This window comes from Bradyrhizobium sp. BR2003, assembly GCF_009720285.1.
Classification (GTDB): Bacteria; Pseudomonadota; Alphaproteobacteria; order Rhizobiales; family Xanthobacteraceae; genus Bradyrhizobium; species Bradyrhizobium elkanii.
The window spans coordinates 1-81255 of record NZ_SMYJ01000046.1; the positions used below are offsets into that span (position 1 = coordinate 1).

The following is an 81255-nucleotide window of genomic DNA, read 5'->3' on the forward strand; positions in this document are numbered from 1 at the left end:
AAAACGACACCCGCCCTGCTCAAGGCGCTCCGGCCCTGTCCAGCTTGAGGCCACCCCCTCGTCTTCAACTCAAGCCGCCCCTTTTTGCACGGCCTGTTTCGCAGGGACGACGGGTTGGAGGAGCCGCAGACTCACATCACGATTTCGGAATAGTGGAATTTTGCCGGTGAGTTGCCCGACGTGTCAAGTCCCCCTGTCGAGTGCCGGCCGCAGCCGGCTCCTTTGCATGGGGTTGTTTTCGATATTTTGGTAGTGCGCCCGCGACGGCAGGTTATCGCATCCGATCCGCTGCCCTTCGTTGCAGTGCAAAAGCCGGTCTCGTTTCGATTTGACTGGCAACCGCACCCGCCCAATCGGGCGGTTGTCACATCTGTGACTGCTCGGCCGTATAACCGTAGTGCACTTGTTCCGCGAGTTGGATTAGGCTCGCGGCCCACAGGGTATTTGGCCAGACCGGAGGAATTTCATGGATACGATGCTGCTTCCGTTCTCGCCACGCTTCATCGTGCTGACGATCTGCGCCGTCGTGACCGCACTGCTGCTGCTGGTTGGAATTTTTGATCACAAGGTCTTCAAGATCGTCCTGATCCCGCTGATCATCTTCGGCGCGCTGACATTGCTCGGCATCCGCGACCTCACCCAGAAAAACCACGCGGTGCTGCGCAACTACCCGATCTCGGCGCATGTCCGCTTCCTGCTCGAGGAGATCCGCCCCGAGATGCGGCAGTATTTCTTCGAGAGCGAGAAGGACGGCATGCCGTTCTCCCGCGACACCCGCGCGGTGGTCTACCAGCGCGCCAAGATGGTGCTCGACAAGCGGCCATTCGGCACCCAGGAGGACGTCTATCGCGAGGGCTATGAGTGGATGCACCACTCGGTGGCGCCGAAGCCGCGTGCCGACCAGAAATTCCGCATCACCATCGGCGGCCCCGACTGCACCAGGCCGTATTCGGCATCGGTCTTCAACATATCCGCCATGAGCTTTGGCGCGCTGAGCCCTAATGCGGTGCGGGCGCTCAATGCCGGCGCCAAGAAGGGCGGCTTCGCCCACGACACCGGCGAGGGCGGCGTCAGCCCGTATCATCGTGAGATGGGCGGCGACATCATCTGGGAGATCGGCTCCGGCTATTTCGGCTGCCGCAACCGTGACGGCACCTTCAATCCGGATCTCTTCGCGAGCGTCGCGGGCGAAGACCAGATCAAGATGGTCGAGCTCAAGATCAGCCAGGGTGCCAAGCCCGGGCATGGCGGCGTGCTGCCGGCGGCGAAGGTTTCCGAGGAGATCTCCAAGATCCGGGGCGTGCCGATGGGCGAGGACTGCATCTCGCCGGCCTACCACAAGGCGTTCTCGACGCCGCTGCAGATGATGGAATTCGTCGCGCAGATGCGCAAACTGTCCGGCGGCAAGCCGGCCGGCTTCAAGATGTGCATCGGCCATCCCTGGGAATTCCTGGCGATCTGCAAGGCGATGCACGAGAGCGGGCTCTATCCCGACTTCATCGTGGTCGACGGCAATGAGGGCGGCACCGGCGCCGCGCCGCTCGAGTTCATGGACCATCTCGGCATGCCGATGCGCGAGGGCGTCAATTTCGTCCACAATGCGCTGATCGGCATCGGTGCGCGCGATCGCATCAAGATCGGCGCCTCCGGCAAGGTCGCGACCGCCTTCGATATGGCGCGCGCGATGGCAATCGGAGCCGACTGGTGCAATTCGGCCCGCGGCTTCATGTTCGCGCTCGGCTGCATCCAGTCCCTGAGCTGCCACACCGATCGCTGCCCGACCGGCGTGACCTCGCAGGACCCGATCCGCAACCGCGCGCTCTATGTGCCGGACAAGATCGAGCGCGTGTACAACTACCACCACTCGACCCTGCACGCGCTGACCGAGCTGCTCGCCGCCGCCGGCCTCGAGCACACCAAGGAGCTGCGCCCCATCCACTTCTCGCAGCGAAGGTCGACCACCGAGGTCGCTTCCTTCGCCGAGCTCTATCCGACGCTGCGCACCGGCGAGCTGCTCGAAGGCACCCAGGACCGCCGCTTCCGCGACGCCTGGGCGATGGCGCGCGCGGATTCGTTCCAGCCGGCGGGGTAGGGGCTACGCTCGCTACGTACCAGCGGACGCGCCGAACCATTTGGTCAGCGCCTCGGTCAGTCCCGCGTGCGTTCCCTCGCCGACCCACGCCACATAGCCGTCGGGCCGCACCAGCACCACGGTCGGCGCCGGAACGGCTCCGAGCGCAGGAAGCTCCCATGCGCCGCGATACGCGGCATCGACCAGCTGAACCCGGTCGGTCCACCCCGCGATGGCGATGCTGCCGGGCGCGCCGAAATTCAGCAGCACCGGCCGCGCGCGGTGCAGCAGCGCGAAGACTGGCATCGGGCCGTCGGCGGTGACCAGATCAAGATCGGGCATGCCGCGTCCGAGCAGCGGGTGGCCCTTGCCAAGATCGTAGTGAAGGTCGAGGCCCGATATCATCGCGGCGAAGCATCTGCGCGGCTCGTCCATGCGCAGCAGGTCGGAGACGATCTCGTTCAGCGCCTGGGTGCGTGGATCGGTGCGGTTGAGCGCGACATGCGCCATGGTGTTGCGCAGCACGCGGGCCGCCACCGGATGCCGTTCGGCCTCGTAAGTGTCGAGCAGGTCGTCGGGCGCGATCCGCTTGATTACCTGGGCAAGCTTCCAGCCCAGATTCACCGCGTCCTGCACGCCGATATTGAGACCTTGGCCGCCCATCGGCGGATGCACATGGGCGGCGTCGCCGGCCAGCAGCACGCGCCCTTTGCGGTAGGTCACGGCCTGCCGGGTCATGTCGGTGAAGCGCGAGATCCAGACCGGACTGTGGATACCGAAATCGCTGCCGTACGCGGCGACCAGCGCCTCGCCGACGTCGCGCAAGGTCGGCTCCCGGTCGGTGCCGAGTTGCCGCTCGGTCAGTACCAGCCGCACCCGCCCGCCATCTTCCGCCTTGCCGATCGCCGAGGTGCCGGTGTCGTGCTGGCGAAAGCCCCATTCCGGCTCGCCGGCCATCTCGGCCTCGGCGATCAGCCAGCTCGTGGTCGGATCCCACCCGGCGAATTCGATGCCGGCCGCTTTGCGGACGAGACTGCGGCCGCCGTCGCAGCCGACGAGATATTGCGCCCGGAGCAATTGGCCATCCGACAGTTCGACGTCGACGCCGGCCTCGTCCTGCGCGAAGCCGGTCACCTCGCGCGCGCGATAGGACTGCACCGCCAGTTCGCCGACCCATTCGCCGAGCAGGCGCTCGATATGGTTCTGCCGGAGCCCCAGCGTGAAATTGCGCCGAGTCGGAAAATCGGTGATATCCAGTGGCATCAGATGCGAATGGAACAGCACCGCCGGATGGCGCGTTCCCAGCGCGACGAAGCGGTCGCCGATGCCGCGCTGATCGAGCACCTCGATGGTGCGCGCGTGCAGGCCGCCGGCCCGCGCGCCGATCAGGTCCTCCCTCGCGCGCCGCTCGACAATCGCAACATCTATTCCCGCCAGCGCCAACTCGCCCGCCAGCATCAGCCCGGTCGGACCTCCGCCGGCAATCACCACAGCATGTTCCCGCATCCCGCACTCCTCCGTTCGATTGGGGCGCGCGTTGTACGGGATGATCCCGGGCTTGCCGCAAGCCCGGGGGGTCTACATATATTTGAGTGGGGAGAGGGCGCGCCTCAGAACTCGCCGTGGACGCGGCCGGTGAAGATGTGCACCGGGCCGCGGTCGGCGTTGTAGGCGGGGTTGGTGATGAACTGATAGTCCGCGGTCAGCGTCAGGTTCTTGTTCACCTGATAGGCGTAGTAGGTCTCGAAGATCCGCTCCGGGCTGTAGTTCAGCGCGCCGTCGCCGATCAGCAGACCGAGGCCGCCGGCGGCTAGGTAGTCGCGATGCGCTGATGACAGCCCGTTGATCGCGCCGCCGATGCCGATCGTGTCGTTCGCCCGTCCCCACCTGCTGCCCTTGATCGACAGGCCGCCCGAGACGCTGCGGTCGACATCGGTGAACGACAGGATCTCGGTCCGGCCATCGTTCCAGCTGAGGCGGCCGAACAGACCGACATCGGTTGCGATCTGCTGCTCGCCGTTCAGATAGAAGCCGTATTTCAGATTGTCCTTGCGGATGCCGGCCATCACGTCGTTGATGTCGAGCGCCGGATTGGCGTCCTCGATCGCGAGCGCCTGGGCGTATTTGCCGGTGTTGCCGCGGTTGCCGAACACGCCGACGCGGAGCTTGCCGGGCTGGTCGAAGATCGAATAGCGGCCCTCGAACTCGACCACCGCGCCGCCGGTGTTGAACACCAATACGTCGCTGTTCGGTGCGTTCGGCACCTGGAACACGCCGGCGCGCACCGCCCAATCCTTGCGGTTGAGTTCGACCACCGCGCCGCGGGTGTAACCGGGGAGGTCGGCCGGGAAGTCGTAGGCCGCGGACGCCCACATCGCCCAATTCATGAAATCGGCGCGCGGGTCCTTGGCGTAGGAATTGCCGTCGAAGAAATCGCCGACCGCAAAGCGCCCGACCACGAGCGTGAGGCGGTCGATGTCGCGCTTGCCCGCGATCTGGTTCGGGCCGTCGGCGACGTCTTCCTGCTCGCCGCCAAAGCCGAAGGTCTGCTTGAAGTAGTAGCGCTGCGGCCGGATTTTCGGGAACGGCGCGCCGGCCTTCTGGGCTTCGCCGTTCGAGAAGCCGGCGAGGCCGAGCGTGCCGTTGAGGCCAAAGCCCTGCGCGGTTTCCGGGTTGAAGTAGAACTCGCCGCCTTCCCAGAGCCGCACGCCGAGAAACGCCGTCGTGGTCCAGGTCTGCTGCAACTGCCCGGCGCCGGGAAGGCTGTTGGTGCCGGCATAGGGCGAACGGAACGACGCATAGGTCTGCGGCAGCAGCGTCGTCTGGCCGTGCACGCTCCAGTCGCTCGATTCAGGCAGCGCGGTGGGCGTCGGCGTCGCCGACCATGGCGAGTCGCCGAGCTGATAGTTGAGGCCGAATTTCAGCAAATGAATGCGCGGGTCGATGCTGACGCCGGGCATGCCGAAGTCATTGAGGCCGAGCGTGCGGCGCGACAGGTCGACATAGTCGTATTCGACCTTGGCGGTCCAATTGCCGCTCACCGCGAATTCGGCGCCGGCGCCGACGGTCCAGCCGGTGTGGTACTGGCCGGGTTCCGAGATCACCTCGCCCGCGGCGTCGTTGACCCGAACCTGGCTGTGGCCCCAGGCGAAACCGCCGGTCACGTAAGGCATCCAGGTGCCGAAAGAGTAGCCGGCGCGGCCGCGTAACGTGCCGACATAATCGATCGACGAATTGAAGGGGCCGAGCACCCGCCGCGGCAGGTCGGTCGGACCGGTGAAGGTCGCGTCCGCCTCGACGCCGAGCACGAAGCGGTTGGCGAATTCCTTGTTGTATCCGACCTGGAAGCCGCCGATCCCGCCGGTGATGGTGGGCGGAAAGAACACGCCCTGTTCCAGGATCGGGTTGGTGCCGGGACCCAGCGTGCCGTCGCCATAGCCGACATGGGCCCCGACATAGAACCCGGTCCAGCTGTAGACCGCCCTGGCGGCGGGGGATTTGAGGGCCAGATCGGCCGCGGTCGCCGGCGCGCCGAAGGTTGCCGCACCGAGCGCTGCGCCGGCGGCGATCTGGACCCGGAAGAGGCGGACGCAGGTCATGACGCGGCTTTCCGCGAGCAAGTGGCGGTTTCGCCCGGCATCACTGCAGATTTGGCGGCCGCTTGCCACCCGAGATTTGAAATCATCGCCCGCCGTCCCCGGTCCGATCTGTGTCGTCCCATCCAAAGCCAAATCAGCACCTAGCATCCCCCGCTGCTTATTGCAAATAACTCGCAATAGCAACTGAGGCGTACCCAATACCGCTCCGATTTGCACGCCACCGTGACAGTCACGTAACAGCGCGAGGCCGCAGACCGCATCGGCTGCGATCGACCACGCGTCTACGGCAAATCGGTCGAGACCCGACCGTTCAATCGACGCCGCCATTGTCCTCGTCCTTTGTGTTGATGAATGCTGGCTGCGATGCCCTGCCGAGCACGACTCGCGCGCCGGCCCGTTCAACGCATCGCGCCATCGACAGCGCCGTCCGCAGTCCGGCACCCGAGATCACACGACTCTGATGGAGCGCGGCCGCGCCGCGCAGGATGGCGCTCGCCAACCTGAACAGCATGACCGCGCTCCTTCGCTGGCCGCGACTGAGCGCAGTCACGCCCCCACCGTGGCGAGCTGGACGATCCGCAGCAGCACGAGGCCGGCGGCGACGACGAGATAGCCGCGCAGCACGATCATCCAGATCCGGCTCAGCGGGCTGAGCCGCGCCGGCGGCAGCCGGTCGAGCGGCGGCATCCGCCAGCTGTCGCGGTCGATCAAACAAGGCTCTCGCGGGGGCTTGCGCTTGAAGCGGAAGGACGCGTTTCCGCGCGACGACATCTCGTACAACTTGACGGCTGCGGTGACCGCCAGTGCCAGCAGGCTGCCGCCGACGAGGATGCCGATGATCCAAGCCTCGCCGAGATCGGGGAACAGCACCGCGGCGGTCAGGATCACCGACAGCATCACCAGTCCCGCGACCACCGCGCCGGTGAACAGGTTGAGTTTGGTCGAATTGACCCAGGGTCCGAGGATGTGGCGGTCGTTGCACAGCAGCAGCAGGAACACGGTCGCGCTCGGCAGCAGCACGCCGGCCAGCGTCTGCACCGCATTGGTGAGCAGCCCGAGCGGCGTGCCCGGCGTCAGCACCAGCACTGCCGCGAGTACGATCAGGCCGCAATAGACGCTGTAGAAGCCTTTCGCATCCCACGGCTTGCGGTGCAGCGAATGCTTGACCGCGAACACGTCGCCGAGCGCATACGCCGTTGCCAGCGAAACCGCTGCCGCGCCAATGATGCAGGCATCGAGCAACGCGAGGGCGAACAGGGTGGCCGGCAGCCGTCCGGCATATGCCTCGAGCCCGACCGCGGTCCCCAGTGCGTCGGTGTAATTGCCGAATTCGGGCTTTCCTGCGAACACTGCCGCACAGAACGAGATCATCGCCACGGCGCCGACCACGACCAGCATGATGCCGATGCACAGGTCCATCCGCTCATAACGGATGAAGCGCGGCGTGATCCGCTTGTCGACGATGTAGCTCTGCTGGAAGAACAATTGCCACGGCGCCACCGTGGTGCCGACGATGGCGACGATCAGCAGCATCACCTCGCTGAGCTTGGCGTCTTGCGGCATCTTCGGCACGAAGAAGTCGGCTGCGATCTGCCCGACCGGCGGATGCACCATCAGGATCACGGGCACCAGCAGCAGGCTGCCGGCCACCAGCACGATGCCGAAGCGTTCGAAGCGGCGGAAGTCGCCGGTCGAGACCGCCAGCATCACGATTGCAGCCGAGGCCAATACGCCCCAGAACTGCGAGACGCCGAGGAAATGAAGCGCAAACGTGATGCCGATGAACTCGGTGACGATGGTCAGCGCGTTCAATACCAGGAGGTCGATGACGCTGAAGGCACCCCAGAACTTGCCGAAGCGCTCGAAGATCAGCCGCGCATGGCCGACCCCGGCGACCGCGCCGAGCCGCACCACCATCTCCTGGTTGACGTAGAGCACCGGGATCAGCAGCAGCAGCGTCCACAGCAGCGTGGTGCCGTAGTTCTGTCCGGCCTGAGTATAGGTGCCGAACGCGCCGGCGTCGTTGTCGCCGATCATCACGATCAGGCCGGGGCCGACGATCGCCAGCAGCGTCTTCAGCCGGGCCGCCAAGGTCGCGCGCGGCGCGGCGTCGTCGCGCGCGATACTGCCGAGCGCGCCGTGGATGTCGCCGGCATGCGCGCTATCGAGAATGGCGGTTTGTGTAGTCTTGCTTTCGGTCATTTCGCGTCTCCTCGCCGCCCTCAGGCACGGCGGGAGGGACGCAGGCGTCGTCAGACGCGCACGTCTCCGCTGCCGTGAGCAGCGGCATTTCCAGATGTCATGCGGTTCAATGGTCCCGCTGCTGCGCCGCGATGGCGCGCAACGGGGCAACTAGGTCCTTCGTCCATGTCGGCCTCCTAAACCAAGACGACTACTTCTGACCGAGCAGCGGGCGCCGCTTCACCTCGCCCCGCGTGCGGGGAGAGGTCGGATCGCATCGTCCGATGCGATCCGGGTGAGGGGGGCCTCCGCGATCACGGCTATCACCGTGTATGCGGAGACGGCCCCTCACTCCAACCTTCTCCCCGTAAGAACGGGGAGAGGGAGCGGCAGCACCGTCGTTATCAAGCCCACCCTCATCGTCGGCCTAGGCGCACAGCGGCGGCTTTGCCGCGGCGTGGCGCGTGGCTGTTGCGCGCGGGCCGAAACGCCGGCCCCCGCGTCGCTGCTGATCGAGATCACCGCTGGTGTCTTCCGCAATCCAACGGCATTCCAGCCGGCCGTCGATCAGGATCCAATGACAGGCCGGGGTTGGACGGCGGCGGCGGCCCGCCAGGCGGCGAAAGCCCGGCAGGTTGTCATTGCAATGAATGACGGCCGGCGGCGGCATGCGCCGCGGCTCGCCAACGCGCCGCGGGCCTGCTTGCCGGAATTTTGCGAGCTTTTCGAACATCGCTCACCTCCACTTCCGCTGGTCGCGGCAGGCCGGTGAGGAGCAGTGGTCAGCTTGGGCGCGACCACCCGTCCACGCAGGCGAGATCTGCGCGATCAGTCTTGCTGTGTTGCGGCGTCACCAGTCCCGGCATCGCCGGTCTACTGTCGCCTGAGTTGCTACTGCCCATGTGCCTTCTGTGCTGGCTCGTGGATCGACTTGTCTCCGGAGATAGAACCCCCGGGGCGGAACGAACGTTCCGATCATCGGGCACTACGCCCGCGACAATGGCCTGTCAAGCCGATTCCGCTATCCTCCGGGGAGGATCATGATTATCCTCCCGGGAGGATAGGAGAGCCAGATGTCCGACGACCATCCGCACGCTGCGATCGCCCGGCGCCTGAAGCGCGCCAATGGCCATCTCGACACCATCGTCGAGATGATCGAGCAGGGCCGGCCCTGTGCGCAGATCGCGCAGCAATTGCAGGCGGTGGAGAGCGCGATCGAGAGCGCCAAGAAGGCGCTGATCCACGATCACATCGGCCACAGCCTGGAGGAGACGCTGAAGGCAGCGGGGCCGAAAGGGCGAGCCGTGCTGCGCGATTTCAGGCTGGTCGCGAAGTATCTGTGATTGCCGCGTTCAAGAATTGACCCGCCCGGGGGGATTCACCGGACGGGTCGGTTGCGACACGGGGTGGATGAGGACCCATGCCGAACACAGGATCCGCAACCTTAGGAATTGTGTCGATCAGTAGTAGCAGCTGCGCACGCGGCCGATGTAATTGCCATAGGCGTCGAACTGGCGCACCCAGCCGCAGCGCCGATAGCCGCCGCCGTAGTAATAGCCGTCGCTGGCCGCGATCGCGCTGCCGACAACGGCGGCGCCGACAAGGCCTGCGCCAACGCCCCAGCCCCAGCCATAGGGCTTCGCTTCAGCCTGCGACGTCGTGGACGCGATGGTGCCGGTCACGGCGAGCGCGGTGAGGGCGAGAGCGGCGAACTTGGTCTTGATCGACATGGAATACTCCATCCTGTGTGGGGCGGCGCCGGTGCGGTCCGCATGCCCGTTGGACGGAGGCTGTGCGGTTCCGGTTCGAAGATCGGGGCGGAAATATGGTTTCGCGAATTGTTTCGTCGCGTCTGCCCGGACGAAGCCATTCTAGTCCTGACGCGTTTTCTTCACGCCAACCGGTACCCGCTTTGCTCGAAAATGCTGTCGGTCAGTGGCCGCGAAACACGCTGGGATCGAACCGGTCGACGTCGGCAAGCAGCTCGCAGAACGCGCGCGCGCCGTGCTCGATCAGCTTCTCGCCCTTCTCGGCCGAGGCCTTGGTCGCATCGCCGATCGCGCCGCTCGGATTGAGGTCCTGCGCCTGCCAGGCGAACGGCGCCGGCCGCTGCGTCGACAGAAAGCGATGATCCTTCTCGATCTGCACGCTCGCCGGCTTGAAGTCCGCGACCGCTTCCTTGCGCACGGCTTGCGGATATTTCGCCAGCATGATCGACGTCTCGACCGCGCCGCCATGGATGCCGTGGCGCAATTCGCCGGCGTCGAACAGCCCGTCCGGCGCGCCGAAGCGCGACCAGCTCGTGGTCACCACCAGCATCTGATGGCGCGCGCGCAGATCCTGCGCCACCAGCTGCATCGCGGCGGAATTGCCGCCATGGCTGGTCACGATCACGAGCTTCCTGACGCCCGCGCGCACCACGCTCTCGCCGAGCGCCATCCAGCTCTTCAGCGCCACGTTGGTCGGCAAGGTCAAGGTACCCGGAAAATCGATGTGCTCGGTTGAGACGCCGACCGGCTGCAACGGCAGGAACGTGACGGGAGTGGCCGCCGGCAGCAACTCTCGCACCCGCGAAAGATAGGCCTCGCCGATCATGACGTCGGTTCCGAGCGGCAGATGCGGCCCGTGCTGCTCGGTCGCGGCCAGCGGCAGCACCGCGATCCAGCGCGCGGCCGCATCCCTGGCGATATCGGGCCAGTGGATGGCGGTCCAGTCGCGGGGCGGAAGCTGAGAAGTCATCAAGCCGGTCGTTTCAATACAAGCGTTTCACGGGATGGATTTGCAGGCTAGTTTGTTTAACATCATAACGGGTTCGCGTCTCCGGGCGCGGTCCGCGTCTTCCCGCCTTCCATCATGGGCCATAATGATCGACGGAGTCCAACCATGATCCCGGCCTTTTTGCTGCGAGCGTTAACCACAAGCCTTTTGACCGCCGCGCTTTGCGTCGCCGCGGCGCTTGCCCCGGCGCGGGCGCAGACCTCCGACAAGACCTTGGACAAGGTCTCGTTCGGCACCAATTGGGTCGCCGAGGGCGAGCATGGCGGCTTCTTCCAGGCGCTCGCCGACGGCACCTACAAGAAATACGGCCTCGACGTCACCATCGTGCCCGGCGGTCCCAACGAGAACAACCGCATGCTGCTGATCGCGGGCAAGCTCGACTTCTTCATGAGCGCGAACTCGCTGCAGACCTTCGACGCCGTCACCAACAACGTGCCGCTGGTCGCCGTCGCCGCCATGTTCCAGAAGGATCCGCAGGTCTTCCTGACCCATCCCGAAGTCAAGGCCACAAAGATCGAGGACCTGAAGCCGCTCACGCTTTTGATCTCGAAGGAGGGCATTACCAGCTACTTCCAGTGGCTGAAGTCCGAATACGGTTTCGACGAGAACAAGGTGAAGCCCTACACCTTCAACCCGCAGCCCTTCATCGTGAACAAGCAGACCGCGATGCAGGGCTACGTCACCTCGGAGCCCTTCGCGGTCGAGAAGGCCGCCGGCTTCAAGCCGAACGTGCTGCTGCTCGCCGATTACGGCTTCAACTCCTACTCGACACTGATCGAGACCCGCCGCGACCTGGTCGACAAGAAGCCTGACCTGGTGCAGCGCTTCGTCGATGCCTCGATCGTCGGCTGGTACCACTATGTCTACGGCGACAACTCGGCCGGCAATGCGATGATCAAGAAGCTCAATCCCGATATGAACGACGAGTTGCTCGCCTATTGCGTCGCCAAGATGCGCGAGCACGGCATCGTCGATTCCGGCGATTCCATCAAGAACGGGATCGGCGCCATGACCGATGAGCGGATGGCGAGCTTCTTCGACAAGATGGTGCGGGCCGGCGTGGTCAAGAGCGCCATCGACTATCGCCAGGGCTACACGCTGCGCTTCGTCAACAAGGCGGTCGGCGCCGAGCTCAGGCCGAAGAACTGACCATGATCCGATCTGTTGCAGCATCGGCAGTCGACCTCTCCGCTCGAAGGAGAGAGCAATCGCGCATGGTGTCCGCGGAGTTTGTCCACCGGCTTCCTTCGCCTATCCCGCTTGCGGGGGAGGCCGGCGCGCGCCGACCGCCGCTGCCTCTCGAATCTCTGATGCGCTCGTCACATTGTTCGCCGCGTGGAGAGATGTCTTTCGCGGCTCGGCTGCGCTCACCATTCTCCCGCCACCGATGGTAGAGAGCGTCGTGCTGGAAACCGACGCCGTCGACCTCGCCGTGCGTCTGCGCGGCGTCAGCAAGACCTATGACAGCGGCGTGAGGGCGCTCGGGCCGCTCGACCTCGATGTGAGGCGCGGCGAGTTCGTCTCGCTGCTCGGGCCCTCAGGTTGCGGCAAGTCCACCGCGCTGCGGCTCATTGCAGGTCTCGCCGCGCCAAGCGCCGGCACTGTCGAGATCTCGCATCATGGCGCGGAGCAGCGCGGTAGCCACCGCATCGGCTTCGTATTCCAGGAGCCGACCCTGATGCCGTGGGCCACGGTGCGCGACAATGTCCGCCTGCCGCTGAAGCTTGCGCGGCTACCTGCGACCAGCGCCGATGCGCGCATCGATGCGGCGCTGGATCAGGTCGGGCTAGCGGAGTTCGCGAGGGCCTATCCGCGCGAATTGTCCGGCGGCATGAAGATGCGGGTGTCGCTGGCGCGCGCGCTGGTGACCGATCCGGATGTCCTTCTGATGGACGAGCCGTTTGCGGCGCTCGACGAGATCACGCGCTTTCGCCTCAACAACGACCTGCTGTCGCTCTGGCGCGGCCTGCACAAGACTGTCATCTTCGTGACGCACTCGGTGTTCGAGTCGGTCTATCTGTCGCAGCGCGTGATCGTGATGACGGCCCGCCCGGGCCGGATCGGCGCCGAGTTTCGCATCACCTCGCCGGAACCGCGCGGCGAGGAGTTCCGCACCTCGGCCGAATATGCCGCGTTCTGCCGCGAGGTCTCCAGCGCGCTGGCGCCATCCTATGCAGGGCAGGCGGGCGCATGAAATCTCCGCAGGACCTCGTCCGTTTTCTGCTGCCGCTTGCGGTGTTCGCCGCTGGCCTCGTGCTCTGGGAAGCCATCGTCCGCGGCTATGGCATCCAACCTTACGTGCTGCCGAGCCCGCTGTTGGTGCTGAAGACACTGGTTGCGGACTGGCCGGTGCTGTCGCAATCGCTCGGCGTCACGCTCCTGACCACGCTCGAAGGCTTCGTTGCGGCCGCAATCGGCGGCATCGTGCTGGCGCTGTTGTTCAACCAGTCGAAATGGCTGGAATATTCGCTGTTCCCCTATGCTGTGGTGCTGCAGGTCACGCCCGTCATCGCGATCGCGCCGCTGCTCCTGATCTATCTGCAGCAGCAGACCGCGGTGATCGTCTGCGCCTGGATCGTGGCGTTCTTTCCGGTGCTGTCGAACACGACGCTCGGCCTCAACTCGGTCGATCGCAACCTCGCCGGATTGTTTCAACTTTATGGCGCCTCACAGCTGCAGACGCTGCTGTTCCTGAAGCTGCCCGCGGCGCTGCCCTATATCCTCGGCGGCCTGCGCATCGCCGGCGGGCTGTCGCTAATCGGCGCCGTGGTCGCGGAGATCGCGGCGGGCAGCGCCGGTGCCGGTTCGGGCCTCGCCTTCCGGATCGCTGAATCAGGCTACCGGCTGAATATTCCCCGCATGTTCGCAGCACTTCTGCTGCTATCGCTGGCCGGGATTGTCATCTATGGGTTGCTGGCGCTAGTTTCGCACCTGTTATTGCGGCGTTGGCATGAAAGCGCGTTAGGAAAGGACAGTTGATGGCCCCGATTTCTTCCGAAAAGATCGATCTGTTGATCTATGGACCGATCCGGCCAATCCTCGAAAACGGCTTTCCCGATCAATACGTGCTGCACCGCGCCGAGAGCCGCGGCGACCTCGAGCGGCTGACGCCCGATACGATGGCCAAGATCCGCGGTATCGCCGTCACCTATCACACGATGGCGACCGACAAGACCGCGCTGGCGATGTTTCCCAAGCTGGAAATCGTCGGCAGCTTCGGCGTCGGCTACGACCACGTCGATTCCGCCTATGCGCGCGATCACAATATCGTGGTCACCAACACGCCCGACGTGCTGACCGAGGAGGTCGCCGACGTCGCGATGGGCTTGTTGATCGCGACGTTGCGCGAATTCGTCAAGGCCGACCGCTATGTGCGCTCCGGGCTGTGGCAGACCCAGAATTATCCGCTCAGCGTCGGCTCGCTGCGCGACCGCAAGATCGGCATCGTCGGCATGGGCCGGATCGGCCAGGCGATCGGACGCCGGCTCGACGCCTCGCGGGTCCCGGTGTCCTATCACTCGCGCAATCCGTCGAAGGACGTCTCCTACAAGCACTATCCCGATCTGATCGAGATGGCGAAGGCGGTCGACACCTTGATCGTCATCGTGCCGGGCGGCGCCTCGACGGCGAAGATGATCAATGCCGACGTGCTGAAGGCGCTCGGTCCGCGCGGCGTGCTGATCAATGTCGCGCGCGGCTCGGTGGTCGACGAGCCGGCGCTGGTCGCGGCACTGAAGTCCGGCACCATCCTGGCCGCCGGTCTCGACGTGTTCGCGGCCGAGCCGAACGTGCCGGACGAATTGAAGGCGATGCAGAACGTCGTGCTGCTGCCGCATATCGGCTCGGCCTCGGTGGTCACGCGCAACGCGATGGACCAGCTCGTGGTCGACAACATCAAGAACTGGTTCGCCGGCAAGCCGCCGCTGACGCCGGTTGCCGAAACGCCCGTCAAGGATCGCTGATGTCGTTGTCCCGCTTCGATGCCGTGCTGTGTCTGCTGCTGGCCGCGTGCGGTCCGGCGGCGGCGCAGGACGTCACGACGTTGAAGAGGGACATGATCGGGCAGTGGGAGCTCGCCACCACCGAGCGCAGCAAGACCTGCGTCGTGACGCTGAAGGGCGATACGGCGCCGCAAGGCTTCAAGCTCGAGCTCGAGCCCGCTTGCGCCGCCGCGCTGCCCTTCACCAAGGACATCACCGGCTGGAGCATCAAGGGCCTCGGCGACATCGTGCGGCTGCAGAACGCGGCCGGCGAGGCGGTGATCGATTTCACCGAGGTCGAGACCGGCATCTTCGAAGGCATGCGCACCAACGAGGGTGTCTATATCCTGCAAAACCTTGCCGCGGCGCGCTCGCTCGCCAAGTCCATGGACCAGATGATCGGCGACTGGTCGTTGGTGCGCGGCAACGGCCAGGCGATCTGCACGCTGGTGCTGACCAACACCGACGCCGGCAACGACAATTTCCAGGTGTTCCTGAAAGGCAAATGCGATCCGGCAGTCGCTTCCTTCAACCCGACCATGTGGCGGCTCGATCACGGCCAGATGATCCTGATGTCGGCCAAGGGCGAGACCTGGCAGTTCGAGGCCGACGACAACGCCCAGTGGCGCCGCGTCCCCGACAGCGCCGACCCGCTGATCATGCTGCGGGAGCAGTAGGCGGCGGCGTTTGCTGCAAACACCGGGCCGTCCCTGCTTTCGCAGGGTCGACGATGGGCCGGTACGATCTGCTTTTGCCCGAAAAATAATTCCCGCCCCCCTGTCGATTCACCCCCTCCCGGATCGTCGTTCCCCATAGCGAGCCGGTCTTGCGGCGATCATCGCCGCGTCTCGCCCAACAGGAGTTTTCCGATGCGCTTCATGTATATCGTCACCTCCCCCCAGCCCCCGGGCCCGCCGACGCCCGCTCTGATGGAGGCGATGGGCAGGCTTGCCGAGCGGGAAATCAAGGCGGGCCGCATGATCGACACCGGCGGGCTGCTGCCGGTCGCGATGGGCGCCCAGGTCCGCATCACCGACGGCAAGCTCAACGTCGTCGACGGGCCCTTCGTCGAGACCAAGGAGATGATCGGCGGTTACGCGATCTTCGAGCTCCGCAACAAGGAGGAGGCGGTCGCCGCCGCGGTGGAGTTCATGCAGCTGCACAAGGAGCATATGCCGGGCTGGGAGGGGACCTGCGAGGTCCGCCCCTTCGCCACCCCGGGCGCCGACGGCGGCTGTCAGGTCGATGTGTCCGCCTGCGCCTGATGCACCGCGCGAACCGGGCGTTCTCAAGCGAAGTGGACGCCGGTTCGCGTGAAGAAAGCGCGTCAAGGCAATAATCCAGGTCGGCGGCGATGACGGCCGCCGACATCCAGGCCACGATCCTTGCGGTGTGGCGCATCGAGCAGCCGCGGCTGATCACCAGCCTGTCGCGGATGCTGCGCGACGTGCCGCTCGCCGAGGACCTGACCCAGGAGGCGCTGGTCGCCGCGCTCGAGCATTGGCCGGCGGATGGCGTGCCGGAGAAACCGGGCGCCTGGCTGATGGCGACCGCCAAGCGCCGCGCGCTCGACCATCTGCGCCGCAATCGAATGCTGGCCGAGAAGCACGGCGTGATCGCGCACGACCTGGCGCGGGAGCAGGAGACCATGCCCGACTTCGATGCCGCGCTCGACGACGATATCGGCGACGAATTGCTGCGGCTGATCTTCACCGCGTGCCATCCGCGCCTGTCGCGGGAGGCGCGCGCCGCGCTGGCGCTTCGGATGATCTGCGGCCTCACCACCGAGGAGATCGCACGCGCCTTCCTGCAGGCGGAGGCGACCATCGCCCAGCGCATCGTGCGCGCCAAGCGCACATTGTCGGAGTCGGGCCTTGCCTACGAGACGCCGCGCGGCGAGGAGCTGTCGGAGCGGCTCGCCTCCGTGCTCGAGGTCGTCTATCTCATCTTCAACGAGGGCTATACCGCGGCAAGCGGCGACGAATGGCTGCGGCCGCAGCTCTGCAACGAGGCGCTGCGCATGGGCCGCGTGTTGACCTCGATCGCACCATCGGAGCCGGAGGCGCACGGGCTGCTGGCGCTGATGGAGTTCAACGCCTCGCGGATGGCGGCGCGCACCGATGCGTCCGGCGAACCGATTCTGCTGATGGACCAGAACCGCGCGCGGTGGGATCGCCTGCAGATCCGCCGCGGGCAGCTCGCTTTGGCGCGCGCCCGCGAGCTCGGCGGCGCCGGCGGCTTCTATGCGCTGCAAGCCGCGATCGCCGCCTGCCACGCCGCGGCCGGCACGCCTGATGCGACCGACTGGAACCGCATCGCCGCGCTGTATGGCGATCTCGCCGCGCTGCTGGATTCACCCGTGATCGAGCTCAACCGCGCGGTTGCGATCGGTATGGCCGAGGGGCCGCTTGCCGCGCTCGCGATCGTCGACGGCCTCGCGGATGAGCCGGCGCTGAAATCCTATCATCTGCTGCCGAGCGTGCGCGGCGATCTCCTGCACAGGCTGAGCCGTTTCGCGGAGGCGCATGCCGCGTTCGAGGCCGCCGCCGCGCTGGCCGGCAATTCGCGCGAGCGTGAGTTCCTCAAGCGGCGCGCCGCGATCGCCGCGCGTGCCGCGCTGGATCATGGCTGCCGCTGACGGCTCCGCGATTTCGACTCAAACCTCCGGCATGGTCGGGCCACGATGGAGCGCAATGGGAACTGCCGCCATGACGAAGCAATCCGTGCTGGCGATCGGCCTCGACCCGACCTTCGTCGATCTGTCCGTCGTGCCGCAGTTCACGCCCGAACTGGTGCGCAGCTATCTCGACGCACAGATCGAGGGCCTGCGGACGCTCGGCTACGACGTCGAGAGCTGCCTGATCGACCTCGGCGATACGGCGGAAGCCGTAACGGCGGCGGCCCTCAACGCGCGCCGCTACGACTGCGTCGTGATCGGTGCCGGGCTGCGCGAGCCGCCGGAGCGGCTCTTGCTGTTCGAGACGATCCTCAATCTGGTGCACCGGCTCGCCCCCGATGCCGCCATCTGCTTCAACACCAGGCCGGCCGACACCGCCGCGGCCGTGCAACGCTGGGTCAAGCCCTAGGACGCAAGATGAGCGTCGCCTCGAGCCGGCGAATCGGGCTCGGCGCGCTGCCCGCCGCCCAAGGCGGACGCTCGGGCCGGGTCCGGCCCGCTGCCGGCATTGGCCGGGGGCGCGGCGCGAAGGCCCGGCGGTTGTTGCCGGCGGCAACCTATGACACCATTCAGAGTCCGATTTGTTTTAAGCTTTGGAAGCCCATGCCGCGCCGCAAATTTGCCTGGGAGAAGCTGACGGACGAGCAGTTGCTCGCGCAACCGCTCAGCCGTCTGAGGGTTGCCGTCGAGGGCACCTGGCTCGCCGATTGTGTGAATACGCTATACGAAGAGCTCGAGGAGCGCGGCGTCCGGTTGCGGCCGCACACATGGATCTCGAGCGAATGGTTCAGCCCGGCCGATGTGCCCGGCATCGCGATCCCGTTCTACCTCGCCCATCCTCGCCTGATGAAGCTCGAGAAGAAGATGATGCTCGACGTCGAGGGCGCCTCGTGGTCCGAGTGCATGGCCATTCTCCGCCACGAGGCGGGGCACGCGGTGCAGCACGGCTACCAGCTGCAGCGCCGCCGGCGCTGGCAGCAGCTGTTCGGCCCGTCGTCGCAGCACTACCCGCGCTACTACCGGCCCAATCCGGCCAGCCGCAATTACGTCCAGCATCTTCGGCTCTGGTACGCGCAGAGCCATCCGGACGAGGACTTCGCCGAGACCTTCGCGGTGTGGCTGCGGCCGCGCTCGAACTGGCGGACGCGCTATGCCGGCTGGCCCGCGCTGAAGAAGCTCGAATATGTCGACGAGCTGATGGGCGAGATCGCCGGCAAGCGGCCGCTGCTCGCGACGCGCGAACGGGTCGATCCGCTGCATACGCTCAAGCAAACGCTCGCCGAGCACTACAGGAAGAAGCAGGCGTTCTACGCCTTCACGCCGCCGAAGACCTACGACCGCGATCTCTCCAAGCTGTTCTCCGCCGATCCGCGGCATTATCGGCGTCCGCCGGCCGCGGCCTTCATCAGGCGGCACCGCGCCCAGATCAGGCAGCTGGTGGCGCGGTGGACGGGCGAGAACCAGTTGACGCTCGATGCCGTGCTTGACGACATGATCTCGCGCTGCCGCGAGCTCAATCTGCGTGCCGTCGGCCCCGAGCAGAAGCTCGTGACAAACTTCACCATTCTGCTGACCGCCAAGACCATGCACGCGCTGTTCGGCCCGTCGCGCCGGAAATGGATCGCGCTATGAAACAGCTTCGCATTCTGGTGCTGATGCACCCGGACTGTGTGCCGCCCGACTCCAGCGATGGATACAGCGCGCGGGAGATCAACGAGTGGAAGACGGAATACGACGTCGTCAGCACCCTGCGCGCGGCCGGCCATGAGGTTCGTCCGCTCGGCGTGCAGGAGGAAATCAAGCCGGTGCGCGACGAGATCGAGGGCTTCAAGCCGCACGTCGTGTTCACGCTGCTGGAGGAGTTTCACTACGACGTCGTGTACGACCAGCACATCGCGAGCTATCTCGAGCTGATGAAGATCGCCTATACCGGATGCAACCCGCGCGGCCTGATCCTGGCGCGCGGCAAGGATCTGTCCAAGACGCTGGTGCACCATCGCCGGATCCCGGTGCCGGCCTTCGCGGTGTTTCCGATGCGCCGCAAGGTCAAGCGGCCGCCGCGTCTCGAGCTGCCGCTGATCGTCAAGAGCCTGAGCAGCGATGGATCGCTGGGTATCTCGCAGGCGTCGATCGTCGATACCGACGAGAAGCTCGCCGAGCGCGTCGCCTTCATCCACGAGCGGATCGGAACGGCCGCGATCGCCGAGCAGTTCATCGAGGGACGCGAGCTCTATGTCGGCGTGCTCGGCAACAACCGGCTGCGGGTGCTGCCGGTGTGGGAATTGAAGTTCGGCAGCATGGGCGGCCCTGCCGCGCGCCAGATCGCCACCGAAAAGGTCAAGCACGATACCAGCTATCAGGAGCGGGTCGGGATTGTCGACGGCCCGGCCGAGGACCTCACGCCGGAACTATCCGCCCATATTCAACGGCTGGCGAAGCGCATCTACCGGACCCTGGGGCTCGACGGCTATGCGCGCATCGACTTCCGCCTGTCCACCAATGGCGTTCCGTATTTCATCGAAGCCAATCCCAACCCCGAAATCGCCAAGAGCCAGGAGTTCGCGACGGCCGCCGGGCATGACGGGCTCAACTATCCGGATCTCCTGCAGCGCATTGTGACGCTCGGAATAAGCCGCGCCAAGGCCGGCGCATCGCTGGGCTGACTCCAGGCCGTCAAAGGCTGCGCTGCATCGGATGGCGTCGCGCATCTTTGGGGATGAACATCGCAAACGTTTCCCTAACGCGCGCGGCCGGCGTCACGTTGCCGGCGGCTGCGGACACAGGGGCCGCCGTCGGATGAAACGCGTCCGGTTCCGGCCAGCGCCGTGCAAGGACTTCGTTTACCGAAACCGGCATGGCGAGCCCATCACTGCGGCAGCTGTCGTAGACGTACAAACCGGCAAGAAAAATCGATACGACAACAAGGATCGTCCTGAAAATCGGCATTGTGTTTGCGCCTTCTTGATTGAGGCGGACAATGCCCGGTGACGGTGAACCGCGCGTTTAGCGCTCCGGTCGATCGGCCGATACGGTTCCCAACTCATGAACGTCGGAGCGTAAACGACCCGCTTACCAATGCCTTCAAGGTTGCGGCAACCAGCTTTCCTCACCGGCGGGAAAGAAGTCTCTGGCATTGAGAGACCAACAACAAGACTGAGGAGGCACCATGTTCGTCGCCATTCGAGTCATGATCCTGATCGCCAGTGCATATGCCGGCTCGGCCGTTGCAGAGATGCAGTTTGCGCCGCTGCCGAGCCTTGCGGCTTCGTCCGCGCCGTAGCGCCGGCAGGCGAGGCGGCGCACGTTACGCCGGATTGGGCGCCACCGCGCCGACCCGGATTGCGCGGGCTGCGTTTTCCGTCATCCTCGTCGCGGTCAAGCGCAGGAAATACAGCGACAGTCCCGGGTTGCGCTCGCACAGCTTCCTCAGCGCGCCGTCGCTGATCCAGAGCAGATCCACATCGGTCGCAGCTTGAGCCGTTTGCGTGCGGCGGCGCTCGAGCGAAAACAGCCCGATTTCGCCGAACAGTTCGCCCGCCGATACTGCGCGATCGATCTCGGGAAACCTGACCTCGCCCGATACGACCATGTACAGCAGGTCGGCGTCGTCGCCCTTCCGGAAGATCGTTTCTCCCGCCTTGACGTGCTTCGGCTGCATGAACGGCTGCAGCCAGTTCGGGGAAAGGTCCGTCGCTGCAGCCCGCTTCGCTTTCCGAAGCAGCCGAACCATCTGGAACAGCAACACCACGTTCAGCGGCAGCAGAATGATATGCAGGATGAGCACCGGGTAGATCCGGTCGCCCAATCCATAGCAGATGAACGCGAGATTGCTGAATATCGCGACAGCGCGCAGGCTCAGCATCGTGCTCATGCAGAACGTCAGCAACACGATAGCCGACGCCAGATAACCCAAACCATCGATCAACGTCATGACAACGCCCACTGGAAAATAAATTGCAAGCAAACCGATCTGAAACGACCGGCAACATACACCAGGGCATTCATTTTCCTGAGCGGAAATATCGCCGGCCCACGCTTGCGGCGGCGCACGCGTCGTGACGCGGCCTCAGCTCGACGAACGTCCGCGCGAGGTGACGTGAACGGCCCGGCCCTTCGCCGGCTTTGTCCTGCCGGCAACGACGGCCGGGCGCGCCTTGCCGAGCGCGAGCCGCCTGCGCGCGCGGCCGGCGACCGACCTTGCCGCCTCTCGCGCGGCCTCGGTCTTGCGGATGATCGTCGTCACCGCGGACGCCGGCGACGCCGCGACGAAGGCGACATCCTTCGCCTTCGAGAGGCCGCCGATGCCTTCGCACGGCGTTCGCTCCGCAAATCGATACGAATGGCGAGCGTGTCAGCATGCTCGATCCAGTCCTCCGCCTTGGTGCCGGTGATGATCCGGACATGGTCGCGGGTGAGCTGTTCCGTGGCGGAACTTCGCCGCTATTCGCATTGGAACTTCGAGGCTTTCCGTAGCTTTATGGAAGGTAGCCACGTTGGGATGCACGATGTTCCGACCGTTTTCCGCTGCGCGTTTTGCTGTTGTCCTTTTGCTTGTGTCGGCCGCGCCGGCGTTGGCCGCGGCTCTCGATGCCGCCGCGATCAATGACGAGGCGGCGCCGCCGGCAAAATTGCCGGACCGCCGTCAGCTCAGCGCCTTCATTGCCAGGCTCGAGATCCTGCTCGACCGCGCGCATTTTTCTCCCGGCGAGATCGACGGCAAGCTGGGTGACAACGCGCAGAAGGCGCTCAGGGCGTTTGCCGAGGCGAGTGGATTGCCCTTCGACAACGCAATAACGCCGGAGCTCTGGAGCAGGCTCACCGCCGCCAGCGACGGGCCTGCGATCGTCAGCTACACGATCGTCGATGCCGACGTGAAGGGACCGTTCGTGAAGAGGATCCCGGCGAAGATGGAGAGCATGAAGAGCCTGCCGACGCTGGGCTACACCAGTCCGCGCGAAGCGCTCGCGGAAAAATTCCACATGAGCGAGGCGCTGCTTCAGGCGCTCAATCCGGGACGGAAGTTCGACAAGGCCGGCGAGACCATTGCGGTTGCGAACGTCGTCGATGCCGGAAGCGCAACGCCGATCGCGCGCGTCGAGGTCGACAAGACGCGGCAGACGCTCGGCACGTTCGATGCGGCAGGCAAGCTGCTCGGCTTCTATCCTGCGACGGTCGGCAGCGCGGATAAGCCGACGCCGAGCGGAACGCTGAAGGTGACGGCGATCAACAAGAACCCGACCTACCGCTACAATCCAAAATACGCGTTCAAGGGCGTCAGATCGAAGACGCCCTTCACGATCAGGCCCGGTCCGAACAACCCGGTCGGTGCGATCTGGATCAACCTCTCGGGAGAAGGCTATGGCATTCACGGCACCCCCGATCCCGGCAAGATCTCCAAGGCGGAGTCCCACGGCTGCGTCCGGCTCACCAACTGGGACGCGCAGCGCGTCGCTGCCGGTGTCGCGAAGGGCACGCCGGTTGCGTTCGTCGATAACGCGACGAGCACAGCAACGACGGCTGAGAAGCGCTGACCGTGACGCAACATCGTTCACGCATCAGCAACCGACAGAAATGTCGGCGGCGCTCGAGAGATGATGCGCAGCTTGCGGAGCAAAGCCGCTCCGCTTTCCAAGCCTAGCGCGGGATTCGCTGGTATGCCAATGTCGCGTCGTGCCAAACCCGCAGGAGGTCAGCATGCGAACGATCATAACGAACATAGTGGGAGCACTCAGCGCCATCGCGATGGTCGCGAGCGCGCACGCAGCGGTCAAGGAGGAGCCGGTCACCTACAGCGATGGCGAGACCACGATGAAGGGCTTCGTCGTCTATGACGACGCGACCCAGGCCAAGCGGCCCGGCATCGTCATGGTGCATGAATGGTGGGGCATCACCCCGCATATCCATAACGAGGCGCGGAAGTTCGCGGAGCAGGGTTACGTGGCCTTCATCGCGGACATGTATGGCGATGCCAAGACCGCCGACAACCCGAAGGATGCCGGTGCGCTCTCCGGGGCGGTAATGAAGAACCCGAAGGTGATGGAGCAGCGCTTCAACGCCGCGCGCGAGCAACTCGCCAAGCAGGCCTCGGTCAATCCGCAGCGGATCGGTGCCGTCGGTTACTGCTTCGGCGGAGCGGTGGTGCTGAACATGGCGCGCACCGGCGCCGATCTCGCCGCCGTCGCAGGCTTCCACGCCTCGCTCGGTCTCAACACCCCCGCACCGGCGCCGGGCACCGTCAAGGCGAAAATCCTGATCCTGAACGGCGCTGACGACCCGTTCGTGAAGCGCGAGCAGTACGATGCGCTGAAGAAGGATTTCGACGCGGCGAAGGCCGATTACCGGATCGTCGAGTATCCCGGCGCGGTGCACGCGTTCACCAACCCCGAAGCCACCGAGCTCGGCAAGAAGTTCAATTTGCCGCTCAGATACGACGCCAAGGCCGATCAGGAATCCAAGGCCGAAGCCGCCAAGCTGTTTGCCGCCAACCTCAAGAAATAAGCAACAAGGGCCACCCGAACGGTGGCCCTTTCCATTCATGGCGGCTTTGGCCGCGGAAGTGGCAGGGCCGCGGCCTCGCTGGCGCGTTCGCGCCTCGAAGCCATGCGGAAGACGCAGCCGGCCGCGCGGATGCCAGCCGACTCGCACGGTTGCCACGGGGCGCTCCCCGGCCGATGATGCGCAGAACGGATCAGAACAATCGAGAGGGAGCGAATGCGCGGGCGTCGTGTGCTGATGGAATCGTTCGTGTCGCACGGCGTGCGTCATATCTTCGGCAATCCCGGCACGACCGAAACGCCGCTGCTCGACAGCCTGGCGGCATTTCCGCAACTCGAATACATCATGGCGCTGCATGAAGGTGTCGCGGTCAGCGCCGCCAGCTTCTACGCGCAGGCGTCGGGACGCGTCACCGTCGCCAACCTGCACGTCGCTCCCGGCCTCGGCAACGGCATCGGCTCGCTGTACGGCGCGCTGAAGGCGGGTTCGCCCGTGGTCGTGACGGCCGGCCAGCAGGATACCCGAATGCGGCTCAACAACCCGCTGCTCGGCCACGACCTCGTTGCGATGGCAGCGCCGGTGACCAAGTGGAGCGTGCAGATCGAGCGCGCCGACGAGATCGCGCCGATCATGCGACGCGCGTTCAAGGTGGCGACCGACGCGCCGCAGGGGCCGGTGTTCGTGTCGCTGCCGATCGACGTCATGGAACAGGAGACCGCGGTGGAGGCGTCGACGCCGGATCGTTTGTGGCGATCGACGCGCCCCGATCCGGAAGGCATCGAAGCGCTCGTCGCCCTGCTTCTGAAGGTGAAAAAGCCGGCCATCATCGCCGGTGACGACGTGGCGCGATCGGGCGGCGAGCAGGCGCTGGTGGCGCTCACGGAGGCGATCGGCGCCACCGTGTGGTTCGAGGGGCTCCGCCATCACGCGCCGTTCCCGACCAGCCATCCGAGCTATCGTCAGTCGCTTCCCGGCGACGCCCGGCAAGTGCGCAAGGCGCTCGGCGATGCCGATCTCGTGCTGCTGATCGGCGGTCCGTTCTTTGAGGACATCTGGTTTGCGCCTGGTGGCCACATCCCTGACGGCGCGTCAGTGCTGCAGATCGAGGCCTCGGCCGAACGCCTCGCGCTCAACAACCGGCTCGATGCCGGTATCGTCGGCGACATCGCCGTCAGCGTCAGTGCCTTGACGGAGGGGGTGCGTGCACAGGCGAGCGCGGACTTCAGGCAGGCCGCGCAGAACCGCAATGCCGCGCTGGCCGAATTGCAGGCGAAGGAGAAGGAGGCCTATCGCGCGCGCGTCGAGAAAAGCTGGGACCGCCAGCCGACCGCGATGCCGCGCGTTACCGCAGAGCTGCGTCGCGGGCTGCCCGACGATGTCGTCATCGTCGATGAAAGCATCACGGCAAGCCTCGATCTCGCGCGCGCCTTCGATTATCGCGGCTTCGGCGACTATTTCGGCGGCCGTGGCGGCGGCATCGGCCAGGGCCTCGCCGGCGCGATCGGCGTCAAGGTCGCAATGCCGGACCGTCCGGTTGTCGCCATCTCCGGCGACGGCTCGGCGATGTACGCGATCCAGGCGTTGTGGACCGCCGCGCACCACAAGCTGGCGATCGTGTTCGTGGTGCTGGCCAACCGCGAGTACCGCATCCTCAAGCACAATGTGGACGTGTGGCGGCAGAATTTCGAAGCCGGCACCCAGCATCCCTATCAGAACATGGATATCACCGGCCCCGCACTCGACTTCGTGCATCTCGCGGCCGGCATGGGCGTCGAGGCGGTCAGGGTCGAGAAGGCCGACGACATTGCCGGTGCAATCGCAAAGGCTGTCGCGGCCCGGCGGCCGTACCTCGTCGAGATCGCAATCGAAGGCAAGCGCTGATCCGAAGGAGTTTCTCATGGCAGGCATTCTGGACGGCAAGGCTGCATTGGTGACGGGCGGCGGCTCCGGCATCGGCCGGGCGACGGCGATCGCCATGGCGCGCGAGGGTCCGCGCGTGGCGGTGTCCGACCTCTCGAAGGAGGGCATCGATGAGACGGTCGCCTTGATCAATGCCGCCGGCGGCCAGTCGATCGCGATCCAGGGCGACGTCACCGACGAGGCCGATGTCGCGAACATGGTGGCCCGCACGGTGTCGGCGTTCGGGCGCATCGATTGTGCGTTCAACAATGCCGGCGTTGCCGGGCGCTCCGTCGGCCCGCCCGGCCAGCGCATTCATGAACTCACGCAAGCCTCGGTGGCCAGGATGTTTTCGGTGAATCTGATGGGCGTGTTCCTGTGCCTGAAATACGAGATCGCGCAAATGCTCAAACAGGGCGGTGGCGGCGCCATCGTCAACACGGCCTCGATCGCAGGCCTGGTCGGTCTTGCCACGTCGGGCCATTATGTTGCGACCAAGCACGGTGTCGTCGGGCTGACCAAGTCCGCTGCGATCGAATATGCCCAGGACGGCATCCGCGTGAATTGCGTCAATCCCGGATACATCAAGACGCCGATGACCAGGGAGACGATGGACGAACGTTACGACGAGATCATCGCCAAGGTGCCTGTCCGTCGCCTCGGCGTACCCGAGGAGATCGCGGAAGCCGTGGTCTGGATGTGCTCGGACAAGGCGTCGTTCATGACAGGCGCATCGCACGTGGTCGACGGCGGCTACAGCGCCGCCTGATCTTCCGAAGGGCCTTTGTTTACGTTAGTGGACCAGTCGCACAAGCATTTGATCATCGCGGCATGTATGGCCGTGTTGATCTTCGCGGCCTCAGTGCTCTTGCTGTGAGTGATGCATCTCAGGCAATATGGCGTTGGGCAACGAAGAGCTTCGAGATTCGGTGTTCAAACTCAATCGCATCGTCGGTTTCATCATTCTAGCAGCGCTCGTCTACGGCGTGCTCCAGGCTTGCGGGCTACTTCCTGACGGCGCACCTCGGCTGCTTCCTCAACGCAGCGGCTCGCCTGCGGCTTGAGATTGATGCTCCAAATCCGAGCGTCCGCTGCTGGCCCAAAACGGACACTGCGGCGGCGCGGAATGATGATGCCGTCTGACCCAGGCAGACTCCGGCAAGCTTGCGCCGACCAGCCGTGCATACCAGTGGGTTGATCCGTCTCGGCAGCTCACGTAGTCGTTCGCGATGAACGAACGTCCGGCCAACGCCAAGGCTGCAGCCCTTCCGGATACGAAAGCCATCCTGCTCGGGGTCGCCTGCGGCCTCGGCGCGGCGCTGTGCTGGGCGCTCGGCTTCGTGGCGACCCGGCACGGCCTCAAGGTCGGCTTCACGCCCGTCGACCTGCTGATGCATCGCTTCCTGTGGTCGGGCATCGCCTTCCTGCCGCTCGTTGTGCGCGCCGGCCTCCGCGATCTCTGCGGCATCGGCTGGGGGCGCGGCATGGCGCTGATGCTGCTGGGCGGGCCGGTGATGTCGCTGATCAGCTATGCCGGCTTCATGTTCGTGCCGCTGGGGCATGGCAGCGTGATCCAGCCGTCCTGCGCGACGCTGGGCGGATTGTTTCTCGCGGTCGTCCTGCTGAAGGAATCGGTCTCGCTCTCGCGGGCAGCCGGCGCTGTCGTCATTGTCGTCGGCCTTGCCGTGATCGGCAGCGAGTCGATCGGCCATATGGGGCCGAGCGCCGTGATGGGCGATCTGATCTTCGTTGCGACCGGATTGATGTTCGCTGGCTTCGCCACGCTGGTGCGCTATTGGCGTGTCTCGGCGTTCTCCGTGGCCAGCGTCATCAGCGTGTTGTCGCTCTCGCTGTTTCCACTGTATGCCGTCTCGGGTGGGCTCGCTCGCGATGCGGCCATCGGCCTGCATGAAAACGCGCTGCAGGCCATCGCCCAGGGCATCCTGGCCGGGCCCGCGGCAATGTATTTGTTCGCGGTGTCGATCCAGCGCCTCGGCGTTGCCCGCGCAGCCGTATTTCCTGCGACCGTGCCGGTGTTGACGCTGCTGTTGGGATGGCTCCTGATCGGCGAGCCACCGACCACGCTGCAGGCGGCCGGGTTGGCCGCCGTGTTGGCGGGATTCTATCTCGCGCAGCGGCAGCGCTAGACGGCTTGCCGCCGTCCCGATTGGCGCGGTCGCGGCGACGATAGACAAGCATGTGAGGGATCGCGAATGGTGCGGCTCCCCGCCGTGTCGCAATGAGACGCCGATGCAAGTTCAACGTTTGGCGCTGCCGATGCTTGCAGGGCTCGTGCTTGCAGCCGAGAATGCGGATATGTGACTCACAGCGGCGTCAAAAACTCAGTGTCGTCTGGGCGAAATCCAGGACCCATTACCCCAAATGAGAGTTGTTGCGCGATGCTGGAGCCATGATCCCGTTCATGATCAAGCGCAGTGGATATGAGTCCTGGCTTTTCGCCAGGACGACGATCGTGTATGTAGCATCCGCACGGTCATCGCCCGGCTTGCCGCCTCCGCTAAAGCTTCGGCGCGCCAAAGGAAACTGTGCGCCCGAGCCGCTCAGCGCGGCGGCGACCTTACTGGTCCACCTTCGGCGTCTTGCCGGCAATGTCGAGGCCGAACCGGAGCGCGCGCTCCTGGCGCTCTTCCGTCAGCAGCTTCAATTCCCGTTCCAGCGACCGCGCGACCTCGTCCTGGGTTTCCTTGGAGCGGCGACGGGAGTCGCCTTGCGGTTTGGCCGGTTCGGCAGTCACGAGAGAAACCCTTGTCATCACAGTGTCACAGGCCCTGATGGCACGGCGGGAGTCGGGGCGACAATCAAAAAGAATTCAGTGGGCGTATCTTTGGAAGGTTTGTTGTGCGTCTGACTCAAATTTGGGCAGAAAATTCTCTTAAGTGTTGTCTCGAATGGAGCCGAACCGCTTCGGCCCACGGTCTCATCAATTCGGATGAGAGAGCCTGGTTCCGACGAAATCATTTCCGGATTCGCACGAAGGCGTCCTGAAACCGACAAGGTCTAACCTTAGTAGCGTTGTGAAGGACGGCTGCATGGTGAGACGCTGAGGACTGCGGTGGTGAGATTCACGACCTGGGTCGAGAGATCAGTCGGTCCTGTAGAGACGTTGGGGATGATCCCGGAAATGAAGAAGTTGAATGCCGTGCCTTATGTCTGGGCGGCCGCGCTGATCGCGGTCGCGATCTGGGGCGTGAGCGGCACCCCGCAGACGGCACATACCTCTGCCAGCACGCATCTGGCCCGGGTGCGCTAGAGCTTCGGCCGCAGCGAGCGCTGCATATCCATCGTGTAGGTGTAGCGCCCCTCGGGGTGCGTGGTGATGGTGACCTCGAACAGTTCCTCGCGCTGGCCGTAGTAGCGGCGTACCACGGTGAGCGCCGGCGAGCCGGTCTTGACGCCGAGCGCCCTGGCGATCGGCGCCGGCATGCCCCGCACGAAGATTTCCATCTGCGCGCGCTCGGTGACCTGGCCGTACATCCTGGCGATCTGCTCATGCACCGGGGTGCGGCCATGGTCGGGCCGGACCACGACATCGGCGAACCGGCGCAGCACATAGATCTCGGCCCAGCCGAGCGGTGCGGCGAACTGGTCCGAGCGGCGCACCGCCTCGATCAGGAACCAGCTCTTGCCCGGCTCGCATTTCAAAAGCCCGGCCAGCTTGCGGTCGGCCACGATGTCGCTGCTGGCCACGACCTCGCGGTAGGTCTCGTTGGAATAGCGCAGCCACTCGCCGAGCGACTTGACGCTGTGGGTGAACAGCACCGGCGGCTCGGATGCGATCACCACCGAGCCGAGGCCGGCGCGGCGCACGATCAGGCCCTGGTCGATCAGGATGCGCAGCGCCTCGCGCACGGTCTGCCGGCTGGCCTGGTAGCTCGCCATCAGTTCGGTCTCGGTCGGCAGCAGATTGCCGACCGCGTAGGTGCCGAGCCGGATGTCCTTCTGCAGCCCGGTGGCGATGTCGCGATAGCGGGACGATCTCGCCCTGTCCGGTTGTTCAGACATGGCAGATCACTGGCATGCCATATGGCAGGCAACGGGATGTCCAGACTGCATCGACTGCAGCGCGGCCTCGAACGCAGCGAGCGTCGCCAGCACGTCCGCTTCAGGCACCGGGAACGGCTGCTTGCCTTCGACCGCGTCTGCAAAGGCCGCAAGTTCCGCGGTCAGGGTGTCGATCGCCGGATAGCGCGTCGTCGCAGGCGCCTCGCCGGATCTCCGCAGCACCATCGTCTGTTCGTCGAGCACCTCGGCGGATCCCTTCGTTCCGAACACATGCACGCGCCAATAGAACGGTGTTGCGCGAATTGTCGCAAGGGTTGCGCTCACGCCATTCACAAATTCAATCGCCAAGGTTGCAGTGTCGAGCGGCGGCGGTCCGGCCTCGCGCGCACTCAACCGGGCATAAACCTGTCGGGCAGGACCAAGGAGGCTGACGAAGCCGTCGAGCACATGCAGCCCCGCGCCGGTCAGGCCGCCGCCCGGCGATTCCTCGGGCGACAGCCGCCAGCCCTGGGCGATGCTCTGCGAGTTCTCGTTGCTGTTGTGGCCCTCGACATGCAGGATGGTGCCGAGCTCGCCGCCGGCTGTGATCGTGCGCAGCGCCTGCATCGACGGCCAGAACCGGCGGTTATGCCCGACCGCGAGCACCACGCCGGCACTGCGGCACGCCGCGAACATCTCTGCGGCATCGGCGCGCCGAAGCGCCAGCGGCTTCTCGCAAAACACCTGCTTGCCGGCGCCGGCTGCCGCGATCACCTGGCCCTTGTGCAGCGAATGCGGCGTCGCCAGCAGCACGGCATCGATGCGAAAGTCGGCGAGGACATCGTCCAGGCTCGCCGTGACGGAGAGGCCGTGCGTCTCGCAAAAGCTGGCGGCGCCGTTGGCGTCGGGTTCCACCGCGCGGACGATCCTGAGCCGCGGCTCGCTCTGCGCAGCCTCGACCAGTGCGCGGCCCCACCGGCCGAGGCCCGCGATCGCACAGTTGATCATGACTGTCCCTCACCATGGCCGCGGCCGGCCCGGATCGCTTCGATGACCGCGGCGCTGTCGTTGTCCGGCCCTTGCAGCGCGATCGCCGCGCGCAGCAACCCGGCCTGCACCGAGGTCAGCGGCAAGGGCAGGCCGTGCCGGCCGGCCTCCTGCAGGATCAGTTCGGCATCCTTCAGGGTCTGCGCGATATGCGATTGCGGCGTGAAATCCCGCGCCAGCATCTTCGGCCCCTTGCTGTCCATCACCTTGGAATATGCCGCCGATCGCCGCGCGGTCGCAAGGAACGCCGCGCCCTCGAGGCCGAGGCTTTCGGCAAAGGCGATGCCCTCGGCCAGCGCGGCACGGTTGTTCTGCAGGATCAGGTTGATGGCGAGCTTGGTGCGGCTGGCATTGCCGATCGCGCCGACATTGATCCGCTGCGGGCAGAGAATGTCGAGGGTAGCCGTGGCGGCGTCGATGACGTCGGCATCGCCGGCGACCAGCGCAGTGGCCGTGCCCGCACGGACCTCGGCGCTGGTCCCCGAGATCGGCGCTTCGATGAAGGCGAGGCGCGAGCGGGAGGCGAATTCGGCGATTGCCATGATCTCGCCCGGCGCGCAGGTGGTGGTGCAGATGACGCGCGGCGGCGGCGTCGCGTTGGCAAGGTCCGGCAGCAACGTCCCGACCTGAGCCGCGTCATACACCGCGATGACGATGGTCCGGCAGCGCGCCGCGACGTCGGCGGCAAACGCCGCGAACTCGGCACCGCTCGCTCTCAAGCCATCCGTCTTCGCAGCGTCGACGTCGAAGCCGATCACCCCGATGCCGGCGTCGATCATCCGCGCGGAGAGCGCCGAACCCATCAGCCCCAGGCCGATCATGCCAACAGGTGTCTCGCGAGCCATGATGCGACGCCGCCTCGCTTTATTGCGGCTGGATGCCGGCCGCCTTAACCTCCGCCGACCAACGCACAACCTCGCTCCTGACGAAGGCGCCGAACTCGGCCGGCGCCAGCGGCGCCACCATCACGCCGACATCGGCGAGCTTCTTCCTCGTCTCCGACATCGCGAGGTATTTCGCACACTCGGCGTAGAGCTTGCTGACCACCGGTTCCGGTGTGCCGGCGGGCGCGAACAGGCCGTACCAGATCGTGGCCTCGAAGCCCGGCATCGCTTCGGCGAGTGCGGGCAGGCCGGGCGTCAGCTCGTTGCGGGTCGCCGACGTCACGGCGATGCCGCGCAAGGTGCCGCCCTGCATCTGCGGGATCGCGACCGAGAAATCGCCGAAGGTGAGATCGATCACCCCCGCCATCACGTCGGTCATCGCCTGCGGCACGCCGCGATAGGACGCCGCGATCAGCGACAGGCCGCCGCGCGAATGCAGCTGGGCGATCGAGATCTGCGAGGCGCCGGAGCCGTAGCCCGCGGTCAGATTGGGGTTGGCCTTGGCGTAGGCGAGGAACTGCGGCAGGTCCCTGGCCGCGAGCTTTGGATTGACCAGCAGCACCATCGCCGTGGTGGTGGTGCGGATCACCGGCGCGAAATCCTTCACCGGGTCGTAGGGCAGGCTCTTCAGCGTCGCGACGTTGCTGGCATGGGTGGTGTTGGTGCCCATCAACAACGTGTAGCCATCGGGCGCGCTGCGGGCGACCTCCTGGGCGCCGATGCTGCCGAGCGCGCCGGCGCGGTTCTCGATCAGCACGGTCTGGCCGAAGGCGTCCTGCAGATGCTGGCCGACCAGCCGCGCGACATTGTCGGGACCGGCGCCGGCCGGGAACGGCACGATGATCTTGAGCGGCCGTTGCGGGAAATCGTCGGCCGCGAAAGCCGGCAGGACCGGAAGCGTCGCAAGCAGGACGACGAGCAGCCCCAGCCGTAGCTTCATCCCGGTCCCCTCCCGTATCTGCTTTTGCAAATTTATACGGACAAATCAGTCAGAAAGGCAAGCGTCAGGCTTGCCGGAATGTTGAGGTGCGTCATATTTATCCGTATAAATAGCCCATTCAGGGAGCCCGACGACGATGGTGGACATCAGCGATCTCCATGCGCGCGGACTGCGCCGGCGGCAGAAGATGTTCGGCGAGGACGATGTCGCCAAGCGGATGGCCGCTGCCGGCGATTTCGGCACGCCGCTGCAAGACATCATCAACGCCTATGTCTATGGCGACGTCTGGGAGCGCAGCGGGCTGTCCGACCAGATCCGCAGCCTCGTGATGCTCGGCATCACCGCGGCGAGCAGCAAGCCCGCCGAGTTCCGCGTCCATGCCAAGGGCGCGCTGGCCAATGGCTGCACCGCCGCGCAGGTGCAGGACGTGCTGCTGCTGGTCGCGATGTATTGCGGCATTCCGGCCGCGATCGAGACCAGCAAGATCGCAGCCGAGGTGTTCGGCGAGGCGCCGCCGGAGGGGTAGGGCACAAGCCTCTGCCGTGATAGGGACGTTGCCGACCGCGACCGGCAACAGGATCTGCCCATGTCCGCCTTCCCGACCTCGACCACCGTGCTCGATTCCGTGTTGTTTCGCGATGCCTTCGGCACGCGCGAGATGCGCGAGGTGTTTTCCGACCTGCGGTTGATCGAGCGCTACGCCGAGGTCGAGGTCGCGCTGGCAAGGGCCGAGGCGCGCTGCGGTGTGATCCCGGCGGAAGCGGCCGCGGAGATCGCAAAACGGACCGATGTTGCCGCGCTCGATTTCGATCTGCTGCGGCAGGAGACCGACGTGGTCGGCTACCCGATCCTGCCGCTGGTGCATCAGATGGCGAAGCAGTGCGGCGAGGCCGGCCGCTATGTGCATTGGGGCGCGACCACGCAGGACATCATGGACACCGCCGTGGTGCTGCAGCTGCGCGATGGTCTCAAGATCATCGAGGACGACATCGCCGCGCTGCGCGGCATCCTCGCCGATCTCTCGAAAACATACCGCGACACGCCGATGGCCGGGCGTACCCATCTGCAGCAGGCGCTGCCGGTGACGTTCGGCTACAAGACCGCGATCTGGCTCGCCGCCTTCGATCGCCACGCCGTGCGGCTGGTGGAGCTGAAGCCGCGCGTGCTGGTCGGCCAGTTCGCCGGTGCCGCCGGCACGCTGGCTTCGCTCGGCGACAAGGGTTTCGAGGTCCAGCAGGCGCTATGCGAGGAGCTCGGGCTCGGCGTGCCCGTCTCCACCTGGCATGTCGCGCGCGACGGTCTGGCTGAAGCGGTGAATTTCCTTGCGCTGGTCACGGGCACGCTCGGCAAGATCGCGCTCGACATCATGATCATGGCGTCGACCGAGTTCGCGGAAGTCTACGAGCCGTTCGTGAAGGGGCGCGGCGCGTCCTCGACCATGCCGCAGAAGCGCAACCCGATCTCGTCGGAGCTGATGCTCGCCGCCGCCAAGGCGGTGCGCCAGCATGCCGGCCTGATGCTGGACGCGATGGTGCAGGATTTCGAGCGCGCCACCGGTCCGTGGCACGCCGAATGGATGGCGATCCCGGAAAGCTTCGTGCTGACCGCGGGCGCGCTGCACCAGGCGAGGTTCGCGCTTGGCGGCCTGATCGTCGACGAGCAGCGGATGGCCGACAATCTCGACATCAGCCGCGGGCTGATCGTGGCCGAAGCCGTGATGATGGGCCTCGCGCCTTCGATCGGCCGGCAGGAGGCGCATGACGTGGTCTATGACGCCTGCCGCGTCGCCAACGACAAGGGCCTGACGCTGGCCGAGGCGCTGGCCGCGGATGATCGCGTCGCCAGCCGGATCGATCGCGCGACGATCGACCGCCTCACCGCGCCGAAAAACTATCTCGGCCTCGCGCCCGAGATGGTCGACCGGGTGCTGGGCTCGGTGAAGCGGTAAAATTCGAGGCAATTGCTCGCCGTCGCGTGATCGGGCGCAGCGGGCAGGAACCTTGCGGATGCGGATCGAATTGGACTACGAATCCCGAGAGTTCCTCAAACGACACGGCGCTTCATGACCGCACATCAACGCAACCTTTCCGCCTCGATCGATCCCGTCAAGCTCGATCGGCTCGCCGAAGTCGCGATCAAGGTCGGCCTGCAGCTGCAGCCGGGGCAGGATCTCTTGCTGACCGCGCCTGCCGCGGCGATGCCGCTGGTGCGGCGGGTGGTGGAGCATGCCTACAAGGCCGGTGCCGGTCTCGTGACCCCGTTCTTCTCGGACGAGGAGCTCACGCTGGCGCGCTACCGTTACGGCAACGATGCGAGTTTTGATCGCGCCGCAAGCTGGCTCTATGAGGGCATGGCGAAGGCGTTCGGCGCCAACACCGCGCGGCTTGCGATCGTCGGCGACAATCCGATGCTGCTGTCGGGCGAAGACCCGGTCAAGGTGGCGCGCGCCAGCAAGGCCAATTCGATTGCCTACCAGCCGGCGCTGGAGAAGATCGTCAATTTCGACACCAACTGGAACATCATCGCCTATCCGAGCACGTCCTGGGCCAAGCAGGTGTTCCCCGACGATGCCGAGGACGTCGCGGTGGCCAAGCTTGCGGACGCAATCTTTGCCGCCTCCCGGGTCGATCAGGACGGCGCCGTCGCGGCCTGGGCACAGCACAATGCGAAGCTCCGCGAGCGCACCGAATGGCTGAACGGCCAGCGCTTCCACGCGCTGAAATATTCCGGACCCGGCATGGACCTCATGATCGGCCTTGCCGACGGTCATGAATGGGAAGGCGGAGCGTCGACCGCCAAGAACGGTATCGTCTGCAATGCCAACATCCCGACCGAGGAAGTCTTCACCACGCCGCACTGCCGCCGCGTCTCAGGCCACGTCGTCAGTTCCAAGCCGCTGTCCTATCAGGGCACGCTGATCGACAATATTTCGGTCAAGTTCGAGGAAGGCCGCATCGTCGAGGCCAAGGCCTCGCGCGGCGAGGAAGTGCTGAAGAAGGTGCTAGACACCGACGAGGGCGCGCGCCGCCTCGGCGAGGTCGCGCTGGTGCCGCATTCCTCGCCGATTTCGAAGAGCGGGCTATTGTTCTTCAATACGCTGTTCGACGAGAACGCCGCCTCCCACATCGCGCTCGGCCAGTGCTACTCGAAATGCTTCGTTAATGGCGACAAGCTGACGCCGCAGCAGATCGCCGAGCAGGGCGGCAACAAGAGCCTGATCCATATCGACTGGATGATCGGCTCCGCCCACACCGACATCGACGGCATCCACGCCGACGGCCGCAGTGTGCCGGTGTTCCGCAAGGGTGAGTGGGCGTAACGGGCGACTGCCCACTCAGTCCCGTCATCCCCGCGCAAAGGCTTCGCCTTTGTCGCCGGAGGTGCGAGCGGAGCGAGCCTCAAGAGATGCACGGCCCCGCCGGTGGCCGTCGACCCTTCGAGACGCGCTACGCGCTCCTCAGGGTGACGGGCCTAAATTTGCTGTTGTCGGACTTGTGCTGCAGGGCTCTACTGAAACCGCCGCTCGCGCGCGGCGATCAGCTCGCGTCGCGGCGCGCTGAAGCGGCAGGTCTCGTGCTGGGGCCGGAAGCCGAGCCGGCGATAGATCTTCAGCGCGGGCGCGTTGCGGCTCGAGACGTTGAGCCAGCAGGGGTGCTCGATCGAGACGTCGTGCGCAGCCAGCACACGATAGACCAATAGCTGGCCGAGCCCGCGTCCCTGCCGCACCGGATCGACGGCGACCGACTCGATCCACATCGAGTTCCGCTCGGACTCGGTCAGGCAGAAGCCCGACATCTGGCCATCCTCCGACGCAATCCAGACTTCGCTCTCGGTCAGGACCTGCGCCATCTCCTCCGGCGAATACAGGCGGAAGGCGGCGTCCGAGGCATAGGCGGCATTGTGGATGCGCGCGACCTCGCCCGCGCAGGCGGTGACGTCGCTGACCTGCTCGATGGTGGCGCGCGCAGCCGCGAGCGTGCGCGCCGGCTGCAACGGCTCGACGCACTTCATCCCGATCTCGGACTCGACATGAACAAAGCCGAAGGTAGCGACGAAGGCCATACCCGCAGGCCAGTCGCTGCTCACCAGCGTCTGCACGGTGAGACCGGGATCGGCGTCGATCGCAAGCACCTCGTCGAACAGCGCGAGGCCAATCCGGTGGCGCCGCATCTCGGGCGCCACGACGATCTTGAGGAATCGGGAATGGTGCGCGCCCTGGTCGCGCAACGACGACTCGGCTAGGCCGCAGAGCGCGCCATCGCGCTCGGCGACACGGAAGTCCCGCCCGCCGCGGTTCTGCGGCAGCTTCAGGAACTGGTCCCATTGCGGCAGCGTGACAGGGCCTAGCCGCGGTTCCACCGCGGCTGCCTTTGCGTAAAGTTCGACCACCGCTTCCGCATCAGCCTCTCGAAGCGGCCGGATGGTGATGCCGTCATCCATGAGTCGGAAGCTTACCCGATATCGAGCCGATAGACATCCTTTGCCGTCTTCAAGAACAACGCCGTCTTTTCGGCTTCGCTATATTGTGATGCAAGCCGTTTAAAGGTGTTGAAGATGACCTGGTAACTGCATTGCCCCTTATCAGGTGGGAAGTTGCTCTCGAACATGCAACGGTCCGGACCGAACGCCTCGATGCAGGTCTCGACATAAGGCCGCCAGGCAGCGGCGAGTTCCTCCGACGAGGGCGGCCTGGGGCGGAGGTGGAAGTCGTAGCCGAGCAGGCACATCGCCAGCCCGCCGAGCTTGACCACCACATTCGGGCATTTGGCGATCTCCAGGATCGACGCCTTCCAGACCGGAAAGGTTTCCGCGCGCTTGCCGGCGAAGCGGCCGGTGCCGACCGGGCCGCCGCAATGGTCGAGAACGATCCTGGTATCGGGAAAGGCGCGAGCGAGGTCGGTCAGCTCGCCGATTTGCGGGTGGAACAACCAGGCATCGAAGCTGAGGCCGAGTGGCGCCAGGCAGGCGAACCCCCTACGAAAGGTGGAGTCCAGCAGAATGCCCTTCGGCCGGTTCGCGTACATGTGGGCGACGTCGGGGTCCTCGTCCCAGGCCGAGGAGTGGCGGATGCCGCGGAACCGGCCGTTGCCGGCGGCAATCTCCGCCTCCAGCACCGCCTTGGCCTGATCGCCGATCAGAAGGTTAACGTGGCTGACGATGCCGGCGCAGATCGCCGCCTTGCCGTAGCCGCCACTCGCCGCCATCGCGGCGACGCCGTTGGCGAACTCGACCTCGCCAACCGGACGGAACGCCTCCGGGCCGTCGGCGCGATACATCGATCGGCAATCGACATAGACGGTCGCCACGATGTTGTGGCCGGACGCGATGTCGTCGGACATCTCCTCGATCAGATAGCGCAAGCCCCCGCGATCCCAGAGATGGTGATGCGGATCGACGATCGGCCGGGCCGGATCGATGATCTCCTCGGTGTATTGGGCGAGCCAGTCTTCGCGCGGATTGGCATAAAGCCCGCTGGCGGAGGCGGGCAGAGTGCTGGCAACCATCGATTTTCACTCCCGTTTGGTTTTGCTTCTTCTTGAAGAGACGTCACACCCCGTCGAGGATGATCACCGTCGGCGTCGCCGGCAGGGTGTCGCGCGAGATCCGCAGGGTGCGCTCGCCGCCGCGGCGATCGATCTCGAACTGCTGGCCGATCAGGCGCATGAACTCGTCGAGCGGGGTGGCGAAGCGGTGCATCGGCAGCACGACGGCGGCGCGCAATCGCCTGGTGATCTCGGAGATGCCGTCGAGCGACATCGTATAGGTGCCGTCGATCGGCACCATCACGATGTCGAGCCGGCCGATCGCGGCGAAATGGCTGTCGTCGAGCTTGACGTGGAGGTGGCCGAGATGACCGATGCAGAGGCCGGCGACCTCGAAGATGAAGATCGAATTGCCGTCCTTGATCATCTCGCCGCCGGAGTCTTCGCCCCAGTAGCGGCGGATGTCGGTGGTGACATTGCGGATATAGACGTCGCCAATCCGCTCAGCGTAATGCGCGGCCTGGCCGTTCTCGCCCCAGCCATGCAGCACGTGGGGAATCTTGGGGTCGGGAAACAGCGTGTAGTGGGTCGCGTGGGCCCGGTTCATGGTCGCGACGTCGGGCAGCCGCCCGGTCCGATAGACGCCGTTATAGTCGGTCGCGATCCGGATGCCGCCGGGCGTGTCGATATAGTAGGTCGAATGGCCGGCATAGGTGATCGCGACCTCGTCGGCTTTGGCTGCGACGCGCCGGTAGTTCACCGGGAGGGCGCGCGGCGGCGCATTGGCCATCGCCAGGCATTCGCTGCGCTGGGCATCCTGCGCGAAGGCGTGGCTGGTGAACGTTCCCAGCAAGACGAGCGCGGCGAGCAATCTCAGCATGATGTGTTCCGCCTTCTTCCGCCTTCGGCGATATCCGCCGAGGTGAGATTATCGCGCAATCGGCGCGCCGTCATGATGAGGTCGGCGCATCGCTCCATGGCGCTGATTGCAACGCGATCCAGCGGATTGTTGCGTCGAGACGCGCTAGGATGCCGCGCAGACAACCAGGATCAGGGAGTTATGCGTGACTGACACTGCCTCCGCGCCGCGCGCGCCTTCGACCAGGCGGCTCGAACCATTGCGCCATGTCGACGCAGGCGTGCTCAACATCGCGTATTACGAGGCTGGTCCGGCCGAGGGGCCGGCCGTGATGCTGATGCATGGCTTCCCCTACGACATCCACTCCTATGTGGACGTTGCGCCTGCGCTGGCGGCGCAGGGTTGTCGGGTCATCGTGCCCTATCTGCGCGGCTACGGACCGACGGCCTTCCGCGACAAGGCAACGCCGCGGTCGGGCGAGCAGGCGGCGGTCGGCGCCGACATGATGGCGCTGATGGACGCGCTCGGCATCGAGCGCGCGGTGTTCGCCGGTTATGACTGGGGCGGCCGCGCCGCATCGATCGGTGCGGCGCTGTGGCCGGAAAGGTGCATCGGCCTCGTCTGCACCAACGGCTACATGATCCAGGACATCGCGCATGCGATGGTGCCGGCGCCGCCGGATCGCGAGGTGGCGCTGTGGTACCAGTACTATTTCCAGCTTGAGCGAGGGCGGGCGGGGCTCGCCGCCCACCGGCGCGGCATCGCCAAAATCCTGTGGTCGCAATGGTCGCCGAGCTGGGCGTTCGACGACGCCTGCTTCGAGCGGACTGCGGTCGCGTTCGACAATCCTGACTATGTCGACGTCGTGATCCACAGTTATCGGCACCGTTACGGCGTTGTCGATGGGGATCCCCAATATGCGGATTTGCAGCGGCGGCTGGACGCGTTGCCTGTCATCAGGGTTCCCGCCATCACGCTCGACGGCGCCGACGACGGTGTGACGTTCGCGACCGACGGCAGTCGCACCGCGGCAAAGTACACTGGCCGCCTGGCCCATCGCCTGATTCCGCATGCCGGCCACAATCTGCCGCAGGAAGCGCCGGAGGTGTTTGCCGCCGCGGTGCTGGAGGTGATGAAGGCTAAAGCATGATCCGGAAAAGTGCGAAGCGGTTTTCCGAAAAGATCATGCTCAAACAAGGAACCAAAGCGCGGTGATGATTCAACCTAATCTCATCGCGCTTTAGCGCCGCGGGCTGATCTTCCAGGCGATCGCAAGCGTCAGCAGCGTCAGAATGCTGCTGACCAGCGCGGCCGTCGGGATTGTCAGGGCCAGCGCCGCGGTTGCGGCCCAGCCGATCGAGGAGAAGGCTTCCGCGAAAGTGGCGATGCGCGAGGAGGTCTGACGCCGGCGGAATTGGCTGCGCTTGGCCTGCGCGCGGAACCAGAGCTGGACGGCGGCGGCGGATGTGGTCGCAATGATGATTGCGATCGCCGTGACCGCGGCCTGCCCTGGCGAGGCAAACGCCAGCGCGGTCACCAGCGGGGCGAAGACCACGGCGATTGCGATCAGGACCACCTCGACCTTGGCACGGGTCACGCGTGACGGCGGCAGCGGCGCGGTCGCCACCAGATCGGGCGCGTCCTCGCCGGAGATGGTCAGCCAGGCGAGGCCGCCCGCGAGCTGGCCTGCGGCCATGACGATGACGGGCGTAATCAGCACGATCGCGGTCGACGTACCGGAGAAGCTGCGCCACAGCATCAGCGCCGGCGGCAGCAGATAGAGCATCTGCATCAGGCTCTGCGACAGCAGCCACGGATCGCGGCGCAGCAGCAAAAATTCCTTGCGCCGCAGCGCCTGCTGCCGCGAGCCCGCCCGGAACGCGCGGGCGCGTCCCCGCGTCACCGCAGCCGGATTGGCGGCGACGCTGGCGACCGTATCGGCAAACCGCGGTGCGAATATCGCCATCACGCCGCCGAGCATCACCAACGCCGCAGCGAGCAACAGCATCATGATTTCGAGGTCGCCGAGCGATGCCCGCGCCGGCCACCACAGCAGGCTGTCGGGGGCGGGGGCAATTCGCGCCGCGGTTTCCGAGGTCAGAAAGGCAAAGCGCGACAGCGTGCCGTAGGACAGCACGGCCACGACCTGCAGCGCGATGACGAAGCCCGCACCGATCACGGCGGAGACGACCTGCGCCACCAGCCGTGTTCGGCTCGGCCCGATCAGGCGGAACAGGAACGCGGTGACGGCGATCGCGGTGGCGGCCGCCGACAGCCCGATCGCAAGGACGACGCCGAAGCCGGCGAGCCAGCGCGGGCCGCCGAGATAGACCAGCACGTCGATGAACGGCGTCGACAGCAACAGCGCCATGCTGCTCACCGTCAGCGCGATCGCGGCGATCCGGATCGAGAAGATGTTGGTGAGCTTTGCCGGTGACGACATGATCAAATCGAGATCGGCGCGGGCGTAGAATACGCGCGTCACCGACTCGATCGCCTGCGAGAGCATCAGCGCCCAGGCCAGGAAGATCGTCGCGGTCAGCACGATCAGGGACGACGGGTCGAGCGGAAACCGCAGGTCGGCATAGCGGCTGACCACGGCATAAGCCGGCAGATGCAGGATCGCCGCGAAGCTCAAGAGGCCGATCACGGCGCGATTGCGCCGGCGCCGGCCGCCGGTCATCATCGCCAGCCATTCGCGCCACGCCAGGCGGAATTCGTGGCGCGCGAACCAGGTGAGATGGGCGACCGAGCTCACGCGGCCGCCGCTTCGGTATCGACCAGCGCGATGAACATATCCTCGAGGGTGGTGTCGTTGCGGCCGTTCTGCTCGCGCAGCTCGGCCAGCGTGCCCTCGGCGATCAGCCTGCCGGCCGCGATCACGCCGATCCGGTCGGCCATCCGCTCGGCGACTTCGAGAATGTGGGTCGTCATGATCACGGTGCAGCCGGCGCGGACGCGCTCCTGCAGCAGCCCCTTGACGTGACGCGCCGACAGCGCGTCGAGGCCAGTCAGCGGTTCGTCGAGAATGATCAGGCGGGGATCGTGCACCAGCGCGCCGGCGAGCGCGACCTTCTGGCGCATGCCCTTGGAGAAGCCTTCGCAGCGCTCGTTGAGATGCGGCTCGAGCCCGAGGGACATCAGGAGATCTCGCGCCGAGCTCTCCGAGGTGCGCGGATCGATGCCCCAGAGGCCGGCGACGAATTCGAGATACTCCAGCGGAGTCAGCTTGTCGTAGATCATCGGCTCGTCGGACACCCAGGCCATGATCTGCTTGGCGGCGACCGGATCGGCGAGCGCGTCGATGCCGAGGATCGCCACCGAGCCGGCATCGGGCCGCAACAGCCCCGCCACCATGCGCAGCGTCGTGGTCTTGCCGGCGCCGTTCGGCCCGAGCAGCGCATAGAATTCGCCGACACGGATCGTGAGATCGAGCGCGTCGACCGCCGGGCGGTCAAAACGCTTGGTTAACCCTCGCACGGCGAGTGCGGACAGTTCAGGTGTCATGGCGTGGTGGCGATCCGGAAATTCGCTCGTCGGTTGCGCAAGCTTTGGACAAAAACCGTTTCGGTGCAGTGAATCGCACGGGGCAAATCAAAGGTGATATCCGTATTAGTCCGTGCTGCGGCAAATCTCCGCAAATGTGATGATACAGCGACAACAGCGGTTTGTTGACAGGGATCGGGCGTTTTGGCTCAATCGGGGCGGACATAGGCGGCTTTCAGCGCTCCAGACACAAGGGCGTGAAGGCGGGATGCAACGAGCGATCGGATAAGAATCGCCGGGCATCGGGGAGGGAAACGATGCTGGACTTTGTTCAGCAGCTCGTCAGCGGCATCGCGCTCGGCTGCGTTTACGGCCTGATCGCGCTCGGCTTCGTGCTGGTCTACAAGGCAACCGAGGTCGTCAATTTCGCGCAAGGCGATTTGATGATGCTGGGAGGCTTTTTCGCCTTCACCTTCATCGGCATGCTCGGGTTGAATTACTGGGTCGGGTTCGCCGGCGCGGTAATCTGCATGGCGCTGTTCGGCATGCTGGCCGAGCGGCTCGTGGTGCGGCCGATCCTCGGTTATCCGCAGTTCTCCATCATCATGGCGACGATCGGGCTCGGCTATTTCCTGCGCTCAATCTCCGGCATGATCTGGGGCACCGACGACTTCAAGATCGAGACGCCGTTCAGCCAGGGCGTGCTTCGGATCGGCAGCCTGGTGCTCGCCTACGACAAGCTGTCGGTGATCGCGGCGACCATCATCCTATGCGCGCTGCTCTATCTGTTCTTCAACCGCACCACGCTCGGCACCGCGATGCGCGCCAGCTCCGAGAACATGCTGGCTGCCTATTACATGGGCATTCCGGTCAAGCGGGTGGTCTCGATCGTCTGGGCGATCTCGGCCGCGGTCGCGACCTGCGCCGGCGTGCTGCTGGCGCCGATCACCTTCATTCATTCCAATGTCGGCCTGGTGCTGGGGTTGAAGGCGTTTCCGGCCGCGGTGCTCGGCGGCTTCGGCTCGATCCCGGGTGCTGTGGTCGGCGGCGTCCTGATCGGCGTGATCGAGAGCATGGCCGGCTTCTATTTGCCGCAGGGATGGAAGGACGTCGCGCCATACATCGTGCTGCTGGCGGTGCTGCTGCTCAAGCCCGAGGGCCTGTTTGGCCTTCATGTCCGGAAGAAAGTCTGAGGAGCGACACATGCGGTTTCTCTTCAAGACCGACTATGAAGACGACATCAAGCTGTTCCCACATTCGGGCTACATCTACTCCTACGGCCTGTTGCTGGCGGTGCTGCTGATCGCGCCCTACGTGCTCTCAAGCTATCTGATGAGCCAGCTGGTCTTCGTCTGCATCTACGCGACGGTCGGCGTCGGGCTCCTGATCCTGACCGGCTTCACCGGACAGGCCTCGCTCGGCCATGCCGCGTTTCTTGCGATCGGCGCCTACACCGCGGCCTATCTGCAGCAGTTCAATGTGCCGTTCCCGGTCTACTTCCTCGCCGCGGGGCTGTTGACCGGCGTGGTCGGCGCGCTGGTCGGATTTCCGGCGTTGCGGCTGCAGGGCATCTATCTGGTGATCGCGACGATCTCCTTTGCCTTCATCGTCGAGGAGATCCTGGCGCGCTGGGAAAGCGTCACCAACGGCAACGAGGGCATGCGGGTCAAGACCATGCAGCTGCTCGGCACGACCGTGTCGCGCGACGGCCCGACCTTCTATTACCTCTGTCTTGCGGTGCTGGTGCTGACCATCGTCGGCACGCTCAATCTGCTGCGCTCGCCGACCGGGCGCGCCTTCGTCGCGATCCGCGACAGCGAGACCGCGGCGCGCAGCATGGGCATCAATGTCGCGCTCTACAAGGTGAAGTCGTTCGCGATCTCGGCGGCGATCACCGGCTTTGCCGGCGTGCTGTTCGCGCACAAGCTCTCCTTCATCTCGCCCGAGATGTTCACGCTGCAGCTTTCGATCGAGTTCATCATCGTGACCCTGATCGGCGGCACGTTCAGCCTGCACGGCGCGGTGCTGGGCGCGATCTTCCTGGTCATGATCGATCCGTTCCTGACCTATCTGAAGGACGATATGCCCGGCGTGATCGGCGGCATTGCTGCGACCCTCGGCGCCGGCACCGAGCGCGCGGGCCACATCCAGGACGCCGTCGCAGCCTTCGCCTCCGCCAACGGACTGAAAGGCGCGATCTACGGCATCATCATCGTGCTGTTCGTGCTGTTTGAGCCGCTCGGACTCTACGGCCGCTGGCTCAAGATCAAGCTGTTCTTCCAGCTGTTCCCGCTCTACAAGCGCGCGACCTTCAAGCGGCAGAAGATCTATGTGAAATCGGAGCGGAACAGATGAGCTATTTCCGCGCCGAGAACCTGTCGCTGCATTTCGGGGGCCTCAAGGCGGTCGATGCGGTCAGCTTCGCGGTCGAGAAGGGCGAGATCCTGTCGATCATCGGGCCCAACGGTGCCGGCAAGAGTTCGATCTTCAACCTGATCTCGCGGATCTATCCGCCGACCTCCGGCAAGATCTTCTTCGAGGATCAGGACATCACCCAGGAGCCGGCCTACGATATCGCGAAACTCGGCATCGCCCGCACCTTCCAGAACATCGAGCTGTTCGAGAACGCGACCGTGCTGAGCAATCTCCTGGTCGGTCGCCATCGCCATTCCACCACCCGGCTGTGGCAGGAGCTGTTGTTCCTGCCGAGCGTCCGCGCCGGCGAGAAGGCGCATCGCCGCCGCGTCGAGCAGGTGATCGAGTTCCTTGATCTCGAGCCCTACCGCGACAAGCTGATCTCGGGACTGCCTTACGGCGTGCGCAAGGTGATCGAGCTGGCGCGGGCGCTGTGCTCGGAGCCGAAGCTGATCCTGCTCGACGAGCCGTCGTCAGGCCTCAATGTCGAGGAGACCGACGACATGTCGTTCTGGATCCGCGACATGAAGAGCGAGCTCGGCATCACGGTGCTGATGGTCGAGCACGACATGACGCTGGTCAACCGGGTCTCCGACCGCGTCATCGCGTTGAACTACGGCCGCGTGCTGGCGATGGGCTCGCCGTCCGAGGTGCAGCACCATCCCGACGTCGTCGCAGCGTATCTCGGCGCATGAGGATGATGCCATGAGCACAGCGGACATCATCCTGAAGCTCTCCAACATCGAGAGCTATTATGGGCCGATCATGGCGATCCGCGGCGTCAGCCTCGAGGTGCCGCGCGGCCGGATCGTGACGCTGCTCGGCGCCAACGGCGCCGGCAAGACCACGGTTCTGAAGACGATCTCCGGCATCCTCGACCCGCAGAAGGGCTCGATCGAATTCCTCGGCAAACCGATCCAGCGCATGGAGGCCGACCGGATCGTGCGGCTCGGTCTCAGCCACGTGCCGGAGGGGCGCGAGGTGTTTCCGTTCCTGTCGGTGCGCGAAAACCTGATGATGGGCGCCTATCTGCGCAAGGACCGCGACGGTGTGGCGCAGGACCTCGAGCGCGTCTACGGCTATTTTCCACGATTGAGGGAGCGGCTCGGCCAGCCCGCCGGGCAGCTTTCGGGCGGCGAGCAGCAAATGCTGGCGATCGGGCGGGCGCTGATGAACCGGCCGACCCTGCTGCTGCTCGATGAGCCGTCGCTCGGGCTGTCGCCGATCCTGGTGAAGGAGATCTTCACCATCATCCGCCGCGTCAATGAGGAGCAGGGCATGTCGATCCTGCTGGTCGAGCAGAATGCCAAGCTCGCGCTGGAGACGGCGCATTACGGCTATGTGCTGGAGATCGGCCGCGTCGTCATGAACGATACCTGCGAGCGGCTGATGAATTCGCCCGATATCCAGGAGTTCTATCTCGGCGCCAAGGAAGCCGGCGCGCGGGGCGAGCGGCGCTGGAAAAAGAAGAAGACGTGGCGTTGAGAAGGACTTGGTGCTGAAAATTGGCGCCGAGGAAGGTTTGGCACTGAAAGAGAGTTGGAGCTAGATTTAAGGCCTGTTTCGCCAACAAGACCGGCACGAGGGGCCGGCGGGCGAGACGGGCGGCAGAGGAGGGAGCGCGCATGGCAGGACCAGCGGTGCTGACGGTTGCCGACACGATCGCGAGGAGCTTTCTGCTCGCGGTTCAAACGCGTGGCGACAGGCCCGCGATCCGCGAGAAGAAGTTCGGCATCTGGCAACCGACCAGCTGGCGCGAATGGCTGCAGATTTCCAAGGACATCGCCTTCGGCCTGCATGCGACCGGCTTTCGCCCGGGCGACGTCGCCTCGATCATCGCCAACGCGGTGCCGGAATGGGTCTATGCCGACATGGGCATCCTGTGCGCCGGCGGCGTCTCGTCCGGGATCTATCCGACCGATTCGGCGGCGCAGGTCGAATACCTCATCAATGATTCCCGCACGCGGGTGATCTTCGTCGAGGACGAGGAGCAGCTCGACAAGGTGCTGACCTGCCGCTCGCGGTGTCCGACGCTGGAGAAGATCGTCGTGTTCGATATGGAGGGCCTCTCCGGCTTCTCCGATCCGATGGTGCTGTCGCTTGCCGAATTCACCGCGCTCGGCCGCAACCATGCCCAGGGCAGCGATGCCTTGTGGGACGAAATGACCGGCAGCCGCACCGCCTCCGATCTTGCGATCCTGGTCTACACCTCCGGCACCACGGGCCCGCCCAAGGGCGCGATGCACTCCAACCGCAGCGTGACGCACCAGATGCGCCACGCCAACGACCTCTACCCCTCGACCGACAGCGAGGAGCGGCTGGTGTTCCTGCCGCTCTGCCATGTCGCCGAGCGAGTCGGCGGCTATTACATTTCGCTCGCACTCGGCTCGGTGATGAATTTCGCCGAGAGCCCGGAGACGGTGCCGGACAATCTGCGCGAGGTGCAGCCGACCGCGTTCCTCGCGGTGCCCCGGATCTGGGAGAAGTTCTATTCCGGCATCACCATCGCGCTGAAGGATGCGACCCCGTTCCAGAACTGGATGTATGCCCGCGCGCTCGCGATCGGCAACCGGATGACCGAGTGCCGGCTGCAGGGCGAGGCGCCGCCCTTGTCGCTGCGGATCGCCAACCGCGCGGCCTATTGGCTGGTGTTCCGCAACATCCGCCGCATGCTCGGGCTCGACCGCTGCCGGATCGCATTGACCGGCGCCGCGCCGATCTCGCCGGATCTGATCCGCTGGTATCTCGCGCTCGGCATCGACATGCGTGAGGTCTACGGCCAGACCGAGAATTGCGGAGTCGCGACCATGATGCCGGCGGACCGCATCAAGCTCGGCTCGGTCGGCAAGGCCGCGCCTTGGGGCGAGGTGATGATCTGCCCGAAGGGCGAGATCCTGATCAAGGGCGACTTCCTGTTCATGGGTTATCTCAACCAGCCGGAGAAGACCGCCGAGACGATCGACGCGAAGGGCTGGCTGCACACCGGCGACGTCGGCACGATCGACAATGAAGGCTATGTCAAGATCACCGACCGGATGAAGGACATCATCATCACCTCCGGCGGCAAGAACATCACGCCGTCCGAGATCGAGAACCAGCTCAAATTCTCGCCCTATGTATCGGATGCGGTCGTGATCGGCGACAAGCGGCCGTATCTCACCTGCCTGATCATGATCGACCAGGAGAATGTCGAGAAATACGCCCAGGATCATGACATTCCCTTCACCAATTACGCGAGCCTGTGCCGCGCCCGCGAAATCCAGGATCTGATCCAGCGCGAGGTCGAGGCGGTCAATGTGAAGTTCGCGCGCGTCGAGACGGTCAAGAAATTCTATCTGATCGAGCGCCAGCTCACGCCCGAGGACGAGGAGCTGACGCCGACCATGAAGCTGAAGCGCAGTTTCGTGAACAAGCGCTACGCCGCCGAGATCGACGCCATGTATGGCGAACGCGCGGTGGCATAGGGCATGATCCGGAAAAGTGTGAAGCGGTTTTCCCTCGCGACAATCGCGCAGCGCTTGTGCGGAGATCATGCTCAAAGAAGGATTCGACGACGCCGAATTAGCGAAGGAGCGAGCCGGCCCGACCCTTCGCTCAACATGGGCCATGTAAGGAGGAGACTGCAATGTCGAAATCGCTGAAGGCGCTAGGCCTTGCGGTGAGCGCGTTGGCGCTGACCTGTCTGCCGGCCGCAGCCCAGACCAAGGTCACCAATGAAGGCATATCGCCGACCGAGATCGTGATCGGAACGCACCAGGACTTGTCCGGACCGATCAAGGTCTGGGGCGTTCCGGTGTCCAACGGCATGAAGATGGCGGTCGAGGAGATCAACGCCGGCGGCGGCATCAACGGCCGCAAGATCAAGATGATCCTGGAGGATAACGGCTACGATCCGAAGAAGGCGGTGCTGGCCTCGCAGAAGATGGTCGAGCGCGACAAGGTGTTCGCGATGATCGGACCGATGGGCTCGCCGACCGTGCTCGCCGCGCAGGACGTCCTGTTCGATGCGGGTGTGCTGCAGCTGTTCCCGCTGACGGCCGCCGAATTCACCTTCAAGTTCGATCCCGCCAAGCCGCAGGAGCGGTTGAAGTTCAACAACCTCCTGCCCTATGTCGAAAGCACGCGCGCCGCGCTCAAATACATGATGGAGTGGAAGAACTTCAAGAAGCCCTGCATCATGCATCAGGATGACGAGTACGGCAAAAACGTGCTCGACGGCTTCACCCAGCAGCTCGGCGCGATGAAGGTGCAGCCGGCCTCGGTCACGAGCTACAAGCGCGGCGCCTCCGATTTCTCGGCGCAGGTCGCCAAGATGAAGGCCGACGGCTGCGACCTCGTCGTGCTAGGCACCGTGATCCGCGAGACCATCGGCGCGATGAACGAGGCCAAGAAGCTCGGCTGGGACGTAACCTTCCTCGGCGCCACCCCGACCAACGTGCTCGAAGTGCCGGCGCTCGGCAAGGAAGCCGTCGAAGGGCTCTATGCGGCGTCGGGCTTCGAGATTCCCTACGAGGACACGGCCAAGGGCAAAGTGAAGGACTGGCTGGTGAACTACAAGAAGATGTTCAACACCGACGCCAACACCCAGGCGATCATCGGCTACAACGCGGTGATGACCTTCGCCTTCTACGCGCAGAAGGCGGGCAAGGATCTCACCGGCCAGAAGATGCTGGACTCGCTGGAGTCAGGCGACAAATTCCTCGACATCTTCAGCTCGCCGCCGACCAAGTTCTCCAAGACGGATCATCTCGCCAACACCATCACCCAGGTGCAGGAGGTCAAAGGCGGCCGCTGGGTTCTGGTGAAGGACAATTTGATGTTCTGAGCGGCATTCCTCGGGATCGTCGTTCCGGGATGGTGCGTCAGCACCAGACCGCAGGTGGGCAGTTGCGCACGGGGGAACCTCGAGAATCCCCAATTCGCAATTGCGAATTGGGGTTCGATGCTTCGCATCGCCCGGAATGACGCAGTCAGTTACCTCGCCGCCGGCCGCCACGCGGCCTCGGCGACGAGCGGGGCATCGACATAGCGGCTGACGCCATGCTGGTCGATCACGAAGGTCGGCCGAAAACTCCTGATGTCGGCGTCCTCGATCATCGCCATGCGGCGGTTGTCGAGCGTCAGCCAGCGGCCGTCGAGCCGCGCCGCGACCACCGCATGGTCCTCGCCGCCGACGAGGTCATGCAGGACGACGATCCGCAAATCTTCCGGCGCCACGCCGGCCTTGCGCAGCGCCACCAATTTCGCGATCGCATAGTCCTCGCAATCGCCGCTGCCGCGGGCGAGCGTGGCGAGCGGCGTCGCCCAGACGTCGGGCTCGCCATAAGCCACAAGATCGCTGCCCGGGCGGATCGCAAGGTTGATCGCGCGGTTGATTTCGCCGAGCCGGGCGCGACCCTGACGCGCCCGTCCGGCATCGACGATCGCCAGGAATCGCAGCGCCGCCGGCGACGCGCAACCCGCGCGGTCGCTCTCGCAGGCTGCCAGTTGCTCCAATTCGTCGGCGAGCTTGTGCTGCACGCCGAGCCATTTGTCGTACAGGCCGCCGTCGGCAAGCAGGCTGGTCGTCAGGCCGAACGGCTCGGTCGACTTTCTGATCAGCGTCGCCGGACCGGGCGAGAGCAGCGAAGCCGCATTGAGCTCGGCAACTGGCGCGGCCAGGGCCAGGCCGAAACCCAGCATGACGGCGCGCAGCGCAAGCGAGCGAAGCGAGAATCTCATCCGACACCCCCTGTCCGCTCATCGGCGGGTGGATATTGCACCGCGCACGCGACCGGATCGTTTCATGCCGGCCAGCATGACGAACGATCCCTTCGAATCGACTTAAGATGTGGGGAATCAGGGGAAGAGGCTAAAGGGCGCCTGCGTGGGGTCCCGAAAACTTTACCGGTTTGTGAAAGGAAGCGGCGAACCTTTTTCCACTGCTTTGCAACTCATCCTTGCCTCCTGGTTAACCCGGCCGGTCGCGCACGGGACTCGTGTGATTTGTAAGCTAAGTCACAGCTTTGGCCGGGAAATTGGGGTCAAATGCCCGCTCTGGGGTATGGGGGAATAGAGGCAAGTACAGAAATGCCAATCAATACCACGAATACGTGGCTCAGTACGTATCTTGGCTTAAATCCCACCTTATGGTACCGTCAAACGAATGCGAACTACACGGCTCTTCACAGGGTGAGCCAAGTCACATCCACTCAAACCGCACTACAGGACCACCTTGCGCAAGCACAGAGTGGTTTCGCCAAGCTTTATCCGATGATATGCAGACTTAATCATTCGGATATTTTAACAATATTAACTCTCGTGCGGTGATCCGCAGTGAACTTTGTCGAGAAATTCGACGGCCTGTCGCCGAACACGGACGCTTATGCCCGTGGATACGTGCACGTCGACAGCGTTTCCACGCATGCTCCGGCCGGCGCGATCATCGTCGACGACGGGCAATTGCTGTTCACCGGCGACTTCAAGCGGACCGGGCTCGATCTCGTCATCGCGAGGGACGATCGGGAACTCGTCCTGCACGACTATTTCAAGGGCGAGAAGCGCGCGCCGCTGGCGTCGCCTGACGGCGCGCATCTCACCGGCGATCTCGTCAGCGCACTCACCGGCTACACACAATATGCCCAGGCCGGCGGCGCGGCGGAGCCGGCCAAGGTCATCGGCCATGTCACCAAGCTGACCGGGAACGCCACGGCCATCCGCAATGGCGTCGCCATCGTCCTGAACCAGGGCGACAACGTCAACAAGGGTGACGTTGTGCAATCCGGCGGCGACTCGACGCTCGGCATCACCTTCATCGACGGCACCGTGTTCGGTCTCGGGCCGAACGCCAAGATGGTGCTGAACGAAATGATCTACGACCCGAACGGGTCGAGCAATTCGTCGCTGATGAGTCTGGTCTCGGGCACGATCTCCTTCGTGGCCGGCGCGACCGCCAAGCACGGCGACATGAAGGTCGATACTCCGGTTGCGACCATGGGCATCCGCGGCACCGCGGTGCTGGTCGAGATCGATTTCGACGTGCAGGGCACCGGCGGCGTGCCGCCGGCCAAATTCCAGGTGCTGGTCGAGCCCGATGGCAGCACCGGCTCCTACATCCTGTTCGACAAGACGACGCTCAATCCGATCGCGACCGTCGATCAGGCCGGCACCCAGACCATCGTCAACGGCCAGGGCAGCGTCAGCTTCGTCTCGTCGGCGCAACTGTCGACCGATGCGCAGAAGCTCATCTCCGACGTCTTCGCGCTGAAGTTCACCGACAACAACAATCCCAACACCAAGCTCACGACGAACTTCACGGACAGCGTCGTGCCGGTGTCGACCAGCTTCAAGCTCACCAGCAGCGACAGTGGCGCGCCGATCGTCATTCTGCTGACCTTCGTCAACACGACCGGACCTCAGGCCGGCGGCGCTCCCAACAGCAGGCTCGATCACATCCCGGGGCCGCCGCAAGTCGTGACCCAGGACGCGGTGTTTACCGAGCGGCCGGGGCTGACCCAAAGCGGGCTGTTCGACACAGCGACGGGCCAGATCAAATGGCTGGACCTCAATGTCGGTGACATACCGAGTGCGAAGGTCGACTATTCCGCGTTCAGCTACCGGGACGCCAACGGCAGCGACGTCACCTCATCGCTGACGGCTGCGCAGCTCGCGGCCATCAAGACGGTCGAGATCCCGTTGCTGCTCGAGCCCAATCCGAACAACAAGAATGCCGGTTCGGCGACCTGGACCTACAACCTTGCCGACAGCGCGTTCGACTTCCTGGCCGCCGGGGAAACGCTGACGCTGACCTATGTCGCGCGCGTCGACAATAATTTCGCGCCGAACAACGAGACCACATTCAAGACCTTCACGATCACGATCACCGGCACCAACGACACGCCGGCGGTGACGTCCTCGGCGCAGGCCGGTTCGATCACCGAACTCGCAGCAACGACGAATTCCGCCCAACCCGATACGGCGCACGGCACGCTGACGTTTACCGATGCGGATCTGACCGACACGCATACGGTCACCATCACCGGCGTCAGCGAGGCCGGCGTCACCACCGGACTTGCCAGCCATGCCACCGTGCTGAGCTGGCTGTCGCTGGGCGCGCTGACTGATTCGACCGATGGCGTGACGGGATCGCGCTCCTGGACGTTCTCGGCTGCCGACAGGAGCTTCGACTATCTCGCCACCGGCGAGACGCTGACGCTGACCTACACGGTCGAGATCGGCGACCATCAGGGTGGCGTCGTCACGCTGCCGGTCACCATCACGATCGTCGGCACCGACGACAGGCCGGTGATCACCTCACCGACCCAGGCGGCCGCCATCACTGAAGCCGAGGAGACGACCGGTTCGGTCGTGCCGGAGACCGCATCCGGTACCGTGACCTTCGTCGATGTCGACCTCAGCGACACCCACAGCGTCACCGTGGCCGGCGTCACCGAAACGGGCGTTACCACAGGGCTTCCCGATCAGGCGACGATACTGGGCTGGATGTCGCTCGGTACGCTGACGGATTCGACCGGCGGTGTAACCGGATCGCGCGCCTGGACCTTCTCGGCCGCCGACAGGAATTTCGACTATCTCGCCGTCGGCGAGACGTTGACGCTGACTTACCTGATCCAGGTCGACGACCACCACGGCGGTGTCGTGACCCAGCCCGTCACCATCACCATCACGGGCACCAACGACGCGCCGACGTTCACGTCGGAGCCGCCGACCGCCACGGTCCCCGAGATGATCGGCGAGACCGGATCGATCAAGCTCGACGTGGCCCAGGCCGCGGTGACATTTGCCGACGTCGATCTCAGCGACACCCACATCGTGTCGATCACCGCCGTCGCGGAATCCGGAACGACCACAGGCCTGCCCGAGGACGAGTCCACCATCCTGAACTGGCTCTCGCTGGGGACGCTGACCGATTCGACCGGCGGGGGCGCCGGATCCCGGGCCTGGACTTTCTCGGCCGCCGACCGCAATTTCGATTATCTTGCCGACGGTGAGACGCTGACGCTGACCTATACGGTCGAGGTCAATGACCATCATGGCGGCGTGATCAGCCAACCGGTGACGATCACGATTACCGGCAGCAATGACGCACCGATCGTCACGTCGGCGCCTCAGGCTGCCATCATCCCCGAACAACCCGATACGACCGGTTCATCGACGCTAGACAGCGCATCGGGCACCGTGACGTTCACCGATGTGGATCTTAGCGACACCCACACCATGACCATCACCGGCGTCGCCGAATCCGGGACGACCACGGGCCTGCCCGACGAGCCCGCGATCCTGAACTGGCTGTCGCTGGGGACGTTGACGGACGCGACCGGCGGTTCAACCGGATCGTCGATCTGGACCTTCTCGGCTGCGGACCAGAATTTCGACTATCTCGCCCTCGGCGAGACGCTGACGCTGACCTACACGATTCAGATCGACGACCACCATGGCGGCGTCGTCAACGAGCCCGTGACGATCACGATCGACGGCGCCAACGACGCGCCGACACTTGCCGACGTCAATGCCGGCACGCTCACCGATACCGCTGATAACGACACGTTCGGCACGCTGACCGGCACGCTGCATGGCAACGACGTCGACCATGGCGAAACCGCGACGCTGACTTATGCCGCGCTCAATTCGGACCACGCCGCGGTCACGCAGATCGCAGGCCTCTACGGCTCGCTGACCGTCAACCCGGACGGCACCTACAGCTATGTTCCCGATCCCGCCGCGATCAACGCCTTGGGCAAGGGTACCTATGCCGACACGTTCGATGTGGAGACGATCGACGCGCATGGCGCCGTCGGGACTGCGAAGCTGACGATCGACGTGATCGGCGCCAACGACACCCCCGTGATCCATACCGACAACGTCAGTATCACCGAACATCCCAACGGGACCGAGACGATCTCCGGACTGACCGTGACGGACGCCGATGCGACAGCCGACGAGACCTTCACCATGGCCGCGACGACGACGCCCGCTGCGGGCAGCAGCGTTGCGCCTTCGTCGCAGGAGGGGCTTCTCTCCAGCATCAACACAGCGCTTGGATCGTCGGGCCTCGTTTACAACCCCGGCCAGACACCGCCAGCGACCGACAAGATCGCGCTCTCCGTGACCGATGGCCATGGCGCAACCGATACGGTCAACCTGATCTTCAACGTCCAGCAGGATCCGCCGCAGCCGGTGACACTGACGGGGACCAGCGACAAGGACGTGTTCTTCGGGTCGGGGTACCAGGACAAGTTCGTGTTTGCGCCGAGCTTCAACCACGACACGATCCTGAACTTCACGCCAGGCGAGGACCAGATCGACCTGTCCACGGTCGTCTCGGCAAGCACCTTCAGTACCTGGTTCGATCAGCATGTTGCGACATCGCCGACGAACTCGGCGGATACGCTGATCACGGTCGACGGCGCAGACACGATCACATTGCACAATGTCGCGAAGGCGAGCCTGTCTCAGAACGACTTCATTATTCATTTTACGTGACGGACGCGCGGCGGTGTCGCCGCGGGTCTGGTCCGGCCGATTGTGCACTGCGCATGCTTGTTCGATTGGAACAATTCTGCGCGCGTGATATCCAGATGGCATGAAACGGCTGAAGGCGATACGCAGGTGGTTCGCACGGCGCTTCGGCTACGCGCGGCTGGTCTGCGTGGCGCTGTTGATCGGCATTGCCGCGCTGCGGATCGTGGATCCGGCTCCGGTCCAGGAGCTTCGCGTCAGGACGTTTGACACATTCCAGGCGCTGCAGCCGCGCCAGAAGACCGCGCGGCCCGTCACCATCGTCGACATCGACGAGAAGAGCCTCGCCGATCCCCGGCTCGGACAGTGGCCGTGGCCACGGACGCGGCTCGCCGACATCGTCACCAACCTCACCCGGCTCGGCGCCGTGGTGATCGCGTTCGACGCGGTGTTCTCCGAGCCGGACCGTCTCAACCCCGATATCGCCGCCGATACCTTCAGCAGCCTCGATGAGGAGATGCGCGCCAGGCTGCGGCAGCTGCCGAGCAACGACAGCATCATGGCCGAAGCCATCAAGAACTCGCGCGTGGTGCTCGGCGAATCCGGCGGGCCCAACGTGCGCGCCGACCTCAACGAAAAGCTTCCGGTCACCGGACTTGCGATGCTCGGCGAGGAGCCGCAGCCTTTCATGTTCATGTTCCCGGGGTTGCTGCGCAACGTGCCGGTGCTTGAGGAGGCGGCTGCCGGGCGTGGCCTGTTCACGATCAGGCCGGAGCGCGACGGTATCGTCAGGCGCGTGCCGATGATCATGGTGGCGCAGGGCATCACCATGCCGTCGCTGAGCTTCGAGATGCTGCGGGTGGCGAGCGGCTCGGGTACGATCCTGATCAAGGCCGACAAGGCCGGGATCAAGAGCCTGGGTCTCAAGGGCTTTGCGATCCCGACCGATCTCCACGGCCAGCTCTGGATCCACTACGCCCGCCGCGATCCCTCGATCTATGTCTCGGCCGTCGATGTGCTGGACGGGCGCGTCCCACCGGACCGAATTGCCGGCAAGCTGATCGTGATCGGCACCTCGGCGATCGGGCTGAACGACATCAAGACGACGCCGGTGACGCCGGCGATGCCTGGTGTCGAGGTTCATGCCCAGGTGCTGGAGAGCGCGCTGACCGGCGACGTCGTTTCGCAGCCGAATTACGGCATCGGCATCGAGTTCTTCGCCGCGTTGATCATGGGGCTCCTTGTCATCGCCTTCGCGCCGAAGTTCGGTCCGATCACGCTGGTCGCCGTCGGCGGAATGTTCGCCTCCGTGCTGATCGGCACGTCCTGGTATTTCTATTCCCAGCACCGGCTGCTGATCGACTTCACCTATCCGCTGATGTCGACCACGGCGATCTATCTCACGCTGATCTTCTCCGCCTTCGTGCGCGAGCAGCAGCAGCGCCGACAGATCAGGTCGCAATTCGTGCAGTACATGTCGCCCGCGCTGGTCGAGCAGCTGGCGCAGTCGCCGGAGCGGCTGGTGCTCGGCGGCGAGGAACGCGAGATGACCATTATGTTCTCGGACATGCGCGGTTTCACCTCGATCTCGGAAACCTACAAGAGCAATCCGCAGGGCCTCACGGCGCTGATGAACCGCTTCCTTACTCCGCTTTCCAACGCGATCCTCGCCCGCAAGGGCACCATCGACAAATATATGGGCGACGCCATCATGGCGTTCTGGAACGCGCCGCTCGACGACAAGCAGCACCAGCTCAACGCATGCGATGCGGCGCTCGACATGCTGGAGCGCGTCGACGACCTCAACCGTGAGCGGGAGCAGGAGGCGAAGGACGGTGGCCACGTCTATGTGCCGCTCAACATCGGAGTCGGTCTCAACACCGGCTTCTGCGTAGTCGGCAATATGGGCTCCGATGTGCGCTTCGACTATTCGGTGTTCGGCGACAGCGTCAATCTGGCCTCGCGGCTCGAGGGGCAGTCAAAGGAGTACGGCTTCCCGATCATCGTGGGATCGAAGACTGCGCTCGCGGTGAAGGAAAAGTTCGCGATCCTCGAGCTCGACTTCATCATGGTCAAGGGCAAGAAGGAGCCCGAGGTGATCTACGCGATTGCCGGCCGCGAGGATGTCGCGAACTCCGGCCGCTTCCAGCGGCTGCGCAACCTGACCATCGAGATGCTCGCCTGCTACCGCGGCCGCGATTGGGACGGCGCGCTCGCCGCGATCGAACGCGGCCGCAAGACCGACGAGGCGCAGACGCTGCAATATCTCTACCGCCTCTACGAGGCGCGCATCCACGCCTTCAAGAAGGAGCCGCCGCCCGACGACTGGAACGGCGCATTCGCGTTGACGACGAAATAGACGCCCCACTTTCGTCGGGACGACGGCGGAGGGGTTTACGCGGCGACGACCAGCAACTACTCCAGCCCGATCTGGGTCAGGTCCTGGAACCAGTGCTGCGCCTGCACGAAGGTTTTCACCTTCGGCGACAACGCGTGCGGATTGGTGTCGTGCACCACCCACACCAGCGCGGCATCGTCGACGATCAGCGCGTGCGCCTGCGCCAGCAGCGCATCCTGCTTCGCGGTATCGAAGGTCTGCTTGGCCTCGTCGATCAGCGCATCGACCTTCGGGTTCTTGTAGCCGCCCCAGTTGACGCCGACCGGTGCGATTTGGCCGGAATGGAAGAACCGCACGATGGCGTAGAGCGGATCCGACGTGACATAGGCGATGTTGTTGGCGGTGATGCCGGCGTTCATCTCGTCCGCCGCGCCCTTGCGCCAGTGCGTATATAATGTCTCGAGCTCGACCACCTTGAAGTCGATGTCGATGCCGATCTCCCTGAAGCTCTGCTGCAGGAACTCGTTCATCGGCAGCGACAGCATCTGCCCGGTACCGCCCTGGGCGATGATGAAGGTCGCCTTCAGCGGCTTGTCCTTCGAATAGCCGGCTTCCTCCACCAGCTTCCTGGCGGCTGCGAGGTCGTATTTCAGTTCAAAGGTCGGCTTGCCGAACCATGGGCTCGACGGATCGACCTGGCCCTTGGCGGGCTTGGCGAGGCCGTTCATCAGGCCAACCACCGCCTCGCGGTCGATCGCGAGGTTGAGCGCCTTGCGCAGGCGGATATCGGTCCATGGCGAGCCCGGCAGCACGCTCAAGTGATAGTTCCAGACATGCGGTGTCACGTTGTCGACGATCCTCATGCCGGCGGCCTTGAGCTGCGGCACGGCGTCGGGCGCCGGAGTTTCGATCAGGTCGACCTGGCCGGCCAGCAGCGCGTTGGTGCGGGTCAGCGCTTCCGGCATCGGAATCAGGATCATCTTGTCGACCTTCGCAAGCCGCTTCTTGTCCCAATAGTCCGGGTTTTTCGTCAGCTCGGCGAGCTCGCGTGGCACCAGCTTGGTCAGCTTGAACGGACCGGTACCGGAGGGCTGACTGGCGAATTTGTCCCAGTCCTTGCCGAGCTTTTCGTATTGTGCGGGGCTCGAGACCAGGAACCAGAGCATCTGGTAGGGGAAGAAGGAGTCGACGGTCTTGGTGGTGATCTCGATGGTGAAATCGTCGATCTTGGCGTAGCTCGCGACCGAGGGCAGGCGGGTCTTCTTCGCTCCGTTCGGGCGCGAGGTGGGAAGAAATGACGCGCCCGGCGGTTATTTGCTGATGAACTATTCCCCTTGGCACAGGCATTGCATACGCTTGCCCAAGAAATAATCACCAAAACGTCACCAGACTCGAAGGGGCTGCTCAGATGCGTAACAGGAAAACCAATGCGACGGCGATCATGCTGGCGCTGGCGATAGCCACTGGCGTGCCGGCGATCGCCAGCGCCGAGACCGTGCTGCGCATTGGCATGACCGCTGCCGATATTCCGCGCACGCTCGGTCAGCCCGACCAGGGTTTTGAAGGCAATCGCTTCACCGGGCTGACGATGTATGACGCGCTGACGATGTGGGACCTGTCCTCGTCGGACAAGGCGAGCGCGATGATTCCGGGTCTAGCCACCGAGTGGAAGGTCGACGATGTCGACAAGACCAAGTGGATTTTCAAGCTGCGCCCCGGCGTCACCTTTCATGACGGCTCGCCGTTCAATGCCGACGCCGTGGTCTGGAATGTGGACAAGGTGCTGAAGCAGGACGCGCCGCAATACGATGCGAGCCAGGTCGGCGTCACCGCCTCACGCATGCCGACGCTGGTCTCGGCGCGCAAGATCGACGACATGACGGTGGAGCTGACCACCAAGGAGCCGGACAGCTTCCTGCCGATCAATCTCACCAATTTGTTCATGGCGAGCCCGGCCAAGTGGCAGCAATTCTACGACAAGGCGGAAGGCGCCGACGCCAAGGCGAAGTCGCAGGCCGCGTGGGCCGCGTTCGCCAAGGACGCGTCGGGCACCGGGCCCTGGAAGATGTCGAGCTTCACCCCGCGCGAGCGGCTTGAGCTGGTGAAGAACGAAAATTACTGGGACAAGGCGCGGGTGCCGAAGGTCGACAAGATGGTGCTGTTGCCGATGCCGGAGGCCAATGCCCGCACCGCGGCGCTGCTGTCGGGGCAGGTCAACTGGATCGAGGCGCCGGCGCCGGACGCGCTGCCCGAGATCAAGCAGCGAGGTTTCAACCTCTATTCCAACGAGGAGCCGCATGTCTGGCCGTGGCAGTTCTCGCGCGTCGAGGGCTCGCCGTGGAACGATATCCGCGTCCGCAAGGCGGCCAATCTCTGCGTCGATCGCGAAGGGCTGCGTGACGGCCTGCTTGCCGGCCTGATGGTGCCGGCGACCGGCACGTTCGAGCCGGGCCATCCCTGGCGCGGCAACCCGACCTTCCAGATCAAGTACGACAAGCCGGCCGCGCAGAAGCTGATGCAGGAGGCGGGCTTCGGTCCGAACAAGAAGCTGACGGTCAAGATCCAGACCTCGGCATCGGGGTCGGGCCAGATGCTTCCGTTGCCGATGAACGAGTATCTGCAACAGGCGTTGGCCGAGTGCTACTTCGATGTGCAGCTCGACGTCATCGAGTGGAACACGCTGTTCACCAATTGGCGGCGCGGCGCCAAGGATCCGACCGCCAACGGCTCGAACGCCATCAACGTCACCTATGCGGCGATGGATCCGTTCTTCGCGCTGGTGCGCTTCCTGCAGTCGGGCATGGCGCCGCCGGTGTCGAACAATTGGGGTTTCAACAACAATCCGAAGTTCGACGAGCTGGTGAAGAAGGCCCGCCAGACCTTCGAGCCGGCCGCGCGCGACGCCGCGCTCGCCGAGCTGCATGCGGCCTCGGTCGACGACGCGGCTTTCCTCTATGTCGCCCACGACGTCGCACCGCGCGCGATGAGCCCGAAGATCAAGGGCTTTGTGCAGCCGAAGAGCTGGTTCGTCGACTTCTCGCCGGTCACGGTCGCGCCGTGAGGCGCTAGTCGCGCAACAGGTGGACCCTCTCCCCTTGTGGGAGTGGGTGGCTTCGCGAGAGCGAAGCCGGGTGAGGGGTTGTCGCCGCGGACACTCCTCCCCGAGATGAAATGATTGCATCCGCGGATGGAAACCCTCATCCGGCGCGCTCCGCGCGCCACCTTCTCCCGCAAGGGAGAAGGAAGAAAGAACGCAACGTGTTCGCCTATACGTCCAGACGGATCGTCTACGTCATTCCGATCGTGCTCAGCGTGGCGCTGGTGTGCTTCCTCCTGGTGCACATTACGCCCGGCGACCCCCTGGTCGCGGTGCTGCCGGCTGATGCCTCGCAGGAGCTCGCCGCGCAATTGCGCACGGCCTACGGCTTCGATCGTCCGTTGCCGGTGCAATTCGGTCTGTGGCTGTGGCGCGCGATCCATGGCGATCTCGGCAATTCGATCGCGACCGGGCGGCCCGTCCTGACCGAGGTGATGCGCGCCGTCGGCAACACCGTGATGCTGGCGATCGCGGCGGCGATGATCGGCTTTACGCTCGGCCTGCTGTTCGGCCTGATCGCCGGCTATTTCCGCGACACCTGGGTCGACAAGGTCGCGACCTCGGTTGCGATAGCCGGCGTGTCGCTGCCGCATTATTGGCTCGGCATGGTGCTGGTCATCATCTTCTCGGTGCAGCTCAACTGGCTACCTGCGGTCGGCGCAGGTCCCGGCGGCTCCGGCGCCTGGGCGTGGGACTGGGAGCATCTGCGCTATCTGGTGCTGCCAGCGATCACCACCTCGGTGATCCCGATGGGCATCATCACCCGCACGGTGCGCGCGTTGACCGGCGACATCCTGAGCCAGGATTTTGTCGAGGCGCTGCGCGCCAAGGGCCTGCGCGAGACCGAGGTGTTCCGCCACGTCGTCAAGAATGCGGCACCGACCGCGCTCGCGGTCATGGGCCTGCAGCTCGGCTATATGCTGGGCGGCTCGATCCTGATCGAGACCGTGTTCTCCTGGCCGGGATCGGGCCTGCTGTTGAACTCGGCGATCTTCCAGCGCGATCTGCCGCTGCTGCAGGGCACCATCCTGGTGCTGGCGCTGTTCTTCGTGCTGCTCAACCTCCTGGTCGACATCGCGCAGGCCGCGATCGATCCGCGCATCAAGCGGAGCTAGAGCATGAGCGCAATGAGCGATACTGCGTTGCAGGCTGCCCCGACCACCAAGGCGCGCGGCTATTGGGCGACGGTTGCCCGCCGCATCAGGCGCGACAAGGTCAGCATGGCCTGTGCCATCATCCTGGTGCTGATCTTTGCGTCGGCGCTGCTGGCGCCATGGCTGCATCTCGCCGATCCCTATCAGGGCTCGATGATCCGCCGTCTCCGCCATATCGGCACGCCGGGCTATCCGCTCGGCACCGACGAACTCGGCCGCGACATGCTGGCGCGGTTGATATATGGCGGACGGCTGTCGCTGGTCATCGGCATCCTGCCGGTGATCTTCGCCTTCGTGATCGGCACTTCGCTCGGCCTCGTCGCCGGCTATGTCGGCGGCAAGCTCAATACCGCGATCATGCGCACCGTCGACGTGTTCTACGCCTTCCCGTCGGTGCTGCTGGCGATCGCGATCTCGGGTGCGCTCGGCGCCGGCATCACCAATTCGATCGTGTCGCTGACCATCGTGTTCGTGCCGCAGATCACCCGCGTCGCGGAAAGCGTCACCACCGGCGTCCGCAACATGGATTTCGTCGAGGCGGCGCGCGCGTCCGGCGCGGGTCCGTTCACCATCATGCGGGTGCACATGCTCGGCAATGTGCTCGGCCCGATCTTCGTCTATGCCACCGGCCTGATCTCGGTGTCGATGATCCTTGCGGCCGGTCTGTCGTTCCTCGGGCTCGGCACCAAGCCGCCGGAGCCGGAATGGGGCTTAATGCTGAACACGCTGCGCACCGCGATCTACGTCAATCCGTGGGTTGCGGCGCTGCCGGGTGTGATGATCTTCGCCGTCTCGATCTGCTTCAATCTGCTCAGCGACGGCATGCGCAGCGCCATGGACATCAGGAATTGAAGCATGAGCGACGCCAATCTCTCCGTCGATATGCTGGAGCCGGTCGCCGACATCGGCGGCGCCGCGCAGCCGCTGCTGCAGGTCAAGGGACTGACCAAGCACTTCCCGGTGCGCGGCGGGCTGTTCAGTCCGCGCAAGACCGTGCGCGCCGTCGACGACGTCACCTTCGCGGTCATGAAGGGCGAGACCGTCGGCATTGTCGGCGAATCCGGCTGCGGCAAATCGACTACGGCGCGGCTCTTGATGCACCTGATGGCACGCGATGCCGGCGACATCATCTATGACGGCCGGCAGGTCGGCCCGTCGCTCTCGCTGCGCGATTTGCGGCGCGGCGTGCAGATGGTGTTCCAGGACAGCTACGCCTCGCTCAACCCGCGCCTCACCATCGAGGAATCGATCGCCTTCGGGCCAAAGGTCCACGGCATGGCCGACGACACGGCGCGGAAGCTGGCGCGCGAACTGCTCGGCAAGGTCGGCCTGCGGCCGGAGATTTTTGCCAACCGCTATCCGCACGAGGTATCCGGCGGCCAGCGCCAGCGCGTCAATATCGCCCGTGCGCTCGCGCTGTCGCCGCGGCTCGTGATCCTCGATGAAGCGGTCTCCGCGCTCGACAAATCGGTCGAGGCGCAGGTGCTCAACCTGCTCGCCGACCTGAAGCGCGAATTCGGCCTGACCTACCTGTTCATCAGCCACGATCTCAACGTCGTCCGCTACATCTCCGACCGCGTGCTGGTGATGTATCTCGGCGAGGTCGTCGAACTCGGCCCGGTCGATGCGGTCTGGGACGCGCCGGCGCATCCCTATACCCGCGCGCTGCTGGCGGCGATGCCGTCATCCGATCCCGACAAGCGCACCGAGGTGCCGCCGATCTCGGGCGATCCGCCCAATCCGATCGATCCGCCATCGGGCTGCCGGTTTCACACCCGTTGTCCGTTTGCGGAGCCGCTCTGCGCAAACGACACGCCAAAACTCAGCGATCTCGATACAATGGGCCATCAGGCGGCGTGCTACATGGCCATTCCTGGCTCGGGGCACAGCCGCGCGCCGGCAAAAGCAAAAGGAGAAAACGCGGCATGACCAGACCCACGGCCAAGGATGTCAAGGTGATCGCGCACGTCGCCGACGTGCCCGCCGACGACGACGTCGCCACCCGGATCGCCAATTCGATCGGGCCGGCATTCGACGGCTTCGCACCGATCTCCGGCACGCTGCCCTTCGATCTCGAACCCGCGAGCTTCCTGCTGGCGCAGATCGCGAAGGTGTCGAAATGAGTTCTGATCCGGCCCTGATGACGCTGACCGCGGTCGCCAAGGCGATTGCAGACAAGAAAGTTTCCTCGCATGAGGTGACGCGCGCGGTGCTGCATCGCATTGCGGAATGGCAGCCGCGCCTCAACGCCTATATGGCTGTTGAATCCGAGCAGGCGCTGGCCGCGGCCACCGAGGCCGATGCCGCGCTCGCCAAGGGCAATAGTCGCGGTGCGCTGCACGGCGTGCCGCTGGCGCACAAGGACATGTATTACGACGCCGGCAAGGTCGTGACCTGTGGCTCGCTGATTCGCCGCGACTTCGTGCCGAAGACGACTGCGACGGCTTTGCAGCGGCTGAAGGATGCCGGACAGGTCCGCCTCGGCTCGCTGCAAATGGTCGAGTTCGCCTATGGGCCGACCGGCCACAACGTGCATTACGGCGCCGTGCGCAATCCCTGGAACACCGAGCACATCACCGGCGGCTCGTCGTCGGGCTCGGGCTCGGCAGTTGCTGCGCGGCTGACCTTCGCGGCGCTCGGCTCCGACACCGGCGGTTCGGTGCGCATGCCCGCGCATTTCTGTGGCGTCACCGGCCTGAAGACGACGGTCGGCCGCGTCAGCCGCGCCGGTGCGATGCCGCTGTCGCAGTCGCTCGATACCGTCGGTCCGCTGGCGCAGACCGCGGAAGACTGCGCGCTGCTGCTCGGCCTGATGGCCGGTGCGGACCCGGAGGACCTGACAGCGTCGACGCAGCCGGTGCCGGACTATATGGCCGCGACCAAACAGTCGCTGAAGGGCCTGAAGATCGGCGTGCCGACGGCGTTCTATGTCGACGACCTCGATCCTGAGGTGGCGCGTATCCTCGACGAGACCATCGCCACCCTGAAGAAAGAGGGCGCCGAAATCGTCAAGGTCGAGCTGCCCGATCAGCGCCAGCTCTCTTCGGCATCGCAACTGGTGCTCGCGGTCGAGGCCGCCGCCTTCCACAAGCGCTGGATGATCGAGCGGCCGCAGGATTACGGCGCGCAGGTCCTGATGCGGCTGCAGAACGGGCTGACCATTCCGGCGGTCACCTATCTCGAGGCGATGCGCTGGCGCGGCCCCGCGCTCGCCGGGCACAACGCAGCCGTCAGCGGCGTCGACGCGGTGATCGCGCCGTCGTCGCCGGTACCGGCACCTACGATTGCCGAGAGCGATGTCGGCAACGGTCCGGGTGCCGACGCGGTGCTGCAGCGCCTGACGCGGTTCACCCGCCCGGTCAACTATCTCGGCCTACCGTCGCTCTCGATTCCCTCCGGCTTCACCAAGGCGGGCTTGCCGGTCGGCATGCAGCTGATCGGCCGCTCCTTCGAGGAAGCCTCACTGCTTCAGATCGGCGCTGCCTTCCAGCGCGCGACAGATTTCCACGCCAGGGTGCCCAAGCTCGCATGACCAACCTCGTCGAGATCGACAACCTCAACATCCGCTTCACCGGCGATCGCACGGTCCATGCCGTGAACGATCTCAGCCTAAAGCTCGGCGAGGGCGAGGTGTTGGGGCTGCTCGGCGAGTCCGGCTCGGGCAAGAGCGTGACGCTGCGCGCGTTGATGCGGCTGTTGCCGAAGAAGCGCACGCAGATATCCGGCAGCGTCAAGGTGCTGGGACAGCAGGTGCTGGCGATGGACGACGAGGCGCTGTCCGCATTCCGCGGCCAGACCGTCTCGATGATCTTCCAGGAGCCGGCGCTGGCGCTCGATCCGGTCTACACCATCGGCCGCCAGATCGCGGAGACGGTGATGCGCCACGAGGGCAAGAGCGAGCGCGAGGCGACGGCCCGCGCGCTTGAGATGCTCGAGGTGGTGCGGATCCCGTCCGCGAAGCGGCGGCTGGACTCCTATCCACACGAGATGTCGGGCGGCATGCGCCAGCGTGCGATGATCGCACTGGCGCTGGCCTGCAAGCCGAAGATCCTGCTCGCGGACGAGCCGACCACGGCGCTCGATGCCACCGTGCAGATCCAGATCCTGCTGCTGCTGCGCGAGCTGCAGCGCGAGTTCGGCATGTCGGTCATCTTCGTCACCCACGATATTGGCGTCGCGATCGAGATCTGCGATCGCGTCGCGGTGATGTATGCCGGCGAGATCGTGGAGCAGGGCGCCTTGCGCGACATCGTGCGCTCGCCGGTTCACCCCTATGCCAAGGGTTTGCTGGCCTCGACCATTCACGGCGCGATGCGCGGCCAGCGGCTGGAAACCATTCCGGGCACGCCGCCTTCGCTCGATCACGCGCCGGCCAGTTGCTCCTTTGCGCCGCGTTGCAAGTTCGCCGAGCCGCGCTGCAGCGAGCGCTTGCCGCCGGTCGTGCAGGTCGCTCCCGGCCGTTTGGCACGGTGCATCCTGGCCGAGCCGGCGCCGGCCACGGCCTAGCTCGCGCGCGCGACCGCGTCCGTGATCCAGCGCCGCACCGCGGCGATGCGGCGGTCCCGCGCCTGTTCGGTGCGAGAGACCAGGTAGATCGTCTCGCTGTATGCGGCCTCGAACGCAAACGGCGCCACCAGCCGCTTGCCGAAGCCCGGCCGCGCCTTGATCAGGGGCGCGATCGCAATCGCGACGCCGAGCCCGTGTTCGGCGGCCTCCAGCATCGCCGGCACGTTGTCGAGCCACAGATGTCCGCGCGGAGCAAGATTGGGCAGCCCGGCCTCCTTCAGCCAGGCCGGCCACGCCCGCGGCTGCGTCGTGACATGGATCAGCACCTCGCGCGACAGGTCCGCAGGGGTCCGAAGACCTGCCTTGACCAGTGCCGGCGTACAGACCGGCATTCCTTTGACCTGCACCAGCGGCTCGACCTTCAGCCCGGCGGCATGTTCCCGCCCGTAGCGGATCGCGACATCGACGCGCGAGCCGTTGAAGTCGGCATATTGGTGGGTGGCCTCGATCCGCAGCGTCAGTTGCGGATGGCGCCGCTTGAACTCCGGCAGCGCCGGCAGCAGCACGGCGCTGGTGAAGAACGGCAATGAGCTGATCCAGAGCTCACCACTTGCCTCGCCGCGTTGCCGCAGCATGTCCCGGCTCGCCTCCTGCAGCGCCGCCAGCGCGGCCGACACTTTTGCAAGGTAGCGCTCGCCGTCGGCGGTCAACCGCACCTGGCGCGCGCCGCGGACGAACAGCTTGGTGCCGAACTGCTCCTCCAGCCCGCGGATCTGGTGGCTGATCGCCGACGGGCTCAGCGACAGGTCTCGCGCGGCGCGCCGGAAGCTGAGTTGGGTGGCCGCGCGCTCGAAGGCGAGCAGCGCCGGCAGCGGCGGGATCACCCGCGGATCGGGGGTGTCCAATGGGTGAATCCTGCTCACCTGAAGTGATGAATGGCCTTTTGTCATGGCCGCTATTCTTGGATCAGATTGGCCGTACGCTAAATCCTGCTCATCTCATGGGATCATTCGTCTTGGCCATCTTCGAACCGCTCGCCACGCCTCATCACTGGAAGCCCGCGGCGCTGGCGGCCGGGCCGTTCACGGGCCTTCAGGGCGGGGCGGTCGCAAGCCTGCTGACCGGCGAGGTCGAGGCCATGGCCGGCGCGCGCAACTGGGGCACCGCGATCTCGGCGGCGGCCTGGTTCCTGCGGCCGACGCCAATGGCGGAACTGCGCACGCAGGTTACCGTGGTGACCGAGGGCGGCCGGGTCAGCGTCGTCGACAACACGCTCTGGCCGGCCGGTGAGGAGCAACCCTGCGCGACGGTGCGCGTGACGCTGTCGCGCGAGCGTGCCGTCGAGGTCCCGGGGTTTTACGGGAGCGCAGCCGATCCGGTGGATCCTACGGCATTTCCGTTGCGCAACCTGCGTGCCGTCCATGGCCGCAGCTGGTTCATGGATGCGATGGAAGCCCGTGCCGGGGGCGATGTCGCCTGGTTTCGCTTGCATCACGCCGTAATTGCGGACGTCGGCCCATTGGCGCGAGTGCTCGGCCCGGCTGATTGGACCCACGGCATCGCGCGCCCGGTCCAGAACGCTGTGGCCGACCCCAATCCGAACCTCGCGGTGCAGCTGTTCAGGCCGCCGCGGGGCGCGTGGATCGGCGTTCGCGCCGAGGCCCGCTGGCGACCGGAGGCCGGGCTCGGCGTCGGCAGCGGGGTCTTGCTCGATGTGGATGGCGAGATCGGCCGGGTCTCGATGTCGGTCATTCTCGTGCCGTTTCCGGGAAGCGCGCCCGCGCGCGGCCAGGGTTCCGCGGCCGGTTAACCCTAATTTATTCCGTCAACTGTCGGTGCGATCACAAAAATGGGCCGCGAACCATGCTTTGGTTCGCGCGACTTAAAATGGACGGTGGTCGCAAACGTCTATACAACGTGGCGATCACGTAACTCTTTTGTTTTGCAGAGATCAGTTTTTATGGCAGCCGCGCCCGCTGTCCGGCGTTCCGAACTGGCTGAGGCGCTGCGCGCTTGCCGCAGCGCCTTCATCGGCGTCGGCCTTATCAGTTGCATGATCAACCTGCTCTACCTGACAGGTTCGATGTTCATGCTGCAAGTCTACGACCGGGTGCTGCCGAGCCGCAGCGTTCCCACCCTGGTCGGCCTCGTGGTCATCGCCGCGGTCCTCTACATCGCCCAGGGCGTGCTCGACCTGCTGCGTGGACGGATCCTCGGCCGCGTCGGCACCTCGCTCGACGAAGCGCTCAACGCGCGGGTGTTCGACACCGTCGTGCGGCTGCCGCTGATGGCGGGCAATCGCAGCGAGGGCCTGCAGCCGCTGCGCGACCTCGACAATGTGCGCTCCTTCCTCGGCAGCATGGGTCCCGGCGCCTTCTTCGATCTGCCCTGGCTGCCGTTCTACATGGTGATCTGCTTTGCGTTCCATTGGCTGCTTGGCGTCACGGCGCTGGTCGGCGCGATCATCCTGGTGACGCTGACGCTGATCACCGAATACTTGTCGCGCACGCCGGCCAAGGAAGCGATGACGCTCGCGGCGCGGCGCAACGATCTTGCCGCCTCCAGCCGCCGCAATGCGGAAGTGCTGGTGGCGATGGGCATGGCCGGCCGCATGAACCGGCGCTGGAACGAGGCCAACGAGGAATACCTGTCCGGCAACCAGCGTGCGAGTGACGTCACCGGCGGGCTCGGTGCGGTCGCCAAGGTGCTGCGCATGATGCTGCAGTCCGCCGTGCTCGCGGTCGGTGCCTATCTCGTGATCCATCAGGAGGCCACCGGCGGCATCATCATCGCCGGCTCGATCCTGAGCGCGCGGGCACTGGCGCCGGTCGATCTCGCGATCGCGCATTGGAAGGGCTTCGTCGCCGCGCGGCAGAGCTGGCAGCGGCTCAACCGCCTGCTGCAGCAGATGCCGGCGCGCCCTGAGCAGACGCTGTTGCAGGCGCCGGAGAAGAAGCTTTCGGTCGAGGCCGTGACCATGGTCGCGCCGGGCGATCAGCGCGCCATCGTGCAGGACATCACCTTCGCCGTCGAGGCCGGCAGCGGCGTCGGCGTGATCGGCCCGAGCGGCTCAGGCAAGTCATCGCTGATCCGCGCGCTGGTCGGCGTCTGGCTGCCGGCGCGGGGCAAGGTGCGGCTCGACGGCGCCGCGCTCGACCAGTGGTCGTCGGACCAGCTCGGCCGTCATGTCGGCTATTTGCCGCAGGACGTCGAACTGTTCGCCGGTACGGTCGCGCAGAACATCTGCCGGTTCGATCCCGATGCCAAGTCGGACGGCATCATCGCGGCGGCCAAGGAGGCCGGCGTGCATGAGATGATCATCAAGATGCGCGAGGGCTACGATACCCAAGTCGGCGAACAGGGCACTGCGCTCTCGGCCGGCCAGGCGCAACGCGTGGCGCTGGCGCGTGCGCTGTACGGCAATCCGTTCCTGATCGTGCTGGATGAGCCGAACTCCAATCTCGACAGCGAAGGCGACGAGGCGCTGACCCGCGCGGTGCGCGGGGCCCGCGAGCGCGGCGCGATCGTCATCGTGGTTGCGCACCGGCCGATCGGCATCGAGGGCGTCGACCATCTGCTGGTGCTGAAGGACGGCCGCATGCAGACCTTCGGGCCGAAGGAGGCCGTGCTTGCGCAGGTGCTGCAGCGTGCCGCGCCGCCGGTGCCAACGCCGATCAAGATCGTCGCGGATGCGGGAGCCGCCAAGTCATGACCGATCAACCGCGCAATGCACATCGCTCGATCCGCAAGCATCTGATCGTCGGCCTTGCGGTGGTTCTGATTCTCGGCGGGGGCGTCGGCGGCTGGGCCGCGACGGTGCCGATCTCGGGCGCGCTGATTGCGCCGGGCTCGGTGGTGGTCGAATCCAACGTTAAGAAGGTGCAGCATCCGACCGGCGGCGTGGTCGGCGAGGTGCGGGTGCGCGACGGCGACGTGGTCAAGGCGGGCGACATCGTCGTGCGCCTCGACGAGACCGTCGTGAAGGCGAGCCTTGCGATCGTGGTCAAGACCTTGAACGGTCTTTATGCGCGCGCGGCCCGGCTCGAGGCCGAGCAGCAGGGCCGCGACAAGATCGCTTTCCCGCCGCAGCTCCTCGAACAGGCCAAGGATTCGGACGTTCGCGACATCATGGCGAGCGAAACCAAGCTGTTCGAGGTCCGCGTCAACGGTCGCACCGGCCAGAAGGCGCAGCTGCGCGAGCGCGTCACCCAACTCAACGAGGAGATCTCCGGCCTGCAGGCGCAGGAGAGCGCCAAGGACAAGGAGATCGCGCTGGTGCAGCAGGAGCTGGTCGGCGTCCGCCAGCTCTATGAGCAACATCTGGTGCAGCTGACCCGCCTGACCACGCTCGAGCGCGACGCGGCGCGGCTCTCCGGCGAGCGCGCGCAGTACATCGCCTCGCGCGCGCAGGCCAAGGGCAAGATCACCGAGACCGAGTTGCAGATCATCCAGGTCGACAAGGACATGTTGTCGGAGGTCTCGAAGGACCTGCGCGAGACCAACGACAAGATCGGCGAGTTCGTCGAGCGCAAGGTGACGGCCGAGGACCAGCTCCGCCGCATCGATATTCGCGCGCCGCAGGACGGCGTGGTGCTGCAGTCGACCGTGCACACTGTCGGCGGCGTCATCACGGCGGGCGACGCCATCATGATGATCGTGCCGAAGGCCGACGATCTGTCGGTCGAGGCCAAGGTCAATCCGCAGGACATCGACAAGCTGCAGGTCGGACAGAAAACCGTGCTGCGGCTCTCCGCATTCAACCAGCGCACCACGCCGGAGCTGAACGGCGTCGTCACCCGCGTCTCCGCCGACGTCACCACTGACCAGCGCACCGGGCAGAGCTATTACACCATCCGCGTCTCGATGCCGCCGGAAGAAGTCGCGCGCCTCGGCAGCGAGGTGAAGATCATCCCGGGCATGCCGGTGGAGGCCTTCGTGCAGACCGGCGACCGCACCATGCTGTCCTATCTGATGAAGCCGATGAGCGATCAGTTCATGCGCTCGTTCCGCGAGAAGTGAGGTCTGGCGGGCAGGCTTAGCCCAGAGCGAGCTCTTTCCCCACCTCGTCCCTGCGAAAGCAGGGACCCATAACCACCGCTGATCATTGCGGCACAGCGCTGTGGCCCCAGTGTTCTTTAACGCTGGCGGCTGCGCTACGCTTGCCCGGGACGACAGCGGAATTTACTGCGAGAGATTCCTCAACAGCAACTCCAGTGCTGCCTTCGCAAAAGCCTGCATGTTCGCCTGCCGGTCGCCGCTCGCGGTCTCCAGCGTGATCACCTGCTGCCGGGGGCCTGCGACCGCCATGCAGCTATGGCCGGCGGCATCGCCGTAGCGGTTGCCGGTCGGACCGGCGGCACCGGTCTCGGACAATCCCCAATCGGTTGCGAGGCGCTCGCGGATCTGCCGCGCCAGCAATTGCGCGTAGGGTTCCGACGACGAACGGAGCCCGCGCATGGCGTCGTCGGGAATGTCCATCAGCGCGCGCCGCGCGTCGCGCGTGTAGATCACGCCGCCGCCGAGGAAATAGGCCGACGCGCCGGGAACCGCGAGCAGCGATGCCGAGATCAGTCCGCCGGTCGAGGATTCCGCGACCGCGATCGTCTGCCTGTTCGCAATCAGTCTTGCGGCGACCTGTTCGGCGATGGATGTGAGCGCGTTCATCGGCCTTCTTTCTCGTTGCTTGCCATGAAAATCCCGTGGGGCGTTCTGCCTTCCTAGCACAGCACGCAGGCCCTTGCCGAGTTGCAGGCCGCGCCATGGCCTGCTTGAATGCGAGCCAAGAACCAAGCGCCGCCCGACAAGCTTGTCGTGAGAGCGTGCGCGGAGGAAACAGCATGACGTCGCCGATCGCGGGCGGCGTGGATTGCGATCTGCATCCCGCCGTACCCCATCTCACCAGCCTGCTGCCGTACATGAACGACTACTGGCGCGACCAGGTGACCACGCGCGGCATGACCGATCTGATCTCGCAATCCTATCCGACCAATTCGCCGATCTCGTCGCGGCCGGACTGGCGTCCCGCGCAAGGCAAGCCGGGCTCGAGCCTTGCGGACATGCAGCGCCAGGCGCTCGACAGGTTCGGCACGGCCTGCGGCATCTGCAATCCGCTCTACGGCGTGCAGATGGTGTTCTCCGAGGACATGGCCGATGCGTTCTGCCGCGCGCTGAACGACTGGCTGGTCAAGGAATGGCTCGACAAGGACGATCGCCTGCGCGGCTCGATCGTGATCCCGGTGCAGAGCATCGAAAAGGCGGTCGCCGAGATCGAGCGCTGTGCGCAGGACAAGCGCTTCGTGCAGGTGCTGATGCTGGTGATGGGCGACATGCCGCTCGGCAAGCGCCACTACTGGCCGATCTACGCCGCGGCCGAACGGCTCGGCCTGCCGGTCGGCATCCATGCCGGCAGCGCCTATCACAATCCGCCGACCTCGGTCGGCTGGGGCTCCTATCACATCGAGGATTATGTCGCGCAGGCGCAGGCGTTCCAGACCCAACTCACCAGCCTGATCGTCGAGGGCGTGTTCGCGCGCCATCCGAACCTGAAAATGGTGATGCTGGAGTCCGGCTTCACCTGGCTGCCGCCATTCCTGTGGCGGCTGCACAAATTCTGGCGCGGTGTGCGCATGGAGACCCCGTGGGTCGACCGCGCGCCGCTGGAGATTGTGCGCAGCAACATCCGCTTCTCGCTGCAGCCGGTCGATGCGCCGCCGGACGGAGACGCGCTGAACCGCCTGTTCGACCATATGCAGTCGGACGAATTGATCCTATTCTCGTCAGACTATCCGCATTGGCAGTTCGATGGTGACGAGGTGCTGCCGCAGGGGTTGTCGCAGGATCTGGTGCGCAAGATCATGATCGATAATCCGCATGCGACCTATGGCCGGCTCAAGGTGAAGGAGATGACGCCATGAACATCCAGCTTCGCGAGCGTCCCGAAACCGCATCGCCGACCGGCGTCAAGACCGCGATCGCCGACTGCGACATCCATCCGGCCCGCGCCACCAAGGACGAACTGTATCCTTATCTCGAAAAGCGCTGGCATGCGCATCTCGAGACCTTCGGCGTCCATGCCTATCAGGGCATGATGGAAGGCCCGCCCTATCCGAAGGCGCAGCCGAATGCGTCGCGCCGCGATGCCTATCCGCCGGAAGGCGGCCCGCAGGGCTCGTCGCTATCCTTCATGCAGAAGCAGCACCTCGATCCCAACAATGTCGCGCTCGGCGTGCTCAACCCACTCAACACCGGGCAGGGCATCCGCAACCAGGATCTCGCCGGCGCGATCTGCTCGGCCATCAACGACTGGCAGATCGAGAAGTGGACCAGCAAGGACTCGCGGCTGAAGGGTTCCGTTGTCGTCGCCAACGAGGACGGCGTGTCGGCCGCCGCCGAAATCCGCAAGCGCGCAGGCGACAAGAATTTCGTCCAGGTGCTGCTGCTCAGCCGCAATGTCGAGCCGCTCGGCCAGCGCCGCTACTGGCCGATCTATCAGGCGGCGCAGGACGCCGGTCTTCCGATCGGCGTGCACGCTTTCGGCTTCGGCGGCAACCCGATCACCGCATCGGGCTGGCCGAGCTACTATATCGAGGAGATGGTCGGGCATTCGCAGTGCCAGCAGACCGCGCTGGCCAGCCTCGTGCTCGAGGGCGTGTTCGAGCGCTTCCCGAAATTGAAGATGGTGATGGTCGAGGCCGGGTTCGGCTGGGCGCCGTCGCTGGCCTGGCGGCTCGACAAGGTGTTTTCGCGGCTGCATGCCGAGGTGCCGCATCTGAAGCGCAAGCCGTCGGAATACATCCGCGACCACATCTGGTGGACGACGCAGCCGATGGAGGATCCGGAGAGCCGCGACCATCTGTTCCAGACCATCGAGTGGATCGGCTGGGACAGACTGTTGTTCGCGACCGATTACCCGCATTGGGATTACGACGAGCCGTCGCGCGTGCTGCCGGCCGGCGTCAGCGATGCCAATCGCCAGGCGTTCTATCTCGGCAACGCCAAGCAGCTGTACGGTATCGCATGATCCGAAAAAGTGGGAACCGGTTTTTCGAATCAGATCATGCGTGAGAACAACTGATGGCGCGGCATGTGATCGCCTCGGTGGACGAGCTGCCGCCGGGTTCGCGAAAATTCCTCGAGATCGACGGACGGCCGATCGCCGTCTTCAACGTCGAGGGCGAGTTCTTCGGCCTGCTGAACCGCTGCCCGCATCAGGGCGCGGCGCTGTGCGAGGGGCCGCTGATCGGGCTCGCCTCATCGTCCGACCCCGGCGAGATCGAATACACCAAGCTCGGCGAGATCCTGCGCTGCCCCTGGCACGGCTGGGAGTTCGACATCCGCACCGGCCAGTCCTATTGCGACCCGCGCCGCTTCCGCGTGCGCGCCTATCCGGTCAGCGTCGAGCCGGGCACCAATGTGGTGAAAGGGCCGTATGTCGCCGAGACCATCAAGGTCGCGGTGGAGAGCGACTACGTGGTGGTGGATTTGTAGCCGCGACCATCCCGAAATCCTGTTCACCGGAGATGGCAATCGGTGAGCGTCGTGCGAAGCATCCTCTTGCGGGCGTTTGGCCGTCCTCGGGGTCTCCTGGGTAGGCTCGGCGGCGTGATCATGGCGCGCACCAATGCCGATTGCGGCGCGTGGGTCGCAGATCGCCTCGACGTCCGACCTGATGACAGCGTGCTCGAGATCGGGTTTGGTCCCGGCGTCGTCATTCAACGGCTGTCGACATTGGTGCCGGCGGGACGCGTCGCGGGCATCGATCCGTCGCAGGAGATGCTCGGGCAAGCTCGCGCCCGGAACGCGGCCGCGATCGAGGATAGTCGTGTCGAGCTTCGGCTTGGCTCCGTGGAGCGGATGCCATTCGATGCGGATAGCTTCGACGAGGTGCTGGCGATCAACTCGATGCAAGTCTGGCCGGACGCCGACGCCGGGCTACGGGAGGTCCGGCGCGTGATGAAGCCGAGCGGCAGGATCGCGCTCGGCTTTACGCGCTACTCCGGACAGCCCCAGGAAGGGGTGGCGGAAAAGCTGGCAGCAGCCGGCTTCTCGCAGGCTCGGCTGGTCGAGACAAATGAGTGGTTCTGCGCTCTGGCGACAAAGCCCGATGCAGGATGAGTTCGCAAGCCGGGCTACGCTGCGCTAACCCACCGCCATTCATTCCGTCATCATCTGCCGTTCCCGCGCATAGCGCACCAGCGCGACGAAGCGGTAGATGCCGTGCACGAATTTTCCGTAGGGCATGGTGATGAACAGCGCGAACACCACGCCGAGATGCAGCGCCAGCAGCGGGCCCATTGCGGCGGTCTCGCGCCACAGCAGCAAGGCGAGGCCGGTGATGCTGGTCAGGAACAGCATCAGGATGAACGCGATGTCCATGCCCATACGCTGCTCGTCGACCAGCACGCGGTCGCGCTTCCATTTCTCCGACAGGAGCCCGAGCGGGCCGACCACGAGCCCGATGCCGCCGAGCGTGCCGAGCACGACGGGCAGGTCCCACCACGCATAGGGCGCCTCGCGCGCCAGGAGGTAATGATACAGCGTGCCGACGCAGGTCGCGGCGAAGCACAGCGCGAAGCCATAGAAGGTGAAGTGATGATACAGCTTGCGGCGATCGGTCGGCTGGTCGTCCTCGTTGAAGCAGCCGACGCCGCCGCCGTCGAGATAGCGCAGCTCGCCGGCGTCGCGGACCGCCTGCAACAGCGCTTTCGCATCCGTCGTCATGCCGACCGGCTCGCCGATGTCGCGCCAGAACGCGCGCACGCCCATCGCCAGCGCCAGGATCGCGTAGAGCAGGGCGGCGCCGAACAGCAGCGCCATCGCATTGTGCGGCATCAATTTATAGAACGCGCCGGGACCGGTGTGGATGCCGGTGAGCACGCCGCGATCATTGACCGCGGCGAAGCCGAAGATGAAGGCAGCGACGCTGAGCGCTGCGATCAGGCTGATGACGAGGCCGTTGCGCGCGAACGCGCCGGCAAAGGCGCGCGGCCAGGCATAGACCGCATAGGATTCGGCGCGCGCGACCGCGAGCGTCTTCGGTACATTGACGTTGAATTCGTGCGGCGGCGAGAACTGGCAGTCGGTGTAGCAGGCGCCACAGCTATGGCAGAGGTTGGCGAGGTAGTTGAGATCGCCGTCGGAGAAGGCGCGGCGCATCTCCATCGCGGGAAACACCGCGCACAGGCCCTCGCAATAGCGGCAGGAATTGCACACCGTCATCAGGCGGTCGGCTTCCTGCAAGATCCTCGTCCCGTGCATCGTGTCAGTCCCGCCTTCAGTTCCGCGCATTCTTGGCTGCTTCCCGGCCGGCGACGCGGCCGAACACGCTGCCGATGGTCATGCCGATGCCGGCGGCATAGCCCTTGCCGAGCACGTTGCCGGCCATGATCTCGCCGGCGGCGAACATGTTGGCGGACGGCTTGCCGTCCTTCATCAGCATCCGCGCCTCGCGGTTCACGCGGGTGCCGAGATAGGTGAAGGTGATGCCAGGCCGCACCGGATAGGCGAGATAAGGCGGCGTCTCGATCCGGCGCGCCCAATGCGTCTTCGGCGGCGTGATGCCTTGGGTAGCGCAGTCATCGAGGATGGTGTGGTCGAAGGTGCCGGGCTGCACTGCGGCGTTGAACTCGGTGATGGTCTTTTTCAGCGCGGCCGCGTCGAGCTCGAGCTTGCCGGCGAGCTCGGCAATCGTCGCGCCCGCAATCGGCGGAAACAGCGTCGGCATGAAGCTCGTCACCACGGCCGAGTCGAAGATGATGTAGGCGATCTGGTCCGGCTGCGCCGCGACCAGGCGGCCCCAGATCGCATAGCGCTTCGGCCAGATGTCCTCGCCCTCGTCGTAGAAGCGTTCGGCGTGCTTGTTGACGACAATACCGAACACGACCGAGTCGTGGCGCGTGATGATGCCGCCGTCGAATTTCGGCGCGCGCGCGTCGATCGCCACCGCATGGCATTGCGTCGGATCGCCGATCTCCTGCACGCCCTTGGCGAGCAGCATCTTGAGAATCGCGCCGCGATTATAGGGCGTGCCGCGGATCAGGAAATTGTCGGCCGCATCGCCCCAGGACTCCTTCAGCCATTCGATGTTGGCCTCGAAGCCGCCGGCGGCCGCGACCAGGGTCGAGGCACGGACTTCGGTCTTGCCGCCGACCGGCTGCTTCAGCTGCGCCGAAAGGAACATGCCGTCCTCGATCGTGAGGTCGATGACCTCGGCATCGTATAGGATGTCGACGCCGAGCTCCTCGGCGGTACGATAGAGCGCGTTGAGCATCGCGCGGCCGCCGCCGAGGAAGAACGAGTTGGTGCGGCCAAGGCTCAGCGTGCCGCCGAGCGAGGGCTGCCAGCGCACGCCCTGTTCGACGATCCAGTTCAGGATGTCCTTGGACTCGTGGATCATGAAGCGGGCCAGTTCCTCATCGGTCTGGCCGCCGGTCACCAGCAGCAAATCGTTCCAGAATTCCTCCTCGGTGTAGGGGCCGGTGAGGATCTCGGTCGCCGCGTCATGGGCGCAGCGCATGTTGCGGGTGTGGCGGGTGTTGCCGCCGCGATAGAATTTCGGGGCGCCTTCCAGCACCAGCACGGAGGCGCCGGCGCGCCGTGCGCTGATCGCAGCGCACAGCGCGGCGTTGCCGCCGCCGATCACCAGGACGTCGAACCTGCGCGTCAGATCAACCATGCGTTCTTGTTATCGTTGTTGGCATGGAAAGCAACACGGCCGGGCGCATGAGCATGATCCGGAAAAGCGTGTCGCGATTTTCCGTAAGAAGTCATGCCCAGCGAGCCCGCCCGGCCGCGAAGTGGAATATCAGGCCGCAACCGTCTCGCGCTGCTCGATGGTCTGGCCGCCGCGATAGACGATCAGCGCGGCGACGATGCCGAGCGCTGCGGCGCACATCAGCCAGTAGCCGGGCGAAGCCTTGTCGCCGGTCTGCTGGATCAGCCAAGTCGAGGCGAACGGCGTGAAGGTGCCGAACAGCCCGGCCGCCAGTGCAAAGGCCAGCGAGAAGCAGGTGGTGCGGACATGCGCCGGCACGATCTCGACCAGGCAGCCCAGCATGGTGCCGCTGTAGACGCCGAAATAGAACGAGAACATCATCTCGACCGCCAGCATCTTGCCGAACGACGGATTGGTCACCAGCCAGTGCAGCGCCGGATAGGCCGTGATGAGGGACAGGCCGGCGATCGCCAGCAGCACCGGCTTGCGGCCGAGCCGGTCGGACACCGCGCCGCCGACCGGATTCCAGATGAAGTTGGTCACCGCAACCAGCAGCGTCACCAGCAGCGCATCCTGGGTCGAGAGCTTCAGCACGGTCTTGCCGAAGGTCGGCGTGTAGACGGTGACGAAGTAGAAGGTGGTGGTGGTCAGCACCGCGATCATCATGCCGAGGACGACGATGCGCCAGTTCGCGATCGCCGAGGCGAACACCTCGCTCGCGGTCGGATGCTTCTTCATCGCGAGGAACGCCGGGGTCTCCTCCAGCGTCCGGCGCAGGAAGAAGATCACCGGGATGATCAGGCAGCCGACGAAGAACGGGATGCGCCAGCCCCAGGAGGCAACGGTCGCGGCCGGCATGCTCTCGCTGAGGACGAAGCCGAGGATCGAGGCGACGAAGATCGCGACCTGCTGGCTCGCCGACTGGAACGAGGTGTAGAAGCCCCGATTGCCGGGCGTGGCGATCTCCGCGAGATAGACCGAGACGCCGCCGAGCTCGACGCCGGCGGAGAAGCCCTGCAGCAGGCGCGCGATCAGCACGATGATCGGCGCAGCAATGCCGATGGTCGCATAGCTCGGGCAGAGCGCGATCACCACGGTGCCGATAGCCATGATCGACAACGTCACGATCAGGCCCTTGCGGCGGCCGATGCGGTCGATATAGGCCCCGAGCACGACGGCGCCGACCGGGCGCATCAAGGCGCCGAGCCAGAACACGCCGAACGCGTTGAGCAGCGCCGCGGTCTCGTTCTCGGAGGGGAAGAAGGCCTTCGCAATCGCCTGGGCATAGAAGCCGAACAGGAAGAAGTCGAACTGCTCGAGGAAATTGCCGCTGGTCGCGCGCAGGATGGCGCCAAGACGCGATTTGATCTGCGGGACTTGCGATGAACTCGACTGCGACATAACGCCCTTTCCTCCCCGTGACGAAACGGCCGACGCAAATTGTCTCGCCGGCCGAAGCAGTTAGCTGCCATGTGCGGCAATTTGGCACACCTGTCCGGCGCGACCAACCCGAAATCTCGCGGGGGCTATGGGAAAAAAGCCGTAGGTGGAAATCGCAGGGAGCGTCTCGAGCGAACGGGATGCCGGATCGTGGGAAGAAAGCGCGTCAAAACAACGATCTAGGACCTCAGCCCTGGTTCAATCAGGACCGAAGCTCCGGCCGTCGCGTGCGCCGCATCAAGGCGCGGCGTGCGCCGTAGTGCCGAGCCAGCTCCGGAACGCGGAGAGCTTCGGCGTATCGGCGCGTCCCTGCGGCGAAACCAGGTAGAAGCCGGCGTCTGCCGGCAGCGCAATCTTGAAGGGAACCACGAGGCGGCCCTTGGCGATGTCGTCCTGCACATAGGAGGTGCGGCCCATCGCGATGCCGATGCCGTCGATCGCGGCCTGGATCGTCACGAACAGCAGGTCGAAGGTGACGCCGGGCTGCTTGGAAATATCCGTCGGCAATCCCGCCGCGGTCAGCCACAGCCGCCAGTCATCGCTGTTGGCGTTGCTGGTGTGCAGGAGCGTGTGATCCCTGAGGTCCTCAGGGCATTTCAGCGGCTTGGTTCCCTGCAGCAGCGACGGGCTGCACACCGGAAACAGCTCATCCGCCATCAACCAGTCGGCGCGCAGGCCGGCCCATTGGCCGCGGCCATAGCGGATCGCCGCGTCGACCTTGTCGCGCTGGAAGTCGACCAGGCTGGTCGAGGTGGTGATGCGAACGTCGATGCCGGAATGCGCCTCCTGGAAAGCCGACAGCCTGGGCAGCAGCCATTTGGCGGCAAGCGATGCCAGCGTCGAGACGGTCAGCACGTGATCATCGTCCCGGCGCAGCAGGCGGTCGGTGGCGAGCCTGAGGTCGTTGAAGGCGGCGCGGACGCCGGGAAGGTATTCTGTAGCCTCCGGCGTCAGGCTCAGGGAGCGGTTCTGGCGGACGAACAGGCGGACGCCGAGCTCCTCCTCGAGCCGCCGGATCTGATGGCTGATCGCGGTCTGCGTCACGTTCAGTTCGGACGCCGCCAGCGTGAAGCTCATGTGCCGCGCGGCGGCCTCGAACGCCCTCAGGCCATTCAGCGAAGGCAGGCGGCTAGTCATCTCCGGCGTGTCTCCAAATGCATGACTTTAATTCATGCGAAACGGTACAAAGTGTCGTTTGTGAGTGGACCGAATTGGCCCGATATTACCGTGAATGGGTTACCGATAGGAGCCGCAGATGTCCATTTTCACCCACGAATCGATGATAAATCATCATACGCCAAATCATCACGCATCGGGGCTGCTGAACCAGGTCGGCGAGACCCTTCACGTCTGGTGGGAGCGTTACGAGCGCCGCCGTGAGCTGTCACAGTGGACCGAGCGCGACCTGCACGACATCGGCATGTCCCGCAGCGACATCGTTTTCGAAACCGAGAAGCCGTTCTGGCGGGCCTGAGAAGGACGCCATCGCTGGCGCCGCCTCGATGAGGGGCGCCGGCCAATTTCTTCACCCGAGGAGGGTGTCATGCTTGCGCTGCATCTCGACGATCTCAAGCAATACTCTGATGTGCTGCGCGCCAAGAACGGCAGCGAGGTCAAGGTGCGCTTCGTCGAGCCGCGCGACCGCGAGGAGCTGCAGAGCTACATCCGCTCGCTCTCCGCGGGATCCCGCTACAATCGCTTCCTGGGCGCGTTGAGCGAGCTGCCGAAGACGGAGCTCGAGCGTTTCATCCAT

72 protein-coding genes and 2 pseudogenes are annotated in these 81255 nt (G+C 65.1%); 46 read left to right on the forward strand and 28 right to left on the reverse strand.

The features are described 5' to 3' along the window. Positions 1–466 precede the first annotated feature (466 nt). A complete protein-coding gene (locus tag E2I15_RS35810; RefSeq protein ID WP_137480974.1) occupies positions 467–2092 on the forward strand; it encodes an FMN-binding glutamate synthase family protein in 1626 nt (541 codons plus the stop codon). A gap of 12 nt (positions 2093–2104) precedes the next feature. Here the strand turns inward: E2I15_RS35810 and E2I15_RS35815 are convergent, their stop codons facing one another. From E2I15_RS35815 to E2I15_RS35835, 5 genes are all read right to left on the reverse strand, one after another. After that, on the reverse strand, positions 2105–3577 hold the full coding sequence (locus tag E2I15_RS35815) for an FAD-dependent monooxygenase (RefSeq protein WP_137480975.1): 1473 nt from the start codon (positions 3575–3577) through the stop codon (positions 2105–2107). A gap of 104 nt (positions 3578–3681) precedes the next feature. Next, entirely contained in the window at positions 3682–5670 is a 1989-nt protein-coding gene (locus E2I15_RS35820) for a carbohydrate porin (protein ID WP_137480976.1), read from the reverse strand. 310 nt (positions 5671–5980) lie between these two features. Beyond that, a complete protein-coding gene (locus E2I15_RS35825; protein WP_137480977.1) occupies positions 5981–6181 on the reverse strand; it encodes a hypothetical protein in 201 nt (66 codons plus the stop codon). A 35-nt stretch (positions 6182–6216) separates the two neighbouring features. Further along, positions 6217–7872, reverse strand: a complete 1656-nt coding sequence (locus E2I15_RS35830; protein ID WP_137480978.1) for an NRAMP family divalent metal transporter — start codon at positions 7870–7872, stop codon at positions 6217–6219. 406 nt (positions 7873–8278) lie between these two features. Beyond that, entirely contained in the window at positions 8279–8584 is a 306-nt protein-coding gene (locus E2I15_RS35835; RefSeq protein ID WP_137480979.1) for a hypothetical protein, read from the reverse strand. 340 nt (positions 8585–8924) lie between these two features. Between E2I15_RS35835 and E2I15_RS35840 the strand changes: the two genes are divergently transcribed. Then, positions 8925–9194: a metal-sensing transcriptional repressor gene (locus E2I15_RS35840; RefSeq protein ID WP_137480980.1), complete on the forward strand. Its 270-nt coding sequence runs from the start codon at positions 8925–8927 to the stop codon at positions 9192–9194. Positions 9195–9311: 117 nt separating this feature from the next. On the opposite strand, the gene E2I15_RS35845 is transcribed toward E2I15_RS35840, so the two are convergent. Continuing rightward, complete coding sequence (locus tag E2I15_RS35845) at positions 9312–9581, reverse strand: hypothetical protein (RefSeq protein ID WP_018269139.1); 270 nt, start codon at positions 9579–9581, stop codon at positions 9312–9314. A gap of 202 nt (positions 9582–9783) precedes the next feature. After that, positions 9784–10590, reverse strand: coding sequence for a creatininase family protein (locus tag E2I15_RS35850; protein WP_137480981.1), 807 nt, complete (start codon positions 10588–10590; stop codon positions 9784–9786). Positions 10591–10734: 144 nt separating this feature from the next. Between E2I15_RS35850 and E2I15_RS35855 the strand changes: the two genes are divergently transcribed. From E2I15_RS35855 to E2I15_RS35900, 10 genes are all read left to right on the forward strand, one after another. Beyond that, positions 10735–11778: an ABC transporter substrate-binding protein gene (locus tag E2I15_RS35855; RefSeq protein ID WP_069280433.1), complete on the forward strand. Its 1044-nt coding sequence runs from the start codon at positions 10735–10737 to the stop codon at positions 11776–11778. Between the two features lie 238 nt (positions 11779–12016). Further along, complete coding sequence (locus E2I15_RS35860; protein WP_137480982.1) at positions 12017–12823, forward strand: ABC transporter ATP-binding protein; 807 nt, start codon at positions 12017–12019, stop codon at positions 12821–12823. After that, positions 12820–13608, forward strand: coding sequence for an ABC transporter permease (locus E2I15_RS35865; protein ID WP_137480983.1), 789 nt, complete (start codon positions 12820–12822; stop codon positions 13606–13608). The genes E2I15_RS35860 and E2I15_RS35865 overlap by 4 nt, the downstream gene beginning before the upstream one ends. After that, positions 13608–14591 carry a 2-hydroxyacid dehydrogenase gene (locus tag E2I15_RS35870; protein WP_076832688.1) on the forward strand — a complete coding sequence of 328 codons (984 nt, stop codon included), beginning with the start codon at positions 13608–13610 and terminating at the stop codon, positions 14589–14591. The genes E2I15_RS35865 and E2I15_RS35870 overlap by 1 nt, the downstream gene beginning before the upstream one ends. Beyond that, complete coding sequence (locus tag E2I15_RS35875) at positions 14591–15286, forward strand: AprI/Inh family metalloprotease inhibitor (RefSeq protein WP_137480984.1); 696 nt, start codon at positions 14591–14593, stop codon at positions 15284–15286. The genes E2I15_RS35870 and E2I15_RS35875 overlap by 1 nt, the downstream gene beginning before the upstream one ends. 192 nt (positions 15287–15478) lie before the next feature. Then, positions 15479–15874, forward strand: a complete 396-nt coding sequence (locus tag E2I15_RS35880) for a YciI family protein (RefSeq protein WP_076832680.1) — start codon at positions 15479–15481, stop codon at positions 15872–15874. Between the two features lie 89 nt (positions 15875–15963). Further along, positions 15964–17247 (forward strand): RNA polymerase sigma factor, encoded by a 1284-nt coding sequence (locus tag E2I15_RS35885; protein WP_137480985.1) that lies wholly within the window; start codon positions 15964–15966, stop codon positions 17245–17247. 70 nt (positions 17248–17317) lie between these two features. Beyond that, positions 17318–17695 carry a hypothetical protein gene (locus E2I15_RS35890; RefSeq protein WP_137480986.1) on the forward strand — a complete coding sequence of 126 codons (378 nt, stop codon included), beginning with the start codon at positions 17318–17320 and terminating at the stop codon, positions 17693–17695. Between the two features lie 194 nt (positions 17696–17889). Continuing rightward, positions 17890–18918: a putative zinc-binding metallopeptidase gene (locus E2I15_RS35895; RefSeq protein ID WP_137480987.1), complete on the forward strand. Its 1029-nt coding sequence runs from the start codon at positions 17890–17892 to the stop codon at positions 18916–18918. Next, entirely contained in the window at positions 18915–19949 is a 1035-nt protein-coding gene (locus E2I15_RS35900; RefSeq protein ID WP_028341789.1) for a D-alanine--D-alanine ligase family protein, read from the forward strand. The genes E2I15_RS35895 and E2I15_RS35900 overlap by 4 nt, the downstream gene beginning before the upstream one ends. A gap of 10 nt (positions 19950–19959) precedes the next feature. Here the strand turns inward: E2I15_RS35900 and E2I15_RS35905 are convergent, their stop codons facing one another. From E2I15_RS35905 to E2I15_RS35915, 3 genes are all read right to left on the reverse strand, one after another. Beyond that, complete coding sequence (locus E2I15_RS35905; RefSeq protein ID WP_016840622.1) at positions 19960–20232, reverse strand: hypothetical protein; 273 nt, start codon at positions 20230–20232, stop codon at positions 19960–19962. Between the two features lie 358 nt (positions 20233–20590). Continuing rightward, the gene (locus tag E2I15_RS35910) at positions 20591–21091 is read right to left on the reverse strand and encodes a Crp/Fnr family transcriptional regulator (RefSeq protein WP_246729450.1); all 501 of its coding nucleotides are present in this window, start codon (positions 21089–21091) and stop codon (positions 20591–20593) included. Between the two features lie 261 nt (positions 21092–21352). Continuing rightward, a complete protein-coding gene (locus tag E2I15_RS35915; RefSeq protein ID WP_155262588.1) occupies positions 21353–21529 on the reverse strand; it encodes a hypothetical protein in 177 nt (58 codons plus the stop codon). 262 nt (positions 21530–21791) lie between these two features. On the opposite strand from E2I15_RS35915, the gene E2I15_RS35920 reads away from it, so the two are divergent. The 5 genes from E2I15_RS35920 to E2I15_RS35940 all read left to right on the forward strand — a co-directional run bounded on the left by E2I15_RS35920 (position 21792) and on the right by E2I15_RS35940 (position 27827). Further along, positions 21792–22817 carry a L,D-transpeptidase family protein gene (locus E2I15_RS35920; RefSeq protein ID WP_170991653.1) on the forward strand — a complete coding sequence of 342 codons (1026 nt, stop codon included), beginning with the start codon at positions 21792–21794 and terminating at the stop codon, positions 22815–22817. Positions 22818–22980: 163 nt separating this feature from the next. Continuing rightward, positions 22981–23784 (forward strand): dienelactone hydrolase family protein, encoded by an 804-nt coding sequence (locus E2I15_RS35925; RefSeq protein WP_246668215.1) that lies wholly within the window; start codon positions 22981–22983, stop codon positions 23782–23784. A 213-nt stretch (positions 23785–23997) separates the two neighbouring features. Beyond that, complete coding sequence (locus E2I15_RS35930; protein ID WP_137480989.1) at positions 23998–25662, forward strand: thiamine pyrophosphate-binding protein; 1665 nt, start codon at positions 23998–24000, stop codon at positions 25660–25662. 16 nt (positions 25663–25678) lie between these two features. Continuing rightward, entirely contained in the window at positions 25679–26449 is a 771-nt protein-coding gene (locus tag E2I15_RS35935; protein ID WP_137480990.1) for an SDR family NAD(P)-dependent oxidoreductase, read from the forward strand. Positions 26450–26909: 460 nt separating this feature from the next. Next, positions 26910–27827, forward strand: coding sequence for a DMT family transporter (locus E2I15_RS35940; RefSeq protein ID WP_016840630.1), 918 nt, complete (start codon positions 26910–26912; stop codon positions 27825–27827). 431 nt (positions 27828–28258) lie between these two features. Here E2I15_RS35940 and E2I15_RS35945 read toward each other — a convergent pair whose 3' ends face one another. Next, positions 28259–28435 (reverse strand): hypothetical protein, encoded by a 177-nt coding sequence (locus E2I15_RS35945; RefSeq protein ID WP_162832420.1) that lies wholly within the window; start codon positions 28433–28435, stop codon positions 28259–28261. A 387-nt stretch (positions 28436–28822) separates the two neighbouring features. On the opposite strand from E2I15_RS35945, the gene E2I15_RS39615 reads away from it, so the two are divergent. Then, on the forward strand, positions 28823–28951 hold the full coding sequence (locus E2I15_RS39615; RefSeq protein WP_016847287.1) for a hypothetical protein: 129 nt from the start codon (positions 28823–28825) through the stop codon (positions 28949–28951). Here the strand turns inward: E2I15_RS39615 and E2I15_RS35950 are convergent. From E2I15_RS35950 to E2I15_RS35965, 4 genes are read right to left on the reverse strand one after another with little or no spacing between them, the layout of a single operon-like run. Beyond that, complete coding sequence (locus E2I15_RS35950; RefSeq protein WP_137480992.1) at positions 28948–29703, reverse strand: GntR family transcriptional regulator; 756 nt, start codon at positions 29701–29703, stop codon at positions 28948–28950. The two genes, E2I15_RS39615 and E2I15_RS35950, sit on opposite strands and share 4 nt — an antisense overlap. A gap of 6 nt (positions 29704–29709) precedes the next feature. Beyond that, entirely contained in the window at positions 29710–30690 is a 981-nt protein-coding gene (locus E2I15_RS35955; protein WP_137480993.1) for a Gfo/Idh/MocA family protein, read from the reverse strand. After that, the gene (locus E2I15_RS35960; RefSeq protein WP_137480994.1) at positions 30687–31574 is read right to left on the reverse strand and encodes an NAD(P)-dependent oxidoreductase; all 888 of its coding nucleotides are present in this window, start codon (positions 31572–31574) and stop codon (positions 30687–30689) included. Before E2I15_RS35960 ends, E2I15_RS35955 begins: the two co-directional genes overlap by 4 nt. A 19-nt stretch (positions 31575–31593) precedes the next feature. Then, positions 31594–32553, reverse strand: coding sequence for a Bug family tripartite tricarboxylate transporter substrate binding protein (locus tag E2I15_RS35965; protein ID WP_137480995.1), 960 nt, complete (start codon positions 32551–32553; stop codon positions 31594–31596). A 136-nt stretch (positions 32554–32689) separates the two neighbouring features. Between E2I15_RS35965 and E2I15_RS35970 the strand changes: the two genes are divergently transcribed. The 3 genes from E2I15_RS35970 to E2I15_RS35980 all read left to right on the forward strand — a co-directional run bounded on the left by E2I15_RS35970 (position 32690) and on the right by E2I15_RS35980 (position 35872). Further along, the gene (locus tag E2I15_RS35970) at positions 32690–33079 is read left to right on the forward strand and encodes a carboxymuconolactone decarboxylase family protein (RefSeq protein WP_137480996.1); all 390 of its coding nucleotides are present in this window, start codon (positions 32690–32692) and stop codon (positions 33077–33079) included. Between the two features lie 60 nt (positions 33080–33139). Beyond that, positions 33140–34501: a class-II fumarase/aspartase family protein gene (locus E2I15_RS35975; protein ID WP_137480997.1), complete on the forward strand. Its 1362-nt coding sequence runs from the start codon at positions 33140–33142 to the stop codon at positions 34499–34501. Between the two features lie 114 nt (positions 34502–34615). Then, positions 34616–35872: an aminopeptidase gene (locus E2I15_RS35980; protein WP_137480998.1), complete on the forward strand. Its 1257-nt coding sequence runs from the start codon at positions 34616–34618 to the stop codon at positions 35870–35872. Between the two features lie 188 nt (positions 35873–36060). Here the strand turns inward: E2I15_RS35980 and E2I15_RS35985 are convergent, their stop codons facing one another. From E2I15_RS35985 to E2I15_RS35995, 3 genes are read right to left on the reverse strand one after another with little or no spacing between them, the layout of a single operon-like run. Then, on the reverse strand, positions 36061–36993 hold the full coding sequence (locus E2I15_RS35985) for a GNAT family N-acetyltransferase (protein WP_137480999.1): 933 nt from the start codon (positions 36991–36993) through the stop codon (positions 36061–36063). An 11-nt stretch (positions 36994–37004) separates the two neighbouring features. Next, complete coding sequence (locus E2I15_RS35990; protein ID WP_137481000.1) at positions 37005–38057, reverse strand: amidohydrolase family protein; 1053 nt, start codon at positions 38055–38057, stop codon at positions 37005–37007. A gap of 43 nt (positions 38058–38100) precedes the next feature. After that, on the reverse strand, positions 38101–38916 hold the full coding sequence (locus E2I15_RS35995; RefSeq protein ID WP_137481001.1) for an MBL fold metallo-hydrolase: 816 nt from the start codon (positions 38914–38916) through the stop codon (positions 38101–38103). Positions 38917–39100: 184 nt separating this feature from the next. Between E2I15_RS35995 and E2I15_RS36000 the strand changes: the two genes are divergently transcribed. After that, entirely contained in the window at positions 39101–40045 is a 945-nt protein-coding gene (locus tag E2I15_RS36000; RefSeq protein WP_246668216.1) for an alpha/beta fold hydrolase, read from the forward strand. Positions 40046–40135: 90 nt separating this feature from the next. Here E2I15_RS36000 and E2I15_RS36005 read toward each other — a convergent pair whose 3' ends face one another. Then, positions 40136–41653, reverse strand: a complete 1518-nt coding sequence (locus tag E2I15_RS36005; RefSeq protein ID WP_137481002.1) for a permease — start codon at positions 41651–41653, stop codon at positions 40136–40138. After that, positions 41650–42402 carry an ABC transporter ATP-binding protein gene (locus E2I15_RS36010; RefSeq protein WP_137481003.1) on the reverse strand — a complete coding sequence of 251 codons (753 nt, stop codon included), beginning with the start codon at positions 42400–42402 and terminating at the stop codon, positions 41650–41652. Before E2I15_RS36010 ends, E2I15_RS36005 begins: the two co-directional genes overlap by 4 nt. A 296-nt stretch (positions 42403–42698) precedes the next feature. Between E2I15_RS36010 and E2I15_RS36015 the strand changes: the two genes are divergently transcribed. The 6 genes from E2I15_RS36015 (at position 42699) to E2I15_RS36040 (ending at position 49621) form a co-directional block, all read left to right on the forward strand. Further along, positions 42699–43574, forward strand: coding sequence for a branched-chain amino acid ABC transporter permease (locus E2I15_RS36015; RefSeq protein ID WP_018269126.1), 876 nt, complete (start codon positions 42699–42701; stop codon positions 43572–43574). Positions 43575–43584: 10 nt separating this feature from the next. Then, a complete protein-coding gene (locus E2I15_RS36020) occupies positions 43585–44736 on the forward strand; it encodes a branched-chain amino acid ABC transporter permease (protein WP_137481004.1) in 1152 nt (383 codons plus the stop codon). Continuing rightward, positions 44733–45491 (forward strand): ABC transporter ATP-binding protein, encoded by a 759-nt coding sequence (locus tag E2I15_RS36025; protein ID WP_028336610.1) that lies wholly within the window; start codon positions 44733–44735, stop codon positions 45489–45491. The genes E2I15_RS36020 and E2I15_RS36025 overlap by 4 nt, the downstream gene beginning before the upstream one ends. Positions 45492–45501: 10 nt before the next feature. Continuing rightward, positions 45502–46281, forward strand: coding sequence for an ABC transporter ATP-binding protein (locus E2I15_RS36030; protein WP_137481005.1), 780 nt, complete (start codon positions 45502–45504; stop codon positions 46279–46281). A 140-nt stretch (positions 46282–46421) separates the two neighbouring features. Further along, on the forward strand, positions 46422–48260 hold the full coding sequence (locus E2I15_RS36035) for an AMP-dependent synthetase/ligase (protein ID WP_137481006.1): 1839 nt from the start codon (positions 46422–46424) through the stop codon (positions 48258–48260). 161 nt (positions 48261–48421) lie between these two features. Continuing rightward, positions 48422–49621, forward strand: a complete 1200-nt coding sequence (locus tag E2I15_RS36040; protein WP_137481007.1) for an ABC transporter substrate-binding protein — start codon at positions 48422–48424, stop codon at positions 49619–49621. 149 nt (positions 49622–49770) lie between these two features. Here the strand turns inward: E2I15_RS36040 and E2I15_RS36045 are convergent, their stop codons facing one another. Continuing rightward, positions 49771–50517, reverse strand: a complete 747-nt coding sequence (locus tag E2I15_RS36045; RefSeq protein WP_137481008.1) for a transglutaminase-like cysteine peptidase — start codon at positions 50515–50517, stop codon at positions 49771–49773. 594 nt (positions 50518–51111) lie between these two features. On the opposite strand from E2I15_RS36045, the gene E2I15_RS36050 reads away from it, so the two are divergent. Both E2I15_RS36050 and E2I15_RS36055 read left to right on the forward strand, forming a co-directional pair. After that, positions 51112–55278 carry a VCBS domain-containing protein gene (locus tag E2I15_RS36050; RefSeq protein WP_137481009.1) on the forward strand — a complete coding sequence of 1389 codons (4167 nt, stop codon included), beginning with the start codon at positions 51112–51114 and terminating at the stop codon, positions 55276–55278. A 100-nt stretch (positions 55279–55378) separates the two neighbouring features. Beyond that, positions 55379–57613, forward strand: coding sequence for a CHASE2 domain-containing protein (locus E2I15_RS36055; protein ID WP_137481010.1), 2235 nt, complete (start codon positions 55379–55381; stop codon positions 57611–57613). Positions 57614–57669: 56 nt separating this feature from the next. Here E2I15_RS36055 and E2I15_RS36060 read toward each other — a convergent pair. Further along, positions 57670–58857 (reverse strand): annotated as a pseudogene (locus E2I15_RS36060) (ABC transporter substrate-binding protein); the annotation flags it as partial. A 143-nt stretch (positions 58858–59000) separates the two neighbouring features. Between E2I15_RS36060 and E2I15_RS36065 the strand changes: the two are divergent. From E2I15_RS36065 to E2I15_RS36095, 7 genes are all read left to right on the forward strand, one after another. Further along, positions 59001–60653, forward strand: coding sequence for an ABC transporter substrate-binding protein (locus tag E2I15_RS36065; RefSeq protein ID WP_137481011.1), 1653 nt, complete (start codon positions 59001–59003; stop codon positions 60651–60653). A 197-nt stretch (positions 60654–60850) separates the two neighbouring features. Continuing rightward, positions 60851–61804, forward strand: coding sequence for an ABC transporter permease (locus tag E2I15_RS36070; RefSeq protein WP_016846820.1), 954 nt, complete (start codon positions 60851–60853; stop codon positions 61802–61804). A gap of 3 nt (positions 61805–61807) precedes the next feature. Further along, a complete protein-coding gene (locus E2I15_RS36075; RefSeq protein ID WP_137481012.1) occupies positions 61808–62695 on the forward strand; it encodes an ABC transporter permease in 888 nt (295 codons plus the stop codon). A gap of 3 nt (positions 62696–62698) precedes the next feature. After that, a complete protein-coding gene (locus E2I15_RS36080; RefSeq protein ID WP_170991654.1) occupies positions 62699–63772 on the forward strand; it encodes an ABC transporter ATP-binding protein in 1074 nt (357 codons plus the stop codon). Further along, positions 63769–63966 (forward strand): hypothetical protein, encoded by a 198-nt coding sequence (locus E2I15_RS36085; protein ID WP_137481013.1) that lies wholly within the window; start codon positions 63769–63771, stop codon positions 63964–63966. Before E2I15_RS36080 ends, E2I15_RS36085 begins: the two co-directional genes overlap by 4 nt. Continuing rightward, positions 63963–65375 carry an amidase gene (locus E2I15_RS36090; RefSeq protein WP_137481014.1) on the forward strand — a complete coding sequence of 471 codons (1413 nt, stop codon included), beginning with the start codon at positions 63963–63965 and terminating at the stop codon, positions 65373–65375. The genes E2I15_RS36085 and E2I15_RS36090 overlap by 4 nt, the downstream gene beginning before the upstream one ends. Next, positions 65372–66349 carry an ABC transporter ATP-binding protein gene (locus E2I15_RS36095; protein ID WP_137481015.1) on the forward strand — a complete coding sequence of 326 codons (978 nt, stop codon included), beginning with the start codon at positions 65372–65374 and terminating at the stop codon, positions 66347–66349. The genes E2I15_RS36090 and E2I15_RS36095 overlap by 4 nt, the downstream gene beginning before the upstream one ends. Here the strand turns inward: E2I15_RS36095 and E2I15_RS36100 are convergent. Next, the gene (locus E2I15_RS36100) at positions 66346–67254 is read right to left on the reverse strand and encodes a LysR substrate-binding domain-containing protein (RefSeq protein WP_137481016.1); all 909 of its coding nucleotides are present in this window, start codon (positions 67252–67254) and stop codon (positions 66346–66348) included. The two genes, E2I15_RS36095 and E2I15_RS36100, sit on opposite strands and share 4 nt — an antisense overlap. 110 nt (positions 67255–67364) lie before the next feature. Between E2I15_RS36100 and E2I15_RS36105 the strand changes: the two genes are divergently transcribed. The 3 genes from E2I15_RS36105 (at position 67365) to E2I15_RS36115 (ending at position 71368) form a co-directional block, all read left to right on the forward strand. Then, complete coding sequence (locus E2I15_RS36105) at positions 67365–68159, forward strand: acyl-CoA thioesterase domain-containing protein (RefSeq protein WP_137481017.1); 795 nt, start codon at positions 67365–67367, stop codon at positions 68157–68159. A 150-nt stretch (positions 68160–68309) separates the two neighbouring features. Beyond that, positions 68310–70061: a type I secretion system permease/ATPase gene (locus E2I15_RS36110; RefSeq protein ID WP_137481018.1), complete on the forward strand. Its 1752-nt coding sequence runs from the start codon at positions 68310–68312 to the stop codon at positions 70059–70061. Then, a complete protein-coding gene (locus E2I15_RS36115) occupies positions 70058–71368 on the forward strand; it encodes an HlyD family type I secretion periplasmic adaptor subunit (RefSeq protein WP_137481019.1) in 1311 nt (436 codons plus the stop codon). The genes E2I15_RS36110 and E2I15_RS36115 overlap by 4 nt, the downstream gene beginning before the upstream one ends. Positions 71369–71530: 162 nt before the next feature. Here the strand turns inward: E2I15_RS36115 and E2I15_RS36120 are convergent, their stop codons facing one another. Beyond that, positions 71531–72013, reverse strand: a complete 483-nt coding sequence (locus E2I15_RS36120) for a CinA family protein (protein WP_137481020.1) — start codon at positions 72011–72013, stop codon at positions 71531–71533. A gap of 173 nt (positions 72014–72186) precedes the next feature. On the opposite strand from E2I15_RS36120, the gene E2I15_RS36125 reads away from it, so the two are divergent. From E2I15_RS36125 to E2I15_RS36140, 4 genes are all read left to right on the forward strand, one after another. Continuing rightward, positions 72187–73263: an amidohydrolase family protein gene (locus E2I15_RS36125; protein ID WP_137481021.1), complete on the forward strand. Its 1077-nt coding sequence runs from the start codon at positions 72187–72189 to the stop codon at positions 73261–73263. Continuing rightward, positions 73260–74369: an amidohydrolase family protein gene (locus E2I15_RS36130; RefSeq protein WP_137481022.1), complete on the forward strand. Its 1110-nt coding sequence runs from the start codon at positions 73260–73262 to the stop codon at positions 74367–74369. Before E2I15_RS36125 ends, E2I15_RS36130 begins: the two co-directional genes overlap by 4 nt. A gap of 53 nt (positions 74370–74422) precedes the next feature. After that, positions 74423–74836, forward strand: a complete 414-nt coding sequence (locus E2I15_RS36135; protein ID WP_137481023.1) for a Rieske (2Fe-2S) protein — start codon at positions 74423–74425, stop codon at positions 74834–74836. Positions 74837–74956: 120 nt separating this feature from the next. Next, positions 74957–75463, forward strand: coding sequence for a class I SAM-dependent methyltransferase (locus E2I15_RS36140; protein ID WP_155262587.1), 507 nt, complete (start codon positions 74957–74959; stop codon positions 75461–75463). A 39-nt stretch (positions 75464–75502) separates the two neighbouring features. Here E2I15_RS36140 and tcuB read toward each other — a convergent pair whose 3' ends face one another. The 4 genes from tcuB to E2I15_RS36160 all read right to left on the reverse strand — a co-directional run bounded on the left by tcuB (position 75503) and on the right by E2I15_RS36160 (position 80639). Then, positions 75503–76606, reverse strand: coding sequence for a tricarballylate utilization 4Fe-4S protein TcuB (gene tcuB / locus E2I15_RS36145; protein WP_137481025.1), 1104 nt, complete (start codon positions 76604–76606; stop codon positions 75503–75505). 16 nt (positions 76607–76622) lie between these two features. Then, on the reverse strand, positions 76623–78023 hold the full coding sequence (gene tcuA / locus E2I15_RS36150) for an FAD-dependent tricarballylate dehydrogenase TcuA (RefSeq protein WP_170991655.1): 1401 nt from the start codon (positions 78021–78023) through the stop codon (positions 76623–76625). A 129-nt stretch (positions 78024–78152) separates the two neighbouring features. Then, positions 78153–79463 (reverse strand): MFS transporter, encoded by a 1311-nt coding sequence (locus E2I15_RS36155; RefSeq protein WP_137481026.1) that lies wholly within the window; start codon positions 79461–79463, stop codon positions 78153–78155. A gap of 276 nt (positions 79464–79739) precedes the next feature. Continuing rightward, entirely contained in the window at positions 79740–80639 is a 900-nt protein-coding gene (locus E2I15_RS36160; RefSeq protein WP_137481027.1) for a transcriptional regulator GcvA, read from the reverse strand. A 118-nt stretch (positions 80640–80757) separates the two neighbouring features. On the opposite strand from E2I15_RS36160, the gene E2I15_RS36165 reads away from it, so the two are divergent. Both E2I15_RS36165 and E2I15_RS36170 read left to right on the forward strand, forming a co-directional pair. Then, entirely contained in the window at positions 80758–80976 is a 219-nt protein-coding gene (locus E2I15_RS36165; protein ID WP_422109864.1) for a DUF1127 domain-containing protein, read from the forward strand. Positions 80977–81045: 69 nt separating this feature from the next. Then, positions 81046–81255: pseudogene (locus E2I15_RS36170) on the forward strand (GNAT family N-acetyltransferase); the annotation flags it as partial.

What these genes read in the sequence shown, in the direction of transcription:
- E2I15_RS35970 (WP_137480996.1), top strand. Translation starts at nt 32,690, where the DNA reads ATGGTGGACATCAGCGATCTCCATGCGCGCGGACTGCGCCGGCGGCAG.
- E2I15_RS36020 (WP_137481004.1), top strand. Translation starts at nt 43,585, where the DNA reads ATGCGGTTTCTCTTCAAGACCGACTATGAAGACGACATCAAGCTGTTC.
- E2I15_RS36040 (WP_137481007.1), top strand. Translation starts at nt 48,422, where the DNA reads ATGTCGAAATCGCTGAAGGCGCTAGGCCTTGCGGTGAGCGCGTTGGCG.
- E2I15_RS36110 (WP_137481018.1), top strand. Translation starts at nt 68,310, where the DNA reads ATGGCAGCCGCGCCCGCTGTCCGGCGTTCCGAACTGGCTGAGGCGCTG.
- tcuA (WP_170991655.1), bottom strand. Translation starts at nt 78,023, where the DNA reads ATGGTTGATCTGACGCGCAGGTTCGACGTCCTGGTGATCGGCGGCGGC.
- E2I15_RS35960 (WP_137480994.1), bottom strand. Translation starts at nt 31,574, where the DNA reads ATGGCTCGCGAGACACCTGTTGGCATGATCGGCCTGGGGCTGATGGGT.
- E2I15_RS35955 (WP_137480993.1), bottom strand. Translation starts at nt 30,690, where the DNA reads ATGATCAACTGTGCGATCGCGGGCCTCGGCCGGTGGGGCCGCGCACTG.
- E2I15_RS35865 (WP_137480983.1), top strand. Translation starts at nt 12,820, where the DNA reads ATGAAATCTCCGCAGGACCTCGTCCGTTTTCTGCTGCCGCTTGCGGTG.
- E2I15_RS35830 (WP_137480978.1), bottom strand. Translation starts at nt 7,872, where the DNA reads ATGACCGAAAGCAAGACTACACAAACCGCCATTCTCGATAGCGCGCAT.
- E2I15_RS35885 (WP_137480985.1), top strand. Translation starts at nt 15,964, where the DNA reads ATGACGGCCGCCGACATCCAGGCCACGATCCTTGCGGTGTGGCGCATC.
- E2I15_RS35810 (WP_137480974.1), top strand. Translation starts at nt 467, where the DNA reads ATGGATACGATGCTGCTTCCGTTCTCGCCACGCTTCATCGTGCTGACG.
- E2I15_RS36065 (WP_137481011.1), top strand. Translation starts at nt 59,001, where the DNA reads ATGCGTAACAGGAAAACCAATGCGACGGCGATCATGCTGGCGCTGGCG.
- E2I15_RS36010 (WP_137481003.1), bottom strand. Translation starts at nt 42,402, where the DNA reads ATGACACCTGAACTGTCCGCACTCGCCGTGCGAGGGTTAACCAAGCGT.
- E2I15_RS35880 (WP_076832680.1), top strand. Translation starts at nt 15,479, where the DNA reads ATGCGCTTCATGTATATCGTCACCTCCCCCCAGCCCCCGGGCCCGCCG.
- E2I15_RS35870 (WP_076832688.1), top strand. Translation starts at nt 13,608, where the DNA reads ATGGCCCCGATTTCTTCCGAAAAGATCGATCTGTTGATCTATGGACCG.
- E2I15_RS35895 (WP_137480987.1), top strand. Translation starts at nt 17,890, where the DNA reads ATGCCGCGCCGCAAATTTGCCTGGGAGAAGCTGACGGACGAGCAGTTG.
- E2I15_RS36035 (WP_137481006.1), top strand. Translation starts at nt 46,422, where the DNA reads ATGGCAGGACCAGCGGTGCTGACGGTTGCCGACACGATCGCGAGGAGC.
- E2I15_RS35840 (WP_137480980.1), top strand. Translation starts at nt 8,925, where the DNA reads ATGTCCGACGACCATCCGCACGCTGCGATCGCCCGGCGCCTGAAGCGC.
- E2I15_RS35950 (WP_137480992.1), bottom strand. Translation starts at nt 29,703, where the DNA reads ATGTCTGAACAACCGGACAGGGCGAGATCGTCCCGCTATCGCGACATC.
- E2I15_RS35975 (WP_137480997.1), top strand. Translation starts at nt 33,140, where the DNA reads ATGTCCGCCTTCCCGACCTCGACCACCGTGCTCGATTCCGTGTTGTTT.
- E2I15_RS36135 (WP_137481023.1), top strand. Translation starts at nt 74,423, where the DNA reads ATGGCGCGGCATGTGATCGCCTCGGTGGACGAGCTGCCGCCGGGTTCG.
- E2I15_RS35940 (WP_016840630.1), top strand. Translation starts at nt 26,910, where the DNA reads ATGAACGAACGTCCGGCCAACGCCAAGGCTGCAGCCCTTCCGGATACG.
- E2I15_RS36115 (WP_137481019.1), top strand. Translation starts at nt 70,058, where the DNA reads ATGACCGATCAACCGCGCAATGCACATCGCTCGATCCGCAAGCATCTG.
- E2I15_RS35905 (WP_016840622.1), bottom strand. Translation starts at nt 20,232, where the DNA reads ATGCCGATTTTCAGGACGATCCTTGTTGTCGTATCGATTTTTCTTGCC.
- E2I15_RS36015 (WP_018269126.1), top strand. Translation starts at nt 42,699, where the DNA reads ATGCTGGACTTTGTTCAGCAGCTCGTCAGCGGCATCGCGCTCGGCTGC.
- E2I15_RS35920 (WP_170991653.1), top strand. Translation starts at nt 21,792, where the DNA reads ATGTTCCGACCGTTTTCCGCTGCGCGTTTTGCTGTTGTCCTTTTGCTT.
- E2I15_RS35930 (WP_137480989.1), top strand. Translation starts at nt 23,998, where the DNA reads ATGCGCGGGCGTCGTGTGCTGATGGAATCGTTCGTGTCGCACGGCGTG.
- E2I15_RS35900 (WP_028341789.1), top strand. Translation starts at nt 18,915, where the DNA reads ATGAAACAGCTTCGCATTCTGGTGCTGATGCACCCGGACTGTGTGCCG.
- E2I15_RS35860 (WP_137480982.1), top strand. Translation starts at nt 12,017, where the DNA reads ATGGTAGAGAGCGTCGTGCTGGAAACCGACGCCGTCGACCTCGCCGTG.
- tcuB (WP_137481025.1), bottom strand. Translation starts at nt 76,606, where the DNA reads ATGCACGGGACGAGGATCTTGCAGGAAGCCGACCGCCTGATGACGGTG.
- E2I15_RS36165 (WP_422109864.1), top strand. Translation starts at nt 80,758, where the DNA reads ATGTCCATTTTCACCCACGAATCGATGATAAATCATCATACGCCAAAT.
- E2I15_RS35825 (WP_137480977.1), bottom strand. Translation starts at nt 6,181, where the DNA reads ATGCTGTTCAGGTTGGCGAGCGCCATCCTGCGCGGCGCGGCCGCGCTC.
- E2I15_RS35835 (WP_137480979.1), bottom strand. Translation starts at nt 8,584, where the DNA reads ATGTTCGAAAAGCTCGCAAAATTCCGGCAAGCAGGCCCGCGGCGCGTT.
- E2I15_RS36080 (WP_170991654.1), top strand. Translation starts at nt 62,699, where the DNA reads ATGAGCGACGCCAATCTCTCCGTCGATATGCTGGAGCCGGTCGCCGAC.
- E2I15_RS35965 (WP_137480995.1), bottom strand. Translation starts at nt 32,553, where the DNA reads ATGAAGCTACGGCTGGGGCTGCTCGTCGTCCTGCTTGCGACGCTTCCG.
- E2I15_RS35935 (WP_137480990.1), top strand. Translation starts at nt 25,679, where the DNA reads ATGGCAGGCATTCTGGACGGCAAGGCTGCATTGGTGACGGGCGGCGGC.
- E2I15_RS36085 (WP_137481013.1), top strand. Translation starts at nt 63,769, where the DNA reads ATGACCAGACCCACGGCCAAGGATGTCAAGGTGATCGCGCACGTCGCC.
- E2I15_RS36075 (WP_137481012.1), top strand. Translation starts at nt 61,808, where the DNA reads ATGAGCGCAATGAGCGATACTGCGTTGCAGGCTGCCCCGACCACCAAG.
- E2I15_RS35820 (WP_137480976.1), bottom strand. Translation starts at nt 5,670, where the DNA reads ATGACCTGCGTCCGCCTCTTCCGGGTCCAGATCGCCGCCGGCGCAGCG.
- E2I15_RS35815 (WP_137480975.1), bottom strand. Translation starts at nt 3,577, where the DNA reads ATGCGGGAACATGCTGTGGTGATTGCCGGCGGAGGTCCGACCGGGCTG.
- E2I15_RS35855 (WP_069280433.1), top strand. Translation starts at nt 10,735, where the DNA reads ATGATCCCGGCCTTTTTGCTGCGAGCGTTAACCACAAGCCTTTTGACC.
- E2I15_RS36125 (WP_137481021.1), top strand. Translation starts at nt 72,187, where the DNA reads ATGACGTCGCCGATCGCGGGCGGCGTGGATTGCGATCTGCATCCCGCC.
- E2I15_RS36155 (WP_137481026.1), bottom strand. Translation starts at nt 79,463, where the DNA reads ATGTCGCAGTCGAGTTCATCGCAAGTCCCGCAGATCAAATCGCGTCTT.
- E2I15_RS36025 (WP_028336610.1), top strand. Translation starts at nt 44,733, where the DNA reads ATGAGCTATTTCCGCGCCGAGAACCTGTCGCTGCATTTCGGGGGCCTC.
- E2I15_RS35995 (WP_137481001.1), bottom strand. Translation starts at nt 38,916, where the DNA reads ATGCTGAGATTGCTCGCCGCGCTCGTCTTGCTGGGAACGTTCACCAGC.
- E2I15_RS35990 (WP_137481000.1), bottom strand. Translation starts at nt 38,057, where the DNA reads ATGGTTGCCAGCACTCTGCCCGCCTCCGCCAGCGGGCTTTATGCCAAT.
- E2I15_RS35845 (WP_018269139.1), bottom strand. Translation starts at nt 9,581, where the DNA reads ATGTCGATCAAGACCAAGTTCGCCGCTCTCGCCCTCACCGCGCTCGCC.
- E2I15_RS36095 (WP_137481015.1), top strand. Translation starts at nt 65,372, where the DNA reads ATGACCAACCTCGTCGAGATCGACAACCTCAACATCCGCTTCACCGGC.
- E2I15_RS35985 (WP_137480999.1), bottom strand. Translation starts at nt 36,993, where the DNA reads ATGGATGACGGCATCACCATCCGGCCGCTTCGAGAGGCTGATGCGGAA.
- E2I15_RS35850 (WP_137480981.1), bottom strand. Translation starts at nt 10,590, where the DNA reads ATGACTTCTCAGCTTCCGCCCCGCGACTGGACCGCCATCCACTGGCCC.
- E2I15_RS36130 (WP_137481022.1), top strand. Translation starts at nt 73,260, where the DNA reads ATGAACATCCAGCTTCGCGAGCGTCCCGAAACCGCATCGCCGACCGGC.
- E2I15_RS36160 (WP_137481027.1), bottom strand. Translation starts at nt 80,639, where the DNA reads ATGACTAGCCGCCTGCCTTCGCTGAATGGCCTGAGGGCGTTCGAGGCC.
- E2I15_RS36140 (WP_155262587.1), top strand. Translation starts at nt 74,957, where the DNA reads ATGGCGCGCACCAATGCCGATTGCGGCGCGTGGGTCGCAGATCGCCTC.
- E2I15_RS36120 (WP_137481020.1), bottom strand. Translation starts at nt 72,013, where the DNA reads ATGAACGCGCTCACATCCATCGCCGAACAGGTCGCCGCAAGACTGATT.
- E2I15_RS36045 (WP_137481008.1), bottom strand. Translation starts at nt 50,517, where the DNA reads ATGAGATTCTCGCTTCGCTCGCTTGCGCTGCGCGCCGTCATGCTGGGT.
- E2I15_RS35980 (WP_137480998.1), top strand. Translation starts at nt 34,616, where the DNA reads ATGACCGCACATCAACGCAACCTTTCCGCCTCGATCGATCCCGTCAAG.
- E2I15_RS36030 (WP_137481005.1), top strand. Translation starts at nt 45,502, where the DNA reads ATGAGCACAGCGGACATCATCCTGAAGCTCTCCAACATCGAGAGCTAT.
- E2I15_RS36090 (WP_137481014.1), top strand. Translation starts at nt 63,963, where the DNA reads ATGAGTTCTGATCCGGCCCTGATGACGCTGACCGCGGTCGCCAAGGCG.
- E2I15_RS39615 (WP_016847287.1), top strand. Translation starts at nt 28,823, where the DNA reads ATGAAGAAGTTGAATGCCGTGCCTTATGTCTGGGCGGCCGCGCTGATC.
- E2I15_RS36055 (WP_137481010.1), top strand. Translation starts at nt 55,379, where the DNA reads ATGAAACGGCTGAAGGCGATACGCAGGTGGTTCGCACGGCGCTTCGGC.
- E2I15_RS35875 (WP_137480984.1), top strand. Translation starts at nt 14,591, where the DNA reads ATGTCGTTGTCCCGCTTCGATGCCGTGCTGTGTCTGCTGCTGGCCGCG.
- E2I15_RS35925 (WP_246668215.1), top strand. Translation starts at nt 22,981, where the DNA reads ATGCGAACGATCATAACGAACATAGTGGGAGCACTCAGCGCCATCGCG.
- E2I15_RS35890 (WP_137480986.1), top strand. Translation starts at nt 17,318, where the DNA reads ATGACGAAGCAATCCGTGCTGGCGATCGGCCTCGACCCGACCTTCGTC.